Source organism: Paraburkholderia sp. AV2, from assembly GCF_054968425.1.
Genome location: NZ_JBANLK010000008.1, coordinates 57,329 through 170,313, shown reverse-complemented (window position 1 = coordinate 170,313; position 112,985 = coordinate 57,329). Strand labels below are relative to the sequence as shown.

At 62.4% G+C, this 112,985-nt stretch carries 113 protein-coding genes, 1 tRNA gene, 2 pseudogenes and 1 riboswitch (1 of these 117 cut by a window edge); of the genes and pseudogenes, 65 read left to right on the top strand and 51 right to left on the bottom strand.

The features are described 5' to 3' along the window. Positions 1-199: 199 nt before the first annotated feature. Positions 200-778, bottom strand: coding sequence for a superoxide dismutase [Fe] (gene sodB / locus V8683_RS09020; RefSeq protein WP_411188696.1), 579 nt, complete (start codon positions 776-778; stop codon positions 200-202). Positions 779-1,125: 347 nt separating this feature from the next. Next, entirely contained in the window at positions 1,126-2,505 is a 1,380-nt protein-coding gene (gene xseA, locus V8683_RS09015; protein ID WP_411188695.1) for an exodeoxyribonuclease VII large subunit, read from the bottom strand. A 575-nt stretch (positions 2,506-3,080) separates the two neighbouring features. Here xseA and lpxK point away from each other — a divergent pair. The 5 genes from lpxK (at position 3,081) to V8683_RS08990 (ending at position 7,004) form a co-directional block, all read left to right on the top strand. Next, a complete protein-coding gene (gene lpxK / locus V8683_RS09010; RefSeq protein ID WP_411188694.1) occupies positions 3,081-4,097 on the top strand; it encodes a tetraacyldisaccharide 4'-kinase in 1,017 nt (338 codons plus the stop codon). Beyond that, positions 4,078-4,281: a Trm112 family protein gene (locus V8683_RS09005; RefSeq protein WP_027794177.1), complete on the top strand. Its 204-nt coding sequence runs from the start codon at positions 4,078-4,080 to the stop codon at positions 4,279-4,281. Before lpxK ends, V8683_RS09005 begins: the two co-directional genes overlap by 20 nt. A gap of 7 nt (positions 4,282-4,288) precedes the next feature. After that, positions 4,289-5,092: a 3-deoxy-manno-octulosonate cytidylyltransferase gene (kdsB, locus tag V8683_RS09000; RefSeq protein WP_411188693.1), complete on the top strand. Its 804-nt coding sequence runs from the start codon at positions 4,289-4,291 to the stop codon at positions 5,090-5,092. Positions 5,093-5,374: 282 nt separating this feature from the next. Next, entirely contained in the window at positions 5,375-6,037 is a 663-nt protein-coding gene (gene adk, locus V8683_RS08995) for an adenylate kinase (protein WP_411188692.1), read from the top strand. A 208-nt stretch (positions 6,038-6,245) separates the two neighbouring features. Then, positions 6,246-7,004, top strand: a complete 759-nt coding sequence (locus tag V8683_RS08990) for a 3-hydroxyacyl-CoA dehydrogenase (protein ID WP_411188691.1) — start codon at positions 6,246-6,248, stop codon at positions 7,002-7,004. Positions 7,005-7,088: 84 nt separating this feature from the next. Here the strand turns inward: V8683_RS08990 and V8683_RS08985 are convergent, their stop codons facing one another. Together V8683_RS08985 and murJ are read right to left on the bottom strand one after the other, a co-directional pair. Beyond that, complete coding sequence (locus V8683_RS08985; RefSeq protein WP_411188690.1) at positions 7,089-7,934, bottom strand: SirB1 family protein; 846 nt, start codon at positions 7,932-7,934, stop codon at positions 7,089-7,091. A 5-nt stretch (positions 7,935-7,939) separates the two neighbouring features. Then, a complete protein-coding gene (gene murJ, locus V8683_RS08980) occupies positions 7,940-9,490 on the bottom strand; it encodes a murein biosynthesis integral membrane protein MurJ (RefSeq protein ID WP_411188689.1) in 1,551 nt (516 codons plus the stop codon). A gap of 582 nt (positions 9,491-10,072) precedes the next feature. On the opposite strand from murJ, the gene rpsT reads away from it, so the two are divergent. Further along, positions 10,073-10,336: a 30S ribosomal protein S20 gene (rpsT, locus tag V8683_RS08975; RefSeq protein WP_411188688.1), complete on the top strand. Its 264-nt coding sequence runs from the start codon at positions 10,073-10,075 to the stop codon at positions 10,334-10,336. Positions 10,337-10,506: 170 nt separating this feature from the next. On the opposite strand, the gene V8683_RS08970 is transcribed toward rpsT, so the two are convergent. Beyond that, the gene (locus V8683_RS08970; protein WP_411188687.1) at positions 10,507-10,854 is read right to left on the bottom strand and encodes a DUF3579 domain-containing protein; all 348 of its coding nucleotides are present in this window, start codon (positions 10,852-10,854) and stop codon (positions 10,507-10,509) included. Positions 10,855-11,211: 357 nt separating this feature from the next. Between V8683_RS08970 and argF the strand changes: the two genes are divergently transcribed. Continuing rightward, complete coding sequence (argF, locus tag V8683_RS08965) at positions 11,212-12,141, top strand: ornithine carbamoyltransferase (protein WP_411188686.1); 930 nt, start codon at positions 11,212-11,214, stop codon at positions 12,139-12,141. Positions 12,142-12,255: 114 nt separating this feature from the next. Here argF and V8683_RS08960 read toward each other — a convergent pair whose 3' ends face one another. Beyond that, complete coding sequence (locus tag V8683_RS08960) at positions 12,256-13,074, bottom strand: IclR family transcriptional regulator (protein ID WP_411188685.1); 819 nt, start codon at positions 13,072-13,074, stop codon at positions 12,256-12,258. A 98-nt stretch (positions 13,075-13,172) separates the two neighbouring features. Here V8683_RS08960 and V8683_RS08955 point away from each other — a divergent pair, with 98 nt between their 5' ends. After that, entirely contained in the window at positions 13,173-14,363 is a 1,191-nt protein-coding gene (locus tag V8683_RS08955; protein ID WP_411188684.1) for an acyl-CoA dehydrogenase, read from the top strand. A gap of 111 nt (positions 14,364-14,474) precedes the next feature. Here V8683_RS08955 and V8683_RS08950 read toward each other — a convergent pair whose 3' ends face one another. Continuing rightward, a complete protein-coding gene (locus V8683_RS08950; RefSeq protein WP_411188683.1) occupies positions 14,475-15,113 on the bottom strand; it encodes a peroxiredoxin in 639 nt (212 codons plus the stop codon). A 334-nt stretch (positions 15,114-15,447) separates the two neighbouring features. On the opposite strand from V8683_RS08950, the gene V8683_RS08945 reads away from it, so the two are divergent. The 3 genes from V8683_RS08945 (at position 15,448) to V8683_RS08935 (ending at position 16,796) form a co-directional block, all read left to right on the top strand. Further along, a complete protein-coding gene (locus V8683_RS08945) occupies positions 15,448-15,750 on the top strand; it encodes an ElaB/YgaM/YqjD family protein (RefSeq protein ID WP_411188682.1) in 303 nt (100 codons plus the stop codon). Between the two features lie 157 nt (positions 15,751-15,907). Beyond that, entirely contained in the window at positions 15,908-16,294 is a 387-nt protein-coding gene (locus tag V8683_RS08940; RefSeq protein ID WP_411190501.1) for a phage holin family protein, read from the top strand. Between the two features lie 34 nt (positions 16,295-16,328). Then, positions 16,329-16,796: a DUF3318 domain-containing protein gene (locus V8683_RS08935; RefSeq protein WP_411188681.1), complete on the top strand. Its 468-nt coding sequence runs from the start codon at positions 16,329-16,331 to the stop codon at positions 16,794-16,796. 22 nt (positions 16,797-16,818) lie between these two features. Here the strand turns inward: V8683_RS08935 and V8683_RS08930 are convergent, their stop codons facing one another. The 7 genes from V8683_RS08930 to glyA form a co-directional block, all read right to left on the bottom strand. Then, positions 16,819-17,247, bottom strand: coding sequence for a type IV pilin protein (locus V8683_RS08930; RefSeq protein WP_411188680.1), 429 nt, complete (start codon positions 17,245-17,247; stop codon positions 16,819-16,821). 24 nt (positions 17,248-17,271) lie between these two features. After that, positions 17,272-17,796 carry a pilus assembly PilX family protein gene (locus V8683_RS08925; RefSeq protein WP_411188679.1) on the bottom strand — a complete coding sequence of 175 codons (525 nt, stop codon included), beginning with the start codon at positions 17,794-17,796 and terminating at the stop codon, positions 17,272-17,274. Then, entirely contained in the window at positions 17,793-18,617 is an 825-nt protein-coding gene (locus tag V8683_RS08920) for a PilW family protein (RefSeq protein WP_411188678.1), read from the bottom strand. The genes V8683_RS08925 and V8683_RS08920 overlap by 4 nt, the downstream gene beginning before the upstream one ends. After that, positions 18,590-18,946, bottom strand: coding sequence for a hypothetical protein (locus V8683_RS08915; RefSeq protein WP_411188677.1), 357 nt, complete (start codon positions 18,944-18,946; stop codon positions 18,590-18,592). Before V8683_RS08915 ends, V8683_RS08920 begins: the two co-directional genes overlap by 28 nt. A 56-nt stretch (positions 18,947-19,002) precedes the next feature. Then, entirely contained in the window at positions 19,003-19,539 is a 537-nt protein-coding gene (locus tag V8683_RS08910) for a GspH/FimT family pseudopilin (RefSeq protein ID WP_411188676.1), read from the bottom strand. 156 nt (positions 19,540-19,695) lie between these two features. Continuing rightward, positions 19,696-20,178, bottom strand: a complete 483-nt coding sequence (gene nrdR, locus V8683_RS08905; RefSeq protein WP_411188675.1) for a transcriptional regulator NrdR — start codon at positions 20,176-20,178, stop codon at positions 19,696-19,698. An 18-nt stretch (positions 20,179-20,196) separates the two neighbouring features. Further along, positions 20,197-21,444, bottom strand: a complete 1,248-nt coding sequence (glyA, locus tag V8683_RS08900) for a serine hydroxymethyltransferase (protein ID WP_411188674.1) — start codon at positions 21,442-21,444, stop codon at positions 20,197-20,199. 160 nt (positions 21,445-21,604) lie between these two features. Next, positions 21,605-21,754, bottom strand: a riboswitch (ZMP/ZTP riboswitch). Positions 21,755-21,936: 182 nt separating this feature from the next. Between glyA and ydfG the strand changes: the two genes are divergently transcribed. The 11 genes from ydfG (at position 21,937) to V8683_RS08845 (ending at position 33,785) form a co-directional block, all read left to right on the top strand. Next, on the top strand, positions 21,937-22,683 hold the full coding sequence (gene ydfG, locus V8683_RS08895; protein ID WP_411188673.1) for a bifunctional NADP-dependent 3-hydroxy acid dehydrogenase/3-hydroxypropionate dehydrogenase YdfG: 747 nt from the start codon (positions 21,937-21,939) through the stop codon (positions 22,681-22,683). 73 nt (positions 22,684-22,756) lie between these two features. After that, positions 22,757-23,254 carry a tol-pal system-associated acyl-CoA thioesterase gene (gene ybgC, locus V8683_RS08890; RefSeq protein ID WP_411188672.1) on the top strand — a complete coding sequence of 166 codons (498 nt, stop codon included), beginning with the start codon at positions 22,757-22,759 and terminating at the stop codon, positions 23,252-23,254. Between the two features lie 154 nt (positions 23,255-23,408). Beyond that, the gene (gene tolQ / locus V8683_RS08885) at positions 23,409-24,086 is read left to right on the top strand and encodes a protein TolQ (RefSeq protein WP_411188671.1); all 678 of its coding nucleotides are present in this window, start codon (positions 23,409-23,411) and stop codon (positions 24,084-24,086) included. A 17-nt stretch (positions 24,087-24,103) separates the two neighbouring features. Further along, a complete protein-coding gene (gene tolR / locus V8683_RS08880; RefSeq protein WP_411188670.1) occupies positions 24,104-24,550 on the top strand; it encodes a protein TolR in 447 nt (148 codons plus the stop codon). Further along, positions 24,547-25,533 (top strand): cell envelope integrity protein TolA, encoded by a 987-nt coding sequence (tolA, locus tag V8683_RS08875; protein ID WP_411188669.1) that lies wholly within the window; start codon positions 24,547-24,549, stop codon positions 25,531-25,533. Before tolR ends, tolA begins: the two co-directional genes overlap by 4 nt. 124 nt (positions 25,534-25,657) lie before the next feature. Next, positions 25,658-26,950 (top strand): Tol-Pal system beta propeller repeat protein TolB, encoded by a 1,293-nt coding sequence (gene tolB / locus V8683_RS08870; protein WP_411188668.1) that lies wholly within the window; start codon positions 25,658-25,660, stop codon positions 26,948-26,950. An 18-nt stretch (positions 26,951-26,968) separates the two neighbouring features. Further along, positions 26,969-27,478 (top strand): peptidoglycan-associated lipoprotein Pal, encoded by a 510-nt coding sequence (gene pal / locus V8683_RS08865; protein ID WP_027794205.1) that lies wholly within the window; start codon positions 26,969-26,971, stop codon positions 27,476-27,478. Between the two features lie 21 nt (positions 27,479-27,499). Then, positions 27,500-28,249, top strand: a complete 750-nt coding sequence (ybgF, locus tag V8683_RS08860) for a tol-pal system protein YbgF (RefSeq protein ID WP_411188667.1) — start codon at positions 27,500-27,502, stop codon at positions 28,247-28,249. A gap of 169 nt (positions 28,250-28,418) precedes the next feature. Next, positions 28,419-28,494, top strand: a tRNA-Lys gene (locus tag V8683_RS08855). 920 nt (positions 28,495-29,414) lie between these two features. Further along, positions 29,415-32,900, top strand: a complete 3,486-nt coding sequence (locus V8683_RS08850) for a rhamnan synthesis F family protein (RefSeq protein ID WP_462848030.1) — start codon at positions 29,415-29,417, stop codon at positions 32,898-32,900. A gap of 3 nt (positions 32,901-32,903) precedes the next feature. Continuing rightward, positions 32,904-33,785, top strand: coding sequence for a glycosyltransferase (locus V8683_RS08845; RefSeq protein WP_411188665.1), 882 nt, complete (start codon positions 32,904-32,906; stop codon positions 33,783-33,785). Positions 33,786-33,980: 195 nt separating this feature from the next. On the opposite strand, the gene V8683_RS08840 is transcribed toward V8683_RS08845, so the two are convergent. Next, positions 33,981-35,018: a phage portal protein gene (locus tag V8683_RS08840; protein ID WP_411188664.1), complete on the bottom strand. Its 1,038-nt coding sequence runs from the start codon at positions 35,016-35,018 to the stop codon at positions 33,981-33,983. Further along, complete coding sequence (locus V8683_RS08835) at positions 35,015-36,793, bottom strand: terminase ATPase subunit family protein (RefSeq protein ID WP_411188663.1); 1,779 nt, start codon at positions 36,791-36,793, stop codon at positions 35,015-35,017. Before V8683_RS08835 ends, V8683_RS08840 begins: the two co-directional genes overlap by 4 nt. 162 nt (positions 36,794-36,955) lie before the next feature. Between V8683_RS08835 and V8683_RS08830 the strand changes: the two genes are divergently transcribed. The 25 genes from V8683_RS08830 to V8683_RS08710 all read left to right on the top strand — a co-directional run bounded on the left by V8683_RS08830 (position 36,956) and on the right by V8683_RS08710 (position 54,883). Continuing rightward, positions 36,956-38,023, top strand: a complete 1,068-nt coding sequence (locus tag V8683_RS08830) for a GPO family capsid scaffolding protein (RefSeq protein WP_411188662.1) — start codon at positions 36,956-36,958, stop codon at positions 38,021-38,023. Between the two features lie 44 nt (positions 38,024-38,067). Beyond that, the gene (locus V8683_RS08825; protein WP_411188661.1) at positions 38,068-39,081 is read left to right on the top strand and encodes a phage major capsid protein, P2 family; all 1,014 of its coding nucleotides are present in this window, start codon (positions 38,068-38,070) and stop codon (positions 39,079-39,081) included. 6 nt (positions 39,082-39,087) lie between these two features. Continuing rightward, entirely contained in the window at positions 39,088-39,777 is a 690-nt protein-coding gene (gpM, locus tag V8683_RS08820) for a phage terminase small subunit (RefSeq protein ID WP_411188660.1), read from the top strand. 98 nt (positions 39,778-39,875) lie between these two features. Beyond that, complete coding sequence (locus V8683_RS08815) at positions 39,876-40,367, top strand: head completion/stabilization protein (protein WP_411188659.1); 492 nt, start codon at positions 39,876-39,878, stop codon at positions 40,365-40,367. Then, on the top strand, positions 40,367-40,573 hold the full coding sequence (locus tag V8683_RS08810) for a tail protein X (RefSeq protein ID WP_411188658.1): 207 nt from the start codon (positions 40,367-40,369) through the stop codon (positions 40,571-40,573). The genes V8683_RS08815 and V8683_RS08810 overlap by 1 nt, the downstream gene beginning before the upstream one ends. 15 nt (positions 40,574-40,588) lie before the next feature. Beyond that, the gene (locus tag V8683_RS08805; protein WP_411188657.1) at positions 40,589-40,930 is read left to right on the top strand and encodes a putative holin; all 342 of its coding nucleotides are present in this window, start codon (positions 40,589-40,591) and stop codon (positions 40,928-40,930) included. Positions 40,931-40,933: 3 nt separating this feature from the next. Further along, on the top strand, positions 40,934-41,200 hold the full coding sequence (locus V8683_RS08800; protein WP_411188656.1) for a phage holin family protein: 267 nt from the start codon (positions 40,934-40,936) through the stop codon (positions 41,198-41,200). A 1-nt stretch (position 41,201) separates the two neighbouring features. Continuing rightward, positions 41,202-42,002, top strand: a complete 801-nt coding sequence (locus tag V8683_RS08795; RefSeq protein ID WP_411188655.1) for an N-acetylmuramidase domain-containing protein — start codon at positions 41,202-41,204, stop codon at positions 42,000-42,002. Continuing rightward, positions 41,999-42,433 (top strand): Rz-like lysis system protein LysB, encoded by a 435-nt coding sequence (gene lysB / locus V8683_RS08790; protein ID WP_462848024.1) that lies wholly within the window; start codon positions 41,999-42,001, stop codon positions 42,431-42,433. Before V8683_RS08795 ends, lysB begins: the two co-directional genes overlap by 4 nt. Continuing rightward, positions 42,327-42,560: an Rz1-like lysis system protein LysC gene (gene lysC / locus V8683_RS08785; RefSeq protein WP_411188653.1), complete on the top strand. Its 234-nt coding sequence runs from the start codon at positions 42,327-42,329 to the stop codon at positions 42,558-42,560. Before lysB ends, lysC begins: the two co-directional genes overlap by 107 nt. Beyond that, positions 42,553-42,999 (top strand): phage tail protein, encoded by a 447-nt coding sequence (locus tag V8683_RS08780; protein ID WP_411188652.1) that lies wholly within the window; start codon positions 42,553-42,555, stop codon positions 42,997-42,999. The genes lysC and V8683_RS08780 overlap by 8 nt, the downstream gene beginning before the upstream one ends. Beyond that, entirely contained in the window at positions 42,987-43,448 is a 462-nt protein-coding gene (locus V8683_RS08775; RefSeq protein ID WP_411188651.1) for a phage virion morphogenesis protein, read from the top strand. Before V8683_RS08780 ends, V8683_RS08775 begins: the two co-directional genes overlap by 13 nt. Positions 43,449-43,532: 84 nt before the next feature. Further along, positions 43,533-44,192, top strand: a complete 660-nt coding sequence (locus tag V8683_RS08770; RefSeq protein ID WP_411188650.1) for a phage baseplate assembly protein V — start codon at positions 43,533-43,535, stop codon at positions 44,190-44,192. Next, positions 44,189-44,551 carry a GPW/gp25 family protein gene (locus V8683_RS08765; RefSeq protein WP_411188649.1) on the top strand — a complete coding sequence of 121 codons (363 nt, stop codon included), beginning with the start codon at positions 44,189-44,191 and terminating at the stop codon, positions 44,549-44,551. Before V8683_RS08770 ends, V8683_RS08765 begins: the two co-directional genes overlap by 4 nt. Beyond that, positions 44,548-45,462, top strand: a complete 915-nt coding sequence (locus tag V8683_RS08760; RefSeq protein WP_411188648.1) for a baseplate J/gp47 family protein — start codon at positions 44,548-44,550, stop codon at positions 45,460-45,462. The genes V8683_RS08765 and V8683_RS08760 overlap by 4 nt, the downstream gene beginning before the upstream one ends. Beyond that, positions 45,455-45,997, top strand: a complete 543-nt coding sequence (locus V8683_RS08755) for a phage tail protein I (RefSeq protein ID WP_411188647.1) — start codon at positions 45,455-45,457, stop codon at positions 45,995-45,997. The genes V8683_RS08760 and V8683_RS08755 overlap by 8 nt, the downstream gene beginning before the upstream one ends. Before the next feature lie 2 nt (positions 45,998-45,999). Then, the gene (locus tag V8683_RS08750) at positions 46,000-47,553 is read left to right on the top strand and encodes a phage tail protein (protein ID WP_411188646.1); all 1,554 of its coding nucleotides are present in this window, start codon (positions 46,000-46,002) and stop codon (positions 47,551-47,553) included. Positions 47,554-47,564: 11 nt separating this feature from the next. Then, entirely contained in the window at positions 47,565-48,428 is an 864-nt protein-coding gene (locus V8683_RS08745; RefSeq protein ID WP_411188645.1) for a tail fiber assembly protein, read from the top strand. 61 nt (positions 48,429-48,489) lie between these two features. After that, the gene (locus V8683_RS08740; protein WP_411188644.1) at positions 48,490-49,662 is read left to right on the top strand and encodes a phage tail sheath protein; all 1,173 of its coding nucleotides are present in this window, start codon (positions 48,490-48,492) and stop codon (positions 49,660-49,662) included. A gap of 16 nt (positions 49,663-49,678) precedes the next feature. Further along, a complete protein-coding gene (locus tag V8683_RS08735) occupies positions 49,679-50,188 on the top strand; it encodes a phage major tail tube protein (RefSeq protein WP_411188643.1) in 510 nt (169 codons plus the stop codon). Between the two features lie 60 nt (positions 50,189-50,248). After that, positions 50,249-50,605 (top strand): phage tail assembly protein, encoded by a 357-nt coding sequence (locus V8683_RS08730; RefSeq protein ID WP_411188642.1) that lies wholly within the window; start codon positions 50,249-50,251, stop codon positions 50,603-50,605. A gap of 32 nt (positions 50,606-50,637) precedes the next feature. Next, the gene (locus V8683_RS08725) at positions 50,638-50,751 is read left to right on the top strand and encodes a GpE family phage tail protein (protein WP_411188641.1); all 114 of its coding nucleotides are present in this window, start codon (positions 50,638-50,640) and stop codon (positions 50,749-50,751) included. A 2-nt stretch (positions 50,752-50,753) separates the two neighbouring features. Beyond that, positions 50,754-53,408 (top strand): phage tail tape measure protein, encoded by a 2,655-nt coding sequence (locus V8683_RS08720; RefSeq protein ID WP_411188640.1) that lies wholly within the window; start codon positions 50,754-50,756, stop codon positions 53,406-53,408. Positions 53,409-53,423: 15 nt separating this feature from the next. Then, complete coding sequence (locus V8683_RS08715; RefSeq protein ID WP_411188639.1) at positions 53,424-53,849, top strand: phage tail protein; 426 nt, start codon at positions 53,424-53,426, stop codon at positions 53,847-53,849. After that, on the top strand, positions 53,846-54,883 hold the full coding sequence (locus V8683_RS08710; RefSeq protein WP_411188638.1) for a phage late control D family protein: 1,038 nt from the start codon (positions 53,846-53,848) through the stop codon (positions 54,881-54,883). The genes V8683_RS08715 and V8683_RS08710 overlap by 4 nt, the downstream gene beginning before the upstream one ends. Before the next feature lie 7 nt (positions 54,884-54,890). On the opposite strand, the gene V8683_RS08705 is transcribed toward V8683_RS08710, so the two are convergent. Then, positions 54,891-55,202: a helix-turn-helix domain-containing protein gene (locus tag V8683_RS08705; RefSeq protein ID WP_411188637.1), complete on the bottom strand. Its 312-nt coding sequence runs from the start codon at positions 55,200-55,202 to the stop codon at positions 54,891-54,893. 200 nt (positions 55,203-55,402) lie between these two features. On the opposite strand from V8683_RS08705, the gene V8683_RS08700 reads away from it, so the two are divergent. From V8683_RS08700 to V8683_RS08680, 5 genes are all read left to right on the top strand, one after another. Continuing rightward, positions 55,403-55,651: an Ogr/Delta-like zinc finger protein gene (locus V8683_RS08700; protein ID WP_411188636.1), complete on the top strand. Its 249-nt coding sequence runs from the start codon at positions 55,403-55,405 to the stop codon at positions 55,649-55,651. A 22-nt stretch (positions 55,652-55,673) separates the two neighbouring features. After that, complete coding sequence (locus tag V8683_RS08695) at positions 55,674-56,090, top strand: hypothetical protein (protein WP_411188635.1); 417 nt, start codon at positions 55,674-55,676, stop codon at positions 56,088-56,090. A gap of 89 nt (positions 56,091-56,179) precedes the next feature. Next, a complete protein-coding gene (locus V8683_RS08690) occupies positions 56,180-58,843 on the top strand; it encodes a toprim domain-containing protein (RefSeq protein WP_411188634.1) in 2,664 nt (887 codons plus the stop codon). Positions 58,844-58,933: 90 nt separating this feature from the next. Then, the gene (locus V8683_RS08685) at positions 58,934-59,263 is read left to right on the top strand and encodes a DUF4224 domain-containing protein (protein WP_411188633.1); all 330 of its coding nucleotides are present in this window, start codon (positions 58,934-58,936) and stop codon (positions 59,261-59,263) included. Then, positions 59,226-60,293, top strand: coding sequence for a tyrosine-type recombinase/integrase (locus tag V8683_RS08680; RefSeq protein WP_411188632.1), 1,068 nt, complete (start codon positions 59,226-59,228; stop codon positions 60,291-60,293). Before V8683_RS08685 ends, V8683_RS08680 begins: the two co-directional genes overlap by 38 nt. Positions 60,294-60,945: 652 nt before the next feature. Here V8683_RS08680 and V8683_RS08675 read toward each other — a convergent pair. Then, positions 60,946-62,835, bottom strand: coding sequence for a hypothetical protein (locus V8683_RS08675; protein WP_411188631.1), 1,890 nt, complete (start codon positions 62,833-62,835; stop codon positions 60,946-60,948). Positions 62,836-62,933: 98 nt separating this feature from the next. After that, a pseudogene (locus V8683_RS08670) lies at positions 62,934-64,004 on the bottom strand (IS1182 family transposase); the annotation flags it as partial. Positions 64,005-64,221: 217 nt separating this feature from the next. Between V8683_RS08670 and V8683_RS08665 the strand changes: the two are divergent. Then, the gene (locus tag V8683_RS08665) at positions 64,222-65,301 is read left to right on the top strand and encodes a DUF4062 domain-containing protein (RefSeq protein ID WP_411188630.1); all 1,080 of its coding nucleotides are present in this window, start codon (positions 64,222-64,224) and stop codon (positions 65,299-65,301) included. Positions 65,302-65,580: 279 nt separating this feature from the next. On the opposite strand, the gene V8683_RS08660 is transcribed toward V8683_RS08665, so the two are convergent. The 14 genes and pseudogenes from V8683_RS08660 to V8683_RS08595 all read right to left on the bottom strand — a co-directional run bounded on the left by V8683_RS08660 (position 65,581) and on the right by V8683_RS08595 (position 79,221). After that, positions 65,581-66,678, bottom strand: coding sequence for a hypothetical protein (locus V8683_RS08660; protein ID WP_462880620.1), 1,098 nt, complete (start codon positions 66,676-66,678; stop codon positions 65,581-65,583). A gap of 208 nt (positions 66,679-66,886) precedes the next feature. After that, entirely contained in the window at positions 66,887-67,168 is a 282-nt protein-coding gene (locus tag V8683_RS08655; RefSeq protein WP_411188628.1) for a hypothetical protein, read from the bottom strand. Positions 67,169-67,445: 277 nt separating this feature from the next. After that, on the bottom strand, positions 67,446-67,985 hold the full coding sequence (locus V8683_RS08650; protein ID WP_411188627.1) for a hypothetical protein: 540 nt from the start codon (positions 67,983-67,985) through the stop codon (positions 67,446-67,448). An 80-nt stretch (positions 67,986-68,065) separates the two neighbouring features. Further along, on the bottom strand, positions 68,066-68,266 hold the full coding sequence (locus V8683_RS08645; RefSeq protein WP_411188626.1) for a hypothetical protein: 201 nt from the start codon (positions 68,264-68,266) through the stop codon (positions 68,066-68,068). Positions 68,267-68,342: 76 nt separating this feature from the next. Beyond that, positions 68,343-68,795 (bottom strand): hypothetical protein, encoded by a 453-nt coding sequence (locus tag V8683_RS08640; protein ID WP_411188625.1) that lies wholly within the window; start codon positions 68,793-68,795, stop codon positions 68,343-68,345. A gap of 60 nt (positions 68,796-68,855) precedes the next feature. Then, a complete protein-coding gene (locus tag V8683_RS08635; protein WP_411188624.1) occupies positions 68,856-69,119 on the bottom strand; it encodes a hypothetical protein in 264 nt (87 codons plus the stop codon). A 32-nt stretch (positions 69,120-69,151) separates the two neighbouring features. Beyond that, positions 69,152-70,099 carry a hypothetical protein gene (locus V8683_RS08630; protein ID WP_411188623.1) on the bottom strand — a complete coding sequence of 316 codons (948 nt, stop codon included), beginning with the start codon at positions 70,097-70,099 and terminating at the stop codon, positions 69,152-69,154. 590 nt (positions 70,100-70,689) lie between these two features. Then, positions 70,690-71,244: a hypothetical protein gene (locus V8683_RS08625; protein WP_411188622.1), complete on the bottom strand. Its 555-nt coding sequence runs from the start codon at positions 71,242-71,244 to the stop codon at positions 70,690-70,692. A gap of 12 nt (positions 71,245-71,256) precedes the next feature. Further along, positions 71,257-72,888, bottom strand: a complete 1,632-nt coding sequence (locus V8683_RS08620) for a tetratricopeptide repeat protein (RefSeq protein WP_411188621.1) — start codon at positions 72,886-72,888, stop codon at positions 71,257-71,259. A gap of 220 nt (positions 72,889-73,108) precedes the next feature. Next, positions 73,109-74,104, bottom strand: a pseudogene (locus V8683_RS08615) (ShlB/FhaC/HecB family hemolysin secretion/activation protein); the annotation flags it as partial. After that, the gene (locus V8683_RS08610) at positions 74,028-74,921 is read right to left on the bottom strand and encodes an integrase arm-type DNA-binding domain-containing protein (RefSeq protein WP_411188620.1); all 894 of its coding nucleotides are present in this window, start codon (positions 74,919-74,921) and stop codon (positions 74,028-74,030) included. The gene V8683_RS08610 and the pseudogene V8683_RS08615, both read right to left, overlap by 77 nt. A gap of 495 nt (positions 74,922-75,416) precedes the next feature. Beyond that, the gene (locus V8683_RS08605) at positions 75,417-76,949 is read right to left on the bottom strand and encodes a methyl-accepting chemotaxis protein (protein ID WP_411188619.1); all 1,533 of its coding nucleotides are present in this window, start codon (positions 76,947-76,949) and stop codon (positions 75,417-75,419) included. Positions 76,950-76,980: 31 nt separating this feature from the next. Then, positions 76,981-78,129 (bottom strand): lactonase family protein, encoded by a 1,149-nt coding sequence (locus tag V8683_RS08600; RefSeq protein ID WP_462880619.1) that lies wholly within the window; start codon positions 78,127-78,129, stop codon positions 76,981-76,983. A 147-nt stretch (positions 78,130-78,276) separates the two neighbouring features. Continuing rightward, the gene (locus V8683_RS08595; RefSeq protein ID WP_411188617.1) at positions 78,277-79,221 is read right to left on the bottom strand and encodes a helix-turn-helix domain-containing protein; all 945 of its coding nucleotides are present in this window, start codon (positions 79,219-79,221) and stop codon (positions 78,277-78,279) included. 316 nt (positions 79,222-79,537) lie between these two features. On the opposite strand from V8683_RS08595, the gene V8683_RS08590 reads away from it, so the two are divergent. From V8683_RS08590 to V8683_RS08575, 4 genes are all read left to right on the top strand, one after another. Further along, a complete protein-coding gene (locus V8683_RS08590) occupies positions 79,538-80,500 on the top strand; it encodes a hypothetical protein (protein WP_411188616.1) in 963 nt (320 codons plus the stop codon). Positions 80,501-80,606: 106 nt separating this feature from the next. Then, positions 80,607-81,815: an MFS transporter gene (locus V8683_RS08585; protein ID WP_411188615.1), complete on the top strand. Its 1,209-nt coding sequence runs from the start codon at positions 80,607-80,609 to the stop codon at positions 81,813-81,815. A 48-nt stretch (positions 81,816-81,863) separates the two neighbouring features. Beyond that, the gene (locus V8683_RS08580; RefSeq protein ID WP_411188614.1) at positions 81,864-83,300 is read left to right on the top strand and encodes an aldehyde dehydrogenase (NADP(+)); all 1,437 of its coding nucleotides are present in this window, start codon (positions 81,864-81,866) and stop codon (positions 83,298-83,300) included. A gap of 44 nt (positions 83,301-83,344) precedes the next feature. Next, positions 83,345-84,616: an MFS transporter gene (locus V8683_RS08575; RefSeq protein ID WP_411188613.1), complete on the top strand. Its 1,272-nt coding sequence runs from the start codon at positions 83,345-83,347 to the stop codon at positions 84,614-84,616. Between the two features lie 102 nt (positions 84,617-84,718). Here V8683_RS08575 and V8683_RS08570 read toward each other — a convergent pair whose 3' ends face one another. From V8683_RS08570 to V8683_RS08515, 12 genes are all read right to left on the bottom strand, one after another. After that, a complete protein-coding gene (locus V8683_RS08570) occupies positions 84,719-86,662 on the bottom strand; it encodes a TolB family protein (protein WP_411188612.1) in 1,944 nt (647 codons plus the stop codon). 66 nt (positions 86,663-86,728) lie between these two features. Beyond that, positions 86,729-87,622, bottom strand: a complete 894-nt coding sequence (locus tag V8683_RS08565; protein WP_411188611.1) for a substrate-binding domain-containing protein — start codon at positions 87,620-87,622, stop codon at positions 86,729-86,731. A gap of 73 nt (positions 87,623-87,695) precedes the next feature. Further along, positions 87,696-89,267 (bottom strand): acetolactate synthase large subunit, encoded by a 1,572-nt coding sequence (locus tag V8683_RS08560; RefSeq protein ID WP_411188610.1) that lies wholly within the window; start codon positions 89,265-89,267, stop codon positions 87,696-87,698. After that, positions 89,268-90,125: an HpcH/HpaI aldolase family protein gene (locus tag V8683_RS08555; protein ID WP_411188609.1), complete on the bottom strand. Its 858-nt coding sequence runs from the start codon at positions 90,123-90,125 to the stop codon at positions 89,268-89,270. It abuts the gene before it with no gap. A gap of 41 nt (positions 90,126-90,166) precedes the next feature. Continuing rightward, a complete protein-coding gene (locus V8683_RS08550; RefSeq protein WP_411188608.1) occupies positions 90,167-91,153 on the bottom strand; it encodes a DODA-type extradiol aromatic ring-opening family dioxygenase in 987 nt (328 codons plus the stop codon). Between the two features lie 92 nt (positions 91,154-91,245). After that, positions 91,246-92,526, bottom strand: coding sequence for an MFS transporter (locus tag V8683_RS08545; protein WP_411188607.1), 1,281 nt, complete (start codon positions 92,524-92,526; stop codon positions 91,246-91,248). A gap of 91 nt (positions 92,527-92,617) precedes the next feature. Next, positions 92,618-93,469 (bottom strand): amidohydrolase family protein, encoded by an 852-nt coding sequence (locus V8683_RS08540; RefSeq protein ID WP_411188606.1) that lies wholly within the window; start codon positions 93,467-93,469, stop codon positions 92,618-92,620. 45 nt (positions 93,470-93,514) lie between these two features. Then, positions 93,515-94,540 carry an amidohydrolase family protein gene (locus V8683_RS08535; RefSeq protein ID WP_411188605.1) on the bottom strand — a complete coding sequence of 342 codons (1,026 nt, stop codon included), beginning with the start codon at positions 94,538-94,540 and terminating at the stop codon, positions 93,515-93,517. Between the two features lie 15 nt (positions 94,541-94,555). Next, a complete protein-coding gene (locus V8683_RS08530; protein WP_411188604.1) occupies positions 94,556-95,530 on the bottom strand; it encodes a PhnD/SsuA/transferrin family substrate-binding protein in 975 nt (324 codons plus the stop codon). A gap of 298 nt (positions 95,531-95,828) precedes the next feature. Then, complete coding sequence (locus tag V8683_RS08525; RefSeq protein WP_027794221.1) at positions 95,829-96,410, bottom strand: YceI family protein; 582 nt, start codon at positions 96,408-96,410, stop codon at positions 95,829-95,831. A 116-nt stretch (positions 96,411-96,526) separates the two neighbouring features. Then, the gene (locus V8683_RS08520) at positions 96,527-97,102 is read right to left on the bottom strand and encodes a YceI family protein (protein ID WP_411188603.1); all 576 of its coding nucleotides are present in this window, start codon (positions 97,100-97,102) and stop codon (positions 96,527-96,529) included. A gap of 30 nt (positions 97,103-97,132) precedes the next feature. Further along, positions 97,133-97,696, bottom strand: a complete 564-nt coding sequence (locus tag V8683_RS08515; protein ID WP_411188602.1) for a cytochrome b — start codon at positions 97,694-97,696, stop codon at positions 97,133-97,135. A 108-nt stretch (positions 97,697-97,804) separates the two neighbouring features. On the opposite strand from V8683_RS08515, the gene V8683_RS08510 reads away from it, so the two are divergent. Further along, the gene (locus V8683_RS08510; RefSeq protein WP_411188601.1) at positions 97,805-98,722 is read left to right on the top strand and encodes a LysR family transcriptional regulator; all 918 of its coding nucleotides are present in this window, start codon (positions 97,805-97,807) and stop codon (positions 98,720-98,722) included. Between the two features lie 213 nt (positions 98,723-98,935). Then, positions 98,936-99,319, top strand: a complete 384-nt coding sequence (locus V8683_RS08505; RefSeq protein WP_411188600.1) for a hypothetical protein — start codon at positions 98,936-98,938, stop codon at positions 99,317-99,319. A 30-nt stretch (positions 99,320-99,349) separates the two neighbouring features. On the opposite strand, the gene V8683_RS08500 is transcribed toward V8683_RS08505, so the two are convergent. Next, positions 99,350-100,018, bottom strand: a complete 669-nt coding sequence (locus tag V8683_RS08500) for a ParB-like protein (RefSeq protein ID WP_411188599.1) — start codon at positions 100,016-100,018, stop codon at positions 99,350-99,352. A gap of 271 nt (positions 100,019-100,289) precedes the next feature. Between V8683_RS08500 and V8683_RS08495 the strand changes: the two genes are divergently transcribed. Then, positions 100,290-101,105, top strand: a complete 816-nt coding sequence (locus V8683_RS08495; RefSeq protein ID WP_411188598.1) for a mechanosensitive ion channel family protein — start codon at positions 100,290-100,292, stop codon at positions 101,103-101,105. Positions 101,106-101,237: 132 nt separating this feature from the next. Here the strand turns inward: V8683_RS08495 and V8683_RS08490 are convergent, their stop codons facing one another. Then, entirely contained in the window at positions 101,238-101,927 is a 690-nt protein-coding gene (locus tag V8683_RS08490; RefSeq protein ID WP_411188597.1) for a DedA family protein, read from the bottom strand. 158 nt (positions 101,928-102,085) lie between these two features. Here V8683_RS08490 and mutL point away from each other — a divergent pair, with 158 nt between their 5' ends. The 5 genes from mutL to V8683_RS08465 all read left to right on the top strand — a co-directional run bounded on the left by mutL (position 102,086) and on the right by V8683_RS08465 (position 109,554). Next, the gene (gene mutL / locus V8683_RS08485) at positions 102,086-104,224 is read left to right on the top strand and encodes a DNA mismatch repair endonuclease MutL (protein ID WP_411188596.1); all 2,139 of its coding nucleotides are present in this window, start codon (positions 102,086-102,088) and stop codon (positions 104,222-104,224) included. Then, on the top strand, positions 104,221-105,186 hold the full coding sequence (gene miaA, locus V8683_RS08480) for a tRNA (adenosine(37)-N6)-dimethylallyltransferase MiaA (protein ID WP_411188595.1): 966 nt from the start codon (positions 104,221-104,223) through the stop codon (positions 105,184-105,186). The genes mutL and miaA overlap by 4 nt, the downstream gene beginning before the upstream one ends. A gap of 333 nt (positions 105,187-105,519) precedes the next feature. Further along, positions 105,520-106,929 (top strand): D-arabinitol 4-dehydrogenase, encoded by a 1,410-nt coding sequence (dalD, locus tag V8683_RS08475; RefSeq protein ID WP_411188594.1) that lies wholly within the window; start codon positions 105,520-105,522, stop codon positions 106,927-106,929. Between the two features lie 132 nt (positions 106,930-107,061). Then, on the top strand, positions 107,062-108,543 hold the full coding sequence (xylB, locus tag V8683_RS08470; RefSeq protein ID WP_411188593.1) for a xylulokinase: 1,482 nt from the start codon (positions 107,062-107,064) through the stop codon (positions 108,541-108,543). Positions 108,544-108,606: 63 nt separating this feature from the next. Continuing rightward, positions 108,607-109,554, top strand: a complete 948-nt coding sequence (locus V8683_RS08465; RefSeq protein WP_411188592.1) for a sugar-binding transcriptional regulator — start codon at positions 108,607-108,609, stop codon at positions 109,552-109,554. A gap of 137 nt (positions 109,555-109,691) precedes the next feature. Here the strand turns inward: V8683_RS08465 and V8683_RS08460 are convergent, their stop codons facing one another. The 4 genes from V8683_RS08460 to V8683_RS08445 all read right to left on the bottom strand — a co-directional run. Continuing rightward, entirely contained in the window at positions 109,692-110,801 is a 1,110-nt protein-coding gene (locus V8683_RS08460) for an ABC transporter ATP-binding protein (RefSeq protein WP_411188591.1), read from the bottom strand. A gap of 90 nt (positions 110,802-110,891) precedes the next feature. Continuing rightward, positions 110,892-111,575 carry an HAD family hydrolase gene (locus V8683_RS08455; RefSeq protein ID WP_411188590.1) on the bottom strand — a complete coding sequence of 228 codons (684 nt, stop codon included), beginning with the start codon at positions 111,573-111,575 and terminating at the stop codon, positions 110,892-110,894. Then, the gene (locus tag V8683_RS08450) at positions 111,572-112,444 is read right to left on the bottom strand and encodes a carbohydrate ABC transporter permease (RefSeq protein ID WP_411188589.1); all 873 of its coding nucleotides are present in this window, start codon (positions 112,442-112,444) and stop codon (positions 111,572-111,574) included. Before V8683_RS08450 ends, V8683_RS08455 begins: the two co-directional genes overlap by 4 nt. Beyond that, a protein-coding gene (locus tag V8683_RS08445) for a carbohydrate ABC transporter permease (RefSeq protein WP_411188588.1) crosses the window boundary here: on the bottom strand, positions 112,441-112,985 show its 3' portion. Its footprint extends 397 nt past the window's final position; only the last 545 of its 942 coding nucleotides appear in the window; its start codon lies off the right edge, out of view — the gene reads right to left on this strand; its stop codon occupies positions 112,441-112,443. The genes V8683_RS08450 and V8683_RS08445 overlap by 4 nt, the downstream gene beginning before the upstream one ends.

The window sequence follows — 112,985 nt, the reverse complement described above, 5'->3', positions numbered from 1 at the left end:
TCAAATGGCCACTCTGCAGCATGCACTAAACATGAACTGAAAAAGAGCGGCTGGAGCTCTCGGGTCCTAGAAAGCAGAAAGCCCTCGAACTTGAGGGCTTTCATTTCTATTACTACTTCCAAACTTTATTGCGGTACTACGCTCGGATTTTCCAATCTTTATTGCACTTTCCGAACTATTTTGTCACGTCACAGACGCTTTACGCGAAGTTCTTCGCTGCGAAGTCCCAGTTCACGATGTTCCAGAACGCTTCGACGAACTTCGGACGCGCGTTGCGATAGTCGATGTAGTAAGCGTGTTCCCACACGTCGATCGTGATGAGCGGCTTCGCATCGGTCGTGAGCGGGGTGGCGGCGTTGCTGGTCGAGACGATGTCGAGCGAGCCGTCCGCCTTCTTCACGAGCCACGTCCAGCCCGAGCCGAAGTTGCCGACCGCAGCCTTCGAGAACGCTTCCTTGAACGCGTCGAACGAACCCCACTTCGCATTGATCGCGTCGCCGAGCGCACCTGCCGGCGCACCGCCGCCCTGCGGCGAGAGGCTGTTCCAGAAGAAGGTGTGATTCCAGATCTGGGCCGCGTTGTTGAACACGCCACCCGACGACTTCTTGATGATCTCTTCGAGCGAGAGCTTTTCGAACTCGGTGCCCGGGATCAGGTTGTTGAGGTTCGTGACGTAGGCCTGGTGATGCTTGCCATAGTGGTATTCGAGCGTCTCTTCCGACATGTTCGGAACGAGGGCGTTCTTCGCGAACGGCAGCGGCGGGAGCGTAAATGACATGATGCGGTTCCTTCGTCGTGTTATGGGGAGTTCTGCGTGAAGTTCTACAAATTCGCCGGCATTGAGCGCTCGATTGTAGGCGACTTGGAATAACCCCGCAAACGCGCGGACTTTATGCCGGATATCGGCCGTACAAGGGTTTCCGGGGTTTCCGGACCTCTCCCGACCTCGCACCGGAGCCGGTTCGCGGCGGGTCCGAGGCACGAGCGCTGCATGCAAGGATGCGCCGCTCCACCCTCGCGCAACGCTGTGTCAGCAGCGTGAACGCGAGCGTGGCAGCACATGCCGCTACGCTGCGCATGCGGCGTGCCGTGCGGGTCCGGTCACATGCGGAACCGGTAGCCGCATCAGAACCCGTCGGCGAATCGCGGCTGCACGTCGGCGAGGGCCACGTCGGCACTGCCCTCGGCAAGATGCACGGTCAGCCGCTTGCCTGGCTTGAGCGCCGCGGGCGCGCGCACCGCTGCGCCGCTTTGCGCGTCGAGCAGCGCCGCATAGCCGCGTTCGAACGTGCGCTGCGGGCTCAGCACTTCGAGGCGCGCGGCAAGCCCGGAAACCCGTGCGGTTTCGCGTTCGCGCTGCCGGTCAAAGGCACCGTTCAGGCGCCGCGCCAGCGCCTCGACATGCGCGAGCTGCGCCGTCGCGTCGGGGCGCGCACGCTGCCAGCGCATCTGCACGACGGCAAAGCGTGCACGGGCGTCGGCCGCCGCGCGCGAGCCGGCCGAAGCGAGCCGGAGCGCCAGTTGCCGCAAATGGGCACGCTGCTGCGCGAGCCGCTCGGCGGGCGAAACGAGCCGCCGTGCAAGCCAGTCGAGCTGCTGCGCGCGCCGCTCCATGAGCCGGCCGAAGCCGCGCGCGAGCGCCGCATGGCGCTGGTCCAGCTCGCGCAGCAGCAGCACGCGCTGCGGGCTCACGAGCTCGGCGGCGCCGGTCGGCGTGGGCGCGCGCACGTCGGCGGCGAAGTCGGCAATGGTGAAATCGGTCTCGTGGCCCACGCCGCTCACCACGGGAATCCCGCTCGCCGCAATCGCGCGAGCGAGCGCCTCGTCGTTGAACGACCAGAGATCCTCGATCGAGCCGCCGCCGCGGCACAGCACGAGGACGTCCACTTCGGCACGGGCATTCGCCGTTTCGAGCATGGCCGTGAGCTTTTCGGCCGAGCCCGCGCCCTGCACGGGCGCCGGGTAGACGATCACCGGCACGTGCGGTGCGCGGCGGGACAAGGTCGTGAGCACGTCGCGCAGCGCGGCGGCCTGCATCGAGGTGATCACGCCGATGGCGCGCGGATGCGTCGGCAACGTGCGCTTGCGCTCGGGATCGAACAGCCCCTCGGACTCCAGTTGCGCCTTCAGCCGCAGGAAAGCTTCGTAGAGCCGGCCCTGGCCCGTGCGCCGGACCGCCTCCACGTTCAGTTGCAGCTCGCCGCGCGGCTCGTACATCGTGACGAGCGCGCGCACCTCGATGCGGTCGCCCTCGCGCGGCGTGAACTCGGCGTACTGCGCGCGGCCGCGGAACATCACGCAGCGGATCTGCGCCTGCGCGTCCTTGATCGAGAAGTACCAGTGCCCGCTCGCGGCGCGCGTGAAATTGGACACTTCGCCCGAGATCCACGCGAGCGGAAACGTGCGTTCGAGCATCGAAGCGATCGCGCGGTTGAGCGCCGAAACCGGCACGACGACGTCGCCGCCGGGGGCAGGGGGGGAAGCAGGGAATCGATCGGAATTCATGCGGAGCGTGCGAAAAACCAGGCCGGACAGACGATAGACCGTCCGGGTGCCCGGCGTCCAGCACGACCTTCGGGCTTATGGCAAGCGCTGCGAGGTTTCCACACCGCGCAGGTCAGAGGCCATGCGCGGCGACAACGAGTCGCAGACCCACAAAATTTTCACTACATGATTGATTTGATTACGTTTTTTATCGATATACCATGACCTTTCGCCGACGGAAGCCCCCGCATGCGGGCTTTCCAGCCATCGCGGGTGCCACTTCTCCACAAAGTTATCCACAGGCAGGCTGGCAATCGCCCCGGTCGGGGGTCAGCAAAAACCGTCCGGACGGGCAGCTTGCGGCGCGCCCGCCTCCCGCGCTAGAGTGCCAGGTTCCCGGCGGCATCCGCGTGCCGGTTCGGGACGCGAACGCCCCTTGCCCTGTCCGGCAAGGCGGGGCCGCGAGTGCAAGTATTCCGTCACGCCATGCCGTCCCACGATCCGGAGAATCGCCCGATGCCAGCCCAGCCCGTCCTGCCTTCCCGCGCGACGCCCGTACGCGGCGCCGGGCGCGCGCGAACGCGGAGCGCATGCCGATGAGCGGCCTCGCCTCGCGCATCGAAAACCGGCTCGCGCAGGAATGGCAGCGGCGCGGCCCGCTTGCCTGGGCGCTGACGCCGCTCGCCGCGGTTTTCGCGGCCGTCAGCGGCGCGCGCCGCGCCGCCTTTGCGGCAGGCTGGCTCAAAAGCGTACACGTGGGCGTGCCGGTCGTCGTGGTCGGCAACGTGACGGTGGGCGGGACGGGGAAGACGCCTACCGTGATCGCGCTCGTCGAAGCGCTGCGCACGGCGGGCTTCACGCCGGGCGTGGTCTCGCGCGGTTACGGCGCCAAGGTCGAACGCCCTACGCCCGTCACGAGCGCCACCGCGGCACGGCTTGCCGGCGACGAACCCCTTCTCATCGCGCGCCGCACCGGCGCGCCCGTGTGGGTTTCGCCGGACCGCGTCGCCGCCGCGCAGGCGCTGCGCGCCGCCCACGAGGACGTCGACGTGATCGTCAGCGACGACGGCCTGCAGCACTATCGCCTCGCGCGCGACTTCGAACTCGTCGTATTCGACCACCGCCTGGACGGCAACGGCTTCCTGCTGCCCGCCGGGCCGCTGCGCGAGCCGCTCTCGCGCCACCGCGACGCCACGCTCGTCAACAATCCGTTCGAGCGGACGCTGCCGCCCTGGCCCGACACCTTTCTGCTGACGCTCGAACCCGGCGACGCCTGGCATCTGGCCAACCCGGCGCTGCGCCGCCCGCTCTCGCAGTTCGCGGGACAGCGCCTCGTGGCGGCGGCCGGCATCGGCTCGCCGGAGCGCTTCTTCGCGACCGTGCGCGGCGCGGGGCTCGCGCCGCAGACGCTGCCCCTGCCCGACCACTACGCCTACGCGACCAACCCGTTTGCCGAGGTGAAAGCCGACGCGATCCTGGTCACCGAAAAGGATGCAGTAAAATTGGGGGCCTGGAACGATGCGCGCATCTGGGTCGTCCCCGTGGTTGCCGCGCTCGATCATCGCCTTATCACTCTGGTTGTGGAGAAACTCCGTGGACGCCCGTCTGCTTGAAATCCTGGTCTGCCCGATCTGCAAGGGCCCGCTCAGCTACGATCGCGCCGCGCAGGAGCTCATCTGCAACGCCGACAAGCTCGCTTATCCGATCCGCGACGGCATTCCCGTCATGCTGGTGGACGAAGCGCGTCAGACCGTGGAAGGCACGCCGGTCGATCCGGCCGGCCCCGGCGCGGCCTGACCCGGATATGAACGGCCTCGTGCAACCCTTCATTGCCGTCGTACCCGCGCGTCTTGCTTCCACGCGGCTGCCGAACAAGCCGCTCGCCGACATCGGCGGCAAACCCATGGTGGTACGCGTGGCCGAACGCGCGCAGGCGTCGGGCGCGCAGCAGGTGCTGATCGCGACGGACGCGCCGGGCGTACTCGACGCCGCGCGCGAGCACGGCTTCGAGGCGATGCTCACGCGCGCCGACCATCCGTCGGGCACCGACCGGCTCGCCGAAGTCGCGACGCACTATGGCTGGAGCGACGACACGATCGTCGTCAACGTGCAGGGCGACGAGCCGCTGATCGACCCTGCCCTCATATGCGACGTTGCGTCGCACCTCGCCGCGCATCCGGAATGCGCGATCGCGACGGCCGCCCACCCGATCACGGCCCCGGACGAAATCCTCAATCCGAACGTCGTGAAGGTCGTGCTCGATTCGCGCGGCGTGGCGCTCTACTTCTCCCGCGCGCCCATTCCGTGGGCCCGCGACGCATGGCAGCCGCACTGGTCGCCCGAGCGTCTCGATCTGGCTGCAATGCCCGCCCCGCCTGCCCCGGCGACGGTTTACCGGCACATCGGCCTGTACGCCTATCGCGCGAAATTCCTGCGCAGCTACCCGTCGCTCGCCCACTCGCCGATCGAACAGGTCGAGGCGCTCGAGCAGTTGCGGGCGATGTGGCACGGCGAGCGCATCGCGGTGCTGGTGACGAAAGAAGCCCCCGCGCCAGGCGTCGATACGCCGGCCGACCTCGCTCGCGTGCAGGCGTTATACCGGACTTAATTCCGGTAATGGCGTAAAAAACCCATGGCATAATCAATTGTTTGCGCGAGCCGTATAAAGCCTTGGTGCGTCGGGGTTTCCCCATATTTCGCCGATTTCGCCCTGCTGCGCCGTCGCTGTGCCTGACACGCGACGCTGCTGCGCGGGGCGTATCGCTGCCCCCGCCGGCACGTGCCGAAGCGGTCGCTGTTGCGAACGGGGAGAGACGCACGACGCCGCTAACGCCTGCCGAAGAAAGGCAAGCCGCGCCGCAAGAATTCACATAGATCGGAGATTGTTGACATGCGTTTGATCCTGTTGGGCGCCCCGGGCGCGGGCAAGGGAACCCAGGCCAGCTTCATCAAGGAAAAGTTCGGCATTCCGCAGATCTCGACCGGCGACATGCTGCGCGCGGCCGTGAAGGCCGGCACGCCGCTGGGCCTCGAGGCGAAGCGCTTCATGGACGCGGGCGAGCTCGTGACCGACGAACTGATCATCAATCTCGTGAAGGAGCGCCTTCAGGAATCGGACTGCAAGAACGGCTATCTGTTCGACGGCTTCCCGCGCACGCTGCCGCAGGCCGAAGCCATGAAGCAGGCCGGCGTGCCGATCGACTACGTGCTCGAGATCGACGTGCCGTTCGACGAGATCATTACGCGCATGAGCGGCCGCCGCATGCATCCGGCATCGGGCCGCACCTACCACCTCAAGTTCAATCCGCCCAAAGTGGACATGACGGACGACGTGACGGGCGAGCCGCTCGTCCAGCGCGACGACGACAAGGAAGAGACCGTGCGCAAGCGTCTCGACGTCTACGTCGCGCAAACGAAGCCGCTCATCGCCTACTACAGCGACTGGGCGAAGCGTGGCGCGGAAAACGGTCTGAAGGCGCCGGAATATCGCGCGATCTCGGGCCTCGGCACCGTCGACGAAATTCGCACGCGCGTGTTCGACGCACTCAAGTAAGACCGTTCTCGCGTAACGCCTCAAGTAGCACTTGGGCCGGCCAGCCGGGGAGAAACCGGCAAGACCGGCTACCCCACTGCCGGCCTCGGATCATGCTGGTATGTCTGCGGGCCGGCTGGCGCCGCGCCATGAGCGCGCCGCCGGGCGGCCCGTTTTTTCGTGCACGCCGCCCGCACGACGACCATAACAAATGGAGCCGAGACACAGCATGCAGATCCGCGACAACGTATTCATCATCACCGGCGGGGCTTCGGGCCTCGGTGCCGCCACGGCGCGCCTGATCGCCGCCGAAGGCGGCAAGGCCGTCATCGCCGACCTGAACGAGGAAGCCGGCAACGCGCTCGCGAAGGAACTGGGCGGCACGTTCGTGAAGTGCAACGTCGCAAGCGAGGAGGACGGCGCGAGCGTGGTTGCCGCAGCGACCGCGCTCGGCGCGCTGCACGGCCTCGTCAATTGCGCGGGCATCGCGCCCGCCGTGAAGACGGTCGGCAAGGACGGCCCGCATCCGCTCGACGTGTTCGCGAAGACCATTTCGGTCAACCTGATCGGCACGTTCAACATGATCCGCCTCGCGGCCGCCGCCATGGCACAGACCGCGCCCAACGAAGGCGGCGAGCGCGGCGTGATCGTCAACACGGCGTCGGTCGCGGCCTACGACGGCCAGATCGGCCAGGCGGCCTATGCGGCTTCGAAGGGCGGCGTGGTCGGCATGACCTTGCCGATCGCGCGCGACCTCTCGCGCAGCGGCATCCGCGTGATGACGATCGCCCCGGGCATCTTCGAAACGCCGATGCTGCTCGGCATGCCCAAGGAAGTCCAGGACGCGCTCGGCGCCATGGTCCCGTTCCCGTCGCGCCTCGGCAAGCCCGCGGAGTACGCGATGCTCGTCAAGCAGATTTTCGAGAACCCGATGCTCAACGGCGAGGTGATCCGCCTCGACGGCGCAATCCGCATGCAGCCGAAATAAGCACCGCAAGTACGGCAGCGCCAGAAGCGAAAAAGCCCACGCAGCGAAGCGTGGGCTTTTTTCTGCGCGAACGGCCAGATGTGCTCAGCCCTGCTCGTTATCGAGCGTGCGCTGGCGCAGCTCCTGCAACTGCGACTCGACGACCATGGCGTCTTCGGCATCGGGGCGCTCGTCGAGATAATGCTCGAGGTCTTCGAGCGCGGGACGCAGGTAATCGAGCCGCGCATACGCGAAACCGCGGTCGCGCACTTCCTCGATACTGTGCGGCAGCAGGATCACGAGCCGCTGCTGGATGCCGAGCAGGCGCTCCCAGCGTTCCGTCTGCAGATAAATCGCCTTGAGGTTGCGCAGCATGCGCGCGACGATCTCGCGGCGCGTAGCCGGCTCAAGGAGCACGCGCAGCGTGCGCACGACCGAATCGCCGGCCTTCGCCACGTAAGGCTCCAGCAACTCCACCATATCGGATTCGGTCAGCCCGCGGCCCGTGGTGGGGTCGAACATCGCATCCCCGCCCGGCAGCGATGCGCGCAGCAGGAAATGACCCGGAAACGACACGCCCCGCACCGGCAGCCCCAGTTGACCCGCAATCTCCAGATAGAGCACCGCCAGCGAAATGGGAATGCCGCGGCGGCGGCGCAGCACGGCGTTCAGGTGGCTGTTGTCGGGATCGTAGTAGTCGTTGAGATTGGCGGCGAAGCCGAATTCACGGAAGAAACACTGATTCAGGGCGGCGACGCGCTCGCGCAGGGCGGCGCCCTCGGGCACGCGGCGGCGCGCGCGCAGCGCCAGCTCGTCGATTTCCGCGAGCGTGCCTTGCAGATCGAGATCGGGGTACGCATCCTGCGCAATCGCGAGTGCCGCTTCGGTAAGCGGCAGGCTGTCGTCGTCGGCCACGAGCGCGCTGAAATAATCCAGTACCCGCGTGTTCATCGTGATCACTTCGCCCGCCTCTTGAAGTAAGCGTACTTGAAGCCCATCAGCCACAGCATACCGAAATATAACGCTGCGAACAGGACGAGGCAGGCGCCGAGCAGCGCGATGCGCGCGAAGGGCTCGTGGCGCAGGCCGATCCAGTCGTAGCTGGTCGCGCACCAGTGCATCACCCCCGCCAGCACGAGGCATGCCCCGATCAGTTGCACGAAGAACGTCGCCCAGCCCGACGACGGCATGTAGATCCCGCGCCGGCGCAGGCCGATGAAGAGGAGTAGCGCGTTCATGCAGGCGCCGAGCCCGACCGAGAGCGTGAGGCCCGCGTGCGCGAAGACCGGCACGAAGATGTAGTTGCTGACCTGGGTGGCAATGAGCACGCCCACGCCGATCTTCACGGGCGTCTTGATGTCCTGGCGCGCATAGAAACCCGGCGCGAGGATCTTGATGAGAATGAGGCCGATGAGGCCCACGCCATAGGCGGCGAGCGCGCGGCCCGTCATGACGACCGAATTCGCGTCGAATTTGCCGTAGTGGAACAGCGTCGCGGTGAGCGGCTCGGCGAAGAAGAACAGCGCGATCGCCGAAGGCGCGGCGAGCAGGAACGTCACGCGCAGCCCCCAGTCGAGCAGCGCCGAATACTCGTGCGGATCGGCATCGACGTGTGCCTTCGAGAGGCTGGGCAGCAGGATCGTGCCGAGCGCCACGCCGAGCAGCGCGGTCGGAAACTCCATGAGGCGGTCGGCGTAGTTGATCCACGAAACCGCGCCCGCACCGAGACGCGATGCGATGTTCGTATTGATGATGAGGCTGATCTGCGCGACCGAGACGGCGAACATCGCCGGCACCATCTTCGCGAGCACGCGCTTCACGCCGCGATGGGCGAGCGCTTTCAGCGGGCGCCAGCCGATGCGCGGCATCATGTCGATACGCTTCAAGGCCGGCAGTTGAACGAGAAACTGCAGCACGCCGCCGACGATCACGGCCCACGCGAGCGCATAGACCGGCTGCTTCATGTGCGGCGCGAAGAAGACGGCCGCGACGATGAACGAAACGTTGAGCAGGACCGGCGCGAACGCCGGCAACGAGAACTGCTTGTACGTGTTCAGCACGCCCGACGCGAGCGACGTCAGCGAGATGAACACGATATAGGGGAACATGATGCGCGTCATCGTGACGGCGAGCGGATACGCCTGCCCGTCGCTCTTGAGGCCCGAGGCCACGACCGTCACGACAAGCGAGGCGCCGACGATGCCGAGTACCGAAAGAATGGCGAGCACCCAAGCGAGCACCGTGGAGGTGGCGTCGACGAGGTCGCGCGTGGCATCGTGCCCTTTCTGGTTCTTGAACTCAGCGAGGATCGGCACGAACGCCTGGGAAAACGCCCCCTCCGCCGAGATCCGGCGCAGGAGGTTGGGAATGCGGAACGCAACGTAGAAGGCGTCGGTGAACTGACTCGCGCCGAACGCGCGGGCAATCAGTGTTTCACGGGCCAGACCGGTCACGCGCGACAGCAGCGTGAAGCCGCTGACCGTCAGCAGGGCTCGGAATAGATTCATGGGGCGCTTATTATACGGGTGCCGCGAAGCCGGCCGATGCTATGCGCCGGCCATACTTCGCCTCTTTGTGATCTGCGATGTGATCTGCGGCGATCCGCGAATCTGACCACGCGCAGAAGACAGCGTTCGGTCGAGAGCGCATAAATCCGATCGGACTGCACGCCGGCGAAACACGGCGATCAAGCCCTTTTTCGCGCGGCGATGCCCCGCGCGAGCCTACGCGCCCGATGCGGCACGATTGCCACTCCCATGATTTTGTTGCTATAATTGCCGATTCTTGGTCTCCCGTGGACCTTGAATCCGCGTCTTGGAAAGAAAGCGAAAACCAGCTGTCAGCGCCTTCTGGGTAGAAGGCAGGGGTAGGAGGCAGGCGGCACTTTTCGACTTTGGCACAAAAGGCGCAGTCGGCAAATGCGCACTCGATGCAGCCTCAAAGTATTCGAGGCATTCGAGGCACACAACCGGCAAATACCGTTTTGCGCTTTCGGGCATGGGTCCCGGAAGCTCAAATCCAGGCAAGGCGCGTTCTCCAGTCCGACTCGATGTCGGCGGGCTTGCGCTCTGAAAACTCAAGGAATCGTAATGGCAAACTCCGCACAAGCACGCAAGCGTGCCCGTCAAGCCTCGAAGGCAAACTCGCACAACTCGGCGCTGCGCTCGAAGTTCCGCACCGCTATCAAGGCTGTTCGCAAGGCGATCGACGCCGGCGACAAGGCAGCGGCCGCAGAAATTCTGAAGGCTTCGGCAAAGACGCTCGACATCATCGCCGACAAGAAGATCGTTCACAAGAACAAGGCCGCTCGCAACAAGAGCCGCCTCACGGCCGCCGTCAAGGCAATGCAGTAAGCGATACGGAAAGCGCGCCACGACGGCCGCTTCCTGTTTCCACTGCAGCACGAAAAACCCGCTTCGGCGGGTTTTTTTGTGGGCGCGCGTGAATCATCTCTTGCGAAGAAGACATTGAACCGGACGTAAAAAAACCCGCCGTAGCGGGTCGCTTCATCGTGCCGAAAGAATCAGCTTGCCCCGACCTGCTGGGTCGGGTGATCGTGCGGCAGTTCGCATGCCTCGGTCACGAGGAGGTCGTTGTCCTTGGCGAAATTCATCACGAAGTTGAACGCCATCGGCTCGATGTCTTTCAGCCGCGAATCGAGGACCACGCACTTCAGGTCGCCGATCATCGTCGGCCGGACATACAACGAGTACCGCAGATAGGCATTCGGGCCCCGCGCGTTCGCCGACGCCTTCGGACCGAAGCTCGACATCACGCCCGCCAGGCGTTCCGACCAGTCGCTCGGACGAAACGTCTTCCCGTTCGAGGTGATACCTTGAATGAAGTATTCGGTTGGGGCTTCGTCGGCCATGTACGGTACCTGTGTGGCGGCACGCTCGCGTCACCCACGAGTTGCCGGCGGGATAGGGGTCACGGGCTTCCGGCCAGCGCACAGGCCCGCTATCGTGCCTGAGAGAAAACCCCGCGATTATAGCCTGGCAGGGGTCTTTCCGCACTGCACACAAGCCGCTCCGGCGGGTGTCCGTGCCCCCGGCAGTAACGCCCCGATCGCGAGGCGCTTACCCCTGCCGCGCGCCCCGTACGGCTTCCGGGCGACTCGTCAAATCCTGCAAAATCCTTTATGCTGCATTGACTTACCACCAACCGCAGCGGCGTCGCCGGCCCCATCCTGCAGTTTCGAGGCCGGATCGGGCGCCGCTTTCGTTTCATGACCTCCCGGACCCTACGCCATTACCTGCAGTTCAAGGATTTCTCTCTTGAAGACTATGAATATGTGCTTGAGCGTGCCCGCATCCTCAAGCGCAAATTCAAGAACTACGAGACGTATCATCCGCTGCACGACCGTACGCTCGCGATGATCTTCGAGAAGAACTCCACGCGTACGCGGCTCTCGTTCGAAGCCGGTATCTTCCAGCTCGGCGGCCATGCCGTGTTCATGAACACGCGCGACACGCAGTTGGGCCGCGGCGAACCGATCGAAGACGCGGCCCAGGTGATCTCGCGCATGGTCGACATCATCATGATCCGCACGTTCGGCCAGGACATCCTCACGCGCTTCGCCGAAAACTCGCGCGTGCCGGTCATCAATGGCCTGACGAACGAGTACCACCCCTGCCAGGTGCTGGCCGACATCTTCACGTATTACGAGCATCGCGGCCCGATCCGCGGCAAGACGGTCGCCTGGGTCGGCGACGCGAACAACATGCTCTACACGTGGATCGAAGCGGCGCAGATTCTCGAATTCAAGCTGACCATCTCGACGCCGCCGGGCTACCCGCTCGACGCAGCGCTCGTTGCGGAGGAAAGCAAGCCGTTCTTCGAAGTGTTCGAGGATCCGAACGCCGCCTGCGAAGGCGCCGACCTCGTCACCACCGACGTCTGGACGAGCATGGGCTTCGAAGCCGAAAACGAAGCGCGCAAGAAGGCGTTCGCCGACTGGTGCGTGGACGCCGAGATGATGGCGCGCGCCCAGCCCGACGCCCTCTTCATGCATTGCCTGCCCGCCCACCGCGGCGAGGAAGTGAGCGCGGACGTGATCGACGGGCCGCAAAGCGTGGTGTGGGACGAGGCGGAAAACCGCCTGCACGTCCAGAAGGCGCTGATGGAATTCCTGCTGCTCGGCCGGCTGAACCACTGAGCCGGGCCGACCGCAACCGCGAGCGGATCCGCAGACCGTCTACGGAGGCGTCAAGCCCCCTTCTCGTCGCAATGCCGGGACATCTTCCCGGCATTGTTCATTTCTGCGCGCGGCTCAGGCTGCCGCGCCTGGAGCCGTCTCCCCGAGCCGCCGCGCCAGCGACTTGAGCAGCGGCGCCACACGCTGGCGAAACACGTCCGGTCCCATCGACGAGGCCGGCCCGCTGCAGCTCAGCACGAGCCAACGGCGCTCGCGCGGCTCGCGAAACGGCACCGCGACAGCGTTCACGTCGTCATGCCAGTCGCGAAACGAGTAGCAACAGCCCTCTTTCGCGAATATCTCGATCTCATGCTGCGTGGCCGCCACCTGCGCCGGTCCCTCCGCGCCCGCGGCTTTCTCCAGTTCGGCCATGAGCGCCGCGCGCACGTCAGGCGGCTGAACCGCGAGATACGCGCGACCCATCGAACTTGTCAGCATCGACAGACGCGAGCCCGAAGCCAGCCCGAGCGTGAGCGCGGTCTCGCTGCGAATCGTCTCCAGATAGATCATCTCCAGCCCGTCGCGGCAGCCTAGCGATACCGCCGCCCCCACCTCGCGCGCGAAGGCCCGCAGATGCGGCCGCGCGAGTTCGAGGACGTCGGTGTTCGAGAGCATCGTGAACCCAAGCGAGAGCACGCCCGCATCGAGCGCGTACTTGCCGAGGGCTTCGTCGAAGCGCAGGTAGCCAAGCACGGTGAGTGTGTACGCGAGCCGGTTCACGGTGGCCTTCGGCAGGCCGGTGCGCGCGACGAAATCGCGGTTGCCGAGCAGCGTTTCGCCGGGGCGGAACGCCCGCAGCAGTTCGAGGCCGCGCGCGAGCGCGACGACGAACTTGCGCTCGTCGAGCTCGCCGCCGGGCAGCGAAGCGGATAAGGGGAATCCAGATGCAGACATGGGCGCGTAAGTGATACACTGGAGTCAATATGCAAAACATTGTTCCGCATTGCGGAACTTCCGTCAAGTACAAATTCCCCTTTTGGAGGAGAGACACCATGGCCGAACACGCCCAGTTTCATTGGGAAGATCCGTTGCTGCTGAGCCAGCAGCTCACCGAAGACGAACGCATGGTGAGCGACGCCGCTGCCGCTTACGCGCAGGACAAGCTCGCGCCGCGCGTGCTGGAGGCGTTCCGCCACGAAAAGACCGATGCCTCGATCTTCCGCGAAATGGGCGAAGTGGGCCTGCTCGGACCGACGATCCCCGAACAGTACGGCGGTCCGGGCCTGAACTACGTGAGCTACGGGCTGATCGCGCGCGAAGTGGAGCGCATCGACTCCGGCTATCGCTCGATGATGTCCGTGCAGTCGTCGCTCGTCATGGTGCCGATCTACGAGTTCGGTTCGGAGGAACAAAAGCAGAAGTACCTGCCGAAGCTCGCGTCCGGCGAATGGATCGGCTGCTTCGGCCTCACCGAGCCGAACCATGGCTCCGACCCGGGCAGCATGATCACGCGCGCGAAAAAGGTGAACGGCGGCTACTCGCTCACGGGCGCGAAAATGTGGATCACGAATTCGCCGATCGCGGACGTGTTCGTCGTCTGGGCGAAGCTCGAAGAAAACGGCAAGGACGATATCCGCGGCTTCATCCTCGAAAAGGGCTGGAAGGGTCTGTCCGCACCGGCGATTCACGGCAAGGTGGGCCTGCGCGCGTCGATCACGGGCGAAATCGTGCTCGACGAAGTGTTCGTGCCGGAGGAGAACATCATGCCGGGCGTGAAGGGCCTGCGCGGACCGTTCACCTGCCTGAACTCGGCGCGCTACGGCATCGCCTGGGGCGCGCTCGGCGCCGCCGAATCCTGCTGGCACACCGCGCGCCAATACGTGCTGGATCGCAAGCAGTTTGGCCGCCCGCTCGCGGCGAACCAGTTGATCCAGAAAAAGCTCGCCGACATGCAGACCGAAATCACGCTCGGCCTGCAAGGCTGCCTGCGCCTTGGCCGCATGAAGGACGAAGGCACGGCCGCGGTGGAGATCACTTCCATCATGAAGCGCAACTCGTGCGGCAAGTCGCTCGACATCGCCCGTCTCGCCCGCGACATGATGGGTGGCAACGGCATCTCCGACGAATTCGGCGTAGCGCGCCACCTCGTGAATCTCGAAGTAGTCAACACCTACGAGGGCACGCACGACATCCACGCGCTGATCCTCGGTCGTGCGCAAACGGGCATTCAGGCGTTCTTCTGAACGGCGCCTGCGCAGGCAGGAAAGCATGAAAAAAGCGCCGCACGATGTGCGGCGCTTTTTGCTTGAGCGGGCGTTCCGGGGAACCCGTCCGGGCGCTGTCTCGACCGCCGCTTACTTGTTCGGCTGCGGCGTAAGACGCAGGTACGGACGCAACGCCTTGTATCCCTTCGGGAACTTCTGCTTGATCAGCTCTTCGTCCTTCAGCGAAGGCACGATCACGACGTCGTCGCCCTGCTTCCAGTTGCCGGGCGTCGCGACCTGATAGTTGTCCGTGAGCTGCAGCGAGTCGATCACGCGCAGCACTTCGTCGAAGTTGCGGCCCGTGCTCGCCGGATAGGTGATGATGAGCCGCACCTTCTTCTTCGGATCGATCACGAAGAGCGAACGCACGGTCAGCGTCTCGTTCGCGTTCGGGTGGATCATGTCGTACAGCGTGGACACCTTGCGATCGCCGTCCGCGAGAATCGGAAAACCGACGCTCGCCGCCTGCGTCTCGTTGATATCCTTGATCCACTCGTTGTGCGACTCGGCGCTGTCCACCGACAGCGCAATCGTCTTCACGCCGCGCTTCTCGAACTCGTCCTTGAGCTTGGCCGTGAGGCCGAGTTCGGTCGTGCAAACGGGCGTGAAGTCGGCGGGATGGGAGAACAGCACGCCCCAACTGTCGCCGAGCCACTCGTGGAAGCTGATGCGGCCGAGGCTCGAATCCTGCTCGAAGTCGGGTGCGATATCGCCAAGACGTAGACTCATGGTGCGTTTCCTTGAATGGAGTGTGGGTGGAATCTCCCGGCACCGGCCGGGCTTCGAACCGTGAAAGACCTCGGACACCCAAGCATACGGGAGTCCGCCCGCGCCGCGAACGAACATTGCCTCACACCATTATGAGTTTTGGTAATTTCGGACCGGATCATGGAAACTTCTCGGGCCAGATCAACTCCATCCAACCTGGTGTGCCGCGTGACACGAGCCGTTGCAGCACGGGAACAGTAAGTGCGCCACAGGCGCTTCGAGTGCGCGCCGCACTCGCCAGCGTCCGTTTCTTTGTTACGATTCACGCGTGGCGTAACACGAAGGGAGCCAGTCAATGTCAGAAGTCAACAAGGAGAGGCTGATGTCGGATATCAAGACCGTCCTCGCGGATGCAGAGGACCTGCTCAAGCAGGCAGCGAGCGCCACCGGCGAACGGGCGTCCGAACTGCGCGAAACGGCGCTCTCCCGCCTGAAACAGGCGAAGGAGAAAGCGGCCGACGTTCAGGTCGTGGTGATCGAGAAGGGCAAGAAGGCGGCTCGCGCCACCGACGACTACGTTCACGAGCATCCGTGGACGTCGATCGGTATCGCGGCAGGCGTGGGCGTGCTGATCGGTCTGCTGATCAACCGCAAGTAAGCGAGCGCCGCGCCCGGCAACCGGCGACTGGCCTGGCGGTCCATACCGCCACGCTTGCCCGGGCCACGCCGTGCCGGGCGCCATGCCCTACCGCGGGCCGGTGCGCCGCACCGGCCCGTCCTTCCTCGCGCAATCGCATGCGCAACCTGCTCCCGCCATGACGACAGATACCCAATCGCCACGACACGACCACGGACCGCTGCGGCGGCTGCTCGGTTCGGCGTTCGCGATGCTGCAAACCCGGCTCGAGCTCATCGGCATCGAACTGGCGGAGGAGAAGGAACGTCTGCTCGCCGTCCTGTTCCTCGGCCTCGCGGCGATGATGCTTGCCACCATGGCGTTGATCGCGTTGACCGCGCTGATTGCGATCGCCTTCTGGGACACCTGGCGCTGGCAGGCACTGGCCGTTATCACCGCCGTCTACGCGCTGGCCGCGCTCGTCTGTGCGCTCAAGGCGCGCAGCGGGCTGCGCAATGCCCCGCTGGTTTTCCAGGCAACGTTGGAAGAGTTCGAGAAGGACCGCGAAATCCTTCGCAAGCATTGATCGCCAGGAACCGCTACTCAATCCAGCCGACGCCATGAACCAATCGAAACCGGATAACGCCTTTCGCCCCGCCCGGCCGCGCTCCCACGACCTTTCCACGCCGCAGTTGCGCGCGTTGCGCAAGGAACTGCTGATCGTCCGCGCGAGCGTGGAGCGCGCCGAAATGGCCGAAACGATTGTCGAGTTGCGCGAGCGGGCCACCCATTTCAGTTGGCTGCGCTTTCTCGTGCCCGGTTTCAGCCGCGCGGGCGGGGCTGTCTCGGCGGGCGCCGGAATCGGCAACCTGCTCAAGCAATATCCGCTTCTGAGCTCGCTCGTCTCGCTGGTCGTCGCCAAGCCGTTGCGCAGCAGGCTCGTTTCGGCGGCACGTCCGATCATCAAGTGGGGCGGCCTCGCGTTCACCGCGTGGGAGGCATATCGCGTGTGGCAGCAGATGCGGCGCCAGAATGGCCGCCCCGCGCGCGCCAATTCGTCTGACGAGTCCCCCGACGCGGGCTACTGACGCTCCGGGCTACCCGGTTCGCTCAGCGCCCTCGCCAGCATTCCTCCGCAACCGGCGCGACCGTGCCCGCTATCGCAGTCCGGTTGCCGCGTGCCCCTGTCGCGTCGAGCGTGAAGATTCCGCAGGGGTCGCCGTGCATCGGTCCCGTGGCAACCGGAGAAGCCTCCAGTCCGTAACCGCCGTTCGACTCGTCCGCGGGCAACAGACGCAGGCGGTAGACTGGCGGCCCTGTCGGCGGCGATTGATCCATGCCCGCAGGCAGCACTGCCGGCACCGACACCTGGGTATCGATGAATTGCGCCGCACGATAGAGCACGGTCACGGTCTCGATCCGATGGCTACGTGCGATCTGACCGCTCCACGACGGCAACGCGAAAACCGCAACGATCGCCATCGCCGCAAGCGCCATCGCGAGCTCCAGCAGTGTGAACGCGTGCTTCCCGGCTTTCATCGTCTTTCCCTCCCTGGCGCCTCGTCAGAAAGGCCGCGCTGCAATGCGGCGCCAATGCCGTTCGATATGCGTACCGTCGAGAACGAGCTGTACCTGCAGCCAGCTCTGCGTCTCTTCGGACGCGCCAAAGCCGCGTGCCGTCAAGACAAAGGCGCGCGCCGCCGGCCGGCTGCCGATGCGCCATGCCTCGACGAAACATTGCGGCGGCCTGACCGAGCCCGGCCACGCGCCGGTCACAGCAATGGCCCGTGCATCGAAGCCGGCTTGCTGGCGCCAGCCCGCCGGCTCCCCTGTCAAGACGGGTGCCGCCGGTGCGATCATGGAGCCGTTGGCCAGCGCGCGCGTGCAGAGCAAGAGCGCGGCATCGGCGGCATGAAACGCCTGCAGCGTGTCGGCAATAAAGCTGGCATTGCGCGCTTCGAGCAACGCAGCTTCGAACCAGGCCGACGACGTGACGAGCATCATCGACGCCATCACCAGTACGACCGGCAGCGCGATGCCTCGACGTTGCCGCCGCCCGCGCGGCGAATGGCTGCGTGCCGCGCTCATGCCGCACCGCCCGCCGCATTGCGTAGCGCGATATGGCGCCAGAAGATCTGGCGCGCGCGTCCGTCGGTGGCGAGGATCGTCGCGCCATTGCAATCGACGTAGCTCACCCGGCGCGTAGACGGCGCACCGCGCACCTGTACGCACAGATCGACGGCGATGACCTGGGGCCACTGGTCGCGCGCGAGCGACGAGGCATCCACAGGCTGGCTCGCGTCCGCCAGCCAGTAGCGCAGGCGCAGCTTTTCGACGCCCTCCACGAGCGGCTGCGCGGTCCCGACCTTGCCCGAACCTTCGCAGTACAACTCCGGCTCGCCGGTGGAACTGCTCGGTTTCGCGTGGTAGCGGTTGACCACCGTCACGCCCTCCCCGCCTGCCGCCTGACCGAGGCAGTCGGTCACCTCTCCCGACGACGAACGCGAGGTCGAGACGGTGTCGCCGACATAGCGAATCGCAATGCCATCCGAGCGGCTGGACAGCGTCTCGCAGGTCAGACCGGCATCGGCTCCCACTGGTCGCCCGGCGGTGCAGCCGAAGATGGCACTCGCGGCAGGTCCTTGCGGTGTATCGGCCGGCGTAAAGCCCGCCATCTGGATCTGCTCGCCGATCAGCAGCAATGCATTCATGCCCGCCTCGTGAATGCGCGCGGCGTCGGTCGCCGCGACGAATGCCTGGTGCTGCGAACGATATGCCGTGATCGCCCCCGCCCCCACGACGAGGCCGAGCGCGACGGCAATCGTCAATTCCAGCAGCGTATGCCCGCGGCTGCTCCGCCTCGTGCTGAACCCGCTGCCCGTCATTTTGCGAACGCCAGCGAGACGCATGCGTGACCCTCGGCAGCCGCCACGCCGTTGCACATGTCCGGCGGCACTGAAACGGCGGGCGCCATTGCGTAGCGCGACGCAACCCACGTCACGGTCGCGACAACGCCCTCGCCGCCCGCACTTGTCAGCGCGACGGTGCCCAGCGGCACGATAGCCGGCACTCTCGCCTTCCACTCGTCTGCGGCCCTCGCGGAAGCTCCGAGCAACGCCTCCGCGATCGCATCGGCGGCAAACGCGGCGCGTTCGCGCTCGCTCGCGGCCCGTGCGTGCCGCGCCATGGCGATCTGCGTACCGAGCTGACCGAGCACGCAAATTGCCATGATGGCCATCGCCAATGCGACCTCCAGCAGCGTCGCACCACGCCTGGTCGTGCCGCGCCCCCGCCTCACGACGCCCCTCCGCACGCGCCCTCGTTGATGCGTGCGCGTCCTGCCGCCGCGACGCGAATGCAGCGGCGCCATGGCGCACCGCGCACGGCCCCACCGGCAGCGCGCGGTGCGATATCGAAGCTGCGAAGCACGCCGATGGCCTGCCCCGCCGGCGGGGTAAACGTGATCGCAGTCAATTGCGACGCGATTGCTACGTTATCGTGCGCTGGCTGCACCCGCAGGGGACGCATCGACCCTGGGCCTTCGGCCATCACCGCCCACCCGCACGACCAGTCGGCTGCCCCCGACGGACAGGCCTTGTTGGCCGCAAGGCAATGACGAGCCACGTCGATACGGCATACGGTGATACGCGCCTTGCGCCGGATCGCTTCGTTGCGCGCATAGGCGAATGTTCCGAGCAACGCGTTCGCACGTGCGTTCACCTCGTCGCGTATGCGCCAGGCGACAAACGAAGGCGTCGCCGCAGCCGCGCCAATCGCAAGCAGGACCACGACGACCATGGTCTCGATCAGCGAGAAGCCGTTGTATTTCATCAGCAATCCTTATTTTTAAGGTATTGCCGTCAATCTAGCGAGAAAGCGGGAGCGGAACAATCGGCCGAACGGCCAGGTGGCACAGGACGCGCCCGTTCGCGACAATCCATGCGTCACGAACGGCTGCGAAAGAGGAGAAGAGAAATGCGGAAGGACTCAGCGTTTGCGCGGCGGCGTGCCGGCGCTGCTGCTACGGCGGAATTCCTCGATCACGTCCTCGAATTCGGAGACATCCTCGAAGCGCCGGTATACGGATGCGAAACGCACGAACGCGACCTTGTCGAGTTCGCGCAACTCGGCCATGACGAGCTCGCCAAGGCGCTCGCTGCGCACCTCGCGCTCGCCGCTGCCAAGCAGTTGATATTCGATGCGCGCCACCGCCGCATCGATCGCGTCGGCCGCAACCGGACGCTTGCGCAGCGCCAGTTGCATGCTGGCCACGATCTTGCGGCGGTCGAATTCCGTGCGGCTGCCGTCCTTCTTCACGACAGCCGGCATCGCCAGCTCGACCCGCTCGTACGTCGTAAAACGCTTGTCGCAGGCCGGGCAGCGGCGGCGCCGGCGGATCGCGGCGCCGTCTTCGGACACGCGCGAGTCAACCACCTGTGTGTCTTCGTGCCGACAGAAAGGGCAGCGCATGCTGGGTCGGCGCGCGGCTTAGCGGTAAACCGGGAAGCGCTTCGTCAGCTCGGCGACCTGCGCGCGCACGCGCTCGATCGTTGCCGCATCTGCCGGGTTGTCGAGCACGTCGGCAATCAGGTTACCCACCTGCTCGGCTTCCTTCACGCCAAAGCCGCGCGTCGTCATGGCCGGCGAGCCGAGGCGGATGCCGCTCGTCACGAACGGCTTTTCCGGGTCGTTAGGAATGGCGTTCTTGTTCACGGTGATATGCGCTTCTCCCAGCACCCGCTCGGCTTCCTTGCCCGTGATGTGCTTCGCGCGCAGGTCCACCAGCATCACGTGGCTTTCCGTGCGGCCCGAAACGATACGAAGACCACGCTTGACCAGCGTCTCCGCCAGCACGCGTGCGTTCTCCACCACGTGCTGCTGGTAGGTCTTGAATTCCGGCGAAAGCGCTTCCTTGAACGCCACCGCCTTGCCCGCGATCACGTGCATGAGCGGACCGCCCTGGATGCCCGGGAAGATGGCCGAGTTGATCGGCTTCTCGAACTCCGCCTTCATCAGGATCACGCCGCCGCGCGGGCCGCGCAGGCTCTTGTGCGTGGTCGTGGTGACAAAGTCCGCATGCGGCACCGGGTTCGGGTAGAGGCCCGCGGCGATCAGGCCTGCGTAGTGCGCCATGTCGACCATGAAGTATGCGCCCACTGCCCTGGCAACCTTGGCGATGCGCTCGAAGTCGATACGCAGCGCGAATGCCGACGCACCCGCGATGATCAGCTTCGGCTTGCTCTCGTGCGCGCGCTTTTCGAGCGCGTCGTAATCGATGTCTTCCTGGGCATCGAGGCCGTAGCTCACGACGTTGAACCACTTGCCGCTCATGTTGAGCGCCATGCCGTGCGTGAGGTGACCGCCTTCGGCAAGGCTCATGCCCATGATCGTGTCGCCGGGCTTGAGCATGGCGAAGAACACGCCCTGGTTCGCCTGCGAACCCGAGTTCGGCTGAACGTTCGCGGCTTCGGCGCCAAACAGTGCCTTCACGCGGTCGATCGCGAGCTGCTCGACGATATCCACGTATTCGCAGCCGCCGTAATAGCGCTTACCGGGATAGCCTTCGGCGTACTTGTTGGTGAGCTGCGAGCCCTGCGCGGCCATCACGGCCGGGCTGGTGTAGTTTTCCGAGGCGATCAGCTCGATGTGCTCTTCCTGACGGCGGTTCTCGAGTTCAATGGCCTTGAAGAGTTCGGGATCGACTTTGGCGATGGTGCTTTCGGCTCTGTCAAACATACGGATTCCGTTAAGTGTGTTCAGGTTGACCGGGTCTCGCGCGGAACGCGTAGCTGGTACGCGGCGCTGCTGGCAGGAAGACGAGCCTTGACGTGGCGGAAGGAGGTGCCGCACACGCAAGGCAGGACAGCCCGTGCAGCGCTGAAAGAAGCGCGCGGATTTCGGCTGCCCAGGCGAACGGCAAAACGGCGCCCCGCGCTTCACGGTGGGTCGTTCCACCTTGAGTTCCCGATCCAGCCATGGCAGGCACAGTTGTTGCCGCCACGGCTATTACGATTCAGGAACCCTATCGCCAGTCACGCAGGGATTGAGCGCGTTAGTGTATTGGAAGCGCCGGGAATAGGCAACCGACAGGGCAGCCGCCGGCCGCAAAGCCCGTCCAGCCGGGCCGCGGCGGTTCTGGCCCCAGGTTTCTGGGGGCTTCCTTGCCGCAGCGCCGCAATGGAAGTAGGCTTGACCCTTTCTCTGCCACCCACCGACCAGGGAGCAACCATGATCGTCTTCGTCACCGGCGCCTCCGCAGGCTTCGGCACCGCCATCGCCCGGGCTTTCGTGAAGGGCGGCCACCGCGTCGTTGCAACCGCCCGCCGCAAGGACCGCCTCGATGCCCTCGCCGCCGAACTCGGCGACGCCCTGCTGCCGCTCGAACTCGACGTGCGCGATCGCGCCGCCGTGGAAGCCGCGCCGGCCGCCCTGCCGGCGGAATTCGCCGCCGTGGACGTGCTCGTGAACAATGCCGGCCTCGCACTCGGCGTGGAGCCTGCCCAGAGGGCCGATCTCGACGAATGGGAAACCATGATCGAGACCAACTGCACGGGCCTCGTGCAGGTCACGCGCGCCTTTCTGCCGGGCATGGTCGAGCGCAACCGCGGCCACATCTTCAACCTGGGTTCCGTGGCCGGCCGCTGGCCGTATCCGGGCGGCAACGTGTACGGCGCCACCAAGGCCTTCGTGCGCCAGTTCAGTCTGAACCTGCGTGCGGATCTGGCGGGCACCGCGCTGCGCGTGACGGATATCGAGCCGGGCCTGTGCGGCGGCACCGAATTCTCGAACATACGCTACCGCGGCGACGACGCCAAGGCCGCCAACGTCTACAAGGACGTGGAGCCGCTCACGGCCGAAGACATTGCCGATTCGATCTACTGGATCGCCACGCGCCCCGCGCACGTGAACATCAACACGATCGAGCTGATGCCGGTTGCGCAGTCCTTCGCGGGCCTGACTATCCATCGCGGCTGAGGCCCTACCCGGCGCAACCCCGCCTGTGTCCGTCAGGTGAACGAAAGTCAGTGGGGGTGCGCGTTCCGGTAGAATGCGCGGCATGGAAAAACGCACGAGCCAGACGGGCACCGCCCCGCGCCCGGACGAGCGGGGCTTCGAGTGGCAGGTTCGCGTGTACTACGAGGACACCGACGCCGGCGGCATCGTGTTCTACGCGAACTACCTCAAGTTCTTCGAGCGCGCGCGAACCGAATGGCTACGTGCGTGCGGCGTCGATCAGCGCCGCCTCGCCGGGGAAGCCGGCGTGCTCTTCGTGGTGCGCCGCACGGCGCTCGACTACCGTGCGCCTGCGCGCCTCGACGATATTGTCACGACCGTGACAAGGATCGAGAAACTCGGCCGCGCGTCGGTCGATTTCGTGCAGGAAGCGTGGCGTGGCGAGACGCTGCTCGCCGCAGGCAGCATTCGCGTCGCCTGTGTCGAGGGCGCCACCCTGCGGCCCGCCGCCATTCCGGACCCTGTGCACGAGGCATTATTGCGCGGCGGACCGGTCAAAGTTGCAACGGCCGTGTCAACGGCCGCGCAGTAATTTCCGTTGATACGACGCCAGTGAACTCGCGCCGGTCAAAACAGGACCAAGCAGGGTTCGGTCGCACTGGCGCCGGGGATTTCCGTTTGCCTACGGAAACCCTCGCAACGCCTTGCAGCCGTTCGCCCCTTTCGGGACGCTACAACGAACCTCTATGAACACGACGCAAGATTTTTCAATCCTTTCCCTCGTTCTTAATGCGAGCGTGCTGGCGCAGGCAGTCATGGGACTGCTCCTGCTGCTCTCACTGATTTCCTGGACCTTCATCTTCCGCAAGTGGTTTGCGATCCGCCGCGCTCGCGCGCAGACCGAACGCTTCGAACGCGACTTCTGGTCGGGCGGCGATCTTCAGGCGCTCTACCAGAGCGCCGCAAACAACCGCCACACGATCGGCGCGCTCGAGCGTATTTTCGAATCGGGCATGCGCGAATTTCTCAAGGCCAAGGAAAAGCGCATGAACGACCCAGGCGCCGTCCTCGATGGCGCACGCCGTGCAATGCGAGCAGCGTTCCAGCGCGAAATGGACGCGCTCGAAGCAAACCTCTCGTTCCTCGCATCGGTGGGTTCGGTGAGCCCGTACATCGGTCTCTTCGGCACGGTCTGGGGGATCATGAACGCATTCCGCGGTCTCGCGAACGTGCAGCAAGCCACGCTCGCGAACGTCGCGCCCGGCATCGCCGAAGCGCTGACAGCCACCGCAATCGGTCTTTTCGCCGCGATTCCGGCTGTCGTCGCCTATAACAGCTACGCGCACGACATCGACCGCCTCGCGATCCGCTTCGAAACCTTCATCGAAGAGTTCTCGAACATCCTGCAGCGTCAGGCCCACTAATCTTCAAGGAGTCGAAGATGGCTGGCTCAGTTCGTTCGAGCATGCGCGGCAGCCGATCGCGCCGCGCGATGGCCGATATCAACGTCGTGCCGTACATCGACGTGATGCTGGTGCTGCTCGTGATCTTCATGGTGACGGCCCCGCTAGTCGCTCCGTCGATCGTCAACCTGCCCACTGTGGGCGGCGCGTCACAACAGCAGCAAACGCCGCCCGTCGTGGTCAACATTCGCGCGGACGGCAATCTGAGCGTACGCTACAAGGATGATTCCGGCGCCACGCAGCAGGAAACCATGACGCGAGCCGACCTGACTACCTTCGTCGGCGGGCGAGAGCAGGATCATCCCGACCAGCCGGTCGTGATCGCCGCCGACAAGGCCGTCAAGTACGAAACCGTGATGGACGTGATGTCCGATCTGAAGGCGCAAGGCGTCAAACGTGTCGGACTGCTCGTCAAATCGCAATGACCCGCAAGAATCTCAGCTATCCGCTTCAGCCCCCGCGCGAACGCGGCACGCTGCGTGCTTTACTGCTCGCCGTGCTGATGCACGTGCTGCTCGGATTGTTCCTGTATCACGGTATCCATTGGCAAAACAGCACGCCGGCAGGCGAAGAAGCCGAGTTGTGGACCGAGGTGCCCGATCTTTCGACGCCGCGGCCGGCACCGCCGCCCGTCCCCGTCGCACCGGCCCCGCCGCAGCCGACGGAAGAAGCCGACATTGCGCTACAGCAACAAAAGCGCAAGCAAGAAGAAGCCGCGCGTCAAGCGCAGCTCGCCGAGCAGCAGCGCCTGCTCGAACAGCAACGAGAGGATGCCGAAGCGAAGCGTCAGCAGCAACTCGCGGCGCAACAGGCGGCGCAGCTCGCCGTCCAGCAGAAGGCCGCGAAGCTCAAGCAGCAACAGGATCAGCAGGCCGCGGCCGACAAGCTCAAGCAACAGCAGCTCGAAGCGCAGAAGAAGCAGCAACAGCTCGAAGACCAGCAAAAGCAGGCGCAACTCGACGCCCAGAAGAAAGCCGACGCCGCGAAGGCCAAGGCGCAGGCCGAAGCGCAAACGAAGAAGCTCGACGCCGAACGACGCGCGCGTATTGCGCAGATGCAAGGGGCGATGGGCGGCGGATCGAGCGATAGCGGCAACGGACTCGCGAAGAGCGGCAACGGCAGCGGCGCGGGCGGCACGGCGGCGTCGGCGGGTTATGCGGAGAAGGTTCAGCGCCTCGTGCGGCCCAAGATCATCTGGGCCGGCGGGACAGAGGGCCTCGAAACCGTCGTGGCAGTGCATTGTGCGCCAACGGGCACGCTGCTCTCGGCGATCATCACGCGCAGTAGCGGCAATTCGCAGTGGGACGCCGCCGCGTTTCGGGCGGTCCAGCAATCGGATCCCATGCCGCTCGATACCAACGGCAAAACGCCGTCGAACTTTACAATTACTTTGCGCCCGGCAGGTTAAGGGCGGCCCCAGGGGTACAGGAACTCAGGCGTGCAGCAGCAGCTCGCGGAACGATTCGACCGATTTCGGGTCTGTCTCCTGTTGCACGATGTTACAAAATTGCTTTTTCGGGAAACATCACAGCATGAGTTTGATGACGAAGCTTGGTCTGCGAACCCTCGTCGCGTCCTGCCTCATCGTGGCAGGCAGTGCGGCACATGCACAACTCAACGTCCTCGTGACGGGAATCGGCTCCACCCAGTTTCCGATCGCGACGGCCAATTTCGCCAATGAGGCGAACTCGCCGCAGCAGGTCAGCGCGATCGTGCGCGCGGATCTCGCGCGCAGCGGCAAGTTCAGCAACATCGACGCGGGCAGCACGCCCGTTTCGGAAAACGATCCCGTCGATTTCGGCGCCTGGAAGGCCAAGGGTGCCAACGCATTTGTCGGCGGCAGCGTCAACAAGCTCGCGAACGGCCAGTACGAAGTGCGCTTCAAGCTGTACGACACGGTCAAGGGCCAAAGTCTCGGCGGTCTCGTGCTCGTGAGCCCCGAAAGCGGCCTGCGTATGAGCGCGCACAAAGTGGCCGACTACATCTACAAGACGCTGCTTGGCGATCGCGGCGTGTTCGCGACGCGCCTGTCGTACGTCATCAAGGTCGGCAACCGCTATCAGTTGCAGATTTCGGACTCCGACGGTCAAGATGCGCACATCGCGTTGTCGAGCCCCGAACCGATCATCTCGCCGGCATGGTCGCCGGACGGGACCAAGGTTGCCTACGTTTCTTTCGAGAAGAAAAAGCCGATCGTCTACGTGCATGACTTGCCGACCGGCCGCCGCGTGATCATTTCCGACCAGAAGGGCAACAACTCGGCGCCCGCCTGGTCGCCGGACGGCCGCACGCTCGCCGTCGCGCTGTCGCGTACGGGCAACACGCAGATCTTCGCCGTCAATGCCGACGGCTCCGGCCTGCGCCGCCTCTCGCAAGGCTCGACGATCGACACCGAACCCACCTACTCTCCTGACGGCCAGTCGATTTACTTCACGAGCGATCGCGGCGGCCAGCCCCAGATCTACAAGATGCCGGCCCAGGGCGAAAGCGCCGGCGCAGCGCAGCGCGTGACGTTCACGGGCAGCTACAACACGAGCCCGCGGATCAGCCCCGACGGCAAGGAACTCGCGTACATCTCGCGGACGGGCGGTGGATTTAAGCTGTACATTCAAGATCTGCAATCTGGCGTAGCCACGCCGCTCACCGACACGACACATGACGAATCGCCAAGCTTCGCAGCGAATGGTCAGTACATTCTTTACGCCACTCAGGTGAACGGCCGTGGCGTGCTGGCTGCTGTATCGACCGACGGTCGGACGCGGCAAATCCTGTCCGTTCAGGGCGGCAGCGTACGCGAGCCGTCTTGGGGCCCTTTCATGCAATAACACTTCAGGAGAGTAAAAATGATGTCGAAGAAATTCCGCCTGGCCTTGGCCGTCTTGATGATCGGCGCGCTGGCCGCGTGCAAGTCGGGTGTTAAAGAAGAGCAAAACCCGAACGCCGGTGCAATGAACACGCAGCCGAACCCGAACGCGGTCGCTCAGGTGAACGTTGACGAGCTGAACAACCCGAACAGCCCGCTCGCCAAGCGCAGCGTGTACTTCGACTTCGACAGCTACGCCGTCAAGGACGAGTATCAGTCGCTGCTGCAAGCTCACGCTCAATACCTGAAAACGCACCCGGAACGTCACGTCCTGATCCAGGGCAACACCGACGAGCGCGGCACGAGCGAGTACAACCTGGCGCTGGGCCAGAAGCGTGCTGAAGCTGTCCGCCGTGCTCTCTCGCTGATGGGCGTGCCGGATTCGCAGATGGAAGCTGTCAGCCTCGGTAAGGAAAAGCCGGTCGCAACGGGCCACGACGAAGAATCGTGGGCACAGAACCGCCGTGCTGACCTCGTGTATCAACAGTAATCGACGTATTTGAAGGGGCGTATGTCGCATCGTTTCTCCCCGCTGCGGGTTGCCGCAGCAGCCTGCGTGGCCGGCATCGCGTTCGCGTCGATGCCCGCTCACGCGGGCCTCTTCGATGATGATCAGGCGCGCCAGGCGATTCTCGACCTGCGGGCGAAGACGGACAGTCTGTCAACCCAGTTGTCCGCCGCGCAGCGCACGATTCTCGATCAGTCCAACAAGATCGACCAGTTGAACCAACAGGTGGCGACGCTGCGTGGACAGAACGAGGACATGGCGAATCAGCTGGCCACCGTGCAGAAGCAAGAGAAGGAGTACTACACGGACCTGGACACGCGCTTGAAGAAGTTCGAGCCGCAGCAGGAAACCGTGGATGGCATGCAAGGCACCGTGCAGCCGGGTGAGACGGATGCGTTCAACGCCGCTTCGGAGCAGTTCCGCAACGGCGACTTCAAGAACGCGGCCTCTTCGTTCCGCAGCTTCATTGCCAAGTACCCGCAGAGTCCTTATCAGCCGACCGCTCAGTACTGGCTCGGCAACGCGCTCTATGCGCTGAAGGACTACAAGGGTTCGACAGCAGCGTGGCAGAACGTCGTCAAGAACTACCCGCAGCATCCGCGCGCGCCCGAGGCGTTGCTCGCGATTGCGAACAATCAGATCGAGCAGGGGCAGAAGGCCGCGGCCAAACGCACTCTCGAGCAGATCGTTGCGCAGTACGGCAGTTCGGATGTCGCCCAGCAGGCGCAGAGCAAGCTGTCACAGCTCAGATAAGCGCCGCAGGACACGGTAGTTGTCGCGCACCCGCGGTTGCACACCGCAAAGCACGCCTCTCGCATGTGAAAGGAGGGCCCGGGATACGGCGTGTCCCGGGCCTTTGTTTTTCCCTATGCTCCGCGCGGTTGACGTTGCTTTCAGAGTGCGCTATAATCCCGCTTCTTTTGGGTCGTTAGCTCAGCTGGTAGAGCAGCGGACTTTTAATCCGTTGGTCACAGGTTCGAATCCCGTACGGCCTACCAAAAGATTCAAGGGCTTAGCGTTCGCGCTAGGCCCTTTTTCTTTCCCGTTTGGCGTCGATATTAGACAGTGTCTAATATTCTTCTCGCGTTAAGCTCGGCCGACGTTGTCAAGATTCGCCGGCGCAATGGCGCATGGCCCAGTCACGAGTAGATAGCAGCAGCCAAAAATTTGGCCTCCGGAAAAAGGTAACCGGAGTAACCGGACAAAGAGAACCGGCCTCAAAGCCTTGTCCAGCAAGGCTCCCAGCGATCCACAAAAAGGTAACCATAAGGTAACTGAAGCGTAACCGGTTACCTTTTATATGAGTAACCTTTCCTAAAACTCCATTCCTTTAAAATCAAAGGCTTGCGAGCCAGTTACCTTTTGGGTTACCTCGGGTTACCTTTTTGAGGTAACCGGAATCCGTCTTTGAAATCATCGCGTTAGACGGCTTTTTCTGCCCCGGTTACGCCGGTTACCTTTTTCCGGTGGCCTTCCCCAGAATCAGCCCCATTCCGTACATAAAGCGTTGCCTCCGCCGTCTTTCGCTGCGGCGCATCCTCCTTCTGCATCAGAGAGCACCTCTCGCGCATCAAAACGCATCAGTGCAACGCACCAGAATTCACCCTGAGCGGCCTGTGGCATGCGCCTGCATGCCTCACCTGCCCACCGCATCAAAACCCGCCCCACAAGAGAAACCCGCAGGCGGGGAGGGGACTGCATTTGTACGGCGCGGCGGCCAGCAGAACCAAGCGGCGAATCGACAGGGGTCGGCGTAGTTGAATAAATCCAGTGCAGCCGCCGACCTTACGCCACAAGCACCGGTCATGGAGGCACTTCTGTTAACTTCCGAACGAAGTGTGTAAATTCTCGAAATTTATCCATATGAGCGCAGTGAATTGCACGACTGCACTCGCTCCTCGTCAGTCGCTCGCATCGCATGAATGCCGTCATCGCCGGAGCAAGCCAAAGCAAGTATGATTACGCCTCGAAACAAAAGGAACATTTGGAAAGGTGCGTAATGCTATCGAAAGAAACAATTGAGTCGCTGTCTCCGTCATCTTTCTGGGTTCCCCATTACTTTTGTCAATCCGCCTGGATTGAGCACGCGCCATTTGCCTTCTGGCTCACGGACGCTCTGCGACCCAAACGGTTCGTCGAACTCGGAAGTCACTATGGCTACTCCTACTTTGCTTTTTGTCAAGCAATAGAGCGCCTCGGAATCAGTACTGCGGCATATGCCGTTGACACATGGCAGGGCGACGAACATGCCGGCTTCTATGACAACTCCGTCTACGAAGCTGTGCTGGCAACCAATCAGCGGTACGCTGGCTTCTCTCGGCTGAACCGAGCCACTTTTGCGGAAGCAGCCGAATATTTCAGCGACGCATCGATCGACCTCATCCATATCGACGGACGCCATTTTTATGACGACGTCAAGGAGGACTACGAGTCGTGGCTTCCAAAGCTGACGAAGGATGCGATCGTCCTTTTCCACGATACGAATGTCCGGGAGCGCGGTTTCGGTGTCTGGAAATTTTTCGAGGAACTGTCGGCTAAATACCCGTCCTTCCAATTCAACCATGGCAATGGACTGGGCGTGCTGGCGCGAGGGGCTATCCCGGAGAAATTAACTTCACTGTTCGCGGCCAAAGGGTCGGAGATCGACCAAATCCGCTCCATGTATTCCAGCCTCGGCGGCCTGTTGGTGCCGCGCCGACAACTGATGGCGAAAACTGAGGCTATCGCCGAAATGCTGAAAGACGGCGCAGATGTGAGTGCCAATGCTGCGGAAACGCTGGCTCGCATTTCGGATTGGGATCCTCAGATACAGGTGATTCGATCTGCGATAGAGCGTTATAAGGCCAATGCACTGGCAAGCGCCCCGGCAGCACTACATGCCGCGCAAGCACGAGCTTCAGAGCTTGAAGCGGCTATCGCCGTCCTCAACGAGGAAGTAGCACAGATCAGAGCCCTTCGGGTCAGCGAAGAAGCGGAGACCCAGGGAATACGCCGGGCAAATGAATCATTGCGCGCGGACATCGAAGCAAGTAATGCGACAGCGTTGGAGCTTCAACGAGACAATGCCCAGCTTCAGGCAATCCTGAACGAGTGCGAAGCGGAGACTGCAACGTTGCGCTCAGCGGTCGAGCTGACGAAATCTACCGAAAAGAAACGCCCCGCCGAGGATCTAAGATCCCTACTCGCCGAAATGGTGATTCAGGAGCGGCGCCACGTCCAAGCGCTATCTGACAGGGCAGACCACATCGCCAGGGAGGGGGTAGAGAAAGACGCCGTGATTGCTTCGCTGCGTGATTCGATAAACCATCTCTCGCACCAGAACGTTGAATACACGCGCGCCTCGGATGAGCTTATCGCCATACGCAATAGCACGTCCTGGAAGATGACGCTGCCGGTGCGTCGCGCACTGCGAAGCGTGCCAATATTGCGCACGCCCGCCCGTCGCGTGATCAAAGCGATTCACTGGACAGCGACCGGCCAGCTCTTCAAGCGACTAGCAGCAAGACGACAAGCGCTGGCTCTACTCCACGCCCAGCACGCGCCGGTGATCGATGCGCCTGAGTCACTGGAAGAAGCGGTTATCGTAAGCCCGCTAACACCGGCCGAAGCCGCGCGCCCAATCGAAATTGACTACAGCGTTTCGGTGCCGTTCAGCTTTGCCAAGGTCCCCGATCTGAATAGCGGGAGCGTCGCGGCGATTGTTCATCTGCATTATGAGGAACTCGCCGGCGAATTCCGCTCGTACCTCAGCAATGTGCCAGTCGATCTCGACGTATATATTTCTACCACCGATAGCTTCCGTGCGTCGGTTATTGAAAAGGCGTTTTCGGGCTGGGCAAAGGGCAGCGTTGAAGTCCGGGTAGTGCCCAATCGGGGTCGAGACATCGCGCCCAAATTGGTGACTTTCAGCGATGTTTACGATCGCTATGCCTATGTAGTCCATCTACACGGCAAGCGGTCAAAGCATGCAACCGTACTCTCACCATGGCGACACTTCCTTCTGGAGAACCTGCTTGGGACTCCAGAAGTCGTGACAAGTGTGCTGCACGCATTTGGTCAGAATCCCAAGCTCGGCATCATCGCGTCTCAGCACTTTGAGCCAATGCGTCATTGGGCGAACTGGGGCGGTAATTTTCCGAACGCAGAAAAACTTGCGAGAAGAATGGGTTTCTCGTTGAACGAGCGCGACCCGCTTGATTTCCCGTCGGGCTCAATGTTCTGGGCTCGTACTGCAGCGTTGAAGCCGTTGCTTGACCTACGGCTGAAGACCGATGACTTCGATGCTGAATCCAATCAGACCGATGCGACCCTCGCGCACGCCATCGAGCGCATATTCTTGCACACATGTGAGCACGCGGGCTTTGACTGGATCAAGATCGCTCGCCCCTCCCTGCATGAGAACACGCCTTGTATCGTCGGAGTGCCTCGCGAATCAGACCTGGCGACGTTCTTCAATCGCTGCGTGTTCCGCCTGCTCGATCCCCGAGGAGTCCGTCAACGTACAGTCAGGCCAAACCCAGTCGAGAAGGCTCCGGGGCACTTGTTCGACTACGTACGGAACCGTGCCCTTGGACTGCACATCGACGTCAAGTCCGATACACGCGTCGCGATCGGTCTCGTTACGTACAACAACAGCGCCGAAGAACTGGCGCTGGCCGTCGGCGCGGCCGAACTCTCCTTGAAGACGGCTGATTTGAGCACGGCGGGAAGCCTTTTCTTGTTGGATAACGGTGCAAGCACCGACGAGTCGATTGACGCAAGGGATCTCATTACACGGTTACCCAGTCGTGGCAACATTGGGTTTGGAGGCGGCCATAATCATCTTATGCGAGCCGCGTTCGACGAGGGTTTCGACATCTATATCGCCATCAATCCGGATGGCGCGCTTCATCCTGATGCCGTACGTGCGCTTGTCCAGATGGTACTGGCGGCGGATGGAAAGGCGTTAGTTGAGGCGCTCCAGTTTCCATCTGAGCATCCGAAGCCGTACGACGAACACACGCTGGACACCCCGTGGGTTTCCGGCGCTTGTCTCGCAATCTCGAAGTCCGCGTTCGCTGACCTCGGAGGATTCGACGAAGACTTCTTCATGTATTGCGAAGACGTAGATCTCTCATGGCGCGCGCGCGCACATGGGTACGCGCTGAAGACGTGTCCACGTGCGCTGTTCCTGCACGCCGTCACAAACCGGGAAATGAAACCGACGACTCTAAGAATGATTTTTGAGTCTGGCATCACATTGGCACGCAAATGGGGCTCGCCCGATTTTGAGCGCTGGCTTCGAACCGAATTGACCGCGCGAGGATTCTCGACGCCCCACTCGTCCCCGATGATCGTTCCTGATGAATGGCGCACCTACGCCGATTTCTCCAACCACTTTAGTTTCGCGCAGCCGCGCTGGTAAGTCATGATTGAAAACCAAATTGATTGCATCGTGCGCTTTCACGATGCGAAGCGCCTCTATGAGCTGAATCGTTGCGTTTTCGCTTTGGTGGGTCAGACACATCGTCCCCTGAATATCATTCTCGCAGTTCAACGCTTCTCGGAGATGGAGATAGCCGCGACGCATGCTGCGCTTGAGCCGCTGCTACGTCTGCCGAACGCGCCGACGCTGATACTCAGGAACTGGGATAGTCCAACCCCAACCGATGCGAGGACGGAACTGCTGAATATGGGATTGCGGTCTGCAACCGGCCAATACGTCGCCTTCCTGGACTATGACGATGTCCTATATCCGGAGGCATATGCAGTGCTTGTTGATCGGTTGAAGACTAGCCGCTCTGCAATAGCGTTCGCTTCTGTACGCGTGGTAAATGCAGATGTACACCAACAATTTATTCGCATCACAAGGCAAGTTGACGCGCCATTCGCTGGTGAGGATCTGAAAGATCTCTTCCGAGCCAATTTCTGCCCAATACATTCGTACTTGATCGATCGGTCGATTGTTTCACCGGACATCCTGTCGTTCGATACTGTCCTCACTTGGGAAGAAGACTACGACCTGCTTTTGAAGATTTGTGCGTCATATCCGTCCGACTTCCAAGCAATAGGGAAGATAATCGGCGACTACTACTTCAAGACGGATGGTAGCAACTCGGTTCCGACAAATGGAATCTTGAGCGAAGAACGTCAGCTCATATATGAGCGCGTTACTGCCCTCATCGAAGTAAGGCGCAGAACAACCTTGGTCGCACCGGAAGTACAAGCACAACTGGGCTTGGATGTATGTGCGACCACTATGACGATCCGTGGTGCTCTGGACGCGCTACTTGTAGGGTCATCGAACTGATACCGCAAAGGTCGCGGCGACCTCAAATCTGGACTGCGACCCAGGCATTGACTATTGGGACCTCGATGGTGAGAACAAGCCCCCTGCGTCCAGGCTGTATGTCTTGCGAAACAGACCTGTGTTCTATAGCGCGGGGGCTGTGCTGGTTGGCACTTTCATCGCCTACCTGTTGCTGCATCACTGAAGGCCCGCAACTTACGCCGCTGCCGCGCCGATGGTATACGGCATGAATCGCACGATCTCGTCGCCAATCCACTCGTTGAGTTGTTCAAAGCGACGTTGCAGCGGCGCGATTTCGTTCGCACCGAACACCTCGGCGGCCGTGTTGGCTGCACCGAAGCCTCCGGTATTGCTCGGCACGATCCCCATGAGCTGCGGCGGGATGCGATGCGCCGCGAGCAAGTCGTCGCGCGTGACATTCTTTATGTTGAAAAACTCGTCTTTGGCCGTGACCTCTGAAACGGGAATGAGCTGGATGCCGTCTTTCTTGCCGTTCGGCGCGTACATGAACAAGTTTCGGAAATTGCCCGGTCCCTTGCTGTTTTTCAACGCCTCGCGCATCTTGTCTACATCGCTCTGACTCTGCGCCGCGTCCGTCATGTACAGGATGAACCCAGCGTGCGAACCATTCTCGTAATAACGCCGGCGAAACAGCGTCGACGATTCATTCAACCAAGCCGCGTGCAGCGCGCCGAGATATTCGGGCAAGCCGTACACCTCCTGGTCAATGTCCGGTTCCATCAAGTGATGGAGTGAGCTGGCCGCGAACTCGTGTTCGATCTGAAAGCCGTCGATCTGAAAGAAGCCTTGCAGATCCGTCGACCGGCGCACGTATTTCGCCGGCGCGCGCTTAAGCGTGAGCAAACCGCCGAGCCTGTTGCGCTGTTCCTCGACGTAGCTGTTTCCGAACACCATGTAATCGAGCGCCAACTTGCCGAACTCGTCACGCGATAGCAACTTGTGCGGCACGAACGTCGACGCGAGCACGTTGCGTTTGAAGTAGATCGCCGAACTATGATGCACGCCGGCGCGAAACGATTTCGCAAGGCCCGCCCATGACACCGGAGGCTCGAACCACTTGCCGGCCGCCCATGACTGCACGTAATCAAGAATCTCGGCCCGATCCATCACGGGCACTGGATCGTCGAACGTGAAGGCCTCGGCCTTGGCCGGCGTCGATGTGTCCGCCGGCGTCGTGCTCGATGCGTGCATGCTGTTTTTGCGCTTACTCATGAAAACTCCATAAAGCCCGTGTTGTTTGCCGTGACACCCTCTAGCGGCTCGTTATCGAGCGCATGCAGGCACGCCCAGGCCAAATCAGCATGGCCCGTTTCCTCGTTGCGCCCCGCCTCGTATGTGACCTTTCGGCCGCTCGCCGTCATCGTCTTTCGAATCGCCATGAACGATTGTGCTAGATCGGTCCATCCGGCATCGAATTCGAGCCGGCCCTTGCCGACCACTGACAAGCCTTTGAGCACCAGGCGGCCTTTAACCTCGGGCGAATAGTTGAGCGCGACCGCGCTCGGATAGAACTGTTTGACGAGCTGATAGACGCCCTGGCCGATGCCGGTCGTATCGATCGCCATATAGCCGACGTTGTATTGCTGCGTGATGGTGCGAATCGCCTCGGCCTGTGCCTCGAAATCCATTCCGCGAAACTGCGCCCTGTGCAGCACGCGAAACTTTCCGCCTGGCACCGCCGGCGGGGCGACGACGACAAGGCCGGCCGTGTCGCCGGTATGCGCTGGATCGTAACCGACCCACACCGGGCGATAGCCGAAAGGACGGGGCGCGAGCGGCTTGAAATCGTCGGCCCATGCTTCCCATGAATCGACCATGCAGCGTTGCAGCTCGGCGAGCGGGAATATCGACGCCGTGTCGTCGATAAACTGGCACATCAACAGATTCGCGTAGTCCTGCGCGCTGTATTCAAGGCGCAACTCGTCGATATCGAACAGGTCACACCCGCCGGCAAGCGCATCCTCGACCGTCACGATCTGGCGCCATTGGCGATCCTCGCAAAGCCGGCCGCCGCCGAGTGCCTTGTGCGAGATATCGAGATGCAGGTGATCGGCTTTCGCACGGCCGCGATTGAAGTGCTCGCCGTTCCAAAAGGTGTACGCCGGATGGCTGATGCTCGACGGCGTTGAAAAATACGTCTTTCGCCATTGCTTGTGCATCGCCATGCCCGAGGCGACCTTTTGCAGCTCGCGAAAGCCGCTCACCCAAAAATACTCGTCGAAATAGAAATTGCCGTGATAGCTCTGCGCGGTCTTTGCGTTCGTGCCGAGGAAATAGAGAATCGCGCCATTCGGCAAGATGATCGGCTCGCCGGTCAATTCAACGTCTGCGGCCTCGCGTGCGAACTGGCAAATGTACTGCCGGAACACATGCGCCTGTGCCTTGCTGGCTGACAAGAAAATTTGATTGCGGCCGGTCCCGATCGCATCGTCCAGGGCCTCGCGTGCGAAATACCAGGTCGCGCCGATCTGCCGCGACTTGAGAATGTTGCGCGTGCGCTGATGGCCGTTGCGAAACCAGACCTTTTGATAGTCGAACAGCGAATCTAGAAACGCCTCGCGAAGTCGCTTGGCCTGTTCGTCGCTGAACGCATTGCGCTCGGCTTTCTCTTTGCGCGGCGCCTTATTGCGTGCCTCGATGTTCGGGTTTAGATCGCTCTCTTTCCCCGTTTCGCCGTACTTGCGCACGCGCGCCAAGCGCTCGACCTGTCGGCCGAGCAAGTCGATTTCCTTAAAGTCACCGCCGGTCTTTACCGGCTTAGCAATGAGCACCGCCATGCGCGTTTCTAGCGACGACTCGATGCGCTCGATCGGCGTCGCCTTGTCCCACTCGTCACGCTGCTTCCACGCCTCGACCGTCGCGCGTTTCAACTCCATGTGATTCGCGATAGACGTGACGCGCCAACCCTGCCAGTAAAGCGCGCGGGCTATACGGCGAGGGTCGGCGTTCGATTCGAGTGCAGGGGTGATATCGGCGGTTTCAAGCATGGCCCCAAGTTTCCCGCGCCGCGCGCGCGCAAGCACGCTTGCCAATTTGTACCCGGAGCACAAACAAACGGCCCACGTTGAGCCGTTGCGCTCGTGATCGCAAGATATCAACTCACGCTGAACCCTTACCCGAACCCCTCGGAACCTGTTGGAGACCTAACGATGCAATCTCGCAAGCTGTCGCTTATGTCGTTCGCCGTCGCGGCGATCGCGTTTGCTTTCACGATGGATGCACACGCGGCGACGCTCGCCGTGAGCACCGTTCTCAACCATGCTGATGTGCTCGGCACGCTCGCGTCGCACGGCGTCGACCTTGGCGCGGCTGCTGGCCTCGGCGCAATGGCGATCGGCTCGACCGCCTCGGCCGATGCGACGAAGCTCGCGAAGTCGAAAATGTTTCGCATCGCCGTCGAAGGTGCGACCACGGACGGCCGCACAATCGAGCGCGCATGGCTCGAACAGATTGCCGCGAATTACAGCGCGACGAAGTACGGCGCACGCGTGAACCTGGAACACTATCGCGGCATCATGCCCGATGGCCCTTTCAAGGCATACGGCGACGTGCTGGCCGTTGAAGTGCGCGAACTCACTGGCGAATTCGCCGGAAAGCTCGGCCTGTATGCACAAATCGACCCGACTGCCGAGCTGATCGCCATGACGAAGGCGAAGCAAAAGATTTACACCTCGTGCGAAATCGACCCGTCTTTCGCCGACACGAAACAGGCGTATCTGATCGGCCTGGCTGTCACGGATAGCCCCGCAAGCCTCGGCACGGAAATCCTTTCTTTCGCAGCTCAGAACCCGGCCGCGTCGCCATTCACCGGCCGCAAGGTATCGCCGACCAACCTTTTCACGGTCGCCGATGAAACCGTAATCGAGTTCGAAGAAGCCCCGCAACCGGCGGCACTGCCGGCGCTACTGTCCCGCGTTAAAGAGCTGCTGACCGGCGCGAAGAAGAAAGAAGCGGCCGACGATTCGCGGTTCGCTGATGTGACCCAGGCATGCGAAGCGCTCGCCACGCACGGCAAAGAACAGGCCGACACAATCGTCGCAACCGGCAAGCTCGTCGCCGACCTCGAAACGAAGGTCGCCGAACTAACCCAGGCGCGCGAAGCCGATCGCAAAGCGTTCGACGAGCTGCACACGCAGCTCTCGACCGCCGGCAACGGTCAACCGACGCGGCCGGTGACAACTGGCGCTGGTGCGGCGGCGCAAACGACCGACTGCTAACCCGACCCCCTCGGCTCTCTTTCGACCATTCGGAGCAATACAACATGCAGAACAACACCCGCGAGCTGTTTAACGCCTATCTGGCGGCAATCGCGAAGCTCAACGCAATCGCTGACCCGTCGAAGAAATTCGCGGTATCGCCGTCCGTGCAACAGACCCTGGAAAAGCGCTTGCAAGATTCGAGCGCGTTTCTGAACTCGATCAACGTCGCGCCTGTGACGGAACAGATGGGCGAAAAGCTCGGCCTCGGCATCGGCGGCCCGATCGCCGGAACGACCGATACCAAGGTGAAAGACCGCGAGACGATCGACCCAACCGATGTCGACGCGAACGGTTACTTCTGCTATCAGACGAATTTCGACTCGCATATCCCGTATGCGAAGCTCGATATGTGGGCGAAGTTTCCGAACTTCCAAACGCTGATTCGCGATCTGGTTCTCACGCGTCAAGCGCTCGACCGCATCATGATCGGTTTCAACGGCGTCAAGCGCTCGCCAACGTCCGACCGCACGGCAAATCCGCTGCTGCAAGACGTCAACAAGGGCTGGTTGCAGCACTACCGCGAGCAAGCGGCCGAACGCGTCATGGATCACGGCCAGACGGCCGGCAAGATCGTCGTCGGCGCTGCTGCCGGTTCGGATTACAAGAATCTCGACGCGCTGGTGTACGACGCGAAAACCTCGCTGATCGACCCGTGGCACCGTCAAGACACGCAGCTCGTCGCGATCCTCGGCGACGCGCTGATGAAAGACAAGTATTTTCCGATCGTGAACGCGAACAACGCGCCGACCGAGCAAGTCGCGGTCGACCTCGTGATTTCGCAGAAGCGCGTCGGCGGTCTGCCGGCTGTCACGGTTCCTTACTTCCCGGCTAATGGCGTGCTTATCACGCGCCTCGATAACCTGTCGCTGTATTACCAATCGGGCGCACGCCGTCGCACGATCGTCGAAAACGCCAAGCGCGACCGTATAGAGAACTTCGAATCGTCGAACGATGCTTACGTGATCGAAGATTTCGGCGCGGGCTGCCTGGTCGAAAACATCGAACAGGCGGAGTAAGCGACGATGAAAAGCCCCGCCCAACGCCATTACGAACGCGTCACGGCTGAAAAGGCTGCGGCCTCGGCTGCGCCTGGAGAATCCCTCGCCGGCGCGAGCGCTTACGAGCTGATGCTTGCGAAGCTGGCAACCGATCGCCGGCGCCTCAAATCGATCGCCTCGATCGAACGCAAGATCGCCGTAAAGCGTGCCGAGCTGCTGCCTGAATACGTCGACTATGTTGCGGGCGCACTGGCGGGCGGGCGGGGGGCGCAGGACGATGTTTTAACGACCGTGATGATCTGGCGCGTCGACGCGGGCGACTTCGCCGGCGCGCTCGATATCGCGCGGTATGCCCTCGCGCACCGGATGACGCTGCCCGATCAATACGACCGGCCGCTCGCGACCGCGATCGCCGAAGAATTCGCCGAAGCTGCACTGGCCGCGTACAAGCACGGCGCGAGCGTGATGCGCGTGAATGCTGCGCAGCTCGTCGAAGTCGCGCAGCTCACCGCGTCGGCCGACATGCACGATCAGGTGCGCGCGAAATTAAACAAGGCCCTCGGCTATATGGCCGAACACGGCGGCGATACACCGGCCGCCCTCGATCACCTACGCCGTGCGCTCGAACTCGATTCGCGCGTCGGCGTGAAACAGGACATTGCCCGGCTAAAGAAAGCCAGCAATGCGGCCGACGGCAACGCCGACCGCATGTAAAGAGCCCCCCGGCTGGGCGGCGCCGGCTGACGATCGCAACACCTGACGGAAACGCGATCCGACGCCGGCCCACCGCCCACTATTTCAGAGCTGAAACCATGAGTAGCTTTAACGCGATCGCAGAACCGACCATCACGCCCGAGCCAACCCCGCCGGCGGCCGAGCTGATCGTGACTAACGCGCCCTGGTTTCCCTCGATCGACCTGGCGCACATGCGCCAGGCGGTGCGCCTCGATGGCACCGTGACACATGCACGCCTGCGCGACGCGGTGATCGCCGCGATCGACGAAGTAAATCGCGAGCTGTCGGCGTGGCGCCTGTCCCACCAGGCCGCCGGCGTCGCAACGCTCGCCGAGCTGCCGGCCGACGATATCGGCGGTGAAAGCGTGCAGCTCGCGCGCTATCGCCGCGCCGTCTATTACCTCGCGCGTGCTGCCGTGACCGAGCAATACCGCGATTTCGATAGCACGAAATCGGGCGCGGCCGACGCGGCCGAGCTGGAGACGACGATCGACGCCGATCGCCGCAACGCACGCCAGGCAATCAACGACATGCGCGGCGTCGCGCGAACGACGATAGAGCTGATCTGATGCGCGTCTATGCACAACAGGGCGATACGGTCGACTCACTTTGTTATCGCTATCTCGGCCGCACGCAAAGCGTCGTCGAAGCGACGCTAGAACTTAACGCCGGCCTGGCCGATCACGGCCCCGTGTTGCCGCTCGGCCTCACCGTGGATCTACCCGACCCGCCGAACGATCAATCAACGATCCAGCTCGTCAACCTTTTCGATTAACCCGGAGTCGCCAACATGGCCGAACCTAGCACCACCACGCTCGCCGCTGTCTCGGCCGGCATTGGCTTTGCAAGCCTGTTTCCCGGCATCGACGGCAATGCGCTGATCGGTGCATTTACCGGCGCCGCGCTGGTCGTCGTCACGTCGAAGGACCTGTCGCTCGGCAAGCGCCTTGCATATCTGGTGATTTCGCTGATCGCCGGCTATCTCGCCGCGCCCGATGTGGTGAGCCATACGCCGATCACGAGCACCGGCGTTGCTGCTTTCTTCGCTGCCGCTCTGGCGATCACTGTGACCCTGCAACTGATCGAGCGCATCAAGTCTTTCGACCTGTTGTCGCTGTTTCGAAAGGGCTGACCCATGCACAACCCCCTCGCACTGATTGCGCTGATTGCGTACACCGTCGCCGCGCTGTGCATCCTCGTCTATCGCCGCGACGGCTCACGGCATCGCACTCACATTTCATGGTTCGCCTGGCTGCTGCTGGTCGTGCTCGGCGGCTCGGCGATCGAGCTGGCGTTGCACGCGAAGGCGGTCGGCTATTTCGAAGCGGCCCGCGCCGTTCTTTTCGCTGTTCTCATTTTTGGCGCACGCGGCAACGTCGCGCGCCTGCTGCGGAGTACATGACATGATCCTTAGAAAAGGTGATATCGGCGACGATGTGTCGTTATTGCAAAAGCGCCTCACGCGCGCTGGCTTTCCGGTCCCCGAGACTCACGTTTTCGACCATGAAACCGAATCCGCGGTGATGGCCCTGCAGAAAGCTCGCGGCCTCGTGATCGACGGCATCGCCGGCCCGAAAACGATGATCGCCTTGCCGGGCGTCGCGCTGCCGAGGCACCTTACCGATACCGACCTCGTGCGGACGGCCGACGCGCTGGGCGTGTCCGTCGCATCGATCCGCGCCGTCAACGAAGTCGAATCACGCGGCGAAGGCTTTTTGACCGATGGCCGGCCCGTGATCCTGTTCGAGCGGCATGTGTTCTACAAGCGCCTGAAAGCGCGAGACCTCGACGCTGAAGCACTTGCGGCGAAGTATCCGAACATCGTATCGAGCACCGCCGGCGGTTACATGGGCAAGGCGGCCGAATACACCCGGCTCGCGACAGCCGAGCGTATCGACGCGGACGCGGCGCACGAGTCGGCGAGCTGGGGCGCGTTTCAAATCATGGGCTATCACTGGAAAGCCCTGGAGTATTTGAGCATCGCCGATTTCGTCGCACGCATGCAGCGCAGCGAAGGCGATCATCTCGACGCGTTCGTGAGGTTTATCGCGGGCGACACGGCCTTGCTTTCCGCGCTGAAGGGTAGGAAGTGGGCGGCCTTTGCGAAAGGCTATAACGGCCCGGATTACGCCCGCAACCTGTATGACGCGAGGCTCGCCCAGGCATACGCGAAATATGCCGATCGCGAGAAGGCGGTGGCATGAACGCGATCGCCGTGCGCCTCGGCGCGATCGCGCTCGTCGTGCTCGCGCTCGTCGCCGGCTGGTTTTACGTGAAAAGCCTGCGCGCCGAGCTGGTCGCAGCACAAGACGACGCACGCACCGCGAAAGAGACGGTCGGCCGTCGCGACGCACTGATCGCCGATCTACAGAAGAAAGCGCGCGACGACGCGCAAGCGCTCGCGCAGCTCGAAGCGAAGCGCCAACGCATCGCGGCCGACCTCGCGCAATTCGAAACCGACTTTGAGGCCTTGAAGCATGAAAACGAAACGGTTCGCGCCTGGGCTGACGGCGCTTTGCCTGACGCTGTTGTGCGCCTGTACAACCGGCCCGCGATCACCGGAGCCGACGACTTCGTTTCAGCAATGCGCGCCCGTCGCGCGCTGCACGCTACCGGCGATGGCCCTGCGTACTAACGACGAGCTGCGCCGCGCGCTCGACGTGACTGAGGCGGCCTGGGGCGAATGCGCGGCCCGTGTCGACATGATCGCGACGTGCCAGGCGCAAGGCTTGCCCGTGCCCGACAAGGCCGACCATGAATAAGGCGACCAGTCTGCGCCGTGCCCTCACGGTGGCCGTGCCGTCACTCGCGGTCGATCCCGACAAGCTGCTCGTGTTCATCGACGCCGGCAACATCGTCGGCACCGGCGCCGTGTCGCTATCGTTCGATTACGCGTACACCCTCAACGTCATCATTGAGGATTTCGCCGGCGACGCCGATACCGTGTTCGTCGCGGTGATGGCATGGGTTCGGCGCAATCAATCTGACTTGCTCACGAATGACGATTTGCGAAAGTTGGGCATTTCTTTCGAAGCCGATCAACTGACGCAAACGACCGTCGATCTGTCGATCAAGCTGCGGCTTACCGAAAGTGTCGTCGTCGGCACCAATGACGCCGGCGAACAGACGATCGAACACGTCGGCGAGCCTGTGCCCGAATGGGACGTAAATAGCCTGGTCGATCCGCAATGGACGAGTTAAGCGCGCTCGAATCCTGGGCGGGCACGCTGCTCACGCAGCTCGCGCCGGCCGCTCGCCGCGTGGCGACGCGCGAAATCGCGCGCGAGCTGCAACGCAGTCAACGCACGCGCATCGCGCAGCAACGCAACCCGGACGGCACCGGATTCGAGAAGCGCAAGCCGCGCCCGAAAAAGCACCTGCGCGACAAGGCCGGCCGCATCAAGCGTGCGGCGATGTTCGCGAAGCTGCGGCAAACACGCTATCTCCGCACCGAATCGGACTCGGCCGGCCTTACGATCGGCTTTGCCGGCCGCGTGGCACGCGTGGCACGCGTCCACCAGTACGGCGAAACCGATCGCGTCGCCAAGGGCGGCCCCTCGTACAAATATCCGGCCCGCGTGCTGCTCGGATTTACTGACGCCGAGCGCAATTTGATTCGCGATCTGTTGCTCAAACATATCGCGCGCTGATCGCTCGCCCCTCAAAATATGTACCCGGCACGCTAACAAACGCCGCGTGATGACTCGCGCGTGCGTGCTCGGCAACATGGAGGCATGAACGCAAACGAATCCTCACGCCAATTTTTGAATGGCATTCGCAAAGGCACGGTATTAGAAGTGCAGGGCGCGCTATGTCGGGTGGAAAGCGGCGATTTATCTACCGACTGGATTCAATGGTTCGTGCCTTTTGCCGGCGAAACGATCGCGTGGCTTGCGCCCTCGATCGGCGAAGGCGTAATGCTGTTGTGCCCGAGCGGCGACCCGGCGCAAGCCGTCGCGCTGCGCGGTTTCTATTCCGAAGATTTCCCCCCGCCGAGCACTGACCCGGCGAAGCACGTCCGCAAGTATCGCGACGGCGCAACCGTCGAATACGACACGGCCGCCCACTCTCTCACCGCCAAATTGCCCGCCGGCGCGACCGTGCTGATCGTCGCGCCTGGTGCGGTCAACGTGCAGACCAAGGCCGCAACCATCGAAGCGGACGAAATGACGATCGACGCGAAAAACACCACCGTAACGGGCGCGATGCTGGTTAAAGGTGCGTTCGCGTTCGAGTCGGGCATGACCGGCAAGAGCGGTTCAGGCGGTTCGACCATGAAGATCGACGGCGGGGCCGAATTCACGCAAGACGTGATCGCAGCCGGCGTCAGTACATCGAAGCACAAGCACCAGGCGCAAGGCGCGAACGCCCCGACAAGTGAGCCGACGAAATGAAAGGCATGAACGCATTTACCGGTCGCGCGACGGCCGGCCTCGCACACCTGTATCAATCGATCTCGAAGATTCTGACGACGCCGATCGGCACGCGCATCGCGCGCCGCGAATTCGGTTCCGAGCTGCCCGAGCTGGTCGACGCGCCGAACAATGGCGCGACGCGTGTTCGCCTGTATGCGGCGATCGCGACCGCGCTGATGCAGTGGGAACCCCGCTTGCGCCTGTCGCGCGTGCAGCTCTCGACGGAACAGACCGACACTGGCGCGGGCGTGCAGGTTGTCGACATTGAAGGCTCGACTACCGAAACCGGCGATCCGGTATCGACGCGCGTGCAGCTCACGAACGGCGGTGCAGCGTGAGCGCAACCCCGATCGATCTGTCGCGTCTGCCCTCGCCCGATATCGTCGAAACGATCGATTTCGAAACGCAGCTCGCCGAGCGCAAGGCGAAACTCGTGTCGCTCTATCCGGCCGACCAACGGGACGAAGTAGCGGCGGCGCTCGCGCTCGAATCCGAGCCGATGAACATTCTTTTGCAGGAAAACGCCTATCGCGAAGTCGTGTTGCGTCAACGCGTCAACGATGCCGCGCGCTCGATCATGCTGGCCTATGCGCAAGGCACGACCCTCGAACACCTTGCCGCGCTGTTCGAAGTGCAACGCCTGACGATTACCGAGCCTGACCCGGCCAACGATATCGACGGCGTTTATGAGGACGACACCGACTTGCGCGCCCGCACGCAGCTCGCGCCGCAAGGCTTTTCCGTCGCCGGCCCCGAGGGGGCATACATCAAGCATGCGCGCGACGCCGATGGTCGCGTGCTCGATGCCTCGGCCGTTAGCCCCGCGCCGTGCGAAGTCGTCGTTACTGTCCTGTCGCGCGAAGGCGATGGCACGGCAGACAAGCCGCTTGTCCACAAGGTGCAAGCCGCGCTCTCGGCCGATGATGTGCGCCCGCTCACGGACTTCGTAACGACGCGCAGCGCAACCATCAAGCGATATGCGGTTCGCGCGACCCTCATTTTCTTCGCCGGCCCCGATCGCTCTGTCGCACTCGCCGAGGCAAACAGGCGCGTCAAGGCGTACACGGCCGAAATGCACAAGCTCGGCATGGAAATCACGCTCGACGGCATCTATGCCGCTGCGCGAGCGCCTGGCGTGCAAAAGGTGATTCTCGACGAGCCGGCCGCCGATATTCCGATTTCGAAAATGGAGTCGGCTTACTGCACAGCTATCGAGCTGATCGACGGGGGCATTTACAACAATGAGTGATCTGCTCGCCCCGAACTCGTCGACCACCGAGCGCAACCTTGCGCATGTCGGCGCACGCATTAGCGACATTCCGTCGCCGCTCGCCGCACTGATGGACCCTGACGCGATCCCGCTGCCGCTGCTGCCCTGGCTCGCGTGGCACCTCGGCGTCGACGCATGGAAAGACTACTGGCCCGAGCAAACGAAGCGCGCCCGCGTCAAGGCCGCCATTCCGATCGCACGCAAGAACGGCACGGCCGCTGCCGTGCGCCAGGTCGTCGCCACGTTCGGCGCAAACGTCGCGCTGCGCGAATGGTTCGAGCAAACGCCGCGCGGCAAACCGGGCACGTTCGACGTAGTGCTTACGGTCAGTTCGCGTAACGGCGAAGCGCCGACCGCTGCATTCGTCGCCGACATCATCGCAGAGATTGATCGCACCAAGCCCGTGCGCGCGCATTACACCTTCACGCAAGGCTTTTCCATGCGGGGCACGCAGCGCGTCGCGGCGGCCGTTCGGTGCGCGCTGTATCGCCGTCTTTCATTCTCGGATATCTGAACATGGCCGCAACCCTCATCACTGTTACTGACGCTGGACGCGCCGCGCTCGTTGCGCCTAGCAATGACGGCACCAACGCGCACAAGATCGTCGAAATCGGCCTCGCGAGCGCCCCTTTCATCGCTGACAAGGCAATCAAGGCGCTGCCAGGCGAGCGCAAGCGCATCAAGACATTCGCCGGCGAGAACGTTGCGCCCGACACGATCCATGTGACGTTGAAAGACGACACCGCCGATCAATTCACGCTATACGGCTTTGGCCTGTACCTCGAAAACGGCGTGCTGGTCGCGGCCTATGGGCAGGCAACGCCGATCATGGAAAAGTCGCCTGATGCGCTGCTGATGCTGTCGGCCGATATGCAGTTCGCGACGATCGACGCGGCGCAGCTCGTGTTCGGCGACGCGTCTTTCACGAACCCGCCGGCAACGACGCAACGCCAAGGCGTTATCCAGCTCGCCACGCAAGCCGAAGTCGACGCCGGCGCAGACGACACGCACGCGGTCACGCCCAAGACGGCGGCGAAGCGATACGCGGCCCTTATTGGCGCCGATTTTTCCGGCCCCGTTAAGGCGCCCGCCCTCTCTGCCGATGCCGCGACCCTCGGCGGTGCGACGCTCAAAAACACGTTGCGTCAAGCCGTGTTGTCAGTCGCGAATTTTGACGGCCTGTCGATTGAAGCAACGGACGCACCGACCGCGACGAAAAAGCCGATCGCAATTGCCCCTTGGGGCGGCAACGTGATCGTCGGCACGACCGCCAACGATGGTATGGGCCTGTTGCAAGTCGCCGGCCTGATTACCGCGCAAACGCCGCCGGCAGGCGACCAGTCGCGCCGCGTGGCGACTACCGAGTTTGTGATCGCCGCGATCGCCTCGGCCACGGTCGGCACGATCGTTTTCGAAGCTCGTACAACGGCGCGCGCCGGATTCCTCAAGCTCAACGGCGCAATACTCCGTCGCGCTGACTATCCGGCCTTGTGGGCCTATGCACAGGCGAGCGGCGCAATCGTCGCTGAGGCGATATGGACGGCAAACAACTGGGGTTGCTTCTCGACAGGCGACGGCGCGACGACCTTTCGAATCCCCGAGCTGCGCGGCGAATTCCTGCGCTGCTGGGATGACGCGCGCGGCGCTGATTCGGGCCGAGGTATCGGTACCTATCAAGGCTCGCAAAACATCTACCACGCCCACGGGGCCAGCTCGGCATGGATCGGCGATCACATTCACAGCGCATGGACAGACACGCAAGGCTGGCACGGCCACGGCGTCAATGACCCCGGCCACGCCCACACCGTACACGGTCAAGACCCCGGCTTCGGCGGCGATGTCAGGGACTCGGCCGCGATGGTTCGTGGCGATCAGGGCTGGAGACGCGCTGACCAGGTGGTCTCTGGGTCAGGCACCGGGATCTGGCTGAACGGCGACGGCAACCACGGCCACGGCGTCGGTATCGGCGGCGCCGGCGGCCACGCTCACGGCATCACCGTTAACGCTGACGGCGGCAACGAAGCACGGCCGCGAAATATCGCCCTGCTCGTAATGATCCGCGCTTACTGAGGTAACTAACCATGCTCATTCATCAATACGACGCCGAGACCGGCCAATACACGTCAAGCCGCCTGGCTGATTCCGACCCGCTCAATCTCGATCGCTGGCTTGTGCCTGCATTCAGCACGGCCGCCGAGCTGCCGGCACGCACGCCGCTTACATGGCCGTTCTACATCAACGGCGCATGGAAGCTGCTGCCCGACTATCGCGGCCGGATGCTGCACAGACAGGACAACGGCCAGGCGGCTGAAATCCTCGTCGCCGGCACCACGCCCGCCGAGAACGGCTTGACGGAAACGCCGCGCCCCTCCGACGAATACACCTGGTGCGAAGGGGCCTGGGCGATCGATCCGGCTGTCGTCGCCGAGAAGGCGCGCGCGGCGGCAATGGCGGAGTTTGAAAAGCGCATGACGTACGCCCGAACGATGAACAACGGCAAGGCCGATGCGATCGCGGTCGGCCTGCTGACGCCCGAGGAGGCCTATTACTTCCGCGCCTGGTCGACCTATCAGCTCGCCCTTGTGCGGGCGATACAGCACGAAGGGTTCCCCGATGCCGTGACATGGCCGGCCGAGCCGATTTCGTTCGAAGAGGTGATGGCCCCGGTAAAGGCTGAATTCGACGTGCGCATGACGAAGGCGAAGGCCTTCACGGATGGCAAGGCCGACGCCTATGCAGCCGGCACTCTCTCAGACCAGGAGGCTTACGAATTCAGGGTATGGATCGCCTATCAGACCGCCCTTTCGCTCGCGCTCGAGCGCGACCCGCTGCCGGCCGTTCGCTGGCCGGATGAACCGCAACCGTATCCGTCACCGACGACGCCGGCAACGCCGGCCCCGTCGTCGGCTGACACCGCGCCGGAAACCCCGGCCGACCCCGCGTAACGCCGCAAGCGTCGCGAGCTGCAATCCGCCCTTTCACTGCCCTTTTTAACCTGGAATACACATGGCAACTGACTACCACCACGGCGTGCGCGTTATCGAAATCAACGAAGGCACGCGCCCGATTCGCACCGTATCGACGGCCGTTGTCGGCCTCGTGGCGACCGGCCTCGATGCGGATAAAGACCTGTTCCCGCTCGATACGCCCGTGCTGCTGACGAACATTCAATCGGCGCTCGGCAAGGCCGGCGACAAGGGCACGCTTGCCCGCTCGCTCGAAGCCATTTCGGCACAAACGAAGCCCGTCACGATCGTCGTGCGAGTCGCAGAAGGAACCGACGACGCCGCGACGACAAGCAACGTTGTCGGCAAAACCGATATCAGCGGCCGTTACACCGGCATGCAAGCGCTACTCGCCGCGCAAGCACGGCTCGGCGTCAAGCCGCGCATCCTGGGCGCCCCTGGCCTCGATACGCAACCGGTCGCGATCGCCCTCGCCACGCTCGCGCAGAAACTGCGCGGGTTCGGCTACGTGTCGGCGAATGGTTGCGAAACCAAGGAAGCGGCGACCACGTACCGCAAGCAATTCAGCCAACGCGAGCTGATGGTTTTGTGGCCGGATTTCGTCGGCTGGAACACAAGCACGAACGCATATGGCACGGTCGACGCAACGGCGATCGCGCTCGGCCTGCGCGCGAAGATCGACGAAGAAACCGGCTGGCACAAGACGCTTTCGAATATCGGCGTCAATGGCGTCACGGGTATCAGCCGCGATGTTTTCTGGGACTTGCAAGACCCGACGACGGACGCGGGTTATCTGAACGAGCACGATGTGACGACCCTGATTAACTCGAAGGGGTATCGCTTCTGGGGTTCGCATACCTGCTCGGATGATCCGCTGTTCGCGTTCGAGAACTACACGCGCACCGCGCAAGTGCTCGCCGACACGATGGCCGAGGCGCACATGCTGTATGTCGACAAGGATTTGCACCCGTCGCTCGTGCGCGACCTGATCGAAAGCATCAATGCGAAATTCCGCGAGCTGATCCGCAATGGCTATCTGATCGGCGGAGAAGCATGGTTCGACGAAAGCGCGAACGACAGGGATTCGCTCAAGGCCGGCAAGCTCGCGATCGATTACGACTACACGCCGGTTCCGCCGATCGAAAACCTGATGCTGCGCCAGCGCATCACCGACCGTTACCTCGCTGACTTCGCTTCGCGCGTGTCGGCCTAACAAGGAGCAATAGAACATGGCATTGCCGAAGAAACTCAAGGCATTCAACCTTTTCCAGAACGGCGAAAACTTCGTCGGCCAGGTTGCCGAAGTCACGCCCCCGAAACTGACGCGAAAGATGGAGGCCTATCGCGGCGGCGGCATGAATGGCCCCGTCGATATCGACCAGGGGCAAGAGGGCATCGTGCTCGAATGGACGTGCGGCGGCCTCATGCGTTCCGTGCTGACGCAATACGGCATCACGAAGCATGACGGCGTGCAACTGCGCTTCGCGGGCGCCTACCGTGCCGACGATTCGGGCAAGCCCGACGCCGTTGAAATCGTCGTGCGCGGCCGTCACAAGGAAGTCGATTTCGGCAACGCGAAGCCGGGCGACGATACCGCTTTCAAAGTCTCGACGACTTGCAGCTATTACAAGCTGACGATCAACGGCGAGACCGTCATCGAAATCGACCTGATGAACATGATCGAGAACGTCAATGGCGACGATCTGCTCGCCGATCTGCGCAAGGCGATCGGCCTGTAACGCACACCGGCCCGCGTAGACCGCGCGGGCCTCACCGAATCCCCTATCTGAGAGATAACCATGTCCAACCTCGACACGCCCATGCACGCGCACCACATCACCGACCCCGGCCACTCGCACAGCATCACGCCGGCGGCGCAACCCAAGCCGAACACCGTCACGCTCGACGCGCCGATCGAGCGCAACGGCGGGCAGACCATCACCGAAATCACGCTGCGCAAGCCGGCATCCGGCGAGCTGCGCGGCACGTCGCTCAATGCCCTCGTGAATCTGGACGTCGACGCGCTCGGCAAGGTGTTGCCGCGCATCTCGTCGCCGGCGCTCACCGAATTCGACGTGCAGCAGCTCGACCCCGCTGACCTCGTGCAATTGGGGGTCGTGTTCGCTGGTTTTTTGCTGCCGAAGCGTGCTCAGTAGAGCACGGCATACCTGACCGGGTTGAAGAAGCGATGGCCGATATCGCGACGGTCTTTCACTGGACCCCGCGCGATATGTGCGACTTCACCCTCGTCGAATTGGCTGAATGGCGCGAGCGGGCGCGCTCGCGCAGTGGAACGGAATAACAATGGCAAACGGTAACGACCTTAAATTGCGCGTGCTGTTCGACATGATCGACGGCGCAACAAAGCCCCTACGCAACATCATGAACGGCAATAAGGGCCTTGTGAAGTCGCTTAAAGAGTCTCGTGAAGAACTCGGCAAGCTACAGAAGGCACAAAAGGACGTTGCCGCGTTCCGCGAAATGCGCACGGGCCTCGCCGGCACGGCGCGCGAACTTAGCAGCGCGCAGACCCGCGTTAAAGAACTGGCCGGCGGCCTGCGCGCGTTCGGCCCGCCGAGCCGGCAAACGATCGCCGACTTTGAAAAGGCGAAACGCTCTGTCGTTCAGCTCACGGCCTCGCACGGCCAACAGGCGACGAAGGTTGACGAGCTGCGCACGCGCCTCGCCGGCGCGGGTATCAGCACGCGCAACCTGTCGCAGCATGAGCGCGAGCTGCGCGCCAGCATCGCGGCGACCACCGGCACTATGGGCGGGCAGATGGAAAAGCTCGAACAGCTCACGCAGCGCGAGAAGGCTGTCGCCGCTGCGCGCATGAAAATGAACAGGCTGCAAGGCACCGCGGCGAATATGGCCGTCGCCGGCTATGCCGCGAAGGCAACCGGCTCGCACATCATGGGCGACCTCGCCGAAACGCTCGACCAGTCCAAGGCATTCGAAAGCGAAGCCGTGCGCATCAAGGCGCTCGGCCTCGGCGATCACGCCACGGCCGACGCGATCAAGTACGCGAAAGCTATGAAACAGATGGGCACGAGCACAACGGACAATATGACGCTCATGCGCGACGCGCTGACCATCTTCGCCGACGAGCACCATGCGCAAATGGTGATGCCGACGCTCGCCAAGATGAAATTCGTAAACGAATCACTGTTCGGCGCCGAGGACGGGCACGCGAACGAAGAAAAGTTTATGAACATGCTGAAGGTGATCGAGCTGCGCGGCGGCACGAAAAACGAAGCAACGTTCAAAGACGAAGCGAACATGGTGCAAAAAGTCATCACGGCGACCGGCGGCCGTGTCGGCGGCGACCAGTGGATGCAGTTCATTCAGACCGGCGGCGTCGCGGCGAAACAGATGCGTAAGGACGCGTTTTTCTATCAGATGGAGCCGCTGATTCAGGAAATGGGCGGGCACGCTGTCGGCACCGGCCTCATGTCAGCATACAACAACGTCTATCAGGGCAAGACCACCGTGAAGGCCGCGCGCGAGCTGGTAGGCCTCGGCCTGATTCGTAAAGACGGCGTTGAGTACAACAAGATGGGACAGGTCAACCACTTCAAAACCGGCGCGCTGATGGGTAGCGACATTCTGAAGGCCTCGCCGCTCGAATGGATGGAAAAGGTATTGCTGCCCAAGCTGGCCGCGAAGGGCGTGACCGACCCCGACAAGGTCAAGGACACGATCGCAACGATTTTCACCAATCGCACTGCTGCAAACCTGTTTACGACGATGTACATGCAGCGCGATCAAATCCACAAGAACGAGCGATTGAACGCGGGCGCTGACGGCATCGACGACGGGGCGAAAAAGGCGGAGGCGATGACCCAAGGGCGCGAACTCGAAGCCCTCGCGAAAATCCGCAACCTCAAACTCGAAATCGGCGAGAAGGTTTCGCCGATCTATAACGCCGGCCTGTCGCTCACGGCCGGCTTGCTCGATCGCGTCACGGGATTCATGAAAGAGCACAGCAAGGCCGCGCAAGTCGTGCTCGTGACACTTGCCGCGCTCGCCGCGATGCTCGTCGGCGGCGGTATGTTCACGATCGCACTTGCCGGCGTGCTCGGCCCGCTCGCGCTCGTGCGTTTCAGCATCACGACGCTAGGCCTGCAAGGCGGCATCCTGTCGCGCGTGCTCGGCTTGCAGGCGGCCGCGTGGAGATTTCTGGGGCGCGGCATCATGTTCGCCGGCCGCGCGATGCTTGCGAACCCGATCGGCTTGGCGATCACCACGATCGCGGTCGGCGCTTACCTGATCTTTCAGTATTGGGAGCCGATCAAGGCCTTTTTCGGCGGCCTATGGGCACAGGTTCAACAGGCGTTCGCCGGCGGCCTTTCAGGTATCGGCGCCCTCATTGTCAACTGGTCCCCGCTCGGCCTGTTCTATCAGGCCTTTGCGGCCGTGATGCAATGGTTCGGCATCGACATGCCGACGAAGTTTTCGGAATTCGGCGGCAACCTGCTCGCGGGTCTTGTCAACGGCATCACAAGCGGCCTCGGAGCGGTGAAAGATGCGATCACCAACGTCGCAAGCAATACGGTCGACTGGTTCAAGGAAAAGCTCGGCATTCATAGCCCGTCGCGCGTGTTCGGCGAGCTGGGCGGGTTCATCACCCAGGGCGCGGCGATCGGTATGGAAAGCGAGCAAGGCCGCATCGCGAAAGCGGCGGTCGGCCTGGCGACGCTCGCGGCGACCACGTTCGCGGCGCCTGGTGCCGCACAGGCCGCCGGCGGCCTCGGTGTACCCATTGACGCCCGCCCCGCCCTGCAAGCCCGCCAGGCGGCCGGAAATTCTGCAGGCGGAGCATCGTCGGCCGGCGGCGATCAATACATTTTCAACATCACCGGCAACGACACGAAGGCGATCCGCGCCGAAGTCGAAGCCGTGTTGCAGAAGATCGAGCGCGAGAAGCGTGCGCGCGCCGGCTCGCGCCTGTCCGATTAACCGGGAGAGAGAACAATGATGATGGCTCTAGGGCAGTTCGTTTTCAGTCTGTCGACCCTCGCCTATCAAGAGCTGCAACGGCGCACGAGCTGGAAGCATGCGAGTACGTCGCGCGTCGGCGCACGCAACGCGCGGCAATTCCTCGGCGACGGCGACGACACGATCACCATGACCGGATGGTTTGCCCCCGACCAGGGTATCGGCAAGCTCTCGTCGCTGGCCAATCTGCGATCGATGGGAAGCGACGGCGACGCCTATGCGCTCGTCGACGGCACGGGCACGGTGTACGGTGCGTTCGTTATCGAAGGCCTCGACGAAGGGCAAACGCTTCACCAGAAAGACGGTATGCCGAGGCGCATCGAATTCACATTGAGCCTCACGCGCGTCGACGACGGTCTTGTGAGGACGAAAACCGAGCCGAAGAAGGACCAGGCGCAATGAAGCAACCAACGCCCATTTATCAAATCACCCTCAACGGGAAGGATCTGACTGGCAAGATCGAGCCGCGCCTTGTGAGCCTGTCGCTCGACGAGTCTCGATCGGACGATGCCGATACGCTTACGCTCGTGCTCGACGACTCAGACGGCAAGCTCGCGATTCCGAAACGCGGCGAAGTCGTACGCGTGTCGTTCGGATGGGCCGACACTGGCCTCGTCGACAAAGGGTCTTTCACGATCAACGAAATCGAACACGCCGGCTCACCGGATACGCTCACCATTCAGGCGCGATCGGCCTCGATGACGAAGGACATAAGCGAACGAAGGGAAAAGAGCTGGCACGGCGAAACGATCGGCGCGATCGTGCGCAAGATCGCTGGCACGCACGGCCTGAAACCGGCGATCGCCGAAGCCCTTGCGAAAATCGCGATCTCGCACATCGATCAAACGCACGAGTCGGATATGTCGTTTCTCACGCGCCTCGCGAAGCGATACGATGCCGTGATGAACGTGAAGGATTCGCACTTGCTGTTCATGCCGATCGGACACGGCACGAGCGTAAGCGGCAAGCCGCTCGCCTCGATCGAACTGACGCGCAAGAGCGGCGATCAACACTATTACCACGTATCCGAGCGCGAGAACTATGCCGGCGTGCGCGCGTTCTATCACGCGACCGGTCGCGCAAAGCGCAAGTCTGTCGTCGTCGGAGGCGAGAACAATCACAGCATCAAGGTATTGCCCGAGACGTATCCGACCGAAGCCGAGGCACGCGCGGCCGCAACGGCCGAACTCAACCGCACGCAGCGCAGCCAGGCGACCATGAGCTATACGCTCGCGCTCGGCCGGCCCGACCTATACCCCGAGGTTCCAGTCTATCTGAACGGGTTCAAGCCCGATATCGACAACGAGTCATGGCTTGCGAAGAAGGTAAGGCACTCGATCGCCGATGGTGGATATACGACCGCGCTCGAACTGGAAACGCGCGACGATCCGACAAGCGGTCGACACCGCTCGCACTTTCGCAAAGGTGGCTCATGAATCGCGGTCAACCTTTGAGATACCCGAGCATGGCGCCCATGACACCCATGCGGCCACGCTGATCGAGTTTGCGAAATACGCTCAGAAACTGCTGTTCGTCTTCCGGGATACCGGCTTCCGCGAACCGGCCGGTAACGATATAGGCTGCGTCCAGGCCCAGTGCGTGGACAGCAGCGAGATAGGCCGCGTCGGGCATGCGTTTGCCCGTTTCGTAGTGGGTCTGCGTACCCTTGGACATGCCAACGGCCTGAGCGAGTTGCTCCTGGCTCATGCCCACGCGTAGTCGTTCTTCCTTGAGCCGTTTCGCTGAAGTAGTCATTTGGATAGCAATTTATTGACAAATACACAATCGTGCCATTATATTCTTACGTATTGTAATTATTTGTATGCGTTTGAAAGGTTTCATTGCCTGAGTTCGTTAGATCTGGATGAGCCTGTCGAACGTACGCCAAATCATTGCGCTGCCACGAGGTCGGGCGCACGCCGGGGGGCGTGTCTTTGTCCCAGGAGCCTGAGCCCATGAGAATCACAATCCGCTGTCCGCATTGTGGAACACGACCGATTGCCCGTACCAGCCGCGAAATGTCGGGCACGCTGCGCGAACTGACCTATATGTGTCAGGACCCTGAATGCGGGCATACGTATGTCGCCAACCTTGAAATTGTACGCACGCTGTCGCCGTCAGCGAAACCCAACCCGGCTATCCGGATTCCGTTCTCGCCACATGTGCGCGAACGCATCATGAAGCAGCTTGAACTGACTCTGTAACCACCCTGCCAGCGAGGCCACCATGACAACCACACCTGAGCTGTATCCGCTGGCGATGACTTTCATCGCACAGCATCAGGCGCAGCACCTTGAACACGACCGGCACCTGTTGGTTGAACGGTGCATCGCTCACCTGATCGACGCCGCCGGCGTCTCTGCCAGCACGGCCGAAGATGCGGCGTTGCAGGCAGTTGGTGAGATCGAATCGGGTTGCCGGCGCGAGTACATCGACCTAGCACGCGCGACGGCCTACGCCGTCTTTGTGCATGATCCCGTAAACGGCCGCAAGCGCGTTTTCACGGTCGCCGATCTGATGGGTCTCGTACGGACCCCGGCGCTGGCCAGTCAGCCCGTACCTAGCACACGCACCCTGTCTCATCACGGCATGCCCATGCCCGAGCTGACTAGCGAACACGGCCAGCGCACGCACACCGGCTAAACAGCCCCCTGTCCCCTTTCGCCGTGTATTCCCGCCGATCCATTGTGGATCGACGGGCGGAATTCTTTACGCCTGAAAAAACGTTGAGCATGACACCAACCCTTCATCACGACATCCTGCGCCGCCTTCTGGCTGACTTCGGTTTCAGGGAAAGCCGGGAAAACAGCAACTGGCTACAGCAGGGCTTGTGCCCCTCATGCGGCAAGAAGGAACTGTTTGCGCGCGCCGACAGTCCGTGGTTCGTGCGCTGCGGACGCGCAAACAAATGCGGTTACGAAGAGCATGTGAAAGCGCTCTATCCCGACCTCTTTGAAAAGTGGTCCGAGCGCTATCCGCCGATGCCGGCGAACCCGAACGCGGCGGCCGACGCGTACATGCAGTTTGCACGCGGCTTCGACCCTGCACGCGTGCGCGGCTGGTACACGCAGGAACAGTATTACGACGCGAAGCTGAAAGCCGGTTCGGCAACCGTGCGTTTTGCGGTAGCCGATACGTACTGGGAACGGCTCATTGACGAACCCGGCCGGTTCGGTGGCAAGAAGGCCAACTTCAAATACGGCGGCAGCTATGCCGGTCGCTGGTGGCAACCACCGACGCTCGATCTGTCCACCATCGACGAGGTGTGGCTGGTCGAAGGCATTTTCGACGCGATCGCGCTCGAGCATCACGGGATCGCGGCCGTCGCGCTCATGTCGTGCAACAACTATCCCGAATACGCGCTGGCCGCGTTGCGCGACACGCCCGGCGACAAGCCCCGGCCGCGACTCGTGTGGGCGCTCGACGGCGATCGCGCCGGGCGCAGCTATACAAAGAAATGGGTGCGTCGTGCGAAAGAGGCCGGCTGGACGTGTGAGGCGGCGCTGATTCCGCAAAGCAAGGTCAAGATCGACTGGAACGACCTTCATCAACGCGACCAGCTCGGCGGCGACAATGTGGCCGAATACCGCCACTATGGCGCGCTGCTGCTTGCCGAGACTGCGTTCGACAAGGCCATACTCCTGTACGAGAAGCGCGGTCTGCGAGAATTCCCGTTCGACCATGAGCAGCGCCTGTACTGGTTCAAGCTGGACATGGAGCGCTTCGACCGGGCGCGCGAAGCGGCCGAACAGCAGTCGGGACTCACTGAAAAGAGCCGGCGCGACTACGCGCTGAACGAATCGGGCACGGTGAGCGAGATCGCCAATTGCCTGCCCACCGCGCTCTATTACCAGGCCAATACCCTCACCGACGAAGCCTGGTATTACTTTCGTATCGACTTCCCGCACGGCGGCCACGCTGTCAAGAACACCTTTACAGGCGGTCAGATCGCCTCGTCGGGCGATTTCAAGAAGCGGCTACTGGCAATCGCGCCTGGCGCGTTCTATACCGGTAACGGCACGCAGCTCGACCGCTACCTGAAATCGCAGATGGCCGGCATCCGTTCTGTGCAGACCGTTGATTTCGTGGGCTACAGCAAGGAACACGGCGCATACATCTTTAACGACCTTGCAGTAAAGGGCGGGCAGGTCTATGAGCTGAACGAAGAGGACTTTTTCGATATCGGCAAGCTGAGCGTCAAGACGCTGAACCAGTCGGTATCCCTGAACGTCAACAGGAAGGCCACCGACGAGCAGTATGAATGGCTGGACCGACTGTGGCACTGCTTCGGCGCGAAGGGCGTCGTGGCGCTCGCGTTCTGGTTCGGGTCGCTGTTCGCCGAGCAGATCCGCGCCGAACACAAGAGCTATCCATTTCTGGAAATTGTCGGCGAGCCGGGCGCGGGCAAGTCGACGCTGATCGAATTCATGTGGAAGCTCTTCGGCCGGCGTGACTACGAAGGCTTCGACCCGTCGAAATCGTCGCTCGCCGCACGTGCTCGGAATTTTGCGCAGGTGTCGGGCATGCCGGTCGTGCTGATCGAGGCCGACCGTAGCGGCGGCGAAGACACGGCCAAGGCCCGCTCGTTCGACTGGGATGAACTAAAGACCGCATACAACGGCCGCAGTGTGCGCGCGATCGGCGTCAAGAATGGCGGCAACGAGACACGCGAGCCACCGTTCCGGGGCGCAATCGTCATTAGCCAGAATGCGCAGGTGTCGGCCAGTGAAGCCGTGTTGCAGCGTCTGCTGCATCTGCACTTCGACCGCTCCACGCAGACCCCGCAGACCAAACGCCATGCGGAAGAACTGGAGCGCATGCCGGTTGACGCGGTAAGCGGCTTTCTGCTGGCTTCGATCCGCCGCGAGGCCGACGTAATGAAGACCGTCACGGAGGCGACGCCCCGATACGAACAGCAGCTCCAGGCGCTCGGCGAAATTCGCAGCATGCGTATCGCCAAGAATCATGCGCAGTTGATGTCGCTGGTCGACGCGCTGGCCCATGTCGTGCCACTGGCCGACGAGCGCATTGACGCCGTGCGCACGACGCTGATCGACATGGCAATCAGCCGACAGCGCGCGATCAACGCGGATCACCCGGTCGTGCAGGAATTCTGGGACATGTTTGAGTATCTGGACGGCGACGTCGACGAGCCGCGCCTGAATCACTCGTTTGATGAAAAGCTGATCGCGGTGAACCTGAACCACTTCGCGACGGTGGCCGCCGACCGGCGGCAGACCACGCCGCCGCTGGCCGACCTGAAACGTTATCTGCGCACCAGCCGCTCGCGCCGCTTCATTGAGGTCAAGACCGTCAAAAGCGCGCTGCGCGGACGGGACCCGGCCAACCGCGCCTTGCCGGCCACCGTCAAATGCTGGGTGTTCGAGCGAGCATAGTGCCTGCCACCTTTGGACGTCCGACCAGAATGAAATCGCTGCACTGCCCAGCAACAGATATCGCCACGAAGTTCGCGCCACGCCCTGTTCATGCACCAGAAAAAGATACCAGATGAATACACACTGCCGTTTCTCACCGACGCCGAGCTTCGAATCATCGCGGCCCCTCTTCGCCAGCCTGCGGCCATCATCCGCTGGTTTCGGCGGCAAGGCTTCGATGTGCGGATCAAGCCCAATGGAATGCCGCTCTTGTCACGCACTCACTTTGATGATGTGATGGCCGGGCGAGGCGGTGATACGGTGCATGCGACGCGTCGTCGATCCTGCGAGCCAGATGTGGCCGCCTTCCTCAATAAATACAAACGAACCAGCAAATCCGACAATGGGCCGAACAAGAACACACAATCCACTCGGACTTGACCCGAAGAAGCACGCGCGCCTGTATGCCAAACACGGCGCGTTCTACTATTTCCATCGCGGCGGCCGCTGGGAGCGGCTCGGCACCGATCTGGCCGAAGCGAAGCGCAAGGCGGCGCTGTACAACGATCCTGAATCGTCCTACGGCTCGATGAAGCACTATCTTGACTTGTTCGTCGTGCACTGCGAGCAGCGAGTCACGCGAGGCGAATTGGCCCCGCGTACCTACGTGGATTACAAGCGGGATGTGGAGCCGCTGAAGGACTTCTTCGGCCGCATGACGCCGGCCAGCGTCGAGCCGAAACATGTCGCACGGTATCTCGATGCCGGCGCGGAACTGGGCCGCCCCGTGCGGGCCAATCGTGAAAAGGCGTGTCTTTCCGTATGCTTTACGTGGCTCGTGCGCGGCGGCGACGCCGGCGTCAAGACGAACCCGTGCAGCGGCGTGCGACGCAACAAGGAAAAGAAGCGCGAGCGCTATGTCGAGCACGACGAATACGGCACGGTCCACCGGATGGCGGCCAAGCCTGTGCAGATCCTCATGGAACTGATCTACCGGACATTGCAGCGTCCGGAGGACATCATTCTCTGGACGCGGGCCAACATCGTGACCAAGCGCGAAGGTGACAGCACGCGGCGCGTCCTGCGCAACAGGCAGGGCAAGACCGGCGCAATCGTCGACATTGAGATCACTCCGACGCTCGATGCCGTGTTGCAGTCGGCGCTAAACGATTCAGTGCCGAGTATCAGCAAGACCCTCGTGCACACCCGCAAAGGCGAACCGTATGTGTACAGCGGCCTGACTTCTATGTTGCAGCGATACACGACGAAGGCGAGGCTCACGCCGTTTGGCATTTACGATCTCAAGGCCAAGGGTGCCACCGACATGTGGCTCGCTGGCGTGCCGCTTGAACAGATACAGGTGCTGTGCGGGCATGAGTCGGTGACAACCACCGAGATCTACGTGAAGTGCCGCTGGCGAGGTACGGTGCAGCCAAATTCGCTCCCGCTGGTGTCTAATAAAACTAGCTGAATCCAGCCGGGAAAGGGATGAAACTTGGCGAAAACAGGGAAAAATATTAGACAGATGCGATAGTGAAAGGCTTACTGGTAAAGGCTTTGCGAGGAGCTGGAGTGCGGGACTTTTAATCCGTTGGTCACAGGTTCGAATCCCGTACGGCCTACCATTAGTTTCAAGCACTTAGCCCATCCCTAACCGGATGGGCTTTTTGCTTTTGCGGTACTGTGTAACCGTCATGTAACCAGATGAACGTGAATGCCCTACGCGACCGGTCGGCGCGATAAGTGCCCACCCTGCGGAAGTCAGGAATATGCCCGCGACGGGAGTACCTCACTGCTCCCGTAAGTGTATCGGGTTGTGGTGTCGCCAAAGTTGGCTGTTCGAAGCGTGGCACTAAAAGCACAATTTTCACAACGACTGTGTGTGCCAACGCGCGCTTTTGGCCGCACTACGTCCTACGAGCGAGAGGGGCAATTGTCTCGCGCGCGCGCGTCATTCAAAAGGCATAAATCGTCGACCCGTTGCGGCCGGTCGAGCTTTACTGTCCCATGACCGCAATCAACCCTGAAGCAGACATCCACAGTCGACCGGCATCAGTTCCCACGCAATTAAAGCAATTATTGAAAATTGCTGTGGGCAACGACTGCCAACCGGCGTCGAATTTCTATTCGTTCTGTTCCTGATTTTGTAGCATTTTCCTAGAGCGACTGACAATGACCGCGTCCAGCGATGGAGCAAATGCCAATCCAGTGAATATAGCTGCGATATTACTCAACTCTGATTTCAATGAGTGCGGAATAGCTTCCATCAGCCGCTCTACGAACCAAAGTGCAAAAACCGAACCACCAAAGCCGGCTGCCTCATGCAATTGTGCCGAAGCGGCATCTCTAAGTGTCCCCATGAGCAAAGCGCTTATACCCCAGGATTTAAGGCACTGAACCCGTTTTTCATATAAACGGACGTCCGCATTAAGTTGCTCTATAGCCTCTTGCAATTTCTCAGGGGAGGAACCATCACTCATCAGGCGTCTAGCGAGCGTACGGAATTGCGCTACAGAGTGCGGCGAAAAGTTCTTTGCCACCTCTAACGCCGGTATCTCTACGGGAGCAAGCAATTCACTGACAATCTTGTGCATTCGATTCGATGCTGGCGACGAGGGCACTTGTGATACTCGACCAAAATAACTTGCAATAATCGCAGCGTGCGCATCAAGTGAAAATTCTTCGGTGATTGCTGAGGGAATGTACGTTGCGCTCAGCGCCAAACTCCACTCCACGTGCGCACCTGCCAGCATCATTTCAAGGTGCGTGTCTTGTCCATGAATGGCTTGCACAATATTTGCAACGTGTGGGCCGATACCGACGCCTAAGCATGCAATTGCTCCGCGCTCAGTAAAGAAGTCGTATTGCCTCCCCAAAATCTTTGCATAACTCCTAAGAATGTTAGACAGAGGATGATCGCCCACATTCTTAATAATCGCCTTGATTAGACTGATTCGCTCGAACGCCGAAAATGGGCCATAAAGCAAAGGATCTTTCTTTTGACCAACTTCAAACACTCGACTGGCCAACTCTCTTGAAAGAATAATACTGGAAGAATTTGCTTCGAATGCAGATTGAATCAACCTGGATTCATAGTGCGAAACAGAATAAGGCAGAACTAAGCGAATTCGATTCATCGAGGCCAACTCACCTAGGTCAGCTTCCGATATTCCAAATCTTTTAAGTGTGCCACCACCGATTTCGATGCGCTGAGGGATAATATTAATGCAATCGTAAATTGTCAATAATTCAGATAATTGAACCTCACTGCAATCGGCCGCATCGATAAGACATGAAAGCTGAGACGGTTCATGAATCACCCTTTCGTCCAGCTTGCAAATTTCCCGTCGCCTAACAAATTCCCGCCACCGGTCTTCGTCTCTTTGAGCGAGTTGACCCATGAAATTGGGGCGATTTGAGAGCTCATTCGAAAGCGAAAGAGTCAGTTGTTCTGTAACTGGCAAAACTTTAGCAGGTAGCGCGTTTTCTAAGGAGGTCGCGAATAATAGCTGCTTACTTGGTTGATCAATGGAAAGAAAACCAAGTTTGACTCGATTTTTTTCTTCTTCTGGTAGCGTCCCCGGTGTCGAGAATGTCCAAAGTGCAGTACGCGGATCGTACGTAAGGCTGCCGACGGGCATATTTGGCGTAGCCAGGCACAGCAATCGATTCGCCTCGACGAGATTAAGAGGAGAATTTGATAACCATAAATCTGCCTTTATATTTGATGGAACATCAATCGGTTTCGCCCCTGTCGGAAGGATCAGGACGATTTCGATATTGCAATTTATCGGGCGGATGTGATTATTGAATTCACCGAGAAAATCTTCAAACTGATCTCGCGAGCAATTTACCAAAATGAAGAAATTTATATTGATCCCGTACAGGGAGGACTCGCACTCGGGGTGGAGGAATTGAAATTGGAAGAACGACCATATTGAAAGTCGCCTTTGAAATTCGATATTTACCGCAAGCGCATCATTATTCGGCAGCCCTGATTCTCGGTATTCCATAGATCATTTAATAACAGTAGGTTGTTTGATGTATCTCGATTTTACACTGCATCCATCGGAGTGGTTGTGGCGTCAAGAAAAGCTCTCCGAGGTCAATGGTAAATCGCACGTTTGCCAGCAGGACATTGGTATTCGTCATCCCGCGCAATGTAGATGAAGTCCGCCCGATCGAATCGGCCATGGCATTTTGCGCTTGATGTCGTGGGCTTCGGCAACATGACCGCAATCCCTGCATCCGCACACTCCTTGATCTGAGGCCCACTGTAGTAGCCACGATCGGCGAGCGCCCGCAGTCTGGTTCTGCCCATCGCATCGCGCGCAGCTTTCGCAATAGGGCTGAGCTGAGCCCGGTCACTACCAGAGTTTGTGACCTCGTGAGCAACGATGAGGTGGTGTTTGGCGTCAACTGCCACCTGTACGTTGTAGCCCACTATTCCCGAGCCTTTGCCGCTCGTCGCCATGGAACGCGCGTCGGGATCGGTCATCGAGAGTTGGCCGTCAGGCTCTGTCTTGAGCTGCTCCTTGATCTGGTCGAGCTTGTGCATCTGCTCGCGCAAGCGCGCGATCTTGTCCTGCAAACGGGCCGTCTTTGCTTCCAGTTCAGCGGGTTGCGTACGATCGGCCGTCTCCAGAGCGTTCAGATACCGCTGGATGCTCTCCTCAATCTGCTTTTGCCGCTTGTCGACCTTACCCTCGGTGAAGTTGCGATCGCGAGTGTTGACCGCCTTGAACTTGCTGCCGTCGATGGCAACCAGCGCTTGCGAGAACAGTTTCAGCTCACGGCACAGAACGACGAAGCGGCGACAGACGTTACGAATGCCGGTGCCGTTATCACGACGGAAATCAGCTATGGTCTTGAAGTCCGGCGCCAGGCGGCCGGTGAGCCACATCAATTCAACATTACGCTGGCATTCACGTTCTAGGCGCCGGCTCGATTGAACCTGGTTCAGGTAGCCGTAGATATAGATCTTCAACAGCACGGCTGGGTGATAGGACGGGCGCCCTGTAGTCGATGGCATCGCGCCGGCGAAACCCAGTGATTCAAGGTCAAGCTCTTCAACGAACGCCTCGATGATCCTCACCGGATTGTCATCAGCGACGAAGTCATCGAGGCATTCTGGAAGCAGCGTCACCTGCTTGCGATCTTCACCTTCTATGAATCGCTTCATCCGGTCACCCATGCTGGACGAGTTAATCCAGTGTAGGCGATCAACGCGTTTTCACACACCCTCGACCCACAAGGTGACCGTCGACGTTCCCAGCAACGGCCATTTGACGAATTGGTTGAGCAGCTGCAGTAGATGTCGCCTCTGATCACGTACTGCCAGCGCTGGAGCCGTGCTCACAACGCGCCCCTTAGTAGATTTTTCATTCGTATGGTGCGCTATGATGCAGCTCTCGCTTCCCGAGTTTTCACTTGGCACAATGGAAAAACGATACCAAGTCTTTATTAGCTCGACCTTCTCGGACCTCGCGGCTGAACGCGACCATGTGTTCCGGACATTGATGGAGATGGACTGCATCCCAGCGGGTATGGAGCTTTTCCCCGCAGCCGACGAAGAGCAGTGGCAGTTTATCGAACGAATCATTGATGACTGCGATTACTACCTCTTGATTATCGGGGGGCGCTATGGGTCACTATCGAGCGAAGGAATCAGCTATACCGAAAAGGAATTCGATTACGCCGTCGCAAAGGGACTACGCGTCGTCGCGCTTATCCATGGAAAACCAGATGACATTCCTGCCGGAAAATCTGAAGCAGACCCCGTATTGCGCGCAAAGCTAGTAGCGTTTCGCGAAAAGGTCAAGACGGGTCGACTTGTCAAGTTTTGGGAAAAGGCGGATGAACTGCCCGGTCTTGTCTCGCTAAGCCTCACCAAGACAATAAAAACGTATCCGGCAATAGGTTGGGTTCGCGCGAATCAAATTTCCAGCCAAGACAGCTTGATTGAACTTAACAATCTACGCAAGGAAAAAGAACAACTTCTGAAGCTCGTTACAGAGCTACGATCAAAGGTCGTAACAAACCGAGAAATCGAGGACATCGCGGATATCGACACTGAGTTTTCTCTTCAGGTCAGATATTTCTATGACAGAGCGAAAAGAGGGTTTCAGGTTTCTCTAAGTTGGCGTGCGATCTTCGCGCTCATCGCGCCGTATCTTTTGGAAGATCCCAGCGAAAGCACCGTCGAAACGAAGTTGACGAAGACCTTGATGACGCAAAGGAACCTTTCCGGGACATCGGCTTCGCTTGACGAGCAGCAGTTCAAGACGATAGGGGTTCAGCTTACTGCCTACGGGCTTGTGAAGATCGAAAATTTGCAAACTACCGCCGGTGGTCGGGCGTTGTTCTGGCGAATAACTGAGAAAGGCGAGCAAATGCTGTTCGAAACTCGAGTCATACGTGCCGAACCAGCCAAGCCGGAAGGTGAGCAAACCGTCGGTAGCCAGCAATCGGCGACATGAACATCGCAATGGAGCAACCGGTTCAGTAGCTGCGTCGAATGCCTCAAATTGGCCGCACCCCGGCCGGCGATGCAGTATCGATGCCCTGCGCCGCGGGGGGCGCTGCCCGACCCACAAGGGACAGTCACTTTCCTACGAAACGGTCATCCGCGTGTCAACCCTGTCATCGATGTGGGTTACGTATTGATCGTTATATCTTTGCCAGCGTGGTCGCGGGTAACCCATATGCCGAATCGGGAGCAAGCCGCGCGAGCGCGGAAAAATTACGCGATATAGAAGCTACTGAGCCCCCAACGGCTCGGGAAATACGCGTACTCCGTCAGCCGAAATTTCGGAGCGAAACAGGCCAATGCTCATTTCTCGACCAAGTGATCTAAGTGCAAGCTTTTTCTCTCGAACTTGCTTGCGTGATTCGTCATTCTCGAACCAATTAAAAATCCACCGGCCTGTGTCGACAGCGCGCTGGGCCGTGCCTCGCTCACCAGGGTCCACACGATGGCCTCCATGGACAATTCGATGTCGGAGCTTTCGTGTCGCACGTAGTTCATTAGCGTGTCCGACCGGCAGCGTGCGCCTAGTGAGTTGCTCATATTTTTTCACACGTCGAGAAAAATCGGCTCTTGTACTTTTGATAAAAGTCTCCGCAGCCTTTTTGCTATTGGATTCCTTGATTAAACGGTACACCTCTGCCTCGACAATAACCTCAATCGCGGTCGTAATACGGCGGACTGCATCTGAATAGTTACCACGCTCCATAAAATTAATGGCATCGAGCAGTTCAAGCTCACCCTTACTTGGCAAATATCCAACAGCATGTTGTAGTTGCGGGGCATCGATAAATTGGATCTCGCCGGGAATCTCAGAAGGTCCCCCAAACATTATCCGATCGTCCCAACCTTTGTACGGGACCAGCAGACTGGAAGCCATCGTGCCCTCCCGTTGTATGTGCCATATTGGTACATCCCATGGCGCAACTTCGAATACGAAGTGATCGTATGTCGACAAGCGATATCCCCGGACAAGCTTGTTTACGATCGATATGTGGGCACGACAAAGTTCTTGCAAATAGAGGTGCACCGATGGGCCATGGGCAGCCACGTCTTGCTCCACCTTCCTCCAAACGTCTTCGTTGCATCTACTGGCAATTTTCACGACGGTTTTACATTTCCGCCAGAGGTACCCAAGTTCGGGTCTTTGTCGAAGGATATCTTGAATCGTATCAGGCAGCTGCTCTACTTGCCTAAGTGGACCTTGATAGGCCACGTATTTTTTCTCATCGCTAACACAACCCAGATGCAGTTCGAATGTCTCGTTTTCTATCCCTACGGCGAAACTGTGGCCGTCAACGACCACGGAAGTCTGTGCGGTGTTGACCATTAGCCAGTATGGAAGTTCGACACGCAAGGAGACGTCAACCCAAGGTGCCATCCAATCCAAGTCTTGACCTATAAAAAAGCTTTTCGGTACCTCGGGGGGAGATTTCTCGTTAGGTTCCATTTTTTCTATACGGGCAGTGAGACATCAGGGCTGCTGATGCTTGCTTGACGCCAAGAGGTCGAGACGTATTTGTCGGTTTTTAACCGCGTCACCATCCTAACATTGCGAGTGTCGGGAGCGAGGTGGGAAGTTGGTGCGCACGCACGTCTCCCAAAACGCTCAGATCAAGCGTAGGCACGTCCATCGGGAAGCTCTGGTGAAACTGGTAGTCCGACCAGATCTGGACCTTGCCATTCGTCGCTTCTTCCACTTCTTTGGCTAGCTGCTGCACACCGGCAATGTAGGGCTCCAACTGCTCGACCTCATCGGCATCGAGGCCGAATGCCTCCTGCAACTCTGCCACCGGGATCACTTTCGGGAAATCAGACATTGCTCTCACCTATTTTCCGCTTCTCTTGCCGAATGAATCCAATGATGTGATGCAGCCGAGTGGCAAAGCCGAAATATCGATTCTTTCGATTGTGCATCTCAATGAAAACCCCTTCCAAGACAACCTCACTGGAGTTCGGCTCCATTGAAATTCTCCACATTGGACTACCACTCATCCCTATTGGCTTAACAGGAACATTCTGAAATATGCCACGAACATCCACACCGTCATGAAGTTGGATGATTGCGTGATCGATCCTGTTCTTCTTGAATTCCACCTAGGGAACCGATTCATCATCATCAACAGCTTCATCAGAGAAGCTCTGCACATGCAGATGCAATCTATTTCTACGACTCAGAATGCTCTTGTTTCGGCTCTCCGGATAACCGAAAATTGCTCTTCCCCAAGATTGCATGTTCAGCCTTAGATCTAAAAACATCGAGGCGTCGATAACATTTATTGCATACTTTCGGAAAAATCCGTCTTCAAGCTTAATGACGACCATGTCCAGATGATCTTTCCCGTTAGCATCTAATGCCGCATTAAAAACCAAGACAGGAATTTCGATCATCAAAGCCGAATTCCGAGTCAGCAATAAATTTTTCTTGTGATCGAATTTCCGTAATGCATGCGCAGCAGACACCAAATATTCACTTCCATCGAGATTGATAAAAAAACAACTTGCAAATAGCTTGAGCCTTCCTTTACCAATCTCCTCGCACATCAATGGATAAGTGAACGATTCCTCCCTCCGCAAAGCAGGTCCAATCTGAGCGAATACATTTTGCGTCTCTTCAATCGTAGGCAGATTTGCCACGACACCCTCGCTTTCCCATCAGTTGGATGAGCCAGTGCTCTTGGCCAGGACCTCGATGCACCGCCCCATATTGCCTCAGTCTAGCGTCTTTCCCCACTTAAGGCGCGCTTAACGAAGATGTTCCAGGTATAAATGGCAATGCCTTTCAAGACCAGCCTTTGCAGGCCATAGGCCAGCACCAGCGCGCCCACAAACAAAACCTGGTGGCTCATGGGTGGGTCCATCAGCACCAGCGCCTTGCCTCCGTATTCGGCCAGGGTAAGTGAGCCAAAGCCTGACACGGCGGATATGCCAATGCATTACCCTATGTCCACGAGCCTGACAGAGACGATTCTGAGAGGTCGCTTTCTATCGTGGTCAATCAAATCTGTTCCGCCACTCCCTTTCCTGTTGCTCTTCTCGGCGCTTTTTCTCTTCTGCTTCCAGTTTACGATGCAGAGGTGGGCAATAAACCCTCCTTCCGGATTCATACTGAGGCACAAGAAAAAGAACGAGCCAAGCAAGTCCCAAAAGAGCGATCCAGATGAGTTGACTGGTACCCGAGTAGTCCTCGATCCAATGAGTGATCGTATGATTAGAGTTGTTCCCCGGCAGCCAGAAATTGAAAATCAAGTAAAACAATACATAAAAAGCATAAGTCTGAATTTCTGCCCTGTGAGCGCTCCCTCGATCCTCCTCTTTTTGATACTCCTTATATCGATCCATGAGGAACTCACTTTCTTCCTCATGAGCGGCATCTAGCAGTTCACTTGGCCGCACATACTTGTCTTCCCTGCCTTTTGGATAGAATGGCCGATCCTCGATTTCCAACCACTTTCTTTTGATTTGGTAAAAAGCCAACCACGCCCAATACTTCAATTGGAGATAAAATTATATAAATACTGCCATAGCAGTTGGGATGACAAGATTTGCCACTCCTGAAAATGCAATGAATATCAGCAAAATTTTCAATGCTAGAGCAGCGCCAAAGACATCCGATCCACCAATGGCATCTCTTACACCAAATCCGGAAAAATAAGATAAGGCAGCATCAGCAAAAAGTAAAAAACTTGCGGACAACAAGAAAAACTGCGGCTTCGTCGCTTTTTCAAGTAATGAAAGAAATTGTTCTCTGGAAAACCCTTCAAGAGCCATATCACCCCCGATATACGTCTGGCTTCAATTAATTACACCCCGCCATACTTGACCATCATCCATTCGGTGGCGCCATAGGGTTCAAGATCCTTGATTCGTTCCCGATATGTCTGTGCAATTGCGTCATCGTGCTTCACAAACCGTTCGTAGGCGGCGGCGATCATCCATGTTTCGGACAGTGCATTCTGAAGCGCGGCAGGGTCGGAAATCATCGCGACCATCTCATAGACGGAAGCCAATGGGACACGACCACGCACATACTGCAACAGCATCTGATGATACTGTGTTGTCGGCACGGAGCTGCGGTGAAGTATGTACTCTTCGAAGTACGGGTCGGCAGGAACCTCGCCGTTACTGCGCGCCCGAACAATGACGTAGAGTGCGGCCAGATAATCCTGGCTGATGGCGTCGGAGCCCCGCGCACAACGGTCAAGCATGTCGACCGTACCACTCCAGTCTCCTTTGAGCATTCGCGTCCAAGCCGATGAGCTGGTTACTTCGATATACCGCTGGTAGACAGCAGCAGGTTCAGCGGCGCTCGCCAGTTCGTGATGCATCTGGTCAAGGAGCGGCGCGGCCGCCGCGAGTGCGTCATCCTCCCGGTCCAGCGAAACGAGTGTCGTGACCCTCGACTGTTTCAATGAAATGTCGTCCGGGGCAAGCGCAATGGCCTTGTCGATGGCCAACAACGCCGGTGCATGCTGCGCCGTACCGTCCAAATAAGCCGATATTTCACCGTGTGCGTGAGCTTGTTCAGACGGCGTCGCTGCTGCCTGGAGCGACGCCTGTGCTGTGGCTAACTCCCGCTCTGCGGCATCGCGCATTGGGTTTGCATTGCCAAACGGGTGCTGGCGTTTGGCTGCCGCGTCGATTCCGAGGATGGACAACTTAATCTGGTACGCCGCGTTGATACTGTTTTCCGGCATCCATCGTGCAAATCGAATGTAATCCGCGCGAGCTCCGATTAAATCGCCCGACATCTCACGCACTCCACACCGCGGCCCCAATAGGCGGCCGCGAGTGCAGGCGCTATCCGGAGAGCATGGGAAAATGCTTCGATCGCATCCTGATGGCGGCCGGTACCCGCGAGAATCTTGCCGAACTCAAGATAGTAGATCGGCCCAAGCTTTGCATCCTGGTCATGTGCTGCGTCGTGCCTGGCGCGTATCCGCTTTTGAATCGCACGCGCGTATCCGAGATAGCTGTCTGAGAAGGACGCGAAGCACCCTGCTGTGGTAACGCCGTAGCAGGCTCAACTGCCCGGCAAGGGCCGCTCAGAAGCATAGCAATTATTGCGAGGAGGAATGGCTCTTTTATCACGACTATCTAGATCCTTCCTGGTCAATATTTGATAATGGCATCTTGCCAGATGCGATGTTGCATTGGCTACGCGTTGCAGCTTTTAGGCAGCGATCTTACTCGACTATGGTTGCTCTCGTTGCGGCGACAGCGCAATCGTCTATGCCGATAGTCGACGATCTGCCCGTGCGCGTCGAACGGTTGAATGCGCAACCGACTGCGCTCATGCCCCGTCCGGGTTCTATGCGTCATACATCGGCATGTTCGACTATTAGCTCACGAACTGGACGCGCTCCGCGTTGTCGATGCATTCCATGCATTGCGGGCCGAACGGTTGGGCGAGAATTCCACGCTTGAATTTCACCATGAAGGATGGGCCATCTTTGCGCGCCTGCGCATGGGCTTTCCACAAGAATCCTTGAATCAGCTTAAACGGCTCTGTTCTGTAGTACACGATCACTTCGAGCGGTACGTCAAGTCCTGGCACCCATCTCTCGATCACGAGAACATCCGCCTTTGCGCCATCACTCTGAGTGATGACTCCCTCCCGTCCAGAGGACCATCCCGAGCCAGCGGTCGCCCGTTCTCGGGCTGATTGCGCGGTTGCGACTGCTTCGTGTTGCGTTACTGCGGGATACGGAACCGGTGTGGGGGTTTCGTTATCCCAGTAGACGACGTACGGGACAGTCAATTCGCCGGGCGCTAGAAGATGCTGAACATGAATCGCGTGGCTGAACGCATACCCCATGTAGAAGGCCAAGCGCTTTTCGTCGATCGCCGCTTTCCGCCGTTTGCTGCCGAAAATATCCCCGAATCCGATCATCATATATCCCCCGCCTTATTGGCCATTGCCGGATTGTCGATGATTTCGACCCTGGAGTCGAACGACCGCTAATGGCTGCGCGCGAACTGTAGCCGGTGGGAACGACTTCAGCGCGCGCGCCGCAAGCGTTCGCTCGGCGAAATCGAAGGGGCAGATTGCAAACGCTCGCCGAAACTCTTCCTCTGCAACACTACGCTGATTGTGGGTGAGATATTTCTCCGCGATATAGGCCGCGGTTTCACACCGCCTCTGCTGCATTTCCTCCGGGTCGCCATGCGCGCTTGCGGCCCTCAGTTCACGTTCATCGAGCTTGCCCGCTGCATATTCAATCAGGGGATACGGCCACGCAGAATGATCGTTAAGGTGAGTCATGGCGTTGGCCATATAGGGTCGGTCGTCGGCACCCATATGCTGCGTGGAAATATGACGCCACATGAGCGCGTATTCCGCGTCATGTTCGTCAGCTTTCTCATGGACCGACAGCCACGTGTCGGCATCGCGAGCCGCACCGGCGTAGTCGCCCTGATAAAACCGGAGCTGCATTCGCTGGCTCACCACCCAGTAGGATGTGGGATCGAGCTTTGCAGCACGCTCGTTGTCGAGGAGCGCATCTTCATCGCGATCCATGTCCATCAGCGTGTTTCCCCGGCCGACGTAAAAATACGGATCACTCTGCGGGGTCCGGAGGAGTTCGTTGAATTCGTTCAGGGACGCCTGAGTTTGACCCATCTCGTGCAGCAGTACCGCCAGGGAGTATCGCGCATCGACGTCGCCGGGGTCCAGCCGTATGGCCGTTTCGTAATCCATGAGTGACTTGCCATACTCATCCTCCTCGAGATCCCCGCGACTTGCATACAGGCTGGCGATTTCGGGTGCGAGGGTGATCGCAGCGTCAATGCAGGCAATAGCGTCCTCTTCACGGTGCCCCAGATCGTACAGTTGCGACGCGATCTTGTACCGGTTCACGGCATTGACCTTGTCGGTGGTAGCGTCTCGTCTTGCGACCCACGCAAAATCATCCGCAGCTTTTCCATATTCTTTCATCTGCCAGAAGAGTACGCCGCGGCCCAGGTGTGCAACGCTCATATCCGGGTTGAGCGCAAGCGCTGCATTGAAGTCGGTCAAGGCAGCCGGAAAATCGTTCAGTTTGTAATATGCCTCTGCGCGCCCAAAGGCCGCCTCGGCGAGACGGGGACTTTTCGCGAGTGCCAGTGTGAAATCGCCGACGGCATTCCGGTACTGACCGAGCAATATGTACACCCCTCCTCTCTGCAGAAGGGCGCGAGGCGTCGGATCCGCTTTTATTGCACGGTCGAGATAGCCAAGCGCCTCGGTGTATCGCTTTGCCAATACCGCCTGGTAACCGGGCTGAAGACGGGTGATGGCGTTCCCCGGTAGCGTCGATGCCGTTGCCCACGGAAAGTGGATTGTCGGTTCCGCAGCGTCGATTGCGCCGACATCGGGAACAAGCGCCGCGTCGGCAACGCCAGTACATCCGGCGGCGACCAGCAAACACAGAAAGGATTCCTTGATACGCATATTCACAGGCATGTCAGGGGTTGATGGTAGGAGAAATCGACGGCTTCTCCGATCAAATGAAGTCTTGCGCCGGCCCCCTTCTTTGCTGCCGCAGGGCAGCTCCAGCACGGGCCAGCATCGCCTGCGCCGAGGTGCGGCACAATAATGACGTGCCGCACCTCGGCGGCACGCTCCTGGCCACTCTCGAGATCGATGCGGGCGTCCCCTGATGCTCAAACGCCTCGAAGCCTTCGTGCACGGGCAGTGCTCGTCGTACGTGGAGTGGCACTGCCTCTAGCTCTTCTGGCGACCGCAGCGGTCATAAGGATGATTGGCCACAACGGGTTCTTCAGAATTGCGCCATCACCTGGAAGCCAAGCGTGACGCGTGCCGTATCGAATCCGGCGGGCTTGTAAATCGGCGTACCCGCAAACAGGTCATACGACAGCCCGGCAATGTGCACCGGGATACCACCACGGATACCGACCACCGTCCCGGCGAGCTGCGTACCTGCCAGGGCCGCTGTGTTCGGACCAAACACGTGGCCGTAGTCGAGTCCCGCGTAGAGCGTCTGCCCCGTGTGCCCAAGTGGCACCTGCAGTTCGTTGCGCCAGTAGAAGCCACGTTCGGCGGCAAGCATCTTTTCGCCGTCGAACCCGCGCACCGTATAACGGCCGCCAATGGCGAGATCGTCGACATAGAACAGCGTGTCGCCCGTGACCTGTCCGTGCAGCGTCGTCACATACTGCAGCGGCTGCGTGCCGATTGTGAAGGGAACGGACAGGTTGGCGTCGAGCACGCCCATATGGAATCGGTAGGTCGGGCCGGTGGGATACGGGTCGGGCGTTGCCCCGAGGCCACCGATGCCCTGACGGTAGGCCAGCGTACCGTCGAACTGTGCGGCGCCGAAATAATGGCGATCCGTGATACCGCCCTCGACGAAAGTGTTGTTATAGCCCTGCGTGGGAATGGTCGTGTCGTCAATGAAGCTCGCGCCCCAACGCTTGGACAGCTGGAATTCCATCCCGAAAATATCGTCCTGGCTGCGGCGCAACACGCGCTGCAGCTTCAGGCCGACTATTTGCTGGTTACCACTCGACACGAACGTCTGGTTCACACCGGCAATCTGCTGGTAATACGTGTTCGTATTGCCGAACAGCGTGGCCGTCCAGTAACCCCACGGCACCGAGTACGAACCATTGAAACCGTGCGAGCCGAGGTCCTTGTCGCCCAGCTCCAGGTCCTGGTTCGCGCCGAGCGTGAGAATGTCATTGAGACCGAGCGGATTGTTGAGACCAAAGCTCAGGTTGCCCTGCAGTTTGCCCGTGGCGCGCGTGCCCGAGTTCCTCCCGCCGCGCCCCCGTCAGAAGCAACGCCTGCAGATACGCGGCGATGACGGGGTTATCAAGCTTGCATGCCGCCCCGAACCAGGGTTTGAGCTGTTCCCGCTGCAGACAGTCGGTCCTCGCCCGCTTCTTCGGAACACTGCGGCGCACCGCGCGCGCACCACACGCCTGTTCAGGGGCCAGTCCTGTGAAATCCGGCTGTTCCGCACACCAGTTAAGGCATGCCCGTAGCAGCCGGAAAGCAAGGGCCGCCTGCGTCGCGCGCACCGGGCTTTCGCGCGCAAGCCAGCCGGCGATCACATTGGAGTCCAGCTCCGCCAGAGGTGTGTCGAGCAGCGATGCGAGTACGCCAGGCACCGTCTTCCTGTCACTGCGCTTGCGCTCCTCGCCACCGCGATGCACGACCTTCTCGTGATCCCTGGTGTGACGCTCGCTCCAACGCGTCCGGTGTGCCTCGACGTAAACGCTCCACGCTTCGTCAAGCGTTCTCTCACGGCGCGCCAGCTCGACGCGTTGCGATTCGACGCGCACCACGGCCGCGGCCTTCTCCACCCGGGGGTCCCGCCCATCGTCGATGAGCTGTTGCAATTCACGCGCCTTGTGCCGGGCGCGGTCGATATCCCATACGCGCGTATCGCCGATCGTCGTGCGGATCGTGCGGCCCGCAATGCGCCCCTGGAAGATGTAGGAAACGCTGCCGGGCGTCGCCCGCAACGCAAGACCGGGTGCACCGGAGTCCCAGAGGAATACCTGTCTGGCACCAGGTGGGCAGCAAAAGTCGCGCACTCGCGCGGCAGTAAAGTTGACTCGGGCCATGGGTGTGTAACACCTGCGTAAGCAGATCGAGTTAATGTCTTACGATTATACAACATTAACTTTCAATTCTTTCTTGTACGCAACCCGTTGAATTCTCGGACTTTTCCCTCCTTGATCTACGCCTGATAACGTCGACAAATGCCCCTTAAGTACGGACTTTTAATCCGTTGGTCACAGGTTCGAATCCCGTACGGCCTACCACTTACCCTTGGGTAAGGAAAATCAAGCACTTGCGAGTTCGCGGTGCTTTTTTTTCGTCTATGGCGTCTGTCCATCAGACGCCAGGCACCGACCTCTTGCCGGAAGCCCACCGCAACGCTTGTGGTTCTCCCACTACGCGGCATAGTCCCCTCTCCAAAAATCCTCCTCGCACGCCCCGTACACGGCATTACGGGTTCGCTTTCGCGAGAAGAGAAGTCCGGTCGTCCAAAGACAGCCTCTCCTTCGCATAACCAGGCAAGCAAAGCGGGAAATCCGGCTCTCTCTTCGGTATCTTCAAAGACGGAACCGCGCCACTGATTCCACGAGTTGCGCTGCCTGCTGCTTCAAACTCTCGGCCGCTGCCGCGCTTTCCTCCACGAGCGTCGCATTCTGCTGGGTCAACCGATCCATCTGCCCCACAGCCTCCCCCATCTGTTCGACTCCGGCACTCTGCTCCACGCTCGCGCTACTGATCTCGCCGACGATGACCGCCACGCGTCCGGTGGCGCCGACGATCTGCGTCATCGTCGCGCCCGCCTCGTCCACGAGCGCGGTACCTCGCTCGATCCGCTCGACGCTGTCCGCAATCAACGTCTGAATCTCCCTCGCAGCCTTGGCACTGCGCTGTGCGAGGCTGCGGACTTCGGCGGCGACCACCGCGAAACCCCGCCCCTGTCCTCCGGCCCGCGCCGCCTCGACCGCCGCGTTAAGAGCGAGGATGTTGGTCTGCGCGGCGATCTCGTCGATCATGCCGGTGATGTCGGCGATCTTGCAGGAGCTCTCGTGGATACCCTTCATGGTCTCGACCACCTGGCCCACCACCTGCCCGCCTTGCAAGGCGATCGACGAGGCACCGGTGGCCAGGTCACTGGCTTGCCGCGCATGCTCGGCGTTCTGCCGCACCGTCGCGCTTAGCTGTTCCATCGAAGCCGCCGTTTCCTGCAGCACACTGGCCTGTTCCTCGGTGCGCTGGCTCAGCCAGGCATTGCCGGTCGCGATCTGGGTCGAACCGATCGCAATCGAATCGCTGCTGTTGCGCACATGCAGGACGATGTGGGCCAGCGAGGCCGACATCGCTTTCATGGCTGCCATCAGGCTCTCCGTGTCACCCGCGCGAAGAGGCAGGTTCACGTCGAGATTGCCGGTGGCGATCCGGCGCGCGGCATCGCGCGCATCGTCGGGCTCGCCGCCGAGCTTGCGTGTGATCACACGAGAAAACAGGACAGCACCGGCAACGCCTGCCCCGAGCGTAAGCGCCATCGCGCCGACGCTCACCAGCATCGCACTCCTCTGTTTCTGCTTTGCCTCGACGATAGCGGCGGCGGTCTGCTCGACGATCGCCGTACCCGATTCGCGCAGCAGGATCACGGGTTCACGGTCGATGCCGTCCACTGCGCGGTCGCCAACCTCGGCGTCGAATCCCGACGCCCTGAATGCTTCGAGCGCCCGGCGAAACGCCTCCCCCATCTCCCGGTGGAGCACGTTGAATCGTTCGATTTTCGAACGGGTCTCGCCGGGCGGCAGCTCTCGGGCAAGCTTTTCCGTGACAGCCTGGCAAGCAGCCTCGTATTTCTGGAAGGCACCCCAGTACCGGTCGAACAGTTTGGTATCCTTACCACGCAACAGGATATCCTTGCCGTTCTGCACCTGGTTTTTGAAAGCCACCAGGGCTTCGGCAACCTGGCGCTCCTCGGCGCCGTCCACTTCGATGAGCCGCTCATACGTGCTCGCGGCATGGTCCATGCGTGACACGCCGAACCAACCCGCGGCCGAGGCAGCCAGCAGCGCGGTGCTCAATGCGAGAGGGAGTTGATGAACCAGTTTCATACGTCCCCTCTGCGAGTGCGACGCACGAGCGTCACTTCACAAAGGCAACGCTGACCGGGGTCGGCAGTGCAACGGACTCCCCTGTACCGGTGACCTTCCCGGAAACGGAATCGACACTGAACACGCTCACGTTTCCGCTACGCTGGTTGGCGACCAGCAGCCACTTCCCGGACGAATCGATCGCAAATCCCCACGGCCGGTCGCCGCCGGCGGACGTGCGTTGGATCTCCGCGAGTTCCCCCGTCTGCGGGTTCACGCGATAGACAACGAGTGCATTTTCGCCGCGGTCTTCGACATAGACAAAACGGCCGTCCTGGCTGAGCGCGATTTCGGCACCGCTCTTCACGCCGTCGAATCCGGGACTGGTGACCGGCAAGGACTGCACGAGCGTCAGCGTCCCTTGCCCGGCATCCCAACGCAGGACCATGACCTCGGCACTTAGTTCGGTAAGCAGATAAACGAACTCGCCGCTCGAACCGAAGAGGAGATGACGGGGACCGCTACCCGGCGGCGCCACAAAGGTGCCCGGATCGTTCCCGTCGCCCGCCGACAATGCGTGGGTCGCCCGATCGAAGCGGTAAACAAACACGCGATCCGCGCCCAGGTCGGGGACCAGTGCGTATCGGCCCGACGGATCGACGACGGCGCTATGCGCATGCGCGCTCGCCTGCCGCCGGTTCGGTCCGGAGCCGGTTTCGGTGACGGTGGACACGCGTGCGCCAAGGCTTCCATCCGGATTGATCGAGACGCTCGACACGGACCCGCTGGCGTAATTGGCCGCGAGCAAGGTCATCGAAGGCGGGTCCAGCACCAGATTCGTCGTTCCCTTGCCGCCGGAAGCGACCACGTTGATCTTGCTGAGCGAGCCGGTCCCGCGATTCACGGCATAAGCGGTGATGCTGCCTTCTCTTGCGTTATCGTCGTCGACACCGTACAGCACCGGCAATTGCGGATGCGCGGCAACCCACGTGGTCTTCGGCCCTTCTGCGACCGTGCCGATCTCCGTCAGTTTCCCGGTAGCGGTATCGAGGCGCAGCGCGCGAATCTGGGCCTGCTGCGTGCCGACGTAGACGAACTCCGTTTGCGTGTCCCCACTCGACCTCGCAGCACGGCTGCCCGTTCCCGCCATGCCCGCCGACACGGCCAGCCCGATCACTGCCACAACGAATCCGTACCGCATCAGCATTCTTCCAGGAAAGGATTGCACCATCACCCCATGTTCCGATCCCCGGCTTGCCAATGCGCCGCTATCGCGAACAGCCGGATCAAGCGTATTCGCTTCACATCCGGGCGTCCCTGTACAAAAGTCCGATTCGCCGGGACTTTTCTACTCCGAGGGCCCGCCGCGATGAGGCTGCTGCCGCGCTGCCGCGCGGAACTGGCTCGGTGTTTGCCCGACTTCCCGGCGAAAGAAGCGCGTGAAATACGCCGCGTCGGCAAAGCCGAGCCCGAAGGCGATCTGCTCCACCGACATATTGCCGAAGATGAGATTGCGCTTTGCCTCGGTAATGATGCGCGCGTGGATCATTTTGGTCGGGTTCTGTTCCGCGGCGGAAGCGCAGGCCGCGCGCAACTGCACCGGAGAAACCGCCATCATCGCGGCGTAGTCCTGCAGCGAGAGATTGTCGCGATAATGCTGATCGATCAGCTTGCGGAAGCGGTCCACGAGCCGGATATCGTTGCGTGTCTCGCCTTCGCTGCTGCCCGGGTCCAGACTCGCTTCGCGAAGCAGCATCAACAGCAGCATCGTGAGCAGCGCCTCCGTTCCCACTACCCGGCCGACGGCTTCGGACTCGACCTCCTGCTTGAGCTTCCCAACGAGGCTGTAGAAGTCGAGGCCTGTCTCGGCCGAACCGGAAAGCGGAATCACGCGAGGCCATTCCCAAAGCCCGATGAACTCGTGGAGCTTGGCATTCACCTGAGTCAGATAGGACTCCTCGATCGTCACGACCCATCGGTCCACATCGACTTCGTAGTCGAGGCCGTGAACGCATTCGGTGGGCAGCAGCAACGCGCAGGGTCCCTCGAACGGCACGCTGCTCCCGTCGAGATTCATGACGCCGCGTCCGCTGCGCACGAAAATCACCTGCCCGTAGGCAGGATGCGCATGCGGCTCGGTGCGCCAGCGGCCCCGGTCGGTGACGTGCCCGACGTGCACGAACCAGTTTTGCTGCTCGGGCCGCTCGACATACAAACGAACCTTGGGCACGGTAGTGCGTTTCGCTTTGCCGTCTCGTGTGCGCGGCCCTTTCGCAATGGCGCGGTGTGTCATGCCGTCTCCTCATCGAATCGCATCATAACCCTCTCGCGGGGCCAGCGAAAAGAGACCACATCGTTTCATGGCTTTTCGCGAGCCATCCTGGTCATGCGATGAAAAGTGCCAGCGAATCTGATTTTTGTGTAAAGGCAGGCGTCCTGCCTTCCCCTACCATTCCTCACCACCAAGACAGGATGCCCTGCGCTGATGGGTTCAACGAGTTGTTCAGCGCGTTGTTAACGGGACAAACCCGGGACAGACCCGGGGTGAATCGAGAGTCGGGAAACGACCGCGTCTTATCTATCAGCATAAAACCAGACTGGACGGAGACATGAAAAGTATACCGGTAGCGTTGCGCGCGCCGCTTCTTGGCGCGACCCTGTTTTGCTGTTTGAACCCGTTCGGCCGCGCGGAAGAAGTGCTTACCGCGCCGAACGCCTCCGCACCGCCGCAGACCCAGCAAGCGGTTCCCAATGGGGCTGCGCCGCCGCAGACCGTAGGCGAACCCGATGAACCGCCGGCCGTGTGGAACGACACCTTCATCGGCTATCGCTGGGGTACGAACTTCCACTATCCGGGCGTGCCCTCTTCGGTCATGCAGAACGTCGGCTACCTCTCGACCATTGGCGGTTTCAAGTACGGCAGCTACGCATTCAACGTCGACTACCTCGTTTCGAACGCGGCCAATCCGGAAGTCGGCGGCCCGCAGAACGGCGGCGCCCAGGAGGTGTACAGCGTCGGCCGCGTCGAACTCAGCGCCGGCAAGATCCTCGGCCGCTACCTCGGCTATGGCTTCATTCGCGATTACGGCCTCACGCTCGGTTACGAATTCGGCACGAAGAACGATGCCTACGGCGAGCGGGCGCGCATGCTCGTGGCAGGGCCGACGGTAGAGTTCAGCATTCCGCATGGTTACTGGAACCTCACGGCCGGCGTGCGCACCGAGAGCAATCACAACGGCATTACTGGTGTCGACGTCCACTTCAACCCGGCGTGGCACATCGAAAGTTCGTGGCTCTATCCGTTCCGTGTGGGGCCCGTGCCGCTCGTCTTCCGCGGCTTCGCGAGCGTGACCGGCCCCAAGGGGCGCGATGGTTTCGGCGTGCAGACCACCACCGAGTTCCTGACGCGCCTCTCCCTGCTGGCCGATATCGGTTCGTTCGCGGGCCATCCGCGCACCGTTTATGCGGGCGTCGGCTACGAGTACTGGTACCACATGTACGGCTCACCCACTAACGAAACCACGGGTACTATCACGTCTGCGCCGATGCTGATGGCCGAAATCCACTTTTAGGCAGCGCTCGTTCCGAACATGATCAGTGGCGACCCGCCGTAGGGGTCGCCACTGGTCGTTTAAGACTTTCCAGAACGACTTCTGCCGTTTGCCATGTGTTGCCCCGATGACAGACCCCGTCCCTGAGAATCCGTCGTTCCGCTACTTCTTTCTGAGCCGTGTGGCGACGACGCTGTCCAACCAGATGCTCATGGTGATCGTCGGCTGGCAGATGTACGACATCACGCGCAGCGCCTTTTATCTCGGACTGGTTGGCCTCGTGCAATTCGTGCCAGCGCTCGCGCTAAGTCTCGTGGTGGGTCAGGTGGCCGACCGCTACGACCGCCGCCGCATTCTGATGGCGTGCCTCGCGGCACAGGCGGGTATCGCAGGACTGCTCCTCGCGAGCACGCTGGGCGGTTGGGCAGGACGGGACGTCATTCTGTTCGCCGCACTGTGCCTCGGCACGGCGAAGGCGTTCCAGATGCCCACCCAGCAGGCGCTTCTGCCCATGCTCGTTCCGCTGTCCGCGTTGCCGAAAGCGCTGGCCATCAATTCGACCGGAACGCAGTTCGCCACCATTGTGGGACCGGCAATCGGAGGCTTCCTGTACGTGGCCGGCGCCGCCGGCGTCTACGGGACCTGCGCGGCAATCAGCCTGTTCGCCGCGGCCATGATCTATCTGACCCGCCATGAACCGGTGCGCGTTCTGCGCGAGCCGGTGACGCTGGCAAGCGTGTTCGCGGGAATCGGCTTTATCTGGAGGCGCGAAGCGGTGCTGGGCGCCATCTCGCTGGATCTCTTCGCGGTTCTGTTCGGCGGCGCGACGGCCCTGCTGCCCGTCTTCGCCCGCGATGTCCTGCACACCGGTTCATGGGGCCTCGGCCTGCTGAGATCGGCGCCCGCGGTCGGTGCCCTGCTGGTTTCGCTGCGTCTTGCGCACCACCCCATCCAGCGCCGCGTCGGCAAGCTGATGTTCGGCGCGGTCGCGCTATACGGACTCGCCACTCTCGTTTTCGCGCTCTCCCGCTCTTTCCCGCTGTCGCTCGCCGCACTCGCACTGACCGGCGCCTTCGACATGGTCAGCGTCGTCGTGCGCCAATCGCTGGTTCAACTCGAAACGCCGAACGAAATGCGCGGGCGCGTGAGCGCAGTCAACTCGATCTTTATCGGCGCCTCGAATCAGCTCGGCGAATTCGAGTCCGGCGTCACGGCCGGCTGGTTCGGCGCGGTTCCCTCCGTCGTGCTCGGCGGGGTGACCACCATGCTGATCGTCGCGCTCTGGATGAGGCTGTTTCCCTCTCTCGCCAGCCGGGAAAGGCTAACCGCTTCGTGATCCGGCGCCCGCGTCTTGCAGGCTTTTTTCTCTTCCTTTGGAGTCGCAATGCAGATTCAGGAACACACGGCCGCTCAAGTCCACGCTGCCGCCACGGCGGCCGCCCGGGCCGCCGACGACTGGGCTCAATCGTCGGCGCAAACGCGCGCCACGCTCTTACGCGGACTGGCCGACGTTCTCGCGGCGAATCGCGAAGCGCTCGTTCGTCTCGCCGACGAAGAGACGTCGCTCGGACCCGCAAGGCTCAATGGCGAACTCGACCGCACGCAATTTCAGCTGCGCGGTTTCGCCGATCACGTGGAAGCCGGACATGCCTTCACCCTGTCCGACGATCCCGCGATTGCCGGCGCGCCGCCTGCAGGGCGCCCGCATCTGACCCGCGTGCGCATACCAGTCGGCCCCGTGGCCATGTTCTCGGCAAGCAATTTTCCGTTCGCGTTCTCCGTCCTCGGCGGCGATACCGCCTCGGCACTGGCCGCGGGCTGCCCGGTGGTGGTCAAAGCGCACCCCGGTCATCCGCGGCTCTCGCGCAAGGTCTTCGAACTCGCGCAATCGGTGCTGGCGCAGCAGGATCTGCCCGCCGGCCTGTTCGGCATGGTAGAGGGGGCGGGCGTCGAGGTCGGCGTCGAACTCGTACGCCACCCGCACATGGCGGCTGTCGCGTTCACGGGCTCGTTCAAGGGCGGCGCGGCGCTGTGGGCGCAGGCGAACGCGCGCGTGCGGCCGATTCCGTTCTATGGCGAACTGGGCTCGATCAATCCCGTCATCGCGCTGCCCTCGGCGCTCGCCGGGCAGGCTGAGGAACTGGCGCAGGTTCTGGCGGCCTCCATCGAATTCGGCTGCGGGCAGGTCTGCACGAGTCCCGGTGTCGTCGTCCTGTTCGAGGGCGCGGACGCCGACCGCTTCGAAGCGGCGCTACGCGACGCGCTGCAGACGAAACAACCGCATGCGATGCTGACGCCTGGCATGAAGCGCAACTTCGACGCCGGTGTGGCGCGTCTGCTCGGGACACCTGGCGTACAAACGATACTGGCGGGCGAGTCGAGCGGCGACGAGCATGCCCCGCCGCGACCGGTGCTCGCCCGAACCGTCGCGAAGAACTTCGTGGCACAAGCCGCATTGCACGAAGAGGTGTTCGGTCCCGCCTGCCTGCTCGTGCGCGTGGCCTCCTTCGACGAGATCGTCGACGTGCTGGCCGCGATCGGCGGAACCCTCACAGTCACGCTGTGGGGAGCGGAGAACGAAACGCCCGATGTACGGCGTGTCGCGCGCCGTGCCGCGCAGATCGCCGGGCGCGTGCTGTTCGGCGGCGTCCCCACGGGCGTAGCCGTGACGGGTAGCCAGCAGCACGGCGGCCCCTGGCCGGCATCGACGCAGCCCTTCACGACTTCGGTGGGCTACGCCGCGATGGAGCGCTTCCTTCGACCGGTGGCGCTGCAGAGCGCGCCCGGCTGGTTGAGCGAACGGGCCGGGCGGCCTTGCTGACGCGTTCGAAACACGGCTAGCGTCGGACCCAAAGAGAGACACAGGTGGAGACAGTTCAATCGAAGCAGTCCGCAGCGGAGAATCCCTGGGGCGTTCTCGTGCTGCTCGCGCTGGGTCTCATGATTTCCTTCGTCGACCGAACGAGTCTGTCCGCGGCACTCGCGGACAGGCATTTCATCCGCGAGTTCGCGCTGACGAGCGTCGAGCGCGGCTGGCTCAATTCCGCCGTCTTCTGGTCCTACGGTCTCGCGCAGATGCCGATGGGCTGGCTCGTCGACCGCTATGGCGTGAAGTGGCTCTATACCGTCTGCTTCGCCGTCTGGTGCATCGCGGCCGCCGCGACGGGGCTCGTGACGACGCTCGCGGCGCTCATCGTCGTGCGGCTCGTCATCGGCCTTGCCGAGTCCGTCGTGATTCCGGCCACCTATCGCTACCTCGCGAACCACTTCGAGGAGACGCAAAAGGGCACGGCGCTCGGAATCTTCTCGATTGGCGGCAAGATGGGGCCCGCGCTCGGCGCACCGATCGCGGCATGGATGATCGTTGCGTACTCATGGAAGGCGATGTTCGTCGCGACGGGGCTCATCGGGCTGATCTGGCTGCTGCCCTGGCTGCTGATGGTGCGCAACGACTATCCGACGCGGGAGCAACTGGCAAAGGCCGTACACCGCGCCGCCTCCGTGCCGCTGCGCAACCTGCTGGCCAGCCCGGTCGTCTGGGGCGGACTGATCAACAACTTCTGCTACAGCTATTTCGCGTTCTATTGCATGACCTGGATGCCGGCCTATCTGGTCGAGCAACGCGGCTTGTCCCTCGAAAAATCGGGGGTGTACACCTTCATCAGCTTTGTCGGCATCGCGGTCGTGGCCGCGCTCGCGGGATGGGCCGCGGACCGGATCATCGCCGGCGGTGGCGACGCTGTCGCCGTGCGCAAATCGTTTATCGTTACCGGGTTCATGGGCGCCACGACTGTATTGCTCGGCGCCTCGGCGCATTCGGTGGCCATTGCGCTGTTCTGGAACGTGCTCTCGCTCTCGTTGCTGGGCCTCGTCACGGCCAACAACCTCGCGCTGTGCAAGCTGACGCTGATCCCGAAGCAGGCAGTCGGTTTGAACACCGGCTTGCAGCAGGTGGCCACCAGTCTCGCGGGCGGTGTCTCGGCCAGCCTTTCGGGTTGGTTGCTCCATGTTGGCGGTAGTTATACGCTGCCCATGACGGCGATCTTCGCATTCCTGCTGCTGGGTGCGACGAGTACGGTGGTCCTGCTGCGGCGAGAATGGGCGCCAAAGGTCAACGACGTCCCGCTCGAATCCTGATGCCGCCGCGCGGCGGCACTTCGGCAACACTTCATATCGAAGCCAATAAAAAAGCGCCGTGCTTTCGCACGGCGCCCTCTTTACAGCCCGGCAGAGCGCAGGCTATTGCCTCGGCACATAGACCGGCATCGACTCCTCCCACAGCGTATCCGTGATCGCACGCTGACCGCTGCCATCCGCGTTCATCACCCAGTTCTGGCCATCGGGCTGGAACGTGTTGTCGTACAGCGAGAGTTCGTCGCGAAAGCCGTAGACACCCGAGCTATAGGCAATGCGACCGTCCCAGGTCCAGGTCGCATGACCCTGGTTTGCACCGGGCGTCGTCAGGCACTTCAGGTCCGAGCCATCCGGCCGGATCGTGTACACGTCGTAGTGGAACTTGTTCGGATCGTCCGGGTTGACTTCCTTGCGCGTGAACACGATCTTGCTGCCGTCCGGCGACCAGTCCGGCAGGTTGTCCGGCTCGGTGGTCAGGACCGTGGTCTTGCGCGTATCCAGGTCGAGAATGCGCAGTCCCTTGTCGTTTTCGCTCCACACGCGGTAGACCAGTTTCTTGCCGTCCGGCGAATAGCTTGGGAATCCTGCATTTTCTTTCCCGTCGGTCAGAAACTCGGCCTTGCCGTCCATGCTGCCGTCCGCCTTGATCCGTGCGATACGGCCCGGCTGGTACGCGCGCGTGAAGAACCAGCCGCCCACGCCGAAGGCCACCCACTGGCGGTCCGCCGACCACGTCGGCTGGAACGCGCCCGCGAGACCCGCCGCGATCATCTTCGGATCGAGACCGCTCGTGGAAGGGTCGTAAATGCGGCGATAGCCCGTGAAATCGGTGTTCATGACCGCGATCGACGAGTTGACCATCTTCTCCGTGTAGACGAGCTGTTTGCCGTCGCGCGAGAGCTGCGGGAACACGTCGATGAAGCGATAGTTCCACTCGGGATCGAAGCTGAAAAGCGGCGTGCCGTTCGGGTGGACCGGACGCATCGTGATCTTCTCGTAGATCATCGTCTTGCCGTCCGCCGTGTAGCGCGGCGAGCGAATGCCGCTGTCCGCCGTCGAGCGCGAATAGCCGTCGGTCGTGTAGATGCCTTCGTGCTCGCCGCCCTTGATCTGATAGGCCACGTTGGTCGCGCTCACGTATTGCGGGTACACCTTGAAGCCCGGGCTATCGGTCAATTCCTTGCGCTCGCCGCTCGCCACATCCACCTGCACGATCTGCGAGCTGACCTTGTTGATCAGTTCCGGACGATGCGCGCCCCAGGTCGCCTCCACGGGCGCCTCATAAAACACCACATGTTGACCGTCCGGCGACCAGGAAGGCGAGCCCTCCGTAAAGCCGGCGCGCGTGGAAATCTCCTTGAAGCCGGAACCGTCCGGATGAATCACGTAAATGCTCGTCTCCTGCGTGCGCTCCCAGCCCACCGGCAGATTATGGCCGCGCCAGTCGGTGCCGAGGTCCGAAGAGAGCGCAATCCATTTGCCGTCCGGCGACCATGAAGGACGGAAGAAACTGTGCGGCTTGTCCGGATCGAACGGGATGTCGCCGGTGACGTTATGCAGCGCGCCCGTCTTGATGTTCAGCGTCCAGATGTTCGTGGTACCGAAACGATCCTTGCCGCGGCGCGACGAAACGAAGGCGATGACGTTCGGGTCGGTCGGCGAGAAGACGGCCGCATCGCTCACGGCGATGTGATTCGTGAGCCGCTGCAGGCCCGTGCCGTCTACTCGGACGCGATAAAGGCTCGACTGGCCGAGTCCGTTGCGCTCGGACGTAAAGACGATCCACTGGCCGTCCTTCGAAAAGGAGGCGTGATAGTCGAAGCCGTCCGCTTTGAACAGGCGGTGTTCGTCGCTGCCGTCCGCGTTGGCGACATACAGTTCCGAGGTCATCGGACCGATGCGGTACAGCAGCAAGTCGCCTTTCGTGGCAGTGGCAGTGGCGGTAGCCGCGCCGGCCCCGGCAGGCGCGCAGGCCATGGCAGCGACAACGGCCATGTACGGCAAGAGGGTTTTCAGGGAATTCGGGCGATACACAGTGCTAGTCTCCATCTTTATTGGTAGCTTAAGCGAACAGAAAACTGCCGGGGGTGCATGCGCCGCCGGCAGAACAATCCCTTAACCGAGACTGCCCGTCACGTCGTCGAACAGTTCGTCGACCGACAGGCGGCGCGGAATGATCTTCTGGTCGAGCGCCCAGTCGATCGCCAGTTGAATGCCCTTGCGATTCGCCTCCAGCCCGATCGGCGGGAACGCGGCGGGCACGCCTTCGGCCAGCGAGCGGCTTTCGACGATCATCCGGTACAGCTCGCGCACGATATCGGGGCGCTCTTTGGAAACCCGTTCGTGGACCACGAACATGTGATTGATCGGCACCACGCCCTCGCGGGCGAACCAGTCTTTCGCGGCGTTCTGCGCGTCGGGCACGAGCGTGCGCACGCGCGGATCTTTCGGCATGTCCTCGCCGAGCAGCGCAGCGGCAAGCTCGCCGTCCAGCATCATCTGCGGGATCGACGCGCCCTTGGGCAGGCGCTCGCAGTTCTGCGGATCGCTGTACTCGGCCAGGTGCCCATCGCCCAGCGTCATCCACGTGACCTTGTCGAGATCGACGCCATACTCGTGCCGCAGGATGCCGCGAATCCAGAGCGCCGTGGTCTGCGTGTAAGTGCGCACGCCGACCTTCTTGCCCTCGATATCCCTGGGGTCGAGATGTCCGAAGTCGAGGTTGTAGCCCGCACAGTGATGCTGGAAGCGCCCCGAAATAGGCGTGGGCAGCAGCACGTAGGGTTTGCCGTAGGCCCTGGCCTGCAGAAAGGTGACGATCGCCAGTTCGCCCGCCTCGAAAGCGCTTTCGCGCACCATCGCCTTGAAGCCGTTATGTGCGGGCGTCGGTCCGCAGTAGTCGAGCGTGACGAGATCCGACTTCACCCGTCCGTCCTTCATCGCCTGGGTGACCGCGTAGTCGGCCAGATTGGTTCGCAGTTCCGGCACGCCCGTTAGCGTCGTTGTCATGGGGGATACTCCTTTTGCCTGAATCGTTTGAATCGTTTGAATCATTTGAATCGTCCGAATCACCGGCGTCGAATCAAAGCCGTACTTCGATCAGCCGCGGACCGGGCTCGCGCACCGAATCGGCCATGGCTCGATAGAACGCCTCGGCCGTGTCTACCGCTACGGCAGGCACGCCCATGCTCTTCGCCATGGCCTGCCAGTCGATACGGGGACGTTCGAGGTCAATCATCGCGAGCGCGCGCGCGCCCGGCGTGCCGGCGCCCATGTTGGCGTACTCGGCCTTCAGGATTGCGTAGCTATTGTTGGCGAAGATGATCGTCGTGATGTTCAGCCCCTCGCGCGCCTGGGTCCAGAGCGACTGGATCGTGTACATCGCGCTGCCGTCGCCGACCATGCAGAACACGCGCCGGCCGGGGCAGGCCAGCGCGGCGCCGGTCGCCACCGGTGTCGCATAGCCGATCGAGCCGCCCATGTTGTTGATGAGGTCGTGCGGCGCGGCCCCCCTCGTGTAGCCCATCGTCTCGCGCCCAGTGGTAAGCGACTCGTCGACGACGATGCAGTCCTCGGGCAGCGCCGCGGCCAAGGCATGCGCGATGCTGACGGGATTGAGTGCGCCGCTCGGCACGGGCGTTTCCACGCGCGCCTGCAATACGGGCGCCATGGCCGTCGCACCGAGTGCTTCGAGCAGCATGTCGAACGCGAGCGCGCTGTCTTCGTCGGCCTCGACGAGCGGATGCACGAGCGTGCCTTCCGGCTTGAGCAGGCTCGGTTTGTCCGGATAGCTGAAGAACGCAACCGGCTCCTGGGTCTCGACCGTAACGATATGGCGGAAGTCCTTCAGAAAGGCTCGCGCGGGCGCCACGGCGTAGGGAATCCGCTCGAGCGGCACCCGCCCCGCGCCACGCTCGATGCGCGCCGTGAAGAACTGCGAACCGAGCCGCGCGCCGGTGGCCGCCGCTATCCTGCCCGCGCGCTCCAGCGCCTGACCGCGCGTCGCCTTGTTGCCCAGTATGATCAGCGTCGGCTCGCCCGAGCGCAGCACGCGTGCAACGTGCTCGATACGCGCGGCGTCGGGCGTCTTGCGGGCGGCGTGCCCGGCGTGCCCGGCGTGTTCGGCGTTTCCGGCGGGCGGTGCGATCGTCGCGCCCGCCTCTTCCCACGACGTGTTGCCCGGCAGAATCAGCGTCGCGATCTGGCCCGGATGTTCGGATGCCCTGGCCACCGCCTTCGCGGCATCCCACGCAATCGCGCTCGCCGAGTCGGCGCGCCGCACCCAGTGGCTCAATGGCCGCGCCAATCCTTCGATATCCGAAGTCAGCGGCGGATCGTATTTGAGGTGCGAAGTGGAATGCTCGCCGATGATGTTGACCATGCCCGACGACGCACGCTTCGCGTTGTGGATATTGGCGAGCCCGTTTGCCAGTCCCGGCCCGAGATGGAGCAAGGTCGAAGCCGGCGTGTCCTTCATGCGATACCAGCCGTCGGCGGCGCCGGTCGCCACGCCCTCGAACAGGCACAGCACGCTGCGCATCTTCGGGTTCTCGAGCGCCGCCAGAAAGTGCATTTCGGACGTGCCGGGATTGGCAAAGCAGATATCGACACCCCGATCGACGAGGGTGGCAACGAGGCTTTCGGCTCCGTTCATTTAATAGCCCGCCATCTCGCGCGCCATGCCGACGACACCGTAGCTGCGCATCGGCGCCGACATCAGGAAGCGATACCCCTCTTCGATCAGGCGCTTGTGATTCTTGGCCGTGACGTGCGGATTGCCCACCACGACGTTGTGCTTGTGGCAGATCGCCACGATCTGGTGCATCGCATCCTGCACGACGGGATGCTCGTAGTCGCGCGGATAGCCCAGTTGCTGGCTCAGGTCGCCCTCGCCGATCAGGATGAAGCCGATGCCGGGCACGTTCGAGAGCATGTCGTCGAGGTTTTCGATCGCCTCGGTGCTCTCGCACATCAGCCCGACCAGAATCTCGCCTTGCGGGGCGAGCGGCCAGACGTCGGCCTTCCTGTAGTAGTCGGCCATGCTCAAGCCCCAGTAGCGCGACGCCGTGGCGGGGCCGTCGCCGCGCACGCCCTTCGGCTCGTAAAGCGGCGCATTCTTCGGCCGCGCATAGCGGCAGGAGGCCACCGCGTTATAGGCCTGCTCCACCGTCGAGACGTGCGGCCACACCACGCCGTACGCGCCGCGATCGAGCACCTGCTTCGCGAAGGACTGGTTCATTTCGGCGCCGTTCGCCGGAATGCGCGCAATCGGCGTGACGCGCGGCGCCACCGAGCCCGATTCGGCAATCGTCTTGCGGTTCAGCATGTACTGAAGCGCGTCGCCGAATGCGGCGACGTCGTAGGGGTTGTGCTCCATCTCGAAGACGATGCCGTCATAGGGCGCATCGCTCATTTCGATGGCGACCTGCTTGTCCAGCTTCGAGAATGCGGCAAACGCAGGCTTGCCGGATTCGAAAGCGCGAATGATGCTGTTAAGGCGCGTGTCGCTCATGGTCTTTCTCTCTGATAGATAGCCAGCTATTCGAGGCCCGCTCAGTCGGCGGCCTTCCAGTACATGAAGCCCATGCCCTCGCCGGTGCCGGCGGGCGTGCGCCAGCAGGGGACGTAGTCCACGAGCGTCATCTGCGCCCCCGTTTCCTGTACGGCCTTCATGACGCTCACATAGAGCTTGATCTCGGACGTGCCCGACTGATACGAGCGCTCGTCCACCGCGGCGAGTCCGTCGTAGTCGTAGTCGGCCAGCATCTTCATGATCCGATGATCGAATTCCTCGTCGTTGACGAAATGCGAGAGGCCGCCGGAAGCGAAGATCCCCACGCGCACGTCTTCGGGCCAGGCGTTGATGGCGTCGCGCAGCACGCGTCCGAATTCGATGCAGCGCGACATCGAAGGCTGCGTCGGCGGATAGAAGCAGTTCATGATGATCGGGACGTGCGGCGGCGGGTCGTCGTTCATGATCTGGTGATAGACGAAGCTATAGGCGTGCGGCACCACCGGATAGTCGGGCAGCGGCTTCATCCACACGTTGTCGGGCCACGTGAAGAGATCGGTCAGATCGAAGCCTTCGCTCTGGAAGCGGTCGATCAGATACGCCGCCAGTTTGGGGTGGCATGGGTGCGTGACGTGATGGTCCGGCGCATAGACCGCGCGCTGGGGCGGCCCGTTGTGCACTTCCTCGCCGCTATAGATGGCGATGGAGGGCGAGAAGTCGGTGAAGATTTCCTTCTGGTCCTTGCCCAGAATGATGGCCACGTCGATGTGCGCCTCGCGATAGGCCGCGGCCATCGCATCGAGCGCCGCACGGCAGCGCGCCGCGCGCGCGGTGCGCTCTTCGAGCGTCAGGAACTTCTCGAAGGCCGCCTCGCGATGCGCTTCCAGTTCGGGATAAGTCCACGTACGGTTGCGATACCAGAGTTCCGGATTGTTACGGTCTCGCTCGCCGTTTTTCAGCCAGTCCTCCGGGGCTTGTCCGAGCATGCCGCTATGCGGCACCGCCATCCCGAATACAATCTTCGCCATGTGTGAGTTCCAGTCAAATACCACCGGCCGTGCCGGTTGCCAGGGAGTGTGTGTGCGTTGAATTCGCCTGCAAAACCGCGGTTCGTGCGCGTCTAGGCCTGCTTGAGCGAGCCTTGCGCGCCGCTGACCCTGGGCGCCCATTCGGGGCGGAACAGCACCGCCGTCGCCGTGGCGCCAATCAGCAGGAAAACGAGGATCACCCTCATCGGCAGGTCGTAGCTGCCGCCCAGATGGAGCAGCCAGCCCGAGAGGCTCGCCGCCACGCCGCCCGCGAGGCTCGTGGCGACCTGCTGCACGCCGGTGACGAGACCGATGGCCTGCTTCGGGATCAAGGTCAGGCGCGACAGCACGAGGTTGTTCGCCGTGGTCAGGCCGAGCAGCGAGAGCGAGAGCACGTTCCAGAACAGCGCCGCGTCGAGCGAGTTGGCATAGGCGCCGAACAGCACCGTGCATCCCCCCACGAAGCCGGCGATGGTGAACGCCTTGCGCACGCGGATCGGGTTGCCTCCCGCAGCAATGATCCGGTCCGCCGCCCACCCCGCCACGGCCGCGACGATCGCGATGCCGGCGAAGCTGAAGAAGGTGTAGATGCCCGATTCGCCGATCGACAGGCCGCGCTGTTCGACCAGATAGGCGGGCATCCACGTCATGCAATAGAACGTGAAGTAGCCGTAGCAAAAGTTCGTGATCATTCCGCCCCACACCACGGGGCTCGTCAGAATGCTCACGAGCGTCACCGAGCGGGCGCTGCGATCGGCCTGCTTCAGCTCCGCCTTCGACGGCAGGTCGCTGCGAACGAGCAGCAGCCAGGGCAGCAGCCAGGTCAACCCGACGAGGCCCGTCGCAACGAACATGACCTTCCACGAATAGTGGACGATGAACCAGGCTGCAACCGGCGCGCCAATCGCCGGACCGAACTTGTTGCCCATGGCCAGCAGGCCGACGGCGAGACCATTGCGGCTTTCGTCGAAGTTGTTGCGGATCCAGCGATAGCTCGCGGGAATCACGATCGCTTCGGCCATGCCGATCACGAGGCGCAGGACGACGATGCTTTCGAGCGCGGTGACGGCTCCCATCAACGTGGTCGCAATACACCAGAGCACGAAGCAGATCGCGTAGGGCCATTTCACGCCATAGCGGTCCGCCACCCAGCCCATGGGCACCTGGAACACGCCATACGACCAGAAGAAGGCGGCGTTGATCCAGCCGCGGTCGATATCCGTCAACGCAAAATGCCGGATGAAATCCGCGTCCGCCAGCGTCGAGGAAATGCTGGTGCGATCAATGAAGGAAATCAGCACCCCGATGGCGAGGAGCGCAAGAATGCTCCAATGGCCCACATTCCCGCGTCGCTGTGATTTGCCTGTCTCCATTTGCTTCTTCTTTCGGGTTCGAACTACGCTGTTGCCTGGTCACCCATGACGCGCTCGCGCCCTGGGTGGACTGCTCCGCCGCGATGCAACCTCAGGCGAGTGCCGGGTAAAGCTGCTTCGCTGTCCTGCCGAAAATCCACTCGCGGTCTTCGTCGCCGAGGCTCTGCAGACCTGCCTGAGCCGTGGCGAGAATTTCGCCGAGCGTCCCCGGAGATGTCGGGAAATTCGAGCCCCACGCCATGCGCTTTGCACCGAAGGCTTCGACCACGCGCGGAAAGAACGTCCCGGCGCTGGCCTTTTCCTTCGTCACGTCGCCGAAAATGCGCGGCGTGAGCTTCAGATAAATATTCGGCAGATCGGCCAGCGCGAACAGACCGGCTGCATGGGCGTAGGGCGGGCCGTCGAGCACGTCCGGGCGGCCGAGGTGGTCGAGGACGATGTTCACGGTGGGAAACTTCTCGGCCAGCATGCGCACCTGGGGCAAGCCGATCGGGCCGGTCTGGATGCACATGGGCAGCCCGAGTTCCGCCAACATCTCCCACGCCTTGAACGACTTCGGGTTGTCGAGCTCGCTCGGATCGAAGTCCTTCGTCGAGCCGCCGGTGAAGATACGCAGGCCCGCGAGGCCCTTGTCGGCCCAGCCCTTGATCACCGCCGGCACGTCGTCGGCCAGCATGTCCACGGAGCCGACGGCCACGAGCCGGTCCTTGTACTGATTGCAGCCGTCTACGACATAACTGTTGTCGAAGCCATAGGTGGTCGACGAATGAACCACGGCCGCCTTCGCAACGCCCGCCTCGTCCATGGCCGCGATCAGCGTCTCGACCGTGGTCGGACGCTCCTTCGACCACTCCGAACGCTTGCCGAACAGCGGTGCCGGTGGATAACGGAGTTCGTCATCCGAAATGATGTGCGGGTGAATATCGACGATTGAAGAAGCCATGAGTGCCTCTGTCCTTCTCTGATTGCATGCGGCTCGCGCCGGTCTTTAGTTGCCGCGCGCCTTCAGGCGCGCATCGAGCCGCGGATAGACCCGCCGGGCGTTGCCTTCGTAGATCTTGTAGCGATCGTCGTCGGTCAGCGCGGGGCACGCGTCGATGTAGCGCTTCGTGTCGTCGAAGTAATGGCCCGTCTTCGGATCCTTGCCGCGCACCGCACCGATCATTTCCGAGCCGAACAGCACGTTGTCGGCGGGAATGACCTTGGTCAGCAGCTCGACGCCCGGCTGGTGATAAACGCACGAGTCGAAGAAGATATTGTTCAGCAGTCCTTCCAGCGGGCGTTCGCGCATTTCGAGTGACATGCCGCGATAGCGGCCCCAGTGATAGGGCACCGCGCCGCCGCCATGCGGAATCACGAGGCGCAGCGTCGGGAAGTCCTTGAACAGATCCGACTGCAGGATCTGCATGAACACGGAGGTATCGGCATTCAGATAGTGAGCGCCGGTGCCGTGAAAGCACGGGTTGCACGAGGCCGCCACGTGGATCATTGCCGGCACGTCCAGATCGACGAGGGCTTCGTAGAGCGGATACCACTCGCGATCGGTCATCGGCTTGCCGGTCCAGTAGCCGCCGGTCGGGTCGGGGTTCAGGTTGCAGCCCACGAAGCCCAGTTGCTCCACGCAGCGGCGCAACTCGGCAATGCTGTTCGCAGGCGCCGCGCCCGGCGATTGCGGCAACTGGCAGACCGGCGCGAAGTTCTCCGGAAAGAGTTCCGTGACGCGATACACGAGGTCGTTGGAAATTTCGGCCCACTCGAGGCTCGTGCGCTCGTTGCCCAGATGGTGGCTCATCAGGCCGGCAATCGGCGAAAAGAGCGTGAGGTCGCTGCCGCGCTCGCGCTGCAGCTTGAGCTGCCCGTTGCCGATGGCTTCGCGGATCTGGTCGTCGCTCACCCAGGCGCCCTCGCGCGACGGCGCGTTGACCGGGTCGTTAGCGCAGGCGACCTGCTTCGCACGCCAGTCGCGAAACGAAGCGGGAACGGTCGTGAAATGGCCGTGGCAATCGATAATCATGGTGTCTCCTTCCGATCAGCGCGCCAGCGGATCGACGAACAGCTCGCCGATCGACATGCGGCGCGGCGTGAGGCCTTGCTTGAACGCCGTGGCTTCCAGCGCCTCGATCGTCTTGAGGTTCTCCTGCAGGCCATACGGCAGCGGATCGTGGCCCACGATCTTGCGGAGTTCCAGGTATTTCTTGTCGCCGGCGCTCGTGGCCTCTCCCGCATCGAGACGGGCCAGCCATTCCTTCTTGGCCTGCGCGAAGGCGTCGTAGATCGACTTCGCGATCCACGGATGTTCGGCAAGCACCGAATCCTTCACGACGATGGTCCCGTGCATCGGGTACACGCCGGTGCGCGCGTAGTAGTCGGCCTCCAGTTCAGCCGCGTTGGGCAGCAGGTCGGGATAATCGGCTTCCACTTCCTTCCAGCCGCCCGTGGGCGCGCCGGTGCGGCCAATGCCCGCGGCGGCGGCGAAACCCGCCGACAATTCGCCGCTCACCATCATTTCCGCGAGCGAGCTGCCCTGCGGCGCGTGAACCACGTTAGCCGGCAGCTTGAGCTGGGTAACGTGCTCCTCGTCGTCGACCACCCAGATCACCTTCGACGAATCGAGCCCGAATTCGTCGATCAGCACCTGGCGCGTCCACACGCCCGTCGTGACCGAGTAGGCACGCACGCCTACTTTCTTGCCTTCGAGATCCTTGGGCGTCTTGATGCCCGCGTCCGGGCGAACCAGCAGCCCGCCATGGTGAAAACGCCGCACCACGAAGATCGGCAGTGCGACGAACGGCGCCCCGTAGGCGCGCGCGATGATGTAGGTCGTCGGCGCCAGTTCGCAGACGTCGAACTCGACGTCGCGCACCATGCGGCGAAACGCGCCGATCTGCGGCTGGACGGTAATGAACTCGGCGTCCACCCCCTCGATGGGGATGCTGCCATTGCGAATGGCCGACGTATGCGGATGCTCAGCGATTGCGATCTTGAGCGGGACTTTCCTCATCAACCTCTTCTCCAGTGGATGTATCGACGCCGGCGCCGGGCCCGAGGGCTCCAGCGACGAACGTAGCTTGTCTGGGGAGTACGATATTCGAGGAGCGTTGGGGCGTCCCTATACAAAATTCAGATTCACTGGCACTTTTGTTGAGCGCTCGCCGGCACTTTTGTCAGGCGCCGCGTGCCCGAACCGTGCGGTAACTGGACAAAGCCAGGACAAAAAAAACCCGTGCACCTCACGTGCACGGGCTCGTATCGAACCAACATCGGAACGCGGCCGGAGCAACCTCGCCCGGGGGCGCCGGCGATCAGTCCGCCTTGACGCCTTCCACCTGGATCTGCAGCGTCGTCGCCATCTTGAAGCCGTAGGTCTCGCCCCAGTTCACGCCGTAGTCCGCGCGGTTGAATTCGGCCTTCGCGTCGGCGCCGCAGACCTCGCGCTTGAGCATCGGGTTCTGGAAGCACTTGAACGAATCGATCGTCAGGTTCAGCGGCTTCGTCACGCCATGCAGCGTGAACGTGCCGATCACTTCCACCGGCTTGTCGCCGTCGAAGCGGATCGAGGTGCCCTTGTACGTCGCCGTCGGGAACTGGTCGGTGTTGAGGAACTCGGCCGAGCGCACGTGCTTGTCGAGCGCCGCGTCGCCGGTGTCGATCGACGAGGCGTCGATGGTCACGTCCACCGTGCCGGTCTTCGCCTCGCGGTCGAGCACGACGGTGCCGGTCGTCTTCGTGAACTTGCCGCGCCACACCGAAACGCCGCCGAAATGATCGGCCTCGAAGCTCGGATAGGTATGCGTCGGATCGAGGTTATAGGTGGTCGCGGCGGCGAATGCGGGCGTAGCGAGGGCAGCGGCAAGCGCGGCTGCCGCGATGAGCGTGGTCTTCATGGTTTTCTGGATCCTGGCAAGGAAAGAATCGGCGCAAAACGCGCCGGAGATTGGGCTAAAAGCAGGCGGCTAAAACCCGCGGCTAACAAAGCAACCGGGAACAAACAACGGGCGCCTCAGTGCGCGGCCGCCACGATATGAAACTTGATCTGCACGTCGTCGGCCACCACGGACGTGTCCTTCCACTCGCCCGTGCCGATGCCGTACGTAAGACGCTTGATGGGCAGCGCGCCGTCGAACACCTCGTTCGCGCCGTCCTTGTGGAACTGCACGGGCACGACGACGTCCGTGGTCTTGCCCTTGATCGTCAGCTTGCCCGCGACCGAGTAAGCGCCGTTCGCGCCCGCCTTGATCTGCGTGGAAACGAAGGTCGCGTGCGGGAAGTGCGCGGCGTCGAACCATTCGTCGCCGGCCACTTCCTTGTTGTACTCGGGCGCGCCGATGTCGAAGCTCGCGACGTCGACGTCGATCTTCGCGCTCGCGGCGCCGACGTTGGCCGGGTCGAAATGCACGTCGGCGCTGAACTTGTTGAAGCGCCCTTCCACCGGCACGTTCATCTGCTTGAAGACGGCGGTCACGGTGCCCGATGCACTTTCGGCGGCGGCATCGGCGTTGACGCTAAAGCTCGCGCCCGCGGTGAGCGCGGCAATCGAGGCGGCAACGGAGACGGCACGGACGAGTCGTTGGATCATGGCGGTCGGTTCGGTTGAATAGCGTTGGGTTCAGTCGCGCGGCGTGCCGAACGGCAGCATGCGCGCAAGGATGTTCTGCCGGTCGAGCAGCTGATGCTTGACGACCGCGAGCACGTGCAGCACCACGACGGCGAGCAGCGTGTAGTTGAGCGTCACATGAACGGCGCGCAGGACGTGCTTGAGCGCGTCGTCGGGACCGATCAGCGTGGGCAGCGGCCAGATGCCGAGATAGACCACCTGAATACCCGCCGCCGAGCTGTAGAGATAGCCCGTAACCGGAATCGCGAGCATCAGCACGTAGAGCACGGCATGGCCGGCATGCGCGGCGGCGCGCTCCCAGGCGCGCGTGGACGTGGGCAGCGCCGGCGCGGCATGCGTGGCGCGCCAGAGCACGCGCACGAGAACGAGCGCGAGCACCGTCACGCCGATCCACTTGTGCCACGAGAAGTAGCGCAGCTTGGTGGGCGTGATCCCCGGAATGTCGGTCATGACCCAGCCGAGCGCGAAGCCCCACACGATCAGCGCGGCGATCAGCCAGTGCAGCAGCATCGCGATACCGCTATAGCGGCGTGCGGGGGAAGCGGGTCGGTTCATCGTACGGCGGAATCCGGTCGGTAGGAGATACGCACTCTACCGGGCGAAACCTATGCAAACAATCGCCTAAAATGGATCGTTATCATCCATTTCTTCGATAGATCGACCATGGACCGCTCGCCCAGCCTCGAACAATTGCGCGCGTTGATTGCCGTAGCCGAAGCCGGCAGCTTCTCCGCGGCGGCGCGGCAGCTCGACCGCGCGCAGTCGGTGGTTAGTTATACGATAGCCAATCTGGAGGCGCTTCTGGGCGTCGCGCTGTTCGAGCGCGGCAAGCGCAAGCCGGAGCTGACCGCGGCGGGCCGGGCCATCCTCGCCGACGCGCGCCGCCTCGATCTGCTGATGGGCCAGCTCAACGCCAAGGCGGCCGGGCTGCAGCGCGGCCTCGAAGGCGAGGTTTCGCTCGCCGTGGACGTGATGTTCCCCTCGGAGCGCCTCGTCGAAGCCTTGCAGGCGTTCGCCATGGCCTTTCCCACGGTCGCGCTCAATCTCACCATGGAAGCGCTCGGCGGCGTGCTCAAGCTCGTGCTGGACGGCGACTGCGCGCTCGGCATCAGCGGGCCGAACCAGAACTGGCCGCATGTCATCGAGGCGCAGCTGATCGGCACGGTCGAGCTAGTGCTCGTCGCGGCGCCCTGCCATCCGCTCGCTGCGGCGAGCCAGCCGGTGCGGATTTCCGACGCGCGCGAGCACACGCAGCTCGTGCTCACCGACCGCAGCCGCCTGACCGAAGGGCAGAACTTCGGCGTCTACAGCAACCGCGCATGGAAACTGGGCGATCTGGGCGCGAAGCACCGCCTGCTGCTCGCGGGCCTCGGCTGGGGGTCGATGCCGCTGCACCTCGTGCAGGCCGATCTCGACGCCGGGCGGCTCGTGCGCATCGCCCTCGCGGATCGCCGTTCGGTGAACTACAACAGCTCGCTGATCCACCGCACCGATACGGCGCAAGGTCCGGCGGGCCAGTGGCTGGGTCATTACCTGACGAACGGTACGCCGCCGAAAATGCCGGCGCCCGACGCGCGCTGACCGGGCAGACACGGCGTATCGCGTGCGTTCGACCTCCCCGCAACAGTTTGTGACGGCCTGACAATCCTTCACAAACCCTCGCAAGCCGCGCCGCATAGTGCGCCGCGGCCCGCGCCGGGGGCTTGCGGCATGCTGCGCGCCGCCCGCGCGATTTATCGAGACACGCGCGCATGCCATGATCCGGGCCGCCTAATTGCATCGCCCGAACCCGTCATGAGCCACTTCATCGATTTCATCGACTGCCTGCTCTCGAATCTCGTCCTGCTCGCCCTCGTCCACGCCGCCTGCTGGATCGCGCGGCGCGCGCGGCCCGGCCTCGCCGCGCACGGCACGGGGCTCTTCCTCGCGCTGCTGGCGATCGCCCTCGCGTTCGACGCCGCCCTCACCTTCCTCGTGTTCGCCGACGCGGGCGGCAACTGGCGCCAGTACGACCCGCGCGCGACGTTTCCCTGGCGCGCGGCCGCCTATGCGCTCGCTGCCGTGCTGGCGCTGACCGGAGCGCGCGCGGCCCGCCAGCACGCGGCGCGCCGGACGGCGCAGAGCGGCCCGCTCACGATCGAAACCTCGCCCTACAGCCAGTCCACACTGCCGATGTGACGCGCAGCGGCAGCACTGCCTTGCGCTTTCTTATGCCTTCTTGCTCTTGCCCGGCGCATTCTGCGCGACCGCGCCGTTCGCGGGCACCACGCCCGACCAGCCCGGCAGGAAGCGCGCCTGGGGATCGTGCGCATGCGCCAGCGCGTCCGCGAGCGCCGCGTCGAAGTCCTTGCGCACGAGCGAGGCCGGTATCTTCAGGCGCAGATAGTCGGCCCACAGGAATTCGCTGAACGGCGCCGTGTCCTTCGCAAAGCCGCCCGCCACGCGCAATTCGCCCGCGAGGCTCCGGTAAGGATCGTCGGTGAGGCCGGTCAGCTGCTTCGGCAGGTCCTCATAGTCGCAGCGGTTGCCCGAGGCATCGAACGGATGCACCCACTGGCTATGCTCCATCATGCGCCAGAAGAGCGTGGGCTCCAGCCACGAGAGGTCCTTGATCACCGTGACCCGGGCGCTCTCCACGCCTTCCTTGAGCCACGCGAGCCCCAGATGGTGGTGGTCGACCACGTAATAGCGCCCCTTCGGGCCCAGCACCGCGGGAAACCAGTGCGAGTCGATTGAGGCCGTCCGCTTCTTCTTGTCGAGCGCTAGCCAGTGTTTGCGCTTCGCGTCCACCTCGCGATAGCCGACGGTGACCTGGGTAGGCCTCAATTCTTCCAGTTGCACAGTAACCAAATGCAGATCGATGTTCGGCAGTATCATGGTCGCGCCTCGTAGTCTCGTGAATGTCGCAGGCGAAACGATACCGTCGAATGACCATGCGTGCCGCATCTTTGGCCATGGTTTTCATGGGTGACGGTATGTGGCGTCAAATGCGGTGACAAACATGGTGACAAGCGCGGTGACAAGCGCGACCAACGAGGGACGGGCCGCACGGACCGCCATCCTGCGCCCCGCCAGCTTCGCCCCCCGGTCGTATCGGCAGAATTCCTCGAATCAAACCGACTCAATCACCGACTCAAGCGAGGGCATCGTGGATCTCGAAACCATCCGCACATTCATCATGACCCGGGGTATCGACTTCGGGACCAAGGTCGTTGCGGCGATCGTGCTGTGGATCGTCGGACGCTGGGCCATCAACCTGATCGCGGGCCTCCTGCGCAAGGTGCTCGCCCGCAACGAGCGCATCGACCCCACGCTGGCGCACTACCTCAGCTCGATCCTCGCCGCCGTGCTGAACCTGCTGCTGGTTCTCGCGATCCTCCAGGTGTTCGGCGTGCAGACCACTTCGTTCGCGGCGCTGCTCGCGGGCCTCGGCCTCGCCATCGGCACGGCCTGGGGCGGCCTGCTCGCGCATTTCGCGGCGGGCGTGTTCATGCAGGTGCTGCGGCCGTTCAAGGTGGGCGACTTCGTCACGGCAGGCGGCGTGACGGGCACCATCAAGGAGCTCGGCATCTTCGGCACGACCATCATCTCGCCCGACAACGTGGTCAACATCGTCGGCAACAACAAGATCTTTTCGGACACCATCTCGAACTACAGCGCCACGCCCGTGCGGCGCGTCGAGCTGACCGCGAAGATCGCCAACGGCGTCGATCCGCTCGACGCGGCGAAGCGCCTGCGCGAGGCCATCGCGAAGATCCCCAACGTGGCCACGGAGCCCGCGCCGGACGTCGAAGTGCTCTCGTTCACGCCCGAAGGGCCGCTCCTGTGCGTGCGGCCCTACACCAGCAACGCGAACTACTGGCAGGTGTATTTCGACACGAACCGCACGATCGTCGAAACTTTCAGGGCAGCCGGCTATCCGACGCCGGAGACGCCCGCCCTCATCCGCCGCGTGGGCGGCTAGCGGCAGCGGCCGCCGCGCGGCGCCGAAGCGCCGGATCGCGCGACCGGTACCGGCCAAAGGGAAACGGCATCGCCAGTGAACTGGCGATGCCGTTTTTGCATCCGTACGCGGCCGCACGGGCCGCGGGGGGAATCAGCGATTGCCGTTGGGACGGCCCACGCTTTCGTCGTGCGTTTCCTTGCGCATCATCTTCCACACTCCGCCGATCACCACCGGCACGATCGCGGCGCCAATGCCCACGAGTACGATGACGTTCAGGTACTGGCGAATGAACGGAATGTTGCCGAAGAAGTAGCCGAGCAGCACGAGCAGCAGCACCCACAGCAGCGCGCCGACGATATTGAAGAGCTGGAAGCGCTGCGCGCTCATCTGCGAAACGCCCGCGACGAACGGCGCGAACGTGCGCACGACCGGAATGAAGCGGGCAAGCACGATGGTCTTGCCGCCGTGGCGCGCATAGAAGTCGTGGGTCTTTTGCAGCGCGGCGCGGTCGAGGAAGCGTTCGAGCACGGGGATTCGCGTATTGAACACGGCTGGCCCGATTGCGCGGCCAATCAGATAGTTGACGGTGTTGCCCGTCACCGCAGCCACCACGATCAGCGCGATCAGCGCGCCGAGGTCCATCGCGTGCGTCGCCGCGAACGCGCCGCCGATGAAGAGCAGCGAATCGCCCGGCAGGAACGGCAGGACCACGAGACCCGTCTCGCAGAACACGATCAGGAACAGGACGGCGTAGACCCAGGCCCCGTACTGTTGAATGAAGACCCCGAGAAACTTGTCGATGTGCAAGACAAGATTGGCGAACTGCAGCAGCGTGTCCAAAGGTGTCCCTTATTGAGCGAATGGGCGAGAAGGCAAATTGACCGCGCCATCATACCGAAAGTGCCCCAGCGTCACGCAAAATCCCGGGGAACGAACTTCAGGATTCATCTGCGAAAGGTGGTGCAGGCCACACAGCCCGAATCGCTATAATTGCGCGCATGTCTTCGTTTTCCGATCCCACCGACTCCGCCGGTCCGATTGACCCCGCCGGCGACGCATCCGCGGCCGCTGCCGGGTCCGGGCACGCCGGCGATGCGGCGCACCGCGCCATGCAGCCCGTGCGCGCGATCCAGCCGCTGCCCGACCAGCTCATCAGCCAGATCGCCGCGGGCGAGGTGGTCGAGCGGCCGGCCTCGGTCGTCAAGGAACTGCTGGAGAACGCGCTCGACGCGGGCGCCGCCACGCTGCGCATCCTGCTCGACGAGGGCGGCGTCAAGCGCATCTCCATCGCCGACGACGGCTACGGCATTCCCGAGCGCGAACTGCCGCTCGCGCTGATGCGCCATGCCACGAGCAAGATCCGCTCGCTCGCCGAACTCGAAAGCGTCGCGACGCTCGGGTTCCGCGGCGAAGCGCTCGCTTCGATCGCTTCGGTCGCCGAGATGTCGATCACGAGCCGCCCGGCCGACGCCCCGCACGCCGTCAAGATCGATGCGAACACGGGCACGCTCTCGCCCGCCGCGGGCGGCCAGGGAACGACCATCGAAGTGCGCGAGCTGTACTTCAACACGCCCGCGCGCCGCAAGTTTCTGAAGAGCGAGCAGACGGAACTCGGGCATTGCCTCGAAATGATCCGCCGCAGCGCGCTCGCGCGGCCCGACGTCGCGATCTCCGTGCTGCACAACGGCCGCGCCGTCGAGCACTGGAATGCGAGCGATCCGGCCACGCGCGTCTCGAAGATCCTCGGCGAAACCTTCGCCACCGCGCACCTGCCGCTCGACGAGCGCGCCGGGCCGCTCGCCGTGTACGGCTGCGCCGGCCTGCCGACCGCGAGCCGCAATCGCGCCGACCAGCAATACTTCTTCGTCAACGGCCGTTTCGTGCGCGACAAGCTGCTCACGCACGCCGTGCGCGCCGCGTACGAGGACGTGCTGCATGGCGACCGCTATCCGTCGTATGTGCTGTTCCTCGACCTGCCGCCCGAGGCCGTCGACGTGAACGTGCATCCGTCGAAGATCGAAGTGCGTTTCCGCGACTCGCGCTCGATCCACCAGTTCGTGTTTCATGCCGTGCAGCGCGCGCTTGCGCGGCACGCCGGGGCGTCGCCCGAAACCACCTCGGGTGGCCATGCCGCGCTCATCGAGCCGCGGCCCGCGCCGGGCGCGGGAGTATTCGGCACGTCGGCGGGAGTGTCTTCCGGCACGGAGGGCGGCCCGGGTGGATTCGGCACCGCGCGCGTGGCCAGCAGCTTCGGCGGCTCGGGATCAAGCGGCGGTTTCGGCGGTGCAGGGGGTGGATCGAGCAGCGGCTCCGGTTTCAAGACCGGCGGCGCCAGCAGTTCGGGCAGCGGCTCCGGCAACACCTGGCTGCGCCAGTCGCGCATGACCCAGGGCTCGCTGCCCGTCGCGCAGCCGCTCGCGCTCTACGACGCCCTCTTCGGCCGCAAGGACGTGGGCGCCGGCACGGCGCAAGGCTCGACGCTGCTGCAGGCGGAAGACGGCGCCGCCGAAACCGCATCGCGCGCCGCGCCGCCCGCCTTCGACGCGAACGACGACCATCCGCTCGGTTTCGCGCTCGGCCAGGTCCACGGCATCTATGTGCTCGCGCAGAACGCGCGCGGTCTCGTGATCGTCGACATGCACGCCGCGCACGAGCGCATTCTCTACGAGCAGTTCAAGCAGGCGCTCGCCGAACGCTCGCTTGCCGTGCAGCCGCTTCTGATTCCGCTTTCGATGGTCGCCGACCCCGTGGAAACGGGCGCCGTCGAAGAAGAAAAGGCGACGCTCGAAGCGCTGGGCTTCGACCTCGCCGTGCTCTCGCCCACCTCGATTGCGATCCGCGCAGTGCCGGCGCTGCTCAAGGACGCCGACCTGCCCGCGCTCGCGCGCGCGGTGCTCGCGGATCTGCATGCCTACGGCGGCTCGCGCGTGCTGACCGAGCGCCAGCACGAAATGCTGGGCACCCTCGCCTGCCACCACGCGGTGCGCGCGAACCGGCGCCTCACGCTCGACGAAATGAACGCGCTCCTGCGCCAGATGGAAGCCACCGAACGCGCCGACCAGTGCAATCACGGCCGGCCCACCTGGTACCAGCTTACGCTCGGCGATCTCGATCGCCTGTTCATGCGCGGTCAATGAGCAGCGCCACGCAGTTGCCGGTTGCGTGTCTGCTCGGCCCAACCGCCTCGGGCAAGACGGCCGCCGCGCTCGCCTACGCCGCCCACGCTGCGGCGCGCGGGCGCGAGGTCGAGATCGTCAGCGTCGATTCGGCGCTCGTCTATCGCGACATGGACATCGGCACGGCAAAGCCCTCGGCCGGAGAGCGCGCGGCGGCGGTTCATCACCTCATCGATATCGTCGATCCCGCCGACGCCTACTCCGCCGCGAGCTTTCGCGCCGACGCGCTGCGCGTGACGGGCGAAATCGCCGCGCGCGGAAACGTGCCGCTGCTGGTGGGCGGCACGATGCTCTATTACCGCGCGCTCACGCAGGGCCTGAACGATCTGCCCACCGCCGACCCCGAGGTCCGCGCGGCGCTGGACGCCGATGCCGCCCGCGAGGGTTGGCCTGCCCTGCATGCGCGCCTCGCCGGCGTCGATCCGGCAACGGCGGCGCGCCTCGCGCCGAACGATTCGCAGCGCATCCAGCGCGCGCTCGAGATTTTCATGCTGACGGGCCGGCCGATGTCGGCGCTGCTGGCGGCGCCCGCCGCTCCCGCCGACGACGCGGCGCGTTACCGCTTCGTGCCCGTCGCGCTGGAGCCGTCCGATCGCGGCGTGCTGCACGCGCGCATCGCGCAGCGCTTCGATGCGATGCTGGCAGCGGGCCTCGTCGACGAGGTCAAGGCGCTGCGCGCGCGCGGCGACCTGAACGCGAACCTGCCTTCGATGCGCTGCGTGGGTTACCGCCAGGCCTGGGAATACCTCGACGGCTTCACGGACTACGCCACCATGCGCGACAAGGGCGTGTTCGCCACACGCCAGCTTTGCAAGCGCCAGCTCACGTGGCTGCGCGCGATGCCGGAGCGCATCGTCGTCGACTGCTGCGCGGCGGATGCCACCGCGCAAGCGCTGGCGGCAGTGGAACGCATCGGCGGCTGAGAACGCCAGCCGCATCTCCGCACGCCACGTCGCGCCGCGAGCCGTACTGCGGTCCATGACCGGGCCATCCCTTCCTTAGCTCTTGTGCGCCACAGCAACCGCGCAAACGCCCGCCGAACGCCCGCTCACCGGACTTTCGCGAGCGCCTGCACGCCGCAGCGCGCCACATAAACCCACCGCGGCCGTCTTGACTTTCGACGGACCCAATACGATCATTCGTTCATTACAAGAGCAATTGCTCTATCGAACTGGCCACCCCGATCCCGGCACCTGGACAGACGCGCACGCGAGGCGCGCAATCCTGCATTCCGGCTTTGTCGGAAGGAGACATACATGAACAGCGAACGCAGCGGCGAAAACGTCATCCTGCACATCGGTGCCGGCTCGTTTCACCGCGCGCATCAGGCGTGGTACCTGCACCGTGTAAACCTCACGCGCACGCCCGGCGAAACACCGTGGTCGCTCACCGTCGGCAACATCCGCTCCGATATGAATGCCGTGCTCGACGCCCTCGCCGCACAGCAGGGCGTCTACACGCTGGAAACGGTAACGCCGCAAGGCGAGCGCAGCTACGAGACGATCCGCTCGATCACGCGCGTGCTGCCGTGGTCCGCCGATCTCGCCGGCCTCGTCGAGGCGGGCGCCGACCCGGCCTGCAAGATCATCTCGTTCACCGTGACGGAAGGCGGCTACTATCTCGACGAGCACGACCGCCTCGACACCGCGAACCCCGACCTCGCCGCCGACCTGGGCGGCGCGCGCACGACGATCTACGGCGCGCTCGCGGCCATTCTCGAAGCGCGTCGCGCGCGCAACGGCGGCCCGGTCACGCTGCAAACCTGCGACAACCTGCGCAGCAACGGCAAGCGCTTTCATGCGGGCATGCGCGAATTCCTCGCACTGCGCGGCGCGACGGAATTGCTCGCCTGGTTCGATGCGAACACGACCTGCCCCGACTCGATGGTGGATCGCATCACGCCGCGACCCACGCCCGACGTGCGCGAGCGCGTGAAGGCGGCGACCGGCTTCGACGACGCCTGCCCCGTGATGGGCGAATCGTTCATCCAGTGGGTGATCGAGGATCACTTCTGCGCGGGACGCCCCGCATGGGAGCGCGCGGGCGCGGAGCTCGTGGAATCGGTCATGCCCTACGAGGAAGCCAAGATCCGCATCCTCAACGCCACGCACAGCTGCATCGCCTGGGCGGGCACGCTGATCGGCCTCGACTACATCCACGAAGGCACGAACGACACAGACATCCGCACCTTCGCCCGCGAATACGTGAGCGAGGACGTGATCCCGTGCCTCACTCCGAGCCCGCTCGATCTCGCGAAGTATCGCGACGTCGTGCTCGATCGCTTCAGCAATCCGTATATCCAGGACACGAACCAGCGCGTGGCCGCCGACGGCTTTTCGAAGATCCCCGGCTTTATCGCGCCGACGCTCGCCCAGCGCATCGCCGCGGGCGCGACGCCCGCCGCCACGGCCATGCTGCCCGCGCTCTTCCTGCGCTTTCTCCAGCGCTGGCACGAGGGCAAGCTGCCGTACCGCTACCAGGACGGCGTGATGGACGAGGCGGCTACGCACCGCCTGTTCGAAGCCGCCGATCCGCTCGCGGCGTTCTGCGCCGACAAGCTGCTGTGGGGCAAACTCGCGGACACACCCGCGCTCGTCGACGCGGTGCGCGGCGCCCTCGGGCGCGTCGACGGCTGGCTTGCGGCACGCGGCTTCGCCGCGACGTAAAGAGATGGCGTCAAGGAGGCGACGGTGCGGCCGTCGCCTCGCCATCGCCCCGGTATCGGGGCGCCACGCATGGCGTCGCAGCGCCCGCGCGGCTAAAGTAGCGCATCCTTCTTCACGACATCACGCGCGCCCATGTATCTCGGCATCGACCTCGGCACCTCCGAAGTAAAAGTCCTGCTGCTTTCGCCCGATGGCCGCGTGGTCGGCACCGCCGGCTCGCCCTTCGTCGTCTCGCGCCCCCATGCGCGCTGGGCCGAGCAGAATCCCGCCGACTGGTGGGACGGCACGCGCCTCGCGCTCGCCGCGCTGCGCGAGAAGCATCCCGCCGACTTCGCACAGGTGCGCGGCATCGGCCTCTCGGGGCAGATGCACGGCGCCGTGCTGCTCGACAAGCACGACACCGTGCTGCGCCCGGCGATCCTCTGGAACGACATGCGTGCGGTGGACGAATGCGCCGAACTGACCGCGCATGCGCCGCAGCTTCACCGCATCGCGGGCAATCTGGCCATGCCGGGCTTCACCGCGCCGAAGCTGCTTTGGGTCGCGCGCCACGAACCGCAGATCTTCCGCGAAACGGCCTGCGTGCTGCTGCCGAAGGATTATCTGCGCCTGCGCCTCACGGGCGGCAAGGTGTCCGATCCGTCCGACGCGGCCGGCACCCTCTGGCTCGACGTCGCGAAACGCGATTGGTCCGACGCGCTCCTCGACGCCTGCAACATGACGCGCGCGCAAATGCCCGCGCTCGCCGAGGGCAGCGCGCCCTCGGGCACGCTGCTGCCCGAGGTGGCGCGCGAATTCGGCCTGCGCGCCGACGTGATCGTCGCGGCGGGCGGCGGCGACAACGCCACGAGTGCGATCGGCATCGGCGCAACGCAGCCCGGCGACGGCTTCGTTTCACTGGGCACCTCGGGCGTGCTGTGCGTGGTAGGCGACCGCTTCCGGCCGAATCCCGCATCGGCCGTGCACGCGTTCTGCCATGCGATTCCCGACCGCTGGCACCAGATGAGCGTCGTGCTCTCGGCCGCGAGCTGTCTGCGCTGGGTCTGCAAGCTGACCGGCACGGACGAGCCCACGCTGCTGGCCGAAGTCGAAAAACTCGCGCCGGCCACGCTCGGCGAAGCCCCGCTCTTTCTGCCCTATCTCTCGGGCGAGCGCACGCCGCACAACGACCCCTACGCGCAAGGCGTGTTCTTCGGCATGACGCACGCGACCGATCGCGCGCTGCTAGGCTACGCGGTGCTCGAAGGCGTGACGCTCGCGCTCACCGACGGCCTCGACGCGCTCGCGGCGGCGGGCACGGAGGTGGGTGCCCTTTCGATGCTCGGCGGCGGCGCGCGCAGCGCATACTGGGCCCAGCTCGTGTCCGATGCATTCGCTACGCCCACGCGCCAGCACGGCGGCGGCGAGACGGGCGCGGCGCTCGGCGCGGCGCGGCTTGGCTGGCTCGCGGCGGGCGGCCGACCGGACGAGGTGCTGACCAAGCCGCCCGTGCTCGCCGAATACACGCCGAATGCGGCGCGGCACGCGGCGCTGCGCGAGCGGCTCGAGTCCTACCGCGCGCTCTATCGCCACGTGCGGCCGCTCTTCGAGCGCTCGCGCGAGCGGCTGGCCTGAGCTCACCTATCCGGTCCCGACCCTGGCGGCGTTTACCCGCCTGCTCCGACGCCTGAGAACATCGTGCCCAAGTCCACAGAAAAACTCGATCTCGCTACCCGCGCCGCGTGGCTCTACTACGTGGCGGGCAACACGCAGAATGAAATCGCGGAAAAGCTGCAGGTCTCGCGGCCCGTCGCTCAGCGCCTCGTGGCGTTCGCCGTCGAGAAGAACCTGATTCGCGTGCGCGTCGATCACCAGCTTGCCGACTGTCTCGCGCTCGCGGACCGGCTGTCGAAACGCTATGGCCTCTCGGTGTGCGAGATCGTGCCCATCGACAACGACACACCCGAGGAAATCGACCGCAAGCTCGCCGTGGCCGGCGCGCAGGTGATGGAACGCTACCTCACCGAAGAGCGGCCGATGGTCGTGGCGGTGAGCAGCGGCCGCACGCTCAAGGCCGCCGTCGATCAGATCGCGCAGCTCGAACGGCCGCAGCACCGGCTCGTCTCGATGGTGGGCGCGATCGCTCAGGATGGCTCATCGAACCGCTACGACGTCGCGCTCCATATCTCCGAGAAGACCGGCGGCAAGCACTTCCTGCTGCCCGCGCCGCTCATCGCCGACAACGAGGCCGAGCGCGCGCAGTGGTGCAATCACCGGCTCTACCGCATCGTCGAGTCGCTATCGGGCGAAGCCGATGTTGCGTTCGTCGGGATCGGCAATATCGGCGAGCACTGCCCGCTGCACGAGGACGGCTTCATCACGGCCAGCGAAGTGCGCGAGTTGATGCGGCTTGGCTCCGTGGCCGAAATGCTCGGACTGCCGATCAATGCCTCGGGCAAGCGCGTCGATTCGGCAACGGGACGACGCGTGACGAGCCTGCATCTCGATTCGCCGCCGAAACGCCCGACCATCGGCTTTGCGGGCGGCGCGCGCAAGCGCGACGCGGTCATCGCCGCGCTCAAGGGCGGCTGGCTCTCGGGGCTCGTCACCGACGAGGCGTGCGCGCGCGCGGCGCTGGAGGCCTGACGCTCGCCGCCCGCGGGACTCGAATCGCGGCGAAAAAACGCCCGCACGCAGCGGGCGAAGAAGCGCAACCACAGTCAAACACGGTACGGCGCCGCCCGCGAGGCGGCACCCGAATCGCTTGCCTCGGGACCTAAGGCTCAGGCCGCCAGTTCCTGCGCGAAGCGCCGCTCGAACGCCTGTCCGTTCGCATCGAACAGATGGCAATGGTCGGGCGTCGCGCCCAGCTTCATCGCTTCGCCACGCTCGTGCCGCTCCAGCGGCGGAATGCGCGCGATCAGCCCGTCCGGCGCCACCACCGACTCCGCGTATAGATAGGCCGCGTCGCCGAGCGATTCGACCGCCATCGCCTTCGCACTCACGCCGTATTCGCCCGCGCCTGCATGCAGATGCTCGGGGCGGATGCCTACCGTCACCTTGTCGCCCTCGCGTGCGCCGCGCGCTTCGACGGCCACCTTTTGCGTTTCGCCGGTCTCGTAGCGCACCAGAATACCGTCGCCCGCCACCTGCTGGACGACACCGTCGAGGAAGTTCATCTTCGGCGAGCCGATGAAGCCCGCCACGAAGCGGTTGGCCGGCGCATGATAAAGACGGTTCGGACTGCCAACCTGCTCCACGTTCCCTGCCGAGAGCACGACGATCTTGTCCGCCAGCGTCATCGCCTCGACCTGGTCGTGCGTCACGTAGATCATCGTCGTCTTCAGCTCGTCGTGCAGACGCGCGAATTCGAGGCGCATCTTCACGCGCAGCGCGGCGTCGAGGTTCGACAGCGGTTCGTCGAACAGGAACACCTTCGGCTTGCGCGTGATCGCGCGCCCAATCGCCACGCGCTGCCGCTGGCCGCCCGAAAGCTGCTTCGGCTTGCGGTCGAGCAGGTGGTCGATATGCAGGATCTTCGCGGCGTTCTTCACCGCCGCGTCGATCTCGGGCTTCTTCGCGCCCGCGAGCTTGAGGCCAAACGCCATGTTGTCGTAAAGCGTCATGTGCGGATAGAGCGCATACGACTGGAACACCATCGCGATGCCGCGCTTGGCGGGCGGCACGTCGTTCATGCGCGTGCCGTCGATCGTGAGGTCGCCCGCGCTGATGTCTTCGAGACCCGCGATCATCCGCATGAGCGTAGTCTTGCCGCAGCCGCTCGGGCCGACGAACACGACGAATTCGCCGTCGCCAATGTCGAGGTTCACGTCGCGCAGCACTTCGGTCTCGTCGTAGCGCTTCAGCACGTTTCGCAGGATCACGCTTGCCATGATGTGTCTCCGTTCATCGCTTCATTGAGGCGGCGCCTGGCGGCGCACGCCCACTGCTGTTCTTTACCACTCACTCGGGCCGCGCGTCGCTCAATGCGCCGCGGCCTGCGCCTTTTGCATCCAGTACGCCACCCGCGCGGGCAGCGTACTCATGTCGTCGAAAATTTCGCCCGCGCCGGCTTCGCGCAGTTCGAGCGCATGGGTCTCGCCCACATGCGTGCCGCCGACGAAGCCTAGCACCGTCATGCCGGCCGCGCGCGCCGCGCTCACGCCCGCCACGCTGTCCTCGACGACGAGGCACGCCGCAGGCGCCGCACCCACGCCGTGCGCGGCCGCGAGATAGACGTCGGGCGCGGGCTTGGGCTTCGCGACCTGGTCGGCGCAATACACGCGCTCGCCGAAGAAGGTGTCGAGGCCGTTGCGCAAGAGCACCGCGCGCACCACGGCCGTGTAGCTGTTGCTCGCACAGGCCTTGACGAGCGGCACCGCGGCCAGCGCCGCGGCCACGCCGGGAAAGAGCGGCGCCTCCTGGGCCTCGCGCTCGGCCACTACGCCAATCGCCGCGACGTCGGCCGCCGTGAGCGTGCACCCGAACGCCTCGCATACGCCGGCGAGCACGCGCTCGATGCGCTGGCCGAGCAAGGGCATCAGGACCGGCGCGACGTCGGCGCCGGGCCAGCGCGCTTCGAGCTCGCGTACGAGCACGCGCGCGGCCACGGCTTCGCTGTCGATCAGCACGCCATCGCAATCGCAGATCAGGGCGGCAACCGTCATTTGACGGCCCCGAACGTGAGCCCGCGCACGAGCTGCTTCTGCGAGAGCCAGCCGACGATCAGCACCGGCGCCACCGCCAGCAGCGAGGCCGCCGAAAGCTTCGCCCAGAAAAGTCCCTCGGGGCTCGAATACGACGCGATGAACACGGTCAGCGGCGCCGCGTTCGAACTCGACAGGTTGATGCTCCAGAACGCTTCGTTCCACGAAAGAATCACGAGCAGGAGCGCCGTCGAGGCCAGGCCCGGCACCGCCATCGGCATCAGCAGATAGACGATCTCCTGCCACGTCGCCGCGCCGTCCATGCGCCCCGCTTCGAGAATGTCACGGGGAATTTCGTTGAAGTAGGTGTACGCCATCCACACCGCAATCGGCAGATTGATGAGCGAATAGACGATCACGAGACCGCTCACCGTGTCGAGCAGCCCGGTGTTCTTCCACAGCAGATAGATCGGCACGAGCACGCCCACGGAAGGCATCATCTTCGTCGACAGCATCCACAGCAGGACCTGCTGGGTGCGCCGCGTCGGGAAGAATGCCATCGAGTAAGCGGCGGGCACGGCGAAGATCAGGCAGACGATCGTCACGCCCGCCGAGATCAGGACCGAATTCCACGCGAACGCGAAGTAGTTGCTGCGCGCGAAGACCTCGCGGAAGCTGTCGAGCGTCGGCATGAAGAAGAGCGAGGGCACGTAGGCCTGCTGCTCGGTCTTGAACGCCGTGATGGTCATCCAGAAGATCGGGAAGAACAGCGCAAGCGCGATGATCCACGCCAGCACGCCGGGCAGCACGCGGCCGATGAACTGCAGCGGCGACGAGCGGTTGACGGCATGCGGCGATTCGGGTGCATGAGATGCGGCAAGCTGGCTCATTTTTCGTACTCCCCTTTGAGGTTGCGCGCGAGCATGCGCACGAGGAAGAACGACACGATGTTCGCGAGCACCACGGCGAGGATGCCGCCGGCGGACGCGATACCCACGTCGAACTGCTGCAGGCCCATCGAGTAGATCAGGTAAGTGAGGTTGGTGGTCGCGTTGCCGGGACCGCCGCCCGTTGTCGTATAGATCTCGGCGAAAATCGACAGCAGGAAGATCGTCTCCATCATCACGACCACGGCGATCGCGCGGCGCAGGTGCGGCAGCGTGATATAGAAAAACAGGGCGATCGCGCCGGCGCCGTCGATCTTCGCGGCCTCCTTCTGCTCCTGGTCCAGCGACTGGATCGCCGTAAACAGGATCAGGAATGCGAACGGCAGCCACTGCCACGCGACGATCATGATGACCGCGGTGAGTGGATAGACGGCGAACCAGTCGATCGGCGTGAGACCCATGGCCCGCATCGCGACGGCCACGAGCCCGTACACCGGGTGGAGAATCATGTTCTTCCAGATCAGCGCGGAAACCGTCGGCATCA

Bases quoted from the DNA above. Each gene is read 5' to 3' on its own strand.
- V8683_RS08685 (WP_411188633.1), top strand. From the start codon at position 58,934: ATGCACCAGAAAAAGATACCAGATGAATACACACTGCCGTTTCTCACC.
- V8683_RS08705 (WP_411188637.1), bottom strand. From the start codon at position 55,202: ATGACTACTTCAGCGAAACGGCTCAAGGAAGAACGACTACGCGTGGGC.
- V8683_RS08525 (WP_027794221.1), bottom strand. From the start codon at position 96,410: ATGAAGACCACGCTCATCGCGGCAGCCGCGCTTGCCGCTGCCCTCGCT.
- V8683_RS08610 (WP_411188620.1), bottom strand. From the start codon at position 74,921: ATGGCCCGAGTCAACTTTACTGCCGCGCGAGTGCGCGACTTTTGCTGC.
- V8683_RS08580 (WP_411188614.1), top strand. From the start codon at position 81,864: ATGCAGATTCAGGAACACACGGCCGCTCAAGTCCACGCTGCCGCCACG.
- miaA (WP_411188595.1), top strand. From the start codon at position 104,221: ATGAGCAGCGCCACGCAGTTGCCGGTTGCGTGTCTGCTCGGCCCAACC.
- V8683_RS08675 (WP_411188631.1), bottom strand. From the start codon at position 62,835: ATGGAATACCGAGAATCAGGGCTGCCGAATAATGATGCGCTTGCGGTA.
- V8683_RS08630 (WP_411188623.1), bottom strand. From the start codon at position 70,099: ATGTCGGGCGATTTAATCGGAGCTCGCGCGGATTACATTCGATTTGCA.
- V8683_RS08500 (WP_411188599.1), bottom strand. From the start codon at position 100,018: ATGATACTGCCGAACATCGATCTGCATTTGGTTACTGTGCAACTGGAA.
- V8683_RS08755 (WP_411188647.1), top strand. From the start codon at position 45,455: ATGAGTGATCTGCTCGCCCCGAACTCGTCGACCACCGAGCGCAACCTT.
- tolQ (WP_411188671.1), top strand. From the start codon at position 23,409: ATGAACACGACGCAAGATTTTTCAATCCTTTCCCTCGTTCTTAATGCG.
- sodB (WP_411188696.1), bottom strand. From the start codon at position 778: ATGTCATTTACGCTCCCGCCGCTGCCGTTCGCGAAGAACGCCCTCGTT.
- V8683_RS08540 (WP_411188606.1), bottom strand. From the start codon at position 93,469: ATGGCTTCTTCAATCGTCGATATTCACCCGCACATCATTTCGGATGAC.
- V8683_RS08560 (WP_411188610.1), bottom strand. From the start codon at position 89,267: ATGAACGGAGCCGAAAGCCTCGTTGCCACCCTCGTCGATCGGGGTGTC.
- V8683_RS08660 (WP_462880620.1), bottom strand. From the start codon at position 66,678: ATGGTCAACACCGCACAGACTTCCGTGGTCGTTGACGGCCACAGTTTC.
- V8683_RS08600 (WP_462880619.1), bottom strand. From the start codon at position 78,129: ATGCGGTACGGATTCGTTGTGGCAGTGATCGGGCTGGCCGTGTCGGCG.
- V8683_RS08725 (WP_411188641.1), top strand. From the start codon at position 50,638: ATGGCCGATATCGCGACGGTCTTTCACTGGACCCCGCGCGATATGTGC.
- V8683_RS08915 (WP_411188677.1), bottom strand. From the start codon at position 18,946: ATGGCCATCATGGCAATTTGCGTGCTCGGTCAGCTCGGTACGCAGATC.
- V8683_RS08730 (WP_411188642.1), top strand. From the start codon at position 50,249: ATGTCCAACCTCGACACGCCCATGCACGCGCACCACATCACCGACCCC.
- V8683_RS08665 (WP_411188630.1), top strand. From the start codon at position 64,222: ATGATGCAGCTCTCGCTTCCCGAGTTTTCACTTGGCACAATGGAAAAA.
- V8683_RS08770 (WP_411188650.1), top strand. From the start codon at position 43,533: ATGAACGCAAACGAATCCTCACGCCAATTTTTGAATGGCATTCGCAAA.
- lysB (WP_462848024.1), top strand. From the start codon at position 41,999: ATGAACGCGATCGCCGTGCGCCTCGGCGCGATCGCGCTCGTCGTGCTC.
- V8683_RS08570 (WP_411188612.1), bottom strand. From the start codon at position 86,662: ATGGAGACTAGCACTGTGTATCGCCCGAATTCCCTGAAAACCCTCTTG.
- V8683_RS08635 (WP_411188624.1), bottom strand. From the start codon at position 69,119: ATGGCTCTTGAAGGGTTTTCCAGAGAACAATTTCTTTCATTACTTGAA.
- V8683_RS08460 (WP_411188591.1), bottom strand. From the start codon at position 110,801: ATGGCAAGCGTGATCCTGCGAAACGTGCTGAAGCGCTACGACGAGACC.
- V8683_RS08805 (WP_411188657.1), top strand. From the start codon at position 40,589: ATGGCCGAACCTAGCACCACCACGCTCGCCGCTGTCTCGGCCGGCATT.
- xylB (WP_411188593.1), top strand. From the start codon at position 107,062: ATGTATCTCGGCATCGACCTCGGCACCTCCGAAGTAAAAGTCCTGCTG.
- V8683_RS08920 (WP_411188678.1), bottom strand. From the start codon at position 18,617: ATGCGTCTCGCTGGCGTTCGCAAAATGACGGGCAGCGGGTTCAGCACG.
- V8683_RS08515 (WP_411188602.1), bottom strand. From the start codon at position 97,696: ATGAACCGACCCGCTTCCCCCGCACGCCGCTATAGCGGTATCGCGATG.
- V8683_RS08655 (WP_411188628.1), bottom strand. From the start codon at position 67,168: ATGTCTGATTTCCCGAAAGTGATCCCGGTGGCAGAGTTGCAGGAGGCA.
- V8683_RS08780 (WP_411188652.1), top strand. From the start codon at position 42,553: ATGAATAAGGCGACCAGTCTGCGCCGTGCCCTCACGGTGGCCGTGCCG.
- V8683_RS08840 (WP_411188664.1), bottom strand. From the start codon at position 35,018: ATGAGTAAGCGCAAAAACAGCATGCACGCATCGAGCACGACGCCGGCG.
- V8683_RS08960 (WP_411188685.1), bottom strand. From the start codon at position 13,074: ATGTCTGCATCTGGATTCCCCTTATCCGCTTCGCTGCCCGGCGGCGAG.
- V8683_RS08595 (WP_411188617.1), bottom strand. From the start codon at position 79,221: ATGACACACCGCGCCATTGCGAAAGGGCCGCGCACACGAGACGGCAAA.
- V8683_RS08750 (WP_411188646.1), top strand. From the start codon at position 46,000: ATGGCCGCAACCCTCATCACTGTTACTGACGCTGGACGCGCCGCGCTC.
- tolB (WP_411188668.1), top strand. From the start codon at position 25,658: ATGAGTTTGATGACGAAGCTTGGTCTGCGAACCCTCGTCGCGTCCTGC.
- nrdR (WP_411188675.1), bottom strand. From the start codon at position 20,178: ATGCGCTGCCCTTTCTGTCGGCACGAAGACACACAGGTGGTTGACTCG.
- V8683_RS08740 (WP_411188644.1), top strand. From the start codon at position 48,490: ATGGCAACTGACTACCACCACGGCGTGCGCGTTATCGAAATCAACGAA.
- V8683_RS08825 (WP_411188661.1), top strand. From the start codon at position 38,068: ATGCAGAACAACACCCGCGAGCTGTTTAACGCCTATCTGGCGGCAATC.
- V8683_RS08565 (WP_411188611.1), bottom strand. From the start codon at position 87,622: ATGACAACGACGCTAACGGGCGTGCCGGAACTGCGAACCAATCTGGCC.
- tolA (WP_411188669.1), top strand. From the start codon at position 24,547: ATGACCCGCAAGAATCTCAGCTATCCGCTTCAGCCCCCGCGCGAACGC.
- V8683_RS08950 (WP_411188683.1), bottom strand. From the start codon at position 15,113: ATGAGTCTACGTCTTGGCGATATCGCACCCGACTTCGAGCAGGATTCG.
- V8683_RS08765 (WP_411188649.1), top strand. From the start codon at position 44,189: ATGAAAGGCATGAACGCATTTACCGGTCGCGCGACGGCCGGCCTCGCA.
- V8683_RS08700 (WP_411188636.1), top strand. From the start codon at position 55,403: ATGAGAATCACAATCCGCTGTCCGCATTGTGGAACACGACCGATTGCC.
- V8683_RS08680 (WP_411188632.1), top strand. From the start codon at position 59,226: ATGGGCCGAACAAGAACACACAATCCACTCGGACTTGACCCGAAGAAG.
- V8683_RS08970 (WP_411188687.1), bottom strand. From the start codon at position 10,854: ATGGCCGACGAAGCCCCAACCGAATACTTCATTCAAGGTATCACCTCG.
- V8683_RS08990 (WP_411188691.1), top strand. From the start codon at position 6,246: ATGCAGATCCGCGACAACGTATTCATCATCACCGGCGGGGCTTCGGGC.
- V8683_RS08510 (WP_411188601.1), top strand. From the start codon at position 97,805: ATGGACCGCTCGCCCAGCCTCGAACAATTGCGCGCGTTGATTGCCGTA.
- V8683_RS08695 (WP_411188635.1), top strand. From the start codon at position 55,674: ATGACAACCACACCTGAGCTGTATCCGCTGGCGATGACTTTCATCGCA.
- V8683_RS08710 (WP_411188638.1), top strand. From the start codon at position 53,846: ATGAAGCAACCAACGCCCATTTATCAAATCACCCTCAACGGGAAGGAT.
- V8683_RS08585 (WP_411188615.1), top strand. From the start codon at position 80,607: ATGACAGACCCCGTCCCTGAGAATCCGTCGTTCCGCTACTTCTTTCTG.
- V8683_RS08505 (WP_411188600.1), top strand. From the start codon at position 98,936: ATGAGCCACTTCATCGATTTCATCGACTGCCTGCTCTCGAATCTCGTC.
- kdsB (WP_411188693.1), top strand. From the start codon at position 4,289: ATGAACGGCCTCGTGCAACCCTTCATTGCCGTCGTACCCGCGCGTCTT.
- gpM (WP_411188660.1), top strand. From the start codon at position 39,088: ATGAAAAGCCCCGCCCAACGCCATTACGAACGCGTCACGGCTGAAAAG.
- mutL (WP_411188596.1), top strand. From the start codon at position 102,086: ATGTCTTCGTTTTCCGATCCCACCGACTCCGCCGGTCCGATTGACCCC.
- V8683_RS08590 (WP_411188616.1), top strand. From the start codon at position 79,538: ATGAAAAGTATACCGGTAGCGTTGCGCGCGCCGCTTCTTGGCGCGACC.
- V8683_RS08455 (WP_411188590.1), bottom strand. From the start codon at position 111,575: ATGACGGTTGCCGCCCTGATCTGCGATTGCGATGGCGTGCTGATCGAC.
- V8683_RS08800 (WP_411188656.1), top strand. From the start codon at position 40,934: ATGCACAACCCCCTCGCACTGATTGCGCTGATTGCGTACACCGTCGCC.
- V8683_RS08845 (WP_411188665.1), top strand. From the start codon at position 32,904: ATGATTGAAAACCAAATTGATTGCATCGTGCGCTTTCACGATGCGAAG.
- V8683_RS08985 (WP_411188690.1), bottom strand. From the start codon at position 7,934: ATGAACACGCGGGTACTGGATTATTTCAGCGCGCTCGTGGCCGACGAC.
- V8683_RS08535 (WP_411188605.1), bottom strand. From the start codon at position 94,540: ATGATTATCGATTGCCACGGCCATTTCACGACCGTTCCCGCTTCGTTT.
- V8683_RS08720 (WP_411188640.1), top strand. From the start codon at position 50,754: ATGGCAAACGGTAACGACCTTAAATTGCGCGTGCTGTTCGACATGATC.
- rpsT (WP_411188688.1), top strand. From the start codon at position 10,073: ATGGCAAACTCCGCACAAGCACGCAAGCGTGCCCGTCAAGCCTCGAAG.
- V8683_RS08940 (WP_411190501.1), top strand. From the start codon at position 15,908: ATGACGACAGATACCCAATCGCCACGACACGACCACGGACCGCTGCGG.
- V8683_RS08910 (WP_411188676.1), bottom strand. From the start codon at position 19,539: ATGAAATACAACGGCTTCTCGCTGATCGAGACCATGGTCGTCGTGGTC.
- V8683_RS08715 (WP_411188639.1), top strand. From the start codon at position 53,424: ATGATGATGGCTCTAGGGCAGTTCGTTTTCAGTCTGTCGACCCTCGCC.
- V8683_RS08810 (WP_411188658.1), top strand. From the start codon at position 40,367: ATGCGCGTCTATGCACAACAGGGCGATACGGTCGACTCACTTTGTTAT.
- V8683_RS08935 (WP_411188681.1), top strand. From the start codon at position 16,329: ATGAACCAATCGAAACCGGATAACGCCTTTCGCCCCGCCCGGCCGCGC.
- V8683_RS08605 (WP_411188619.1), bottom strand. From the start codon at position 76,949: ATGAAACTGGTTCATCAACTCCCTCTCGCATTGAGCACCGCGCTGCTG.
- V8683_RS08625 (WP_411188622.1), bottom strand. From the start codon at position 71,244: ATGATGATCGGATTCGGGGATATTTTCGGCAGCAAACGGCGGAAAGCG.
- xseA (WP_411188695.1), bottom strand. From the start codon at position 2,505: ATGAATTCCGATCGATTCCCTGCTTCCCCCCCTGCCCCCGGCGGCGAC.
- V8683_RS08550 (WP_411188608.1), bottom strand. From the start codon at position 91,153: ATGGCGAAGATTGTATTCGGGATGGCGGTGCCGCATAGCGGCATGCTC.
- V8683_RS08520 (WP_411188603.1), bottom strand. From the start codon at position 97,102: ATGATCCAACGACTCGTCCGTGCCGTCTCCGTTGCCGCCTCGATTGCC.
- ybgC (WP_411188672.1), top strand. From the start codon at position 22,757: ATGCGCGGCATGGAAAAACGCACGAGCCAGACGGGCACCGCCCCGCGC.
- V8683_RS08835 (WP_411188663.1), bottom strand. From the start codon at position 36,793: ATGCTTGAAACCGCCGATATCACCCCTGCACTCGAATCGAACGCCGAC.
- V8683_RS08830 (WP_411188662.1), top strand. From the start codon at position 36,956: ATGCAATCTCGCAAGCTGTCGCTTATGTCGTTCGCCGTCGCGGCGATC.
- ydfG (WP_411188673.1), top strand. From the start codon at position 21,937: ATGATCGTCTTCGTCACCGGCGCCTCCGCAGGCTTCGGCACCGCCATC.
- V8683_RS08930 (WP_411188680.1), bottom strand. From the start codon at position 17,247: ATGAAAGCCGGGAAGCACGCGTTCACACTGCTGGAGCTCGCGATGGCG.
- V8683_RS08815 (WP_411188659.1), top strand. From the start codon at position 39,876: ATGAGTAGCTTTAACGCGATCGCAGAACCGACCATCACGCCCGAGCCA.
- dalD (WP_411188594.1), top strand. From the start codon at position 105,520: ATGAACAGCGAACGCAGCGGCGAAAACGTCATCCTGCACATCGGTGCC.
- adk (WP_411188692.1), top strand. From the start codon at position 5,375: ATGCGTTTGATCCTGTTGGGCGCCCCGGGCGCGGGCAAGGGAACCCAG.
- ybgF (WP_411188667.1), top strand. From the start codon at position 27,500: ATGTCGCATCGTTTCTCCCCGCTGCGGGTTGCCGCAGCAGCCTGCGTG.
- murJ (WP_411188689.1), bottom strand. From the start codon at position 9,490: ATGAATCTATTCCGAGCCCTGCTGACGGTCAGCGGCTTCACGCTGCTG.
- argF (WP_411188686.1), top strand. From the start codon at position 11,212: ATGACCTCCCGGACCCTACGCCATTACCTGCAGTTCAAGGATTTCTCT.
- V8683_RS08735 (WP_411188643.1), top strand. From the start codon at position 49,679: ATGGCATTGCCGAAGAAACTCAAGGCATTCAACCTTTTCCAGAACGGC.
- V8683_RS08955 (WP_411188684.1), top strand. From the start codon at position 13,173: ATGGCCGAACACGCCCAGTTTCATTGGGAAGATCCGTTGCTGCTGAGC.
- lpxK (WP_411188694.1), top strand. From the start codon at position 3,081: ATGAGCGGCCTCGCCTCGCGCATCGAAAACCGGCTCGCGCAGGAATGG.
- pal (WP_027794205.1), top strand. From the start codon at position 26,969: ATGATGTCGAAGAAATTCCGCCTGGCCTTGGCCGTCTTGATGATCGGC.
- V8683_RS08690 (WP_411188634.1), top strand. From the start codon at position 56,180: ATGACACCAACCCTTCATCACGACATCCTGCGCCGCCTTCTGGCTGAC.
- tolR (WP_411188670.1), top strand. From the start codon at position 24,104: ATGGCTGGCTCAGTTCGTTCGAGCATGCGCGGCAGCCGATCGCGCCGC.
- V8683_RS08555 (WP_411188609.1), bottom strand. From the start codon at position 90,125: ATGAGCGACACGCGCCTTAACAGCATCATTCGCGCTTTCGAATCCGGC.
- V8683_RS08795 (WP_411188655.1), top strand. From the start codon at position 41,202: ATGATCCTTAGAAAAGGTGATATCGGCGACGATGTGTCGTTATTGCAA.
- V8683_RS08850 (WP_462848030.1), top strand. From the start codon at position 29,415: ATGAATGCCGTCATCGCCGGAGCAAGCCAAAGCAAGTATGATTACGCC.
- V8683_RS08745 (WP_411188645.1), top strand. From the start codon at position 47,565: ATGCTCATTCATCAATACGACGCCGAGACCGGCCAATACACGTCAAGC.
- V8683_RS08450 (WP_411188589.1), bottom strand. From the start codon at position 112,444: ATGAGCCAGCTTGCCGCATCTCATGCACCCGAATCGCCGCATGCCGTC.
- V8683_RS08925 (WP_411188679.1), bottom strand. From the start codon at position 17,796: ATGAGCGCGGCACGCAGCCATTCGCCGCGCGGGCGGCGGCAACGTCGA.
- V8683_RS08545 (WP_411188607.1), bottom strand. From the start codon at position 92,526: ATGGAGACAGGCAAATCACAGCGACGCGGGAATGTGGGCCATTGGAGC.
- V8683_RS08945 (WP_411188682.1), top strand. From the start codon at position 15,448: ATGTCAGAAGTCAACAAGGAGAGGCTGATGTCGGATATCAAGACCGTC.
- V8683_RS08775 (WP_411188651.1), top strand. From the start codon at position 42,987: ATGGACGAGTTAAGCGCGCTCGAATCCTGGGCGGGCACGCTGCTCACG.
- glyA (WP_411188674.1), bottom strand. From the start codon at position 21,444: ATGTTTGACAGAGCCGAAAGCACCATCGCCAAAGTCGATCCCGAACTC.